The 115,343-nt window shown below is 26.2% G+C and carries 131 protein-coding genes, 3 tRNA genes and 2 pseudogenes (2 of these 136 cut by a window edge); 37 read left to right on the forward strand and 99 right to left on the reverse strand.

From position 1 onward, the window contains the following. The 17 genes from ABHC41_RS00265 to ABHC41_RS00345 form a co-directional block, all read right to left on the reverse strand. A protein-coding gene (locus ABHC41_RS00265) for a tetratricopeptide repeat protein (RefSeq protein WP_271891849.1) crosses the window boundary here: on the reverse strand, positions 1-2,762 show its 5' portion. 34 nt of this gene lie to the left of the window's left edge; only the first 2,762 of its 2,796 coding nucleotides appear in the window; it begins with the start codon at positions 2,760-2,762; its stop codon lies off the left edge, out of view. Between the two features lie 11 nt (positions 2,763-2,773). Further along, the gene (locus ABHC41_RS00270) at positions 2,774-5,137 is read right to left on the reverse strand and encodes a UvrD-helicase domain-containing protein (protein ID WP_271891850.1); all 2,364 of its coding nucleotides are present in this window, start codon (positions 5,135-5,137) and stop codon (positions 2,774-2,776) included. A 435-nt stretch (positions 5,138-5,572) separates the two neighbouring features. Beyond that, on the reverse strand, positions 5,573-6,295 hold the full coding sequence (locus ABHC41_RS00275) for a macro domain-containing protein (RefSeq protein ID WP_271891852.1): 723 nt from the start codon (positions 6,293-6,295) through the stop codon (positions 5,573-5,575). 16 nt (positions 6,296-6,311) lie between these two features. After that, positions 6,312-7,631 carry a DarT ssDNA thymidine ADP-ribosyltransferase family protein gene (locus ABHC41_RS00280; protein ID WP_271891853.1) on the reverse strand — a complete coding sequence of 440 codons (1,320 nt, stop codon included), beginning with the start codon at positions 7,629-7,631 and terminating at the stop codon, positions 6,312-6,314. 169 nt (positions 7,632-7,800) lie between these two features. After that, positions 7,801-11,076: a type I restriction endonuclease subunit R gene (locus tag ABHC41_RS00285; protein ID WP_271891854.1), complete on the reverse strand. Its 3,276-nt coding sequence runs from the start codon at positions 11,074-11,076 to the stop codon at positions 7,801-7,803. Positions 11,077-11,089: 13 nt separating this feature from the next. Further along, positions 11,090-11,578, reverse strand: coding sequence for a hypothetical protein (locus ABHC41_RS00290; protein ID WP_271891855.1), 489 nt, complete (start codon positions 11,576-11,578; stop codon positions 11,090-11,092). A gap of 39 nt (positions 11,579-11,617) precedes the next feature. Further along, the gene (locus ABHC41_RS00295; protein WP_271891856.1) at positions 11,618-12,043 is read right to left on the reverse strand and encodes a hypothetical protein; all 426 of its coding nucleotides are present in this window, start codon (positions 12,041-12,043) and stop codon (positions 11,618-11,620) included. Positions 12,044-12,074: 31 nt separating this feature from the next. Next, a complete protein-coding gene (locus ABHC41_RS00300; RefSeq protein WP_271891857.1) occupies positions 12,075-13,331 on the reverse strand; it encodes a restriction endonuclease subunit S in 1,257 nt (418 codons plus the stop codon). Then, positions 13,321-14,880, reverse strand: coding sequence for a class I SAM-dependent DNA methyltransferase (locus tag ABHC41_RS00305; protein ID WP_271891858.1), 1,560 nt, complete (start codon positions 14,878-14,880; stop codon positions 13,321-13,323). Before ABHC41_RS00305 ends, ABHC41_RS00300 begins: the two co-directional genes overlap by 11 nt. A gap of 34 nt (positions 14,881-14,914) precedes the next feature. After that, positions 14,915-15,508 (reverse strand): helix-turn-helix domain-containing protein, encoded by a 594-nt coding sequence (locus ABHC41_RS00310; protein WP_271891860.1) that lies wholly within the window; start codon positions 15,506-15,508, stop codon positions 14,915-14,917. A gap of 149 nt (positions 15,509-15,657) precedes the next feature. After that, positions 15,658-16,224: a helix-turn-helix transcriptional regulator gene (locus ABHC41_RS00315; protein WP_271891861.1), complete on the reverse strand. Its 567-nt coding sequence runs from the start codon at positions 16,222-16,224 to the stop codon at positions 15,658-15,660. A 336-nt stretch (positions 16,225-16,560) separates the two neighbouring features. After that, the gene (locus tag ABHC41_RS00320; RefSeq protein ID WP_271891862.1) at positions 16,561-16,857 is read right to left on the reverse strand and encodes a YciI family protein; all 297 of its coding nucleotides are present in this window, start codon (positions 16,855-16,857) and stop codon (positions 16,561-16,563) included. 267 nt (positions 16,858-17,124) lie between these two features. After that, on the reverse strand, positions 17,125-18,333 hold the full coding sequence (locus ABHC41_RS00325; protein ID WP_271891863.1) for a S41 family peptidase: 1,209 nt from the start codon (positions 18,331-18,333) through the stop codon (positions 17,125-17,127). A 528-nt stretch (positions 18,334-18,861) separates the two neighbouring features. Beyond that, on the reverse strand, positions 18,862-19,845 hold the full coding sequence (locus ABHC41_RS00330; RefSeq protein ID WP_271891865.1) for a linear amide C-N hydrolase: 984 nt from the start codon (positions 19,843-19,845) through the stop codon (positions 18,862-18,864). 841 nt (positions 19,846-20,686) lie between these two features. Then, a complete protein-coding gene (locus ABHC41_RS00335) occupies positions 20,687-20,851 on the reverse strand; it encodes a hypothetical protein (RefSeq protein WP_330615155.1) in 165 nt (54 codons plus the stop codon). A gap of 224 nt (positions 20,852-21,075) precedes the next feature. Further along, positions 21,076-21,288: a hypothetical protein gene (locus ABHC41_RS00340; protein WP_242871332.1), complete on the reverse strand. Its 213-nt coding sequence runs from the start codon at positions 21,286-21,288 to the stop codon at positions 21,076-21,078. Positions 21,289-21,912: 624 nt separating this feature from the next. Beyond that, positions 21,913-22,305 (reverse strand): hypothetical protein, encoded by a 393-nt coding sequence (locus ABHC41_RS00345; RefSeq protein ID WP_271891866.1) that lies wholly within the window; start codon positions 22,303-22,305, stop codon positions 21,913-21,915. A 219-nt stretch (positions 22,306-22,524) separates the two neighbouring features. Between ABHC41_RS00345 and ABHC41_RS00350 the strand changes: the two genes are divergently transcribed. Then, positions 22,525-23,235: a manganese catalase family protein gene (locus ABHC41_RS00350; RefSeq protein WP_166505194.1), complete on the forward strand. Its 711-nt coding sequence runs from the start codon at positions 22,525-22,527 to the stop codon at positions 23,233-23,235. Positions 23,236-23,446: 211 nt separating this feature from the next. On the opposite strand, the gene ABHC41_RS00355 is transcribed toward ABHC41_RS00350, so the two are convergent. The 4 genes from ABHC41_RS00355 to ABHC41_RS00370 form a co-directional block, all read right to left on the reverse strand. Continuing rightward, on the reverse strand, positions 23,447-24,445 hold the full coding sequence (locus ABHC41_RS00355; RefSeq protein ID WP_271891867.1) for an anti-sigma factor domain-containing protein: 999 nt from the start codon (positions 24,443-24,445) through the stop codon (positions 23,447-23,449). 14 nt (positions 24,446-24,459) lie between these two features. Next, positions 24,460-25,110, reverse strand: coding sequence for a sigma factor (locus ABHC41_RS00360; protein WP_271891869.1), 651 nt, complete (start codon positions 25,108-25,110; stop codon positions 24,460-24,462). Between the two features lie 218 nt (positions 25,111-25,328). After that, positions 25,329-26,000 (reverse strand): DUF4956 domain-containing protein, encoded by a 672-nt coding sequence (locus ABHC41_RS00365; protein ID WP_092926375.1) that lies wholly within the window; start codon positions 25,998-26,000, stop codon positions 25,329-25,331. Between the two features lie 15 nt (positions 26,001-26,015). Then, positions 26,016-26,729 carry a polyphosphate polymerase domain-containing protein gene (locus tag ABHC41_RS00370; RefSeq protein ID WP_242871333.1) on the reverse strand — a complete coding sequence of 238 codons (714 nt, stop codon included), beginning with the start codon at positions 26,727-26,729 and terminating at the stop codon, positions 26,016-26,018. A gap of 360 nt (positions 26,730-27,089) precedes the next feature. Between ABHC41_RS00370 and ABHC41_RS00375 the strand changes: the two genes are divergently transcribed. Beyond that, a complete protein-coding gene (locus ABHC41_RS00375; RefSeq protein WP_242977277.1) occupies positions 27,090-27,479 on the forward strand; it encodes a DUF2500 domain-containing protein in 390 nt (129 codons plus the stop codon). Between the two features lie 677 nt (positions 27,480-28,156). Here ABHC41_RS00375 and ABHC41_RS00380 read toward each other — a convergent pair. The 4 genes from ABHC41_RS00380 to ABHC41_RS00395 all read right to left on the reverse strand — a co-directional run bounded on the left by ABHC41_RS00380 (position 28,157) and on the right by ABHC41_RS00395 (position 30,404). Further along, positions 28,157-28,570: a universal stress protein gene (locus ABHC41_RS00380; RefSeq protein WP_195237047.1), complete on the reverse strand. Its 414-nt coding sequence runs from the start codon at positions 28,568-28,570 to the stop codon at positions 28,157-28,159. Between the two features lie 384 nt (positions 28,571-28,954). Continuing rightward, a complete protein-coding gene (locus ABHC41_RS00385) occupies positions 28,955-29,434 on the reverse strand; it encodes a hypothetical protein (RefSeq protein WP_271891870.1) in 480 nt (159 codons plus the stop codon). Then, a complete protein-coding gene (locus ABHC41_RS00390; RefSeq protein WP_195581004.1) occupies positions 29,397-29,642 on the reverse strand; it encodes a hypothetical protein in 246 nt (81 codons plus the stop codon). The genes ABHC41_RS00385 and ABHC41_RS00390 overlap by 38 nt, the downstream gene beginning before the upstream one ends. Before the next feature lie 114 nt (positions 29,643-29,756). Further along, entirely contained in the window at positions 29,757-30,404 is a 648-nt protein-coding gene (locus tag ABHC41_RS00395) for a VanZ family protein (RefSeq protein WP_207743599.1), read from the reverse strand. Positions 30,405-30,641: 237 nt separating this feature from the next. Between ABHC41_RS00395 and ABHC41_RS00400 the strand changes: the two are divergent. Beyond that, positions 30,642-30,845 (forward strand): annotated as a pseudogene (locus ABHC41_RS00400) (helix-turn-helix domain-containing protein). A gap of 262 nt (positions 30,846-31,107) precedes the next feature. Then, positions 31,108-31,581 carry a GNAT family N-acetyltransferase gene (locus ABHC41_RS00405; RefSeq protein ID WP_166505189.1) on the forward strand — a complete coding sequence of 158 codons (474 nt, stop codon included), beginning with the start codon at positions 31,108-31,110 and terminating at the stop codon, positions 31,579-31,581. Positions 31,582-31,688: 107 nt separating this feature from the next. On the opposite strand, the gene ABHC41_RS00410 is transcribed toward ABHC41_RS00405, so the two are convergent. The 7 genes from ABHC41_RS00410 to ABHC41_RS00440 all read right to left on the reverse strand — a co-directional run bounded on the left by ABHC41_RS00410 (position 31,689) and on the right by ABHC41_RS00440 (position 35,958). After that, on the reverse strand, positions 31,689-32,324 hold the full coding sequence (locus ABHC41_RS00410) for a hypothetical protein (RefSeq protein WP_271891871.1): 636 nt from the start codon (positions 32,322-32,324) through the stop codon (positions 31,689-31,691). 48 nt (positions 32,325-32,372) lie between these two features. Next, the gene (locus tag ABHC41_RS00415; RefSeq protein WP_092926393.1) at positions 32,373-32,732 is read right to left on the reverse strand and encodes a PH domain-containing protein; all 360 of its coding nucleotides are present in this window, start codon (positions 32,730-32,732) and stop codon (positions 32,373-32,375) included. A gap of 311 nt (positions 32,733-33,043) precedes the next feature. After that, on the reverse strand, positions 33,044-33,400 hold the full coding sequence (locus ABHC41_RS00420; protein WP_240275975.1) for a hypothetical protein: 357 nt from the start codon (positions 33,398-33,400) through the stop codon (positions 33,044-33,046). A 258-nt stretch (positions 33,401-33,658) separates the two neighbouring features. After that, entirely contained in the window at positions 33,659-33,985 is a 327-nt protein-coding gene (locus ABHC41_RS00425) for an arsenic metallochaperone ArsD family protein (protein WP_271891872.1), read from the reverse strand. Positions 33,986-34,136: 151 nt separating this feature from the next. Further along, positions 34,137-34,880, reverse strand: coding sequence for a metallophosphoesterase family protein (locus tag ABHC41_RS00430; protein WP_271891873.1), 744 nt, complete (start codon positions 34,878-34,880; stop codon positions 34,137-34,139). 11 nt (positions 34,881-34,891) lie between these two features. Beyond that, positions 34,892-35,284 (reverse strand): metalloregulator ArsR/SmtB family transcription factor, encoded by a 393-nt coding sequence (locus tag ABHC41_RS00435; protein WP_092926401.1) that lies wholly within the window; start codon positions 35,282-35,284, stop codon positions 34,892-34,894. 161 nt (positions 35,285-35,445) lie between these two features. Next, positions 35,446-35,958: an ECF transporter S component gene (locus ABHC41_RS00440; protein WP_092926403.1), complete on the reverse strand. Its 513-nt coding sequence runs from the start codon at positions 35,956-35,958 to the stop codon at positions 35,446-35,448. A gap of 178 nt (positions 35,959-36,136) precedes the next feature. On the opposite strand from ABHC41_RS00440, the gene ABHC41_RS00445 reads away from it, so the two are divergent. Then, positions 36,137-36,787: an N-acetylmuramoyl-L-alanine amidase gene (locus ABHC41_RS00445; RefSeq protein WP_195581000.1), complete on the forward strand. Its 651-nt coding sequence runs from the start codon at positions 36,137-36,139 to the stop codon at positions 36,785-36,787. Between the two features lie 209 nt (positions 36,788-36,996). On the opposite strand, the gene ABHC41_RS00450 is transcribed toward ABHC41_RS00445, so the two are convergent. From ABHC41_RS00450 to ABHC41_RS00465, 4 genes are all read right to left on the reverse strand, one after another. After that, positions 36,997-37,839, reverse strand: coding sequence for an SH3 domain-containing protein (locus ABHC41_RS00450; RefSeq protein WP_271891877.1), 843 nt, complete (start codon positions 37,837-37,839; stop codon positions 36,997-36,999). Between the two features lie 146 nt (positions 37,840-37,985). Beyond that, the gene (locus ABHC41_RS00455) at positions 37,986-39,287 is read right to left on the reverse strand and encodes a serine hydrolase (RefSeq protein ID WP_271891878.1); all 1,302 of its coding nucleotides are present in this window, start codon (positions 39,285-39,287) and stop codon (positions 37,986-37,988) included. A 387-nt stretch (positions 39,288-39,674) separates the two neighbouring features. Beyond that, complete coding sequence (locus ABHC41_RS00460; protein ID WP_271891879.1) at positions 39,675-40,178, reverse strand: CarD family transcriptional regulator; 504 nt, start codon at positions 40,176-40,178, stop codon at positions 39,675-39,677. Between the two features lie 247 nt (positions 40,179-40,425). Beyond that, positions 40,426-40,626, reverse strand: a complete 201-nt coding sequence (locus ABHC41_RS00465; protein ID WP_271891881.1) for a cold-shock protein — start codon at positions 40,624-40,626, stop codon at positions 40,426-40,428. A 424-nt stretch (positions 40,627-41,050) separates the two neighbouring features. Here ABHC41_RS00465 and ABHC41_RS00470 point away from each other — a divergent pair. Continuing rightward, positions 41,051-41,470 (forward strand): annotated as a pseudogene (locus tag ABHC41_RS00470) (EFR1 family ferrodoxin); the annotation flags it as partial. 43 nt (positions 41,471-41,513) lie between these two features. Here ABHC41_RS00470 and ABHC41_RS00475 read toward each other — a convergent pair. Beyond that, positions 41,514-41,894, reverse strand: coding sequence for a DUF1540 domain-containing protein (locus ABHC41_RS00475; RefSeq protein WP_166505179.1), 381 nt, complete (start codon positions 41,892-41,894; stop codon positions 41,514-41,516). 241 nt (positions 41,895-42,135) lie between these two features. Here ABHC41_RS00475 and ABHC41_RS00480 point away from each other — a divergent pair, with 241 nt between their 5' ends. Then, the gene (locus tag ABHC41_RS00480) at positions 42,136-43,320 is read left to right on the forward strand and encodes a M20 family metallopeptidase (protein ID WP_271891883.1); all 1,185 of its coding nucleotides are present in this window, start codon (positions 42,136-42,138) and stop codon (positions 43,318-43,320) included. A 20-nt stretch (positions 43,321-43,340) separates the two neighbouring features. Then, a complete protein-coding gene (locus ABHC41_RS00485) occupies positions 43,341-43,994 on the forward strand; it encodes an HTH domain-containing protein (protein ID WP_271891885.1) in 654 nt (217 codons plus the stop codon). Positions 43,995-44,248: 254 nt separating this feature from the next. On the opposite strand, the gene ABHC41_RS00490 is transcribed toward ABHC41_RS00485, so the two are convergent. Continuing rightward, the gene (locus ABHC41_RS00490; protein WP_271891887.1) at positions 44,249-45,061 is read right to left on the reverse strand and encodes an alpha/beta hydrolase; all 813 of its coding nucleotides are present in this window, start codon (positions 45,059-45,061) and stop codon (positions 44,249-44,251) included. A gap of 231 nt (positions 45,062-45,292) precedes the next feature. Between ABHC41_RS00490 and ABHC41_RS00495 the strand changes: the two genes are divergently transcribed. Further along, a complete protein-coding gene (locus ABHC41_RS00495; RefSeq protein WP_271891888.1) occupies positions 45,293-45,982 on the forward strand; it encodes a YoaK family protein in 690 nt (229 codons plus the stop codon). Between the two features lie 175 nt (positions 45,983-46,157). Here the strand turns inward: ABHC41_RS00495 and ABHC41_RS00500 are convergent, their stop codons facing one another. From ABHC41_RS00500 to ABHC41_RS00585, 18 genes are all read right to left on the reverse strand, one after another. Further along, complete coding sequence (locus tag ABHC41_RS00500) at positions 46,158-47,162, reverse strand: sugar kinase (RefSeq protein WP_271891890.1); 1,005 nt, start codon at positions 47,160-47,162, stop codon at positions 46,158-46,160. A 4-nt stretch (positions 47,163-47,166) separates the two neighbouring features. Next, a complete protein-coding gene (locus ABHC41_RS00505; protein WP_092926426.1) occupies positions 47,167-47,811 on the reverse strand; it encodes a bifunctional 2-keto-4-hydroxyglutarate aldolase/2-keto-3-deoxy-6-phosphogluconate aldolase in 645 nt (214 codons plus the stop codon). Positions 47,812-47,903: 92 nt separating this feature from the next. Continuing rightward, positions 47,904-49,277 carry a gluconate:H+ symporter gene (locus ABHC41_RS00510; RefSeq protein ID WP_092926428.1) on the reverse strand — a complete coding sequence of 458 codons (1,374 nt, stop codon included), beginning with the start codon at positions 49,275-49,277 and terminating at the stop codon, positions 47,904-47,906. Between the two features lie 31 nt (positions 49,278-49,308). Next, positions 49,309-51,024, reverse strand: a complete 1,716-nt coding sequence (gene ilvD, locus ABHC41_RS00515; RefSeq protein ID WP_195237023.1) for a dihydroxy-acid dehydratase — start codon at positions 51,022-51,024, stop codon at positions 49,309-49,311. Positions 51,025-51,230: 206 nt separating this feature from the next. Beyond that, positions 51,231-51,917: a FadR/GntR family transcriptional regulator gene (locus ABHC41_RS00520; protein ID WP_271891894.1), complete on the reverse strand. Its 687-nt coding sequence runs from the start codon at positions 51,915-51,917 to the stop codon at positions 51,231-51,233. A 437-nt stretch (positions 51,918-52,354) separates the two neighbouring features. After that, a complete protein-coding gene (locus tag ABHC41_RS00525; protein WP_271891896.1) occupies positions 52,355-53,746 on the reverse strand; it encodes a PH domain-containing protein in 1,392 nt (463 codons plus the stop codon). Between the two features lie 15 nt (positions 53,747-53,761). Beyond that, positions 53,762-54,154 (reverse strand): GntR family transcriptional regulator, encoded by a 393-nt coding sequence (locus ABHC41_RS00530; protein WP_166505164.1) that lies wholly within the window; start codon positions 54,152-54,154, stop codon positions 53,762-53,764. A gap of 319 nt (positions 54,155-54,473) precedes the next feature. Next, complete coding sequence (locus ABHC41_RS00535) at positions 54,474-54,647, reverse strand: hypothetical protein (RefSeq protein WP_271891898.1); 174 nt, start codon at positions 54,645-54,647, stop codon at positions 54,474-54,476. Between the two features lie 174 nt (positions 54,648-54,821). Further along, positions 54,822-56,519, reverse strand: a complete 1,698-nt coding sequence (locus ABHC41_RS00540) for an SAVED domain-containing protein (RefSeq protein ID WP_271891900.1) — start codon at positions 56,517-56,519, stop codon at positions 54,822-54,824. 133 nt (positions 56,520-56,652) lie between these two features. Next, the gene (locus ABHC41_RS00545) at positions 56,653-57,123 is read right to left on the reverse strand and encodes a Mov34/MPN/PAD-1 family protein (RefSeq protein ID WP_271891902.1); all 471 of its coding nucleotides are present in this window, start codon (positions 57,121-57,123) and stop codon (positions 56,653-56,655) included. Then, entirely contained in the window at positions 57,110-58,750 is a 1,641-nt protein-coding gene (locus ABHC41_RS00550; RefSeq protein ID WP_271891904.1) for a ThiF family adenylyltransferase, read from the reverse strand. The genes ABHC41_RS00545 and ABHC41_RS00550 overlap by 14 nt, the downstream gene beginning before the upstream one ends. A 10-nt stretch (positions 58,751-58,760) precedes the next feature. Continuing rightward, positions 58,761-59,828 (reverse strand): cyclic GMP-AMP synthase DncV-like nucleotidyltransferase, encoded by a 1,068-nt coding sequence (locus ABHC41_RS00555; protein WP_271891906.1) that lies wholly within the window; start codon positions 59,826-59,828, stop codon positions 58,761-58,763. Between the two features lie 422 nt (positions 59,829-60,250). Continuing rightward, positions 60,251-61,471, reverse strand: coding sequence for a diadenylate cyclase (locus ABHC41_RS00560; RefSeq protein ID WP_271891908.1), 1,221 nt, complete (start codon positions 61,469-61,471; stop codon positions 60,251-60,253). A 484-nt stretch (positions 61,472-61,955) separates the two neighbouring features. Then, on the reverse strand, positions 61,956-62,666 hold the full coding sequence (locus tag ABHC41_RS00565; protein ID WP_271891910.1) for an ATP-binding protein: 711 nt from the start codon (positions 62,664-62,666) through the stop codon (positions 61,956-61,958). Continuing rightward, complete coding sequence (locus tag ABHC41_RS00570; RefSeq protein WP_271891912.1) at positions 62,626-63,504, reverse strand: DnaD domain protein; 879 nt, start codon at positions 63,502-63,504, stop codon at positions 62,626-62,628. The genes ABHC41_RS00565 and ABHC41_RS00570 overlap by 41 nt, the downstream gene beginning before the upstream one ends. 8 nt (positions 63,505-63,512) lie before the next feature. Continuing rightward, the gene (locus ABHC41_RS00575; RefSeq protein ID WP_271891914.1) at positions 63,513-63,902 is read right to left on the reverse strand and encodes a hypothetical protein; all 390 of its coding nucleotides are present in this window, start codon (positions 63,900-63,902) and stop codon (positions 63,513-63,515) included. Then, positions 63,877-64,692, reverse strand: a complete 816-nt coding sequence (locus ABHC41_RS00580; RefSeq protein ID WP_271891916.1) for a phage antirepressor KilAC domain-containing protein — start codon at positions 64,690-64,692, stop codon at positions 63,877-63,879. Before ABHC41_RS00580 ends, ABHC41_RS00575 begins: the two co-directional genes overlap by 26 nt. Before the next feature lie 46 nt (positions 64,693-64,738). Next, entirely contained in the window at positions 64,739-64,939 is a 201-nt protein-coding gene (locus ABHC41_RS00585; RefSeq protein ID WP_092926452.1) for a helix-turn-helix domain-containing protein, read from the reverse strand. 203 nt (positions 64,940-65,142) lie between these two features. Between ABHC41_RS00585 and ABHC41_RS00590 the strand changes: the two genes are divergently transcribed. Then, positions 65,143-65,547 (forward strand): helix-turn-helix transcriptional regulator, encoded by a 405-nt coding sequence (locus ABHC41_RS00590; protein WP_092926454.1) that lies wholly within the window; start codon positions 65,143-65,145, stop codon positions 65,545-65,547. Between the two features lie 22 nt (positions 65,548-65,569). Further along, positions 65,570-66,007, forward strand: a complete 438-nt coding sequence (locus ABHC41_RS00595) for an ImmA/IrrE family metallo-endopeptidase (RefSeq protein ID WP_166505152.1) — start codon at positions 65,570-65,572, stop codon at positions 66,005-66,007. A 246-nt stretch (positions 66,008-66,253) separates the two neighbouring features. On the opposite strand, the gene ABHC41_RS00600 is transcribed toward ABHC41_RS00595, so the two are convergent. The 3 genes from ABHC41_RS00600 to ABHC41_RS00610 form a co-directional block, all read right to left on the reverse strand. Then, on the reverse strand, positions 66,254-66,733 hold the full coding sequence (locus ABHC41_RS00600; RefSeq protein WP_195580982.1) for a GNAT family N-acetyltransferase: 480 nt from the start codon (positions 66,731-66,733) through the stop codon (positions 66,254-66,256). A 128-nt stretch (positions 66,734-66,861) separates the two neighbouring features. Next, positions 66,862-67,362 (reverse strand): GNAT family N-acetyltransferase, encoded by a 501-nt coding sequence (locus tag ABHC41_RS00605; protein WP_271891922.1) that lies wholly within the window; start codon positions 67,360-67,362, stop codon positions 66,862-66,864. 101 nt (positions 67,363-67,463) lie between these two features. Then, the gene (locus tag ABHC41_RS00610; protein WP_271891923.1) at positions 67,464-67,979 is read right to left on the reverse strand and encodes a GNAT family N-acetyltransferase; all 516 of its coding nucleotides are present in this window, start codon (positions 67,977-67,979) and stop codon (positions 67,464-67,466) included. Between the two features lie 250 nt (positions 67,980-68,229). On the opposite strand from ABHC41_RS00610, the gene ABHC41_RS00615 reads away from it, so the two are divergent. Continuing rightward, complete coding sequence (locus ABHC41_RS00615) at positions 68,230-68,433, forward strand: hypothetical protein (protein ID WP_240276009.1); 204 nt, start codon at positions 68,230-68,232, stop codon at positions 68,431-68,433. Between the two features lie 522 nt (positions 68,434-68,955). On the opposite strand, the gene ABHC41_RS00620 is transcribed toward ABHC41_RS00615, so the two are convergent. Then, the gene (locus tag ABHC41_RS00620; RefSeq protein ID WP_271891925.1) at positions 68,956-69,336 is read right to left on the reverse strand and encodes a hypothetical protein; all 381 of its coding nucleotides are present in this window, start codon (positions 69,334-69,336) and stop codon (positions 68,956-68,958) included. Between the two features lie 601 nt (positions 69,337-69,937). Further along, positions 69,938-71,128: a dicarboxylate/amino acid:cation symporter gene (locus ABHC41_RS00625; RefSeq protein ID WP_271891927.1), complete on the reverse strand. Its 1,191-nt coding sequence runs from the start codon at positions 71,126-71,128 to the stop codon at positions 69,938-69,940. A 249-nt stretch (positions 71,129-71,377) separates the two neighbouring features. On the opposite strand from ABHC41_RS00625, the gene ABHC41_RS00630 reads away from it, so the two are divergent. After that, complete coding sequence (locus ABHC41_RS00630; RefSeq protein ID WP_271891929.1) at positions 71,378-71,677, forward strand: hypothetical protein; 300 nt, start codon at positions 71,378-71,380, stop codon at positions 71,675-71,677. Positions 71,678-71,880: 203 nt separating this feature from the next. Here ABHC41_RS00630 and ABHC41_RS00635 read toward each other — a convergent pair whose 3' ends face one another. The 7 genes from ABHC41_RS00635 to ABHC41_RS00665 form a co-directional block, all read right to left on the reverse strand. Then, a complete protein-coding gene (locus ABHC41_RS00635) occupies positions 71,881-72,546 on the reverse strand; it encodes a 4Fe-4S binding protein (protein WP_330383756.1) in 666 nt (221 codons plus the stop codon). A 223-nt stretch (positions 72,547-72,769) separates the two neighbouring features. Continuing rightward, a complete protein-coding gene (locus ABHC41_RS00640) occupies positions 72,770-73,081 on the reverse strand; it encodes a hypothetical protein (RefSeq protein WP_271891931.1) in 312 nt (103 codons plus the stop codon). A 213-nt stretch (positions 73,082-73,294) separates the two neighbouring features. Further along, complete coding sequence (locus ABHC41_RS00645; RefSeq protein WP_240276011.1) at positions 73,295-73,495, reverse strand: hypothetical protein; 201 nt, start codon at positions 73,493-73,495, stop codon at positions 73,295-73,297. Between the two features lie 756 nt (positions 73,496-74,251). Next, positions 74,252-74,890 (reverse strand): hypothetical protein, encoded by a 639-nt coding sequence (locus tag ABHC41_RS00650; RefSeq protein ID WP_271891932.1) that lies wholly within the window; start codon positions 74,888-74,890, stop codon positions 74,252-74,254. Between the two features lie 227 nt (positions 74,891-75,117). Then, complete coding sequence (locus ABHC41_RS00655; protein WP_271891933.1) at positions 75,118-75,336, reverse strand: hypothetical protein; 219 nt, start codon at positions 75,334-75,336, stop codon at positions 75,118-75,120. A gap of 126 nt (positions 75,337-75,462) precedes the next feature. After that, entirely contained in the window at positions 75,463-75,609 is a 147-nt protein-coding gene (locus tag ABHC41_RS00660) for a hypothetical protein (RefSeq protein ID WP_271891934.1), read from the reverse strand. Positions 75,610-75,672: 63 nt separating this feature from the next. Beyond that, the gene (locus ABHC41_RS00665) at positions 75,673-76,293 is read right to left on the reverse strand and encodes a hypothetical protein (RefSeq protein ID WP_240276013.1); all 621 of its coding nucleotides are present in this window, start codon (positions 76,291-76,293) and stop codon (positions 75,673-75,675) included. Positions 76,294-76,563: 270 nt separating this feature from the next. Between ABHC41_RS00665 and ABHC41_RS00670 the strand changes: the two genes are divergently transcribed. The 5 genes from ABHC41_RS00670 to ABHC41_RS00690 all read left to right on the forward strand — a co-directional run bounded on the left by ABHC41_RS00670 (position 76,564) and on the right by ABHC41_RS00690 (position 78,498). Next, positions 76,564-76,893 carry a helix-turn-helix transcriptional regulator gene (locus ABHC41_RS00670; RefSeq protein ID WP_166505147.1) on the forward strand — a complete coding sequence of 110 codons (330 nt, stop codon included), beginning with the start codon at positions 76,564-76,566 and terminating at the stop codon, positions 76,891-76,893. Next, positions 76,890-77,510 (forward strand): DUF2812 domain-containing protein, encoded by a 621-nt coding sequence (locus ABHC41_RS00675; RefSeq protein ID WP_240276014.1) that lies wholly within the window; start codon positions 76,890-76,892, stop codon positions 77,508-77,510. The genes ABHC41_RS00670 and ABHC41_RS00675 overlap by 4 nt, the downstream gene beginning before the upstream one ends. 273 nt (positions 77,511-77,783) lie before the next feature. Then, positions 77,784-77,859 (forward strand) — tRNA-Asn (locus tag ABHC41_RS00680). Between the two features lie 244 nt (positions 77,860-78,103). Further along, positions 78,104-78,179 (forward strand) — tRNA-Asn (locus ABHC41_RS00685). Positions 78,180-78,422: 243 nt separating this feature from the next. Further along, positions 78,423-78,498 (forward strand) — tRNA-Asn (locus ABHC41_RS00690). Positions 78,499-78,751: 253 nt separating this feature from the next. On the opposite strand, the gene ABHC41_RS00695 is transcribed toward ABHC41_RS00690, so the two are convergent. The 4 genes from ABHC41_RS00695 to ABHC41_RS00710 all read right to left on the reverse strand — a co-directional run bounded on the left by ABHC41_RS00695 (position 78,752) and on the right by ABHC41_RS00710 (position 82,336). Further along, positions 78,752-78,919, reverse strand: coding sequence for a hypothetical protein (locus ABHC41_RS00695; protein ID WP_166505145.1), 168 nt, complete (start codon positions 78,917-78,919; stop codon positions 78,752-78,754). Positions 78,920-79,138: 219 nt separating this feature from the next. After that, positions 79,139-79,618: a hypothetical protein gene (locus ABHC41_RS00700; RefSeq protein WP_166505144.1), complete on the reverse strand. Its 480-nt coding sequence runs from the start codon at positions 79,616-79,618 to the stop codon at positions 79,139-79,141. A 553-nt stretch (positions 79,619-80,171) separates the two neighbouring features. Beyond that, the gene (locus ABHC41_RS00705) at positions 80,172-81,422 is read right to left on the reverse strand and encodes an ABC transporter permease (RefSeq protein WP_271891938.1); all 1,251 of its coding nucleotides are present in this window, start codon (positions 81,420-81,422) and stop codon (positions 80,172-80,174) included. Continuing rightward, positions 81,422-82,336, reverse strand: a complete 915-nt coding sequence (locus ABHC41_RS00710) for an ATP-binding cassette domain-containing protein (RefSeq protein WP_195580975.1) — start codon at positions 82,334-82,336, stop codon at positions 81,422-81,424. Before ABHC41_RS00710 ends, ABHC41_RS00705 begins: the two co-directional genes overlap by 1 nt. Positions 82,337-82,634: 298 nt before the next feature. On the opposite strand from ABHC41_RS00710, the gene gltS reads away from it, so the two are divergent. The 4 genes from gltS to ABHC41_RS00730 all read left to right on the forward strand — a co-directional run bounded on the left by gltS (position 82,635) and on the right by ABHC41_RS00730 (position 85,380). Further along, the gene (gene gltS, locus ABHC41_RS00715) at positions 82,635-83,879 is read left to right on the forward strand and encodes a sodium/glutamate symporter (RefSeq protein ID WP_330637689.1); all 1,245 of its coding nucleotides are present in this window, start codon (positions 82,635-82,637) and stop codon (positions 83,877-83,879) included. A 186-nt stretch (positions 83,880-84,065) separates the two neighbouring features. Further along, positions 84,066-84,386 carry a hypothetical protein gene (locus ABHC41_RS00720; protein ID WP_240276017.1) on the forward strand — a complete coding sequence of 107 codons (321 nt, stop codon included), beginning with the start codon at positions 84,066-84,068 and terminating at the stop codon, positions 84,384-84,386. A gap of 119 nt (positions 84,387-84,505) precedes the next feature. Next, positions 84,506-84,790 carry a hypothetical protein gene (locus ABHC41_RS00725; protein WP_271891940.1) on the forward strand — a complete coding sequence of 95 codons (285 nt, stop codon included), beginning with the start codon at positions 84,506-84,508 and terminating at the stop codon, positions 84,788-84,790. Positions 84,791-84,900: 110 nt separating this feature from the next. Beyond that, positions 84,901-85,380: a hypothetical protein gene (locus ABHC41_RS00730; protein ID WP_271891941.1), complete on the forward strand. Its 480-nt coding sequence runs from the start codon at positions 84,901-84,903 to the stop codon at positions 85,378-85,380. 236 nt (positions 85,381-85,616) lie between these two features. On the opposite strand, the gene ABHC41_RS00735 is transcribed toward ABHC41_RS00730, so the two are convergent. From ABHC41_RS00735 to ABHC41_RS00745, 3 genes are all read right to left on the reverse strand, one after another. Continuing rightward, positions 85,617-86,120 carry a GNAT family N-acetyltransferase gene (locus tag ABHC41_RS00735; protein WP_092926494.1) on the reverse strand — a complete coding sequence of 168 codons (504 nt, stop codon included), beginning with the start codon at positions 86,118-86,120 and terminating at the stop codon, positions 85,617-85,619. Further along, positions 86,110-86,784, reverse strand: a complete 675-nt coding sequence (locus ABHC41_RS00740; protein ID WP_271891942.1) for a hypothetical protein — start codon at positions 86,782-86,784, stop codon at positions 86,110-86,112. Before ABHC41_RS00740 ends, ABHC41_RS00735 begins: the two co-directional genes overlap by 11 nt. 215 nt (positions 86,785-86,999) lie before the next feature. Then, on the reverse strand, positions 87,000-87,218 hold the full coding sequence (locus ABHC41_RS00745; protein WP_195580970.1) for a hypothetical protein: 219 nt from the start codon (positions 87,216-87,218) through the stop codon (positions 87,000-87,002). 652 nt (positions 87,219-87,870) lie between these two features. On the opposite strand from ABHC41_RS00745, the gene ABHC41_RS00750 reads away from it, so the two are divergent. Next, on the forward strand, positions 87,871-88,719 hold the full coding sequence (locus tag ABHC41_RS00750) for a type II CAAX endopeptidase family protein (protein WP_271891943.1): 849 nt from the start codon (positions 87,871-87,873) through the stop codon (positions 88,717-88,719). A gap of 30 nt (positions 88,720-88,749) precedes the next feature. Beyond that, positions 88,750-89,028 carry a hypothetical protein gene (locus tag ABHC41_RS00755; protein ID WP_271891944.1) on the forward strand — a complete coding sequence of 93 codons (279 nt, stop codon included), beginning with the start codon at positions 88,750-88,752 and terminating at the stop codon, positions 89,026-89,028. A 175-nt stretch (positions 89,029-89,203) separates the two neighbouring features. Here the strand turns inward: ABHC41_RS00755 and ABHC41_RS00760 are convergent, their stop codons facing one another. The 9 genes from ABHC41_RS00760 to ABHC41_RS00800 all read right to left on the reverse strand — a co-directional run bounded on the left by ABHC41_RS00760 (position 89,204) and on the right by ABHC41_RS00800 (position 94,227). Next, on the reverse strand, positions 89,204-89,416 hold the full coding sequence (locus ABHC41_RS00760; RefSeq protein WP_092926504.1) for a hypothetical protein: 213 nt from the start codon (positions 89,414-89,416) through the stop codon (positions 89,204-89,206). Between the two features lie 175 nt (positions 89,417-89,591). After that, positions 89,592-90,122, reverse strand: coding sequence for a GNAT family N-acetyltransferase (locus ABHC41_RS00765; RefSeq protein WP_195580967.1), 531 nt, complete (start codon positions 90,120-90,122; stop codon positions 89,592-89,594). Between the two features lie 342 nt (positions 90,123-90,464). Beyond that, positions 90,465-90,953 (reverse strand): CPBP family intramembrane glutamic endopeptidase, encoded by a 489-nt coding sequence (locus ABHC41_RS00770; RefSeq protein WP_166506229.1) that lies wholly within the window; start codon positions 90,951-90,953, stop codon positions 90,465-90,467. Between the two features lie 525 nt (positions 90,954-91,478). Next, complete coding sequence (locus tag ABHC41_RS00775) at positions 91,479-92,093, reverse strand: hypothetical protein (protein ID WP_271891946.1); 615 nt, start codon at positions 92,091-92,093, stop codon at positions 91,479-91,481. A gap of 95 nt (positions 92,094-92,188) precedes the next feature. Next, positions 92,189-92,500 carry a hypothetical protein gene (locus ABHC41_RS00780; RefSeq protein WP_271891948.1) on the reverse strand — a complete coding sequence of 104 codons (312 nt, stop codon included), beginning with the start codon at positions 92,498-92,500 and terminating at the stop codon, positions 92,189-92,191. A 97-nt stretch (positions 92,501-92,597) separates the two neighbouring features. Then, complete coding sequence (locus ABHC41_RS00785; protein ID WP_271891949.1) at positions 92,598-92,687, reverse strand: cold shock domain-containing protein; 90 nt, start codon at positions 92,685-92,687, stop codon at positions 92,598-92,600. A 44-nt stretch (positions 92,688-92,731) separates the two neighbouring features. Next, positions 92,732-92,935 (reverse strand): helix-turn-helix transcriptional regulator, encoded by a 204-nt coding sequence (locus ABHC41_RS00790; RefSeq protein WP_166505131.1) that lies wholly within the window; start codon positions 92,933-92,935, stop codon positions 92,732-92,734. A gap of 18 nt (positions 92,936-92,953) precedes the next feature. After that, positions 92,954-93,304, reverse strand: coding sequence for a DUF3796 domain-containing protein (locus ABHC41_RS00795; RefSeq protein WP_271891950.1), 351 nt, complete (start codon positions 93,302-93,304; stop codon positions 92,954-92,956). A gap of 641 nt (positions 93,305-93,945) precedes the next feature. After that, positions 93,946-94,227 (reverse strand): Mor transcription activator family protein, encoded by a 282-nt coding sequence (locus tag ABHC41_RS00800; RefSeq protein WP_271891951.1) that lies wholly within the window; start codon positions 94,225-94,227, stop codon positions 93,946-93,948. A gap of 120 nt (positions 94,228-94,347) precedes the next feature. Between ABHC41_RS00800 and ABHC41_RS00805 the strand changes: the two genes are divergently transcribed. Genes ABHC41_RS00805 through ABHC41_RS00815 form a run of 3 tightly spaced genes read left to right on the forward strand, consistent with a single transcriptional unit; the run spans position 94,348 to position 94,995 of the window. Continuing rightward, on the forward strand, positions 94,348-94,572 hold the full coding sequence (locus ABHC41_RS00805) for a DUF1659 domain-containing protein (RefSeq protein ID WP_166505127.1): 225 nt from the start codon (positions 94,348-94,350) through the stop codon (positions 94,570-94,572). Between the two features lie 29 nt (positions 94,573-94,601). Then, positions 94,602-94,829, forward strand: coding sequence for a DUF2922 domain-containing protein (locus tag ABHC41_RS00810; protein WP_195928376.1), 228 nt, complete (start codon positions 94,602-94,604; stop codon positions 94,827-94,829). Positions 94,830-94,842: 13 nt separating this feature from the next. Then, on the forward strand, positions 94,843-94,995 hold the full coding sequence (locus tag ABHC41_RS00815; RefSeq protein WP_195938084.1) for a YvrJ family protein: 153 nt from the start codon (positions 94,843-94,845) through the stop codon (positions 94,993-94,995). A gap of 18 nt (positions 94,996-95,013) precedes the next feature. Here the strand turns inward: ABHC41_RS00815 and ABHC41_RS00820 are convergent, their stop codons facing one another. Further along, a complete protein-coding gene (locus ABHC41_RS00820; protein ID WP_271891952.1) occupies positions 95,014-95,985 on the reverse strand; it encodes a hypothetical protein in 972 nt (323 codons plus the stop codon). A gap of 276 nt (positions 95,986-96,261) precedes the next feature. On the opposite strand from ABHC41_RS00820, the gene ABHC41_RS00825 reads away from it, so the two are divergent. Continuing rightward, positions 96,262-96,696: a type II toxin-antitoxin system HicB family antitoxin gene (locus ABHC41_RS00825; RefSeq protein ID WP_271891953.1), complete on the forward strand. Its 435-nt coding sequence runs from the start codon at positions 96,262-96,264 to the stop codon at positions 96,694-96,696. A 168-nt stretch (positions 96,697-96,864) separates the two neighbouring features. Here the strand turns inward: ABHC41_RS00825 and ABHC41_RS00830 are convergent, their stop codons facing one another. The 5 genes from ABHC41_RS00830 to ABHC41_RS00850 form a co-directional block, all read right to left on the reverse strand. Then, positions 96,865-97,458 (reverse strand): GNAT family protein, encoded by a 594-nt coding sequence (locus ABHC41_RS00830; RefSeq protein WP_271891954.1) that lies wholly within the window; start codon positions 97,456-97,458, stop codon positions 96,865-96,867. A 156-nt stretch (positions 97,459-97,614) separates the two neighbouring features. Further along, positions 97,615-97,803, reverse strand: coding sequence for a hypothetical protein (locus ABHC41_RS00835; protein WP_271891955.1), 189 nt, complete (start codon positions 97,801-97,803; stop codon positions 97,615-97,617). Positions 97,804-98,155: 352 nt separating this feature from the next. After that, on the reverse strand, positions 98,156-99,502 hold the full coding sequence (locus ABHC41_RS00840; protein ID WP_195236973.1) for a 6-phospho-alpha-glucosidase: 1,347 nt from the start codon (positions 99,500-99,502) through the stop codon (positions 98,156-98,158). Between the two features lie 33 nt (positions 99,503-99,535). Then, positions 99,536-101,086 (reverse strand): PTS transporter subunit EIIC, encoded by a 1,551-nt coding sequence (locus ABHC41_RS00845; protein WP_271891956.1) that lies wholly within the window; start codon positions 101,084-101,086, stop codon positions 99,536-99,538. 115 nt (positions 101,087-101,201) lie between these two features. After that, complete coding sequence (locus ABHC41_RS00850) at positions 101,202-102,035, reverse strand: PRD domain-containing protein (protein ID WP_195928370.1); 834 nt, start codon at positions 102,033-102,035, stop codon at positions 101,202-101,204. Positions 102,036-102,456: 421 nt separating this feature from the next. On the opposite strand from ABHC41_RS00850, the gene ABHC41_RS00855 reads away from it, so the two are divergent. The 4 genes from ABHC41_RS00855 (at position 102,457) to ABHC41_RS00870 (ending at position 105,528) form a co-directional block, all read left to right on the forward strand. Beyond that, the gene (locus ABHC41_RS00855) at positions 102,457-102,936 is read left to right on the forward strand and encodes a PTS glucose transporter subunit IIA (protein WP_195928369.1); all 480 of its coding nucleotides are present in this window, start codon (positions 102,457-102,459) and stop codon (positions 102,934-102,936) included. Positions 102,937-103,058: 122 nt separating this feature from the next. Continuing rightward, complete coding sequence (locus ABHC41_RS00860) at positions 103,059-104,033, forward strand: bile acid:sodium symporter (RefSeq protein WP_195928368.1); 975 nt, start codon at positions 103,059-103,061, stop codon at positions 104,031-104,033. A gap of 326 nt (positions 104,034-104,359) precedes the next feature. Next, the gene (locus ABHC41_RS00865) at positions 104,360-105,073 is read left to right on the forward strand and encodes an acyl-ACP thioesterase domain-containing protein (protein ID WP_195236964.1); all 714 of its coding nucleotides are present in this window, start codon (positions 104,360-104,362) and stop codon (positions 105,071-105,073) included. A gap of 23 nt (positions 105,074-105,096) precedes the next feature. Then, positions 105,097-105,528, forward strand: a complete 432-nt coding sequence (locus ABHC41_RS00870) for a hypothetical protein (RefSeq protein ID WP_195236963.1) — start codon at positions 105,097-105,099, stop codon at positions 105,526-105,528. Positions 105,529-105,587: 59 nt separating this feature from the next. Here the strand turns inward: ABHC41_RS00870 and ABHC41_RS00875 are convergent, their stop codons facing one another. The 4 genes from ABHC41_RS00875 to ABHC41_RS00890 form a co-directional block, all read right to left on the reverse strand. Further along, complete coding sequence (locus ABHC41_RS00875) at positions 105,588-106,121, reverse strand: permease (RefSeq protein WP_195236962.1); 534 nt, start codon at positions 106,119-106,121, stop codon at positions 105,588-105,590. Beyond that, positions 106,118-106,597, reverse strand: a complete 480-nt coding sequence (locus ABHC41_RS00880) for a permease (RefSeq protein ID WP_166505117.1) — start codon at positions 106,595-106,597, stop codon at positions 106,118-106,120. The genes ABHC41_RS00875 and ABHC41_RS00880 overlap by 4 nt, the downstream gene beginning before the upstream one ends. 94 nt (positions 106,598-106,691) lie before the next feature. Beyond that, positions 106,692-107,402 (reverse strand): tRNA threonylcarbamoyladenosine dehydratase, encoded by a 711-nt coding sequence (locus tag ABHC41_RS00885; RefSeq protein ID WP_166505116.1) that lies wholly within the window; start codon positions 107,400-107,402, stop codon positions 106,692-106,694. 88 nt (positions 107,403-107,490) lie between these two features. Next, on the reverse strand, positions 107,491-108,726 hold the full coding sequence (locus ABHC41_RS00890) for a nucleoside transporter C-terminal domain-containing protein (protein ID WP_195236961.1): 1,236 nt from the start codon (positions 108,724-108,726) through the stop codon (positions 107,491-107,493). Between the two features lie 412 nt (positions 108,727-109,138). On the opposite strand from ABHC41_RS00890, the gene ABHC41_RS00895 reads away from it, so the two are divergent. From ABHC41_RS00895 to ABHC41_RS00905, 3 genes are all read left to right on the forward strand, one after another. Beyond that, positions 109,139-109,351 (forward strand): hypothetical protein, encoded by a 213-nt coding sequence (locus ABHC41_RS00895; protein ID WP_092926550.1) that lies wholly within the window; start codon positions 109,139-109,141, stop codon positions 109,349-109,351. Positions 109,352-109,451: 100 nt separating this feature from the next. Next, on the forward strand, positions 109,452-110,201 hold the full coding sequence (locus ABHC41_RS00900; RefSeq protein ID WP_166505115.1) for a DUF6873 family GME fold protein: 750 nt from the start codon (positions 109,452-109,454) through the stop codon (positions 110,199-110,201). A gap of 21 nt (positions 110,202-110,222) precedes the next feature. Beyond that, positions 110,223-110,435: a hypothetical protein gene (locus tag ABHC41_RS00905; RefSeq protein WP_092926554.1), complete on the forward strand. Its 213-nt coding sequence runs from the start codon at positions 110,223-110,225 to the stop codon at positions 110,433-110,435. Between the two features lie 32 nt (positions 110,436-110,467). Here ABHC41_RS00905 and ABHC41_RS00910 read toward each other — a convergent pair whose 3' ends face one another. From ABHC41_RS00910 to ABHC41_RS00920, 3 genes are read right to left on the reverse strand one after another with little or no spacing between them, the layout of a single operon-like run. Continuing rightward, positions 110,468-110,674, reverse strand: a complete 207-nt coding sequence (locus ABHC41_RS00910; RefSeq protein ID WP_271891963.1) for a hypothetical protein — start codon at positions 110,672-110,674, stop codon at positions 110,468-110,470. A 20-nt stretch (positions 110,675-110,694) separates the two neighbouring features. Then, positions 110,695-110,901, reverse strand: a complete 207-nt coding sequence (locus tag ABHC41_RS00915; RefSeq protein WP_207733507.1) for a helix-turn-helix transcriptional regulator — start codon at positions 110,899-110,901, stop codon at positions 110,695-110,697. A gap of 11 nt (positions 110,902-110,912) precedes the next feature. Then, the gene (locus ABHC41_RS00920) at positions 110,913-111,314 is read right to left on the reverse strand and encodes a hypothetical protein (RefSeq protein WP_166505112.1); all 402 of its coding nucleotides are present in this window, start codon (positions 111,312-111,314) and stop codon (positions 110,913-110,915) included. A gap of 268 nt (positions 111,315-111,582) precedes the next feature. Between ABHC41_RS00920 and ABHC41_RS00925 the strand changes: the two genes are divergently transcribed. Together ABHC41_RS00925 and ABHC41_RS00930 are read left to right on the forward strand one after the other, a co-directional pair. Next, the gene (locus ABHC41_RS00925) at positions 111,583-112,302 is read left to right on the forward strand and encodes an ABC transporter ATP-binding protein (protein ID WP_166505111.1); all 720 of its coding nucleotides are present in this window, start codon (positions 111,583-111,585) and stop codon (positions 112,300-112,302) included. Next, positions 112,299-113,411 (forward strand): ABC transporter permease, encoded by a 1,113-nt coding sequence (locus ABHC41_RS00930; protein WP_271891966.1) that lies wholly within the window; start codon positions 112,299-112,301, stop codon positions 113,409-113,411. Before ABHC41_RS00925 ends, ABHC41_RS00930 begins: the two co-directional genes overlap by 4 nt. A gap of 58 nt (positions 113,412-113,469) precedes the next feature. Here ABHC41_RS00930 and ABHC41_RS00935 read toward each other — a convergent pair whose 3' ends face one another. Beyond that, a complete protein-coding gene (locus ABHC41_RS00935) occupies positions 113,470-114,423 on the reverse strand; it encodes a hypothetical protein (RefSeq protein ID WP_271891968.1) in 954 nt (317 codons plus the stop codon). A gap of 136 nt (positions 114,424-114,559) precedes the next feature. Further along, positions 114,560-115,343, reverse strand: the 3' portion of a protein-coding gene (locus tag ABHC41_RS00940) for a transporter associated domain-containing protein (RefSeq protein ID WP_166505108.1). Its footprint extends 26 nt past the window's final position; 784 of the gene's 810 nt are visible here — the last part of the coding sequence; the start codon falls outside the window, past its right edge — the gene reads right to left on this strand; its stop codon occupies positions 114,560-114,562.

Genomic DNA, 115,343 nt, shown 5'->3' on the forward strand with positions numbered 1-115,343 from the left:
TTAGCATCTTCATTGCCATTCTCAGCTGCTATTTCATACCAATACTTAGCTTTTTCATTATCAAATTCTACGCCTTCTCCATACATATAGCACTCACCTATCATAAACTGTGCATTTATATGCCCTTCACTAGCTGCTTCTTCATAAAGTATAACAGCTTCTTTAAATCTTACTATTTCATATATTTTATCAGTTTTAGCTAAATCATAGTAATAATTTCCTAAGTTGTACTTAGCATCGATATGTCCCTGTTCACTTGCTTTTTCATACCATTTCTTAGCTTCTTCTAGATCTACATTTACACCTTCTCCATATTGGTATGCCAGTCCTAGATTATTTTGTGCATCTGCATGATCATTATTTGCTGCTAGTGTAAATAATTCTACCGCTTTTTTATAATCCTTATCTACTCCATCACCATAGACATAACATAGCCCTAAATTATTTTGAGCATTAGAGTCTTTATCCACTATCTTTTCATAATATTTTACCGCTTTATCATAATCTTTTTCTATTTGTTCATAGTACTTCCCTAAAAGATAAGTAGCTTTATTTAATCCTAATTTTGATGATTTTTCTAGATATTCTTTTATTTTTTCTTTGTTAGAGTATCCATTTTCTATTTCATAGTAATATTCTTCACCTATATTGTAATAAGCATTTGCTAACTTTTCTTTGATTTCTTCATCATCCACGTTTTCTAGCAGGCTTTCATAATAGTATATAGATTTTTCATAGTTATTTTCTACAACTTCCCCACTATAATATATATCTCCTAGAATCTTAAAAGCTGATATATTTTCATCTTCTGCACTTTCTTTAAATAACTCTATGGCTTTGTCAGTATCCTTTAAAATACCATATCCATTATAGTAGAAATCTCCAAGTTCAAACTTAGCTTCTTTATATCCTTTTATAACGCAGTCTTCTAATAACTCAAATGCTTTTTTATCATTTTTCTTTATTCCATTTCCATTATGGTAACAACTTGCTAACTTATATTGTGCTTTTAAATTTCCTTGTTCACTAGCTTTTTTAAACCATTTGATAGCTTCTTTATAGTCTTTATTTATAAAAGTACCATTATAGTAATATTCCCCAAGTTTTACTTGCGCTATGTCATATCCTTTATCTGCTGATTTTTTACAGTATTCAAAAGCTTTTTTCTTATCCTCTTCTTTTCCTAGTGAATCTTCATAAATTTCACATAAAGCGTACTCACATCTTTCTTCGTCTAGCTCTGCTCCTTGAATGTATAATTCTAGTGCTTTTTCCATGTCTTTTTTAGTACCATTTCCATTTTTATAGCAATTAGCTAGCTCATAAAATGTACTTAAGCTATGATTATCTATAGCTTTTCTAAACCACTTTATAGCAGCTTTATAATCTACTCTTTGAACTCCTTTACCTTCTTCATAACACTTTCCTAGCATATGTTGTGCTTTACAATTATTATCCGATGCTTTTTTAAACCATTTAACAGCAGCTTTATAGTCTTTATCTACTCCTCTACCATCATAATACATCATGCCTAATCTATATTGCGCTTCATCTATATTTTGTTTAGCAGACTCTTCATATAGCATTTTAGCTTTTTCTAAATCTTTTTCTACTTCTGTTCCATTTTCATAAAATGCTGCTGTTGTGCACATTCCATATTTATTACCAGCTTTTGCTGATAATTCATACCATTTAATAGCTTCTTTAAGATTTTTCTTTACTCCATTCCCTTCACCATAGCACATTCCTACACTGTACATAGCTTCTGCATTTTCATTTTCTGCTGATAACTTAAAGTATTTAAACGCTTCTTTATAATTTTTCTTTATGCTATTTCCTTGGTAATAAATACATCCAATTTGAAATTGTGCAGTAGCATTTCCTTTATCGGAAAACTCTTTAAGTATTTCTAACGCTTCTTTGTCTTTCCCTCTCATCTGATATAAAGTAGCTCTATCCATTTTTTCTTTAGTTACTTCTTCATCTTCTTCAATTTCTATATCTATCTCTTCTACATTATCTTCAATTTCATCATTTTTATCAAAATGTTTTTCTAATTCTATACTAATACTTTCTTTTTCAATTTCTATATTAGTAGTTTCTTCTTTAGCTTTTATAATGCCTTTTGCATTTTCAAGTTTCATATCTTCATTTAAATCTTCAAACTGTATTTGTCTCGCTGATTCTACACTTTTAATTGATTCACTTTTTAATAAGATTTTAATCTCCTTTAATAGGTCATTTTTTAAATCTATAAACCCATCCTCTACAGTTTTTATTAAGTTATCTATATTGTCATTTATATTATCTACTTCTTCTTTTAGTTTTTGGTTTTGTGTATATAAACCACCTATACTTGTAGACATATCTATTATTTCTCTATTTATTTCTTCTATATCATTTTTTATACTTAATTTTTCTTTATTGCTTTCTATTAAATTACTATACTCTTTATTAACATCACTTTGAACTTTACATAGATCATCTTGTAATGTTTTAAAGCTATTAATACTTTTTAATATGTCTGTAGATTGCTTTTTAACTAATTGTAAACTACTAACTGCATCTATAGATTTTTCAGTTAATGAATCTATTTCGCTATCTTCATATATATTTGATATAGATTCATCTACCCTTGAAATACTTGTGTCTAATTTAGATAATACATCACTTAATTCAATTAAAGAATTAGACATTCTTTCTGTTTCACTTAAGCTTTTTTCAAACTTGTTAATTAAACTTTCTATATATTTTGTGTCCATATTACTCTCCCTTAGTTGCTCTTTAAAAACTTAATGCTATACTCTATTAAATCTACATTATCGCTTTGTTCGTTTATTTTTTTATCTATATAATCTTCATATATTTTAAAATAACACTTACTTAGTTTTTCATCATCTTCTTTTAGTACTATATCTAAAGGGCTACTATTTAGTATGTTTAATTCCATTAGTATTTCTTCATACTCTTTATTTAAATTTACTAGACATTTTAAAAATCCTAATTTATTATTAGATGCTTTATAGCACTGACTAGCTAATTCATACTCACTTATATCAAAAAATTCATTAGCTGCTTCTAAATGTTTTCCTTTGTCTCTTAACATAAGAGCTTCACATCTTCTTATATGAATATTACTATCACATACTTTAGACTTTTTATATTGACTTATAGCATGAGAATACTTGCCTTTAGCTTCTAGATATTTTCCTTCTTTAAAGTAATCATCACTAGTTGATTTTATATTAAGCTTAAGATTTCTTTCATCAAACTTATCTACATAATCAATATAATCAATTAATTCATTATATAGTTTTGATTTTTTCTCCTCATAAAAACATATATTATTTCTAGCTCTTGTTATAGCTACATAAAACATATTAAAATGATGCCTATATAGATTATGTTTATCAAAGTCAACACCTTCTAATATATAGTCCCAATCATCTTTGTAATTTGATATTAAGTTATAGCAAACTATATATGGCTTTTCTATACCTTTTATTTCTCCTACTGTAAATACATTTTCACATATATTTAATTCATTTTTTAACTTATCTTTTTCATATTCATCACTAACTACAATAGCTACATAGTGTCTATCATCTGCTATGCTTAAAAGACTTTTTTTGTTATACTCACTATTCCCAAGAATCACTGGCTTAGTGTTACTTGATTCATCTAAGTCTATATACTTTTCAATATAATCATTCTTACTTTTATATAGCTTATCTATTCTAAGCTCACTAACCTTATTAGAAAGCTTTACTATTTCTTTACAACTTCTATAATTAGTTTCTAGTGTTTTATTATTTACTTTAATATTTTCATTATGTATTTTAAATAATGACTCTATTCTATGAGTATTAAAATATGTAGCATTTATAGTTTGGTTAAAATCTCCGCTAAAAAGTATATTATGTTTATCTTTAGCTAGGTTATATAAAAAATATATTTGCTTTTCACTTAAATCTTGTACTTCATCTACTACTATAAAGTCATACTTTTTTACATTACCTTCATCTAGTTCTTTTAGGGCCATTCTAGCTATATCATTTTCATCAAATTTATCGTTGTTTATAAGCCACTTATCATACTTAATTGCTATATCATAAGCTAATTCTCTATTGTTAAATGTTGTGTAATCACTTGATAATCCTAAATATATTTCTTTATCTATTAACCTTTGACTGTATAAATCTCCACTTTGATATTTCCAGTCAATACCAATCATACCTTTTATAATTCCTCTTATTTCTCTATAAATATGAAATATATCTATATCTAATTTATTATCAAATTTTAAAATATTTTCTTCTATCCATAATTTAAATTCATCAAACCTTACAAAATCTAAAGCTTTGCTACTTTGCGTTAAATATGAATTAACATCATAAAACTCAACTTTACTATGCATCTTTTCTTTGTCATCATCTTTGCATAAATAATCAAATATTTCTTTTGTTTCTTCTTTTAGTAAAGTTGAGTATGTAAAATAGCCTATATCTATGCTATGAGTTTTGTAAAGCGAATATATTTTATGAATACCTATTGTTGTTTTTCCACTTCCTGCACTTCCAAATAAAAATAATGGTGTTTGAGATTTTATAACATCATCTTGTTCATCACTTAAGTAGTATATAGTTTCTTTTGAGTTATCTTTTAATAATGATATTAATTTATCATTGTCTACTACTCTAGTTATAGTTGATGCTGAGTTGTAACAATAGTTTTTATACATTTTTTCGTTGATTATATCATCTATATTATCGTTTATATCATTATTATTTAAGTCTATGTAACTTATATCTATTTCTAATTCTTTAGCTCTTCTTATTTGTTCATCATGATTGCAATAGTCAAGTATTAATAGTCTATTGTCCTCCTTGTATTCTCCCCTTATTCCCTCTACTTTTGATGTGTATGTAAATAATACTCTATTTGAGCTATCTATTCTAAATTTATAAATATTGTCATTTCCTTTTATTTTCCATACTGAAAAACTATTTGATATACTTCTTATATCATAGTTGTTTTTTTCTAGTTCTTCTATAAATTTATCTAACTTTGATAATACAAATTCCTTTTTATCCTTTGGTATATTTTTTAAAAAATTCTCACTTACAAGAGTTTTCATTTTTCCTTCCTTTTTAGTCGTTTTTTGTCACAATCAATATTATATACCATTTATTTCCATATTCAAACTCATAATAGACTTTTAGCTTAGTTTGAGTATGAAATTTGTTAAGTTATTTTAAATTTATTAATGTTTTCAAAGAATTTTATAATTTAATTAATTTTTATATTGGAAATTTTTAGTATAAACAAGTCTATATTGTTGATGATTCTGAGTATGAATATAAAAAACTTGATAAGGATGAATTTATTAAGTATATCGGTGGGTTATATTATATGTAATATATATGTGAAGAGATTTATGAGGAGTTAAAATCTATAGAACAAAAGGCCAGTATATTAAATTAAAATTCATTTAAGAAAGTGTAGATAGATTTATTTAAAATAAATCTATCTACACTTTAAATATAATAAATATGCCTATTTCACATATTGATTAAAATAATTTAAGTTGCTCTGTTTGTACTATTATCTCTTCATTAACTCTATTATAATTTAAGTATTCATCAGTTTTTTTGTAAAAATAGTTAAAAATACTTTCATATGCCTTTGAAGTTATACCTTGTATATTTGAAATATGCCAAAATCTACTTATCGGTAATCTATTAGTTATTTTTTCTGCTGCTTTTTTAGATATACCTATATCCTTATATTTTTCCATTATATCAGTGGCATTTATAATATCAACCATATATTTTTCAGTTCCCTCAGCTTCTACTTTTTCATCTAAGCATATATATACTGGTATATTTAAATCACCTAAATACTTTTCCATCAATACCTTAACTTCTTCCCAATCAAGTCCTCCATTATGAGTGCCTAATTTTGGGAAAGCTATAGACTCTATATTTCTCTTTTCATAATTTTGAGCAAAATATTTTAATCCAGACTCAATCCATTGTATTTTTGATGGAAACCTCCAATGTCCTTTTGTTGCAAAGTTCATAATCCATCTATCATTACAATGCTCATATATCTTAGGAATACCAACTTTTATTTCTTTATTCTCACACTGCTTTGTATATTCCTCATACATTCTTGGATATCTAAGTTTAAATTCCAATGCAATACCAGCTCCCATTACACCTGCACAATTAACTGTGTTAACTATAGTTTTAGCTGGCGAGTTGAAAACTGTTCCATCTAAGTATTCTATCATATAATTAATCTCCTTTTTATTCTTCTGTACAGATAACCTTTTTATTACATATAGTATCATGTATATAAACAATATCATCTATATAGTACTTTATTTTATACCAATTTTCATTATAATCATCAAGTGTAAGTTTCCATGACACACTCTCTTTATAATCGCCAAAGTCTATTATTCTACTTTTTATTATATTATTGTTTATATCTAAAATTTCATATCTATGAATATAATTGAGACTCTTATTATTTTTTAATAACCATGTAAAAATAAACTTTTCATTATTTTGTTCTTTCAAAAACATTTCATATTTTCTTATTTCTTCTTTAAGGAAATCTTCATCTATGTATAGAATTCCATTTATATATAAATAGAATTTACCAATTTCCTCTATATTCCCACTTATTTCAATCAATCCCTTTTTACAATTTTCCTTAGTTTTACACTTGTTACCAAACTCATCTATATATATCTTCTCTATTTTATATATATAATTTTTATTTTTCGTTATATTGACTCCATTAACATCTTCAATCACAAATTGAATATCATAATCTGTAAATAACTTTTGAAATTCAATTTCTATAATTAATTTTTTCTTTCTTAAATTCTCATAAAATTCATAACATATATTATAATCTTTTACAAAATTATTTTCTTGCCAATCATTTCTTGCATGTCCTGTATTTTTATCTGAAAATATACTTAAATCCACTTCATACTTACTATTATGTCCATATACATTTATAGCTCTTTTTCTATCAGCTTCACATCTAAATATAATGCTTTTTAGATATTTATCAATAGATATTGGTTTACTACTTAGTAATTCTGCATGTCTTTTGTTTACTATATAGTCTCTTTCTTCTGGATAAAACCAAGTGCTATGAAATATGGCTGACCAATCCATACTCTGAAAAAATTCGTATGTACACCCTATATCTGATCTTGTTGCATTTCCATTGCTAAATTTTGTTGTATCTAAATATAATAACTCTTCATCAAATAGCAAATATACTGGCATCGGGATATGTATTTTATCACAATACTCTTTTAATTTTACCCCTTCATTGTCATAAAGTGTTGGTGTTTTAGGTCTATAATATAATCTAACACTATCATGTACTGTATCTTGAGCCTTGTCTAATACATCATGATTAGCTCCATCTTTAAATATAATTTTGTTTTTATTACAACCATTTCTACTATATAAATATCCAGATTTAAATATACTTTCTAAATTTTCAAAGTCTGTAAAATGATATAACCCTTTAAAATTATATTGTTGTTTTAAAAATCCAACATATTTTTTTATATAATTACTATCTTTTTTATAATTCATAGTAATGTCCCCCCATGTTGATATAATTTGGCAATTTTTAATTAGTAACTATTTTAAATTACTGACTTTCATTTTATATACAATGAAAATACTAATCATTATTATATATGATTAGTATTTTCAATTATTAAAACGCTTCAAATATAAAAATTGGATATAATTCTACATACTAATATAAATATGCATCTTCATTTTCCGCTATCTTTTCGCTATTAATATATCTTTCCTCCATAGCTTCTTCAAAGCTTATCTGCTCACTCATAAGCTCCGTTTGTCTCATAACAATCTCAAGTGCATGTCTTGCTTGCTTTGGTGGATAGTCGTACTTTTTAAGAAGTCTTTTAATAGTATTTCTCATACCAGCCTGTAAATTAGCTCTAACATTATAATCTACATTAACTTGCTTTCTTATAGTATCACTAAGTTCTTGGGCAATCTTTTTAAGAATTTCATCACTCATAACTTCTCTAACTATCTCATCATCAGTTAATGCATCATAAAAAGCTATTTCATCTTCACTAAGCCCTAAATCTTCTTCAAAGGCTCTAGCTTCCTTTAGCTCATTAGCCATTTTTATAAGTTCCTCTATAACCTCTGCATTAGTTATAGCTTGGTTTCTATATTTATTTAAAGACTTTTGAAGTTTTTCTGAAAATCTCTCAGACTTAACAACATTTCTTTTTTCCATTAACTTTATATTACCTTCAAGTAATTTTTTAAGCATTTCAACAGCTAAATTTTTATGCTTTATAGATTTTACCTCTTCTAAAAACTCTTCTGATAATATTGATACATCCGGCTGCTTTAGATTAAGAGCATCAAATACATCAATAACATCTTCAGATATTATTGATCTTTCAAGTAATTGATTAACTCTATCTTCTATTTCTTTTTTTGTTTTCTTTTGAACTCCTCTTTGAGATAGCTTCATTAAACTAGCTTTAACAGCTTTAAAATAACTTACTTCAAGAGCAACTTCTTTTCCTTCATCAGTAGCAGCACATAAACTATGAGCCTTAGCAAGCTCTATACATAAAAGCTTAAACTCTTTTTGAGCATCTTCACTAAGTCCTAGTATAAAGTTCATACCTCCAGTTATAGCATTCATTCTAGCTCTTGGAGAACCTTCCATAAACTCTGAATAATCATATCTATGCATAACTTCTCTAAGTAGCTCTAACTTTTCTTTCATAACAGCTATAGCTTGTGAAGAATCTATACCAGTATTTCCTCTATCACTATCTGTATATTGCTTTAGGGCATTTTTTAAACTTTCAAGTATACCTATATAATCAACAACCACTCCACCTGATTTATCTTTAAATACTCTGTTAACACGAGCTATTGCCTGCATTAAGTTGTGACCCTTCATTGGCTTATCAACATACATAGTATGCATTGAAGGAACGTCAAAACCAGTTAACCACATATCACGAACTATAACTATCTCAAGCTCATCTTTATTGTCCTTCATACGTTTAGCAAGTAAATCACGTCTGCTTTTTCCACCAACGTGCTTTTGAATCTCTTCAGTATCAGATGAACTTCCAGTAATAACAACTTTTATTTTTCCTTTATTTTCATCATCACTACACCACTCTGGTCTTATTCTTTCTATTTCATCATAAAGGTCTACACATATTTTTCTACTCATACAAACTATCATAGCTTTACCTTTGATAGTTTTAGACTTGGTTTCATAGTGATTAACAATGTCTTGTGCAAGTTTTTTTATTCTATTAGGAGAACCAACAATAGCCTCCATCTTAGAAAACTTACCTTTCATCTTTTCTTTTTGATGCTCTTCGTATCCTTCTGCTAGTTCCTCAAACTCTTCATCTATTTTTTCTAGTTCTTCATTATCAGACTCTAGCTTTATAATTCTATTTTCATAATATATCTTAACAGTAGCCCCATCATCAACAGCTTGTGTCATATCATATACATCTATATAATCACCAAAGACCATAGGAGTTGACTTGTCTTCAAACTCTATTGGAGTACCAGTAAATCCTATATATGATGCATTAGGAAGTGCATCTCTTAAATATTTAGCATACCCATATTTAACATCTACTTCTTTTTCATTTTCTATAGTCTTAGCATCAAGTCCATATTGACTTCTATGTGCCTCATCAGCCATAACTATAACATTTTTTCTATCTGTTAGAACTGGCATTTCACCATCTTCTGGCTTAAACTTTTGTATAGTTGTAAATATAATTCCTCCAGATTCACGACCATTTAATAAATCAAATAACCCATGCTTTACTTTTGAATTATCCTTACAACCTACATTAGCCAACTTATCTTCTTCGCTTAACTTTCTTTTGTCGGCTCTTTTAGGCTCTTCTCCTAGTAAATCCATACTTTTAGCAAACGTAGAATATAACTGCTCATCTAAGTCATTTCTATCTGTTAAAACAACTATAGTTGGATTTTTAAACTCTCTTATTAAGTTTCCTGTGTAAAATACCATTGAAAAACTCTTACCAGAACCTTGAGTATGCCATACAACACCTATTTTTCTATCTCCAGCTGCACTTGTAGCAAGTTTAGTCTTTTCTATTGCTTTTTTAACTGCAAAATATTGATGATATCCTGCTAATATTTTTATAGTAACTTGGCTTTCACCAATTTTATTTCCGTCATCATCTAATACGTTTTTAGAGTCATTTTGAAATAATATAAAGTTTTTAATAATATCTAGTATTCTTTCCTTTGGGAACATTCCACTAAATAAAACATCATATTGAGGAACTGATAAAGGAGTTATATTTTCTCCATCAATAGTTCTCCAGTTCATATATCTTTCAATATTTGATGTTATAGTACCAACCTTTGCACTAGAACCATCACTTAAAACACAAAATGCATTGTAGTTAAATAATGCTGGTATATCTTTTTTATATGTTTGTATTTGATTGTATGCTTCTTCAATACTTGTATCTTCATTACTCGGATTTTTAAGTTCCACAATAACTAAAGGAATACCATTTATAAATATAACTATATCTGGTCTTTTTTGCTCATTCCCAACAACAGTAAATTGATTTACTGCTAAAAATTCGTTGTTGTTTGGATTTTCAAAGTCTATTATATATGCTTTTTTAGTTCTTATTTCACTTCCTTCTTTGAAAGATACATCTATACCTTTTACCATTAAGTTATGGAAGTATTTGTTGTTTTCTTCAAGTGAAGGTGAATTGAAAGATATTATTTGTCTATATGCTTGCTCCAATCCCTCTTGTGGAATTTCTTTGTTTATTTTAAATAAAGCATTTTTTACTCTTTCTTTTAAAATAACTTCTCTAAAGCTTTCTCTTTCTGGAAATTCACTATTTGGTGAAACTTCCTTGCCCGGGATATATTCATATCCCAAGCTTTGTAAAATCTCTAAAGATGCTAATTCTAATTCATCTTCATTAAAACCAAATTCACTCATATTTCTCTCCCTATTAAATATTTATAATAAATTTTTCAACAAAGTCTTTCATGATAGACTCAAAATCTCCTGCATTGTCTACCAACCTAGCAACATCTTGGAATGGATTTGCTTTTCCATAAGTGGCTTTGTTTATACTCATCATTCCGTCTTTTACAAACACTATAAATCCATTTTCATAATTAACTAACTCCCCATAATCAATACCTTCTTCAGGAAATGCTGAACCATCTCCACATATATATCCATCTTCGCACCACATACCTTGGTCTATGATGAATTTTATATAGAATATTTTATTTTCTATATCTTCTGGTGAAAATGACTCTATTGGTTCCCAATCTAAGTCTACATATACTCCTTCTTCTATGTTACTTGGTCTCATTTGTGTGATTATATATGCTGGTTCTATTACTTCTTCTAAGTTTTTTCCTATTTCCCCTACAAAAGATTCAAAATCAAATTCCTTTGATGATATTTCTAATATTGTCGATTTTCTCATTTTGTTATCTCCTCGGTTTACTTTTTACAATGTTTTTAATTAGAAATTATCACGATAATAGTCTCCATGTCCAATAGCAATAAAATACTCATGTGATAGTCCAAAGTCTTTAACTATTCTTTTAATTATTTCATCTTTTTTACTATTATCTTCTTTTTCATTAACTACTTTTAACTTATTTATCATGCTTTTAATTTCGTCTAGCTCTATTTGTGCTTCATATACTTCTAAATCATATAAAGCTTTTATCTTTGTATCATTACAATAATGTTGCAAATTGGTATTGTATTTTCTTATAGAGTTCTTCATATGCTCTATTCTTTTTAAACTTTTTCTTTTAGCCTCATCTTCAATTTCTCTAAGTTCATGAAGCCTACATTTTAATCTAAGCATATCCTCTCTTATAGTAAATATCCTTGCATATGGCATACCATTACTCATTAATTCACCCTGTATCTTTGTCACATTAATTCTCCTGATGTTATGTTTTAATCTGTTATTTGTTTATAGTTACTCTTATTTCTCCACTAATTAATTTTGGTAGTATAGTATCTCTTAGATTTGATAACTTTTCATTTTGTATAGATATATTTTTATTAGTAAATAATAAGTCCCTATAAGTTTGTACAAACTTTAATAAGATATTTTTACTTGGTAATATAAACTTATAACCTAATACATAATTAACTTTCATATTCGGTCTAGTAGATGTTTCTCCTGTAATTCTATTAATATAATTCATAAAATCATTTGAGCTTAATAATGCATAAATATATGGTGCTATATTGTTATCATTGACCTTTAGTCTTATCAAACCATTATTATATACAGCATTTATATTTCCTATTATAAATTTTGTTAGACCTATACATGCAGTTCTAGTTATTAATATATCATTCTCACTTAATCTAAACTTTTCATAGTCAACATTAGATATTTCACAGAATCCCCAAGAGTCTAGCTCTCTATTATTTGTAAAATCACCAACTCTTACACATCTTATACCAGTATTATGTTCAACTATAGGAGCTCTTCTTATCGCATCTGCCCCTGTATTTGCTGAAAGTGCTATATCTTTAATATTTTTCACTTCCCATCCCTTAGGAATCATCCCAAGTTCACTTTCAACCATTTCTCCACCACTACTTTTATAAGGCTTTCCTTCTTCATTTGGAAATTCAAAATCTACAAACCAATGTTTAAAAATACTACTAGCCATTTCTTCTAGTCTTTTGTTTATTTTATTGTTTGTTTCTATCTTATCGTCTATATCAGATAAAATCTTTGCAATAGCTTTTTGTTCTTCTATTGGTGGTAAATCAATTTCTAAGTTTCCTATATCACTAGGCTTTATTGATGGATATGCTGTAGTACTAGTTTCAGCTATCCCTTGTAAATATTCAGTTATTTCATTTTGAGTTAAATAATTGTATAAATAACTTGGATTAACTATATTTTCATTAGGAGTTAATACTGCAAATCCTGTTGATACTATCATATTATCTTCTACTTTTTTTAATATACCATAATGTTTTTGATTGGGTCTTACAGTAGATATCAATATATCACTAACCTTTACCTTTCGTTTAGCTCTACTTGGTATTTTATCTTCTCCAACTATAAGCTTCTGTAATTCATTTATATTACCTAGAGTTAAGTTACTTGTGTCTAAATAATTTATATATTTTAAGTCATCCTCTTTACTTAAGTTGTCTCTATTTATATCACAAATATCTTTTATTTTAAAACTCATAACCAATTCCTCCAAGATTCGCTCTTATCTCATCTTCAAGTCTTCTTGACTCTTCAAAAAGCTCATTAAGCTCATCAGTTATAAGCTTCATTTTTTCATCAAAAGGTACTCCATCATCTTCTACATCTTCAATGCCAACATATCTACCTGGAGTTAATATATAATCATTTTCTTTTATTTCATCAAGTGTAGCTACCTTACAGAATCCTTTAACATCTTCATAGTCATTAACTTTTCCATTTTCAATACTTTCTTCATTTCCTTTGTTTCTATAGCTATGATAAGTATCTGCTATCTTTTTAATATCTTCTTTGCTTAGCTCTCTATGCTTTCTATCTACCATTTCACCCATGTTTCTAGCATCTATAAATAAAGTTTCACCTTTTCTACTTCTATACTTAGGGTTGTTTTCCTTATTTCTATTTATAATCCATACACAAACAGGAATAGCAACAGAATAGAATAGCTTATCAGGCATAGCAACTATTGCATCTACTAAATCATTAGCTATTAAGTTTCTTCTTATCTCTCCTTCATTAGAAGTATTAGAACTTAAAGAACCATTGGCAAGAACTATTGCTCCCACTCCATTTGGTGCTAAGTGGTGTACTATATGAGATATCCAAGCATAGTTTGCATTTCCTTCTGGTGGTACTCCATATTTCCATCTTATATCATCAACTAAAGCACTTCCTCCCCAGTCCTTTATATTAAATGGTGGGTTTGCCATAACAAAGTCAGCCTTTAACATTTTGTGCATGTCATTATGAAATGTATCCCCTTGGTGTGGTCCTATATTTCCATCAAGTCCTCTTATTGCTAAGTTCATCTTACATAATTTCCAAGTTGTAGCATTTAATTCTTGTCCATATATAGATAAGTCTTCTATTTTACCTTGGTGTTCTTCTACGAACTTCTCACTTTGAACAAACATACCACCACTACCACAAGCAGGGTCATATATTCTTCCTTTGTATGGCTCTATCATTTCTACTAAAGTTTTAACAACACTTGTAGGTGTGTAGAATTCCCCTCCGTTTTTTCCTTCTGCACTGGCAAATTGTCCTAGGAAGTATTCATATATTCTACCTAATAAGTCTTTTTCTTCTTTAGTGTGTAGCTTTATAGTTGATATTAAGTCAACAAGTTCTCCAAGTCTTCTTTTATCTAGTTCTGGTCTTGCATATCTTTTTTCAAGAACTCCCACTAGGCTAGGGTTTTCTTTTTCTATTTCTATCATAGCGTCATCTATTATTTGCCCTATTTCATTAGATTTTGCATTGTCTCTTATATAGCCCCATCTTGATTTTTGAGGTACCCAAAATATATTATACTCTGTGTATTCGTCTATATCTTCTTCAAAACCAGCGCCCTCTTCTACTAATTCATTGTATCTAGTTTCAAATTTATCTGATATGTATTTTAAGAACATTAATCCTAAAACTACATCTTTATAGTCATAGCTTGACATACTTCCTCTTAATTTATCTGCTGCTTTCCATAGAGTTTCTTCAAAACCTATGTTTGCGCTAGTTTTACTAACTGCCATAATTTTACCTCCATTTTATAATCAATTTTAATTATCAATACTCATTACTAGAAAATACTTCAAATATTTCTTCTTCAAAGTCTTCTTGCTCTGTTGATGAGTTAACCCACTCTGGTATTACTTTATAATAGTGTGCCAACGCTTCTATTGTTTTATGAAATACTATTTCATGTGGCACTTTTTCCATTAGCTCTACTATTAGTTTGTATGTATCCATATTAGGCATATCATCTACTAAATCTATTGAATTTTTAAATCTATCTATTAGTTTTGCTTTTTCTATAGACCTTTCTATTGAGTTTATTTCTTCTTTATCATAAATTGGTTTTTCTATAATATCATTTATTTCTCCTATAGAGAATTTCTGCTCATGCTTTTTTATTACTGGCTTTAAATCTTGTTTTAGTTTTTCTTTTTGAATCTCTAGCTTTTCTATTTCGTTTAGCTCTTTAACAAAATATTTTGAATCTATATTAAATATTTCTTCTAATACTGGTAGATATTTTTTAGGAATGTTTTGCTTTCCTTTTATCCACATATTTATATTTTGTTTTTTTATACCTAGAATTTCTGCAAGTTCTATATGTTGCATATTATATAAGCTCAATATGTACTCTAAACCATTCATATACCACATCCCACTTTTATTGTCTTAGTCAATATATTTATATACTACTTTATTTTATTGTCTTAGTCAATATATTTATATGGATTTATTTTCCATAAAAATAAGGCTAGGTTATACTCTAGCCTTATTTTTATTATTTATTATATTTCTTACTTCTTTATCTTATCCTCAGCTTCCTTCATCTTAAGCTCAACAGTAAACAATAAAGCCCTTACAAGGTCATCATAAAACTCCCTCTTAAAATCATCAAAATATGTATAACTATCAAAGCTTATAACACCATTGTTCTTAACACCAAACCTCTTACAATACTCCTTGTGGCACATTGATATAAGCCTTCTGTTAACTCCTAAATCCCTATTTTCACAAAGCACCTTCTTTAACATTTCCTCTTTACCAAGATACTTAATATCTTTTTCCTTAAACATTCCATCTAACTTTTTCATAGCCTTTTCATACACCTCATCACCAAATTTAATACCTTCTTCATAAGGAGGTGCTGCTTCTATTTCTAAATTAGCATCCTGTACTACTTCCCAAAAGTCCATTTCAAGTTCATCTATAATACTTGTAAGTATTTTTAAATTAGGTTCTCTTTGCCCTTGTTCATATTTTGCTATTGCATGTTTGCTTATTCCAATCCTTTTAGCTAGTTCTTCTTGAGTTATATTTTTTCTTTTTCTAGCTTCTTTAAGTTTTTTTCCTAAATTATCCATTCTTATCACCCATTAAATAATAACCCATTTTGGGTTATTATTCAATATTATTGGGTTATTTATTAAATAAAAAAGAGGAACGTTTCGTTCCTCCTTATTAATAAATATTAACTATCTTATTCTAAACTCTTTAATTATAGTGTGATTATAAAATATAAGAATAAAAAACTTACCGAATAAAGGATATGTTGGTGAATATAGCAACTTAATAAATAACTGTACTTTGGTATTTATATATTTAAATCACTAAAGTACAGTTATTTTATAGTCTATTTTTAATTTTATCTACCCTTTACATACTAGTTTTATAAATACGTTCAATTAATTTTTTATAAATTAGTTATTAAACCATTCACTAGGCGATTGATTAAAATAATGAGGTAAAAATTCTATAACGTTGTAATCTTGTATACCAGAAAGTTTAAGTGGCTCATTAGATAGGTACTCATCTATTTTTTCAATAGATTCTGCCTTCATAACAAATAGTCCTCCACTCATATTTTCTTTAAGTCCAGCCATTAATATTAATCCTTCATCCATTGCCTTTTGAGAATAAGCCATGTGCTTTTTCATTATATTTTCATCAATTGGATTTTGACTTTTTAGTTTTCCTTCAACAATAAAATACTTCATTTTTATTATGCTCCTTTGACTATGTATGATAAATATATTTAACTAGCATTTCTATAATTAGACTTAACTTATTTAAAATAATAAATACCCTTAAAAATACATTTAAAAACTATTAACTAAGCAAAATAAAACAACTCTATCATAGTTTTTGTAATATACATACTAAGATAGAGTTTGTAATTAAATTTAGTAAACTTCTACCACCCTTCTTTGCTATACTTATCTATTAATTCTCTGTGCCTAGATTTGCTGAACGTATTACAACTATTAATTATCATTTTTTATATACTCGATTAAATCATCTAAGGAATTCATATATAAATCTAATGATGTTCCATTTTCTAAATTACTGCTTCCATCTGCATTTAAACCTTTCTCTGCTGTACTTCTAACGGCTAAACCACTATTTGGTAATTTAAATACTATAGGGTCAATACCTACGCCGTCCCCACCGCTATTTTCATTTCCTACAACTTTTGCCCAACCACTGTCTTTACAAAATATAGCCAATCCTTCAGCTGCTGAAAATACTCTTTTATCTACCAATAAATATATATTTCCACTATAACCTTCTTTATTTTCTGTACTATCAAATATACTTTCATTAGAAAATTTTAATTTATATTCAGTGTAATATTTAAAATCTTCTATATTTCTCACATTTTTTAACATATCCTTTTTAGGAAATTTATTTATGTCCTTTAAATCATTTCCTCTTGCTTCATAATATTCTTTTGTTATTTTTCCATCTTTATGAAGTGCATATGTCGTGCTTTCATATGTATTGTTTACAATAGGACTTACTATATGGTCAATCCATAATTGTGTATTACCACCTCCATTACCTCTTATATCTATAATATAGTCCTTATAATTATTAATCTCTTTATATAACTCATTTATTTTATTAATATCTTCATTAGTAAATTCACCAAAACTATTAATTTTAATATACGCTATCTCATCATCAATTATCTTTGTTTCTATATTACCCTTATAATTTTTAGAAATCTTTTCATTAATTTTTTTATTTAAACTTTGTAAATTATTATTTTCACCTATGTAGTTTTTCCATTTTTTATTTTTATCTATTAAATCTTTATCATTTAAAACATTACCTTGATAGCTTCCTTTATATAAATTTATATACCAGTCTATGCTATCTGGTGGTATTAGATTGGTGTGACCATCTCCAAGTAAATTTATTAAAGTGTTCATTACGTTATAAAATTCTTCATTGCTATTACTGTTTTCTACTTCTTCTTTAAAAACATCATATAAATCTAAGTATTCTGTATTGTATTTATTATAAAATACATCGAAGTTGCCGTAATTTTCTTTCATTGTATTTATATAATAATTAAAATCCTGTACTTTTTCTTCTTTAGTTAATTCTTTTAATTTATCATTACTGCTACATCCAATTGATAGACCTAATAAAAAAATTATTACAATTAATTTTATTATTTTCCTCATACAATCCCCCTAATTAACCTTAATACAAGTAAAAGAATGTTTTTATATATTTACTTTGAATTTATAAACTTTAGTACCTTCTTTTTATATTTATCATTATAATCCAACCAAATATTAGCATGCTCACTATCATTAACCGTTATTATCTTCTTTTTATCATGAGTAATATACTTATAAATATCCTCCCCCATAAAATAAGGTGTAAGTGTGTCATAATAAAATATATATATTCTTAGATGAAATTTCATGTGTAATTTGTAATAGCTATAAACTTCGATTTAAATATAAATAAAAGTATCACATACTTTGAATTTAAAATTTAAACTTAAATAATAGTTATAACTAAAAAAGAGTATGTCTGTTGAAATTTATATATTTCAGCAAACATACTCTTTTTTAGTTGATTTTAACGTATATAACACTATCTTATGTATTTTTTGCTTGTTATTACTATATACACTAAAACCATCTGATATCTATATGTTAATGTTTTTTAATACTTTTTATAAAAATTAATTTCCTTAATTTCTAGTTAATTGAATAAGTTACTAGCTCATTTTCTCTGACATTTTCTAAAGAAAATTCCATTGTGTCTATATAATTAAAAACACGTAAATATAATTTACCTAAATTTTGATCATATGCACACATATAACTTGAAAAATCTGAATCATCTTTATCTTCAAAGAAACGCATAACTCCCTTTGGAACCCAAACAGAATTTAAAATACTAAATAATTGAGCAGGTGCTTCTTCATCACTAACTTCTCCTATAAGATTTCTTAAATATACTGCACGTACAAATCTTGATGGTGAAGTATAATCTCCTGGTAATCCAAGTAGACCTGTACCATTTGAAATTGGCGTAATTGCTGTTTTATTGTTTAAATGATTTTGTTGTCTATTAAATCCTTGTACTTGAATATAATTTGCTAAATTAGTCATATGCCAATCGAATGTTGGATCATTAGCCATTACGCCTACATTATTATCAAAAACTCTAAAACGTCCATTATTTGTTGGTTCTAATACGACTGAATTACCCATTTTGTCTGTAAAAGTATAATGAGCAGTAATAGGGTTACCCTTACCTAACTCTCCTAATGAAGGAATATCATCACCAGTAACTGCAACTTTTGATATATTTTTCTTTATATCACTAACATTTTCAAAGTTGCTTAAAATCCAAGGAATTATTTCACCACTATTAATAGCTGTAAGACCTTCATTTTCTATGTTGTCTTTTTTATCCCATGTACATGCCTTTAAAAATAAAAGTCCTCCAGCAAGTCCTTTTTCATTTACTCCATCAAAAAATAAAGTAGATCCTGATAAATTTATACCTAAAAAAGCGTATTTTGTTTTCCATGGTTTACTTTGTGTATCTAAAGTAAAATTTTTAGGAACAATAGTTACTTTTGAGCCAATATCAAATGGATTAAAAGAAGTATCTAAAGTTCTTCCCCAATAAAAGTTATTTTTGTTGCTTGAAATGTGAACATGCGTACACATTTAACTCATCTCCTGTCATTTTATTATAATCTTTTATTTAATATTTTTTATACCTAAGATTATCCATTTAAAACAGAAAAATTTCTATTATTTATTTTACCTTTAAGTTGTCATATACTCTGTCGAGACATTCAATTTACTCTAGATTAAGCACTCTTCCTTATAAAAAACTATCTATTTTAATTTTGCTTATATACGTAAGTATTTCTTTTATCACCTATTCCTTAATCAATTTTTATTATTAAAGGACCGTGTATACTTGTTGTAAAGTTTTATTATATATACCCTGTTTAATTCCACTTAAATGTGTCCTAATGTCATTAACTTTATACAAAATACGTAACTAATCTCTAAAGTGAAATTTAGTAAATAGTTATATTATAATTAAATTACAAAGCATTTATTTTTCCTATAAAGTTTAGGAATAAGACAATAAACATAGATAAATTTCCTAATAATGAAATTAATAATATTGAATATCTTATAGTGAATACTTTATAAGGACAATTTCTATAATTGAATGTAAGCTTTTTTCCAGAATAAGATATCATAGCAAAAAGTGTAAATATTACTAACAATCCTTGTGCACTTGCACTAAATAATTTAAATAAAGAATCAAGATTATTGTTTGTCCAAAATGAGTAATTCAATAAGCTTAAAATAGCGGTAATTATTGCAATTAATTGTGATATTTTAATCAGATCCTTTCTAGAAATCTAGTTTTTTTAATTATTATAATATATCATAATAATTAAACTAAACTTAAACTAAGCTTAAATTATTATTAAATTTAATTTTAACTAATCTTAAAAAACATTTAAAGATATCTAGAAAAATACTCTTAGAATCTTAATTTATCATAATTGTATGGGATACTTGTTCCAACCAATACATCTTCAATTTTATCTATTATTAACCAGTCATCCATCTTACTTTGTTTTTCAAATTCTACAAGACACATACATTTTTTATGCCAACGTTGCGTCTGTTTATTAGTAAGATTCAACTTCTATTGATTATCGGCAAGAACAGTATTTATTTCATCTTCCGATAGCTTTACATAATTAGTATTTTGTATATGTACACTAAAACAGATGTTTTCGTAATAAATAGTAAGTTAAAAAGGCTAGAAACATTGAAAATACATCAATTTCTAGCCTTTTTATATTTAAAAATAATAATTCGCAATATATTAAAATTGTTCATAAATCCAAGTGATAGATTGGTATATTATTTATCTTTTTGTTCATTTAAAATCAACCCATATTTCTTCATTAACACTAAGTATATAAATGATAATAAAGATCCTGCTAACCCGTATATAGCATCAACAATATCTTTCGTGTTTATAATGCTTAAAAATAATTCATATACAAAATTTCCTAAAATCAAACTTATACCTAATACAATTACATATTGAAATTTAATATCAAATAAGACCATAATATAACCATAAGCCAAGTAAAAAAGCATACTTAAAGAAAAATTTGATATATGTGAAGTAATGGTGTTATTAATAAATACAATATCACTATTAAAACTATTAATCCACCTAATGATAGTTAAAATGAAACAAAAACAAACTAATGCAAAATAACATATATTAAATCCCTTTTTTATATTGTATTTAGATTTTGGTTTCATATTATTCTCCAATTCAAATTTATATTTACTTAATAATATAATAAAGTTCTAATTCCCGTAATATAACGTTTGCAAACTTTATTATATTATACTAAATATTCAATTATTTTCCAATTACCAAATAATTGAATATTTTCATTAAATCATATGTTTTTTGAATGAAAAATAGAGTAATAATATTATTACTCTATTTATATTTATTTAGTTATAATATAATTTTAATTTCATATGCAGTATAGGGAATGGATTACCCTGTTCATCGAACTTAGATTTTAAGAACTCTAGTAAAATATAACAAAAACAAGTTATTTATGAGTATGTAAATGTTTGTCCCTTAATTAATATAAAATTCCCCTAGAATTGATTATAAGTATTATTTTCTATAAGTTTTTACTATATATAAAAAAACTTCTTAGTGACTAGTTAAATTTTGTGATTAAAGAATATTAAATCTCCAAAATTTATTCCTACCGCACTTCCAAAACTTATACTAAAAATACTACCTAAATTTATACTTGAACTTTTCAGAATAAACTCTAAAATAAATAATACTATAAATGAACATAAAAAATCTTTTAAAGCATTAATTAATCTTCTTTTTCTATCCATCGAATTTAAATATATGATTTTTATTATTAATGAAATTCCTCCTATGACTAAGCATGAAATAAAACTTATGACAAAAAAACCTACACTATACTGTACTATTTCTCCTTCTCCTATAATAAATCCAGTAAAAATCAATATAAGTACGGAAAGTATAAATAGGTATGTTAATGCCCTTGTCAACTTAAATAATTTATTGTATTTATCCATCGAATCCCCCATTAATTTGTATTACTTTAATAATATATCTTTGAAAAATAATTTACAATCCATATAATAATTATAAGTATATCTTAAATTTTACTTTAGGTATTAATTATGTACTTTACATAAAGAAAAATTAACACATTATTTATTCAAACAAGAATAATTTCCATTAATTTGGAAAATATATTTTTAACCAAAGATCAAATGGAGGTACATATTTAAATGTTTAAGCATGATAAAAAGTTATTAAGAGAAGTAAAAGTAGAAAAACCAAACCCTCAATATGCAGTTTTAATGCAAGAACAATTAGGTGGAGGTAATGGAGAGCTTAAAGCAGCTATGCAATATATGGCACAAAGTTTTAGAATAAAAGATCCTGTTATAAAAGATTTATTTTTAGATATAGCTGCAGAAGAACTTAGTCATATGGAAATGGTAGCTCAAACTATAAACTTACTTAACGGACATGATGTAGATTATAAGGCTGTTGATTCAGGAGAGATAGAGACACATGTATTAACTGGATTATCACCTGTATTAATAAATTCATCAGGAGCACCATGGAGTGCAAATTATGTAACTGTAACAGGTGATTTAGTTGCAGATTTATTATCTAATATAGCATCAGAGCAAAGAGCAAAAGTTGTATATGAATACTTATATAGACAAATTGAAGATAAATACGTTAGAGAAACTATTGATTTCTTACTTAATAGAGAGGAAGCACATAATGCTTTATTTAGAGATGCACTAAATAAAGTTAAAGGTACAGGCTCAAATAAAGACTTTGGGGTTACAGAAGATTCTAAGTTATATTTTGACTTATCTACTCCTGGACCTAACCATGATACTAAAATAAATATTACTCCACCATCATTTGATAACCCTATAAATAATGATAGTATTCCAGTTGGAAAAAATTCTAAAAAGTAACATTAAGTATATCAATTTGAAATATACACTGTAATTAGGTATTTATAAAATAAAGTTAAAGCCCTTAGAACCCAAATAAATGGATTTCAAGGGCATTTTCCCTAGATATATTTACTTTAAATGTGTTTTAAATACTAATTGAAATTAAATTTATTTGTAAATTGTACCATATTTTTACATTTATTGTTTTTTAATTATAAGTCTATATTTTTTATTCATCATTATCATTATAATTATGATCTTTATCATCGTCTTTGTTATTATCTTTATATTTAAGATCTTTATCGTCATCATCTTCGTTATTATCATTATAATCACGATCTTTTTCATCATCTTTGTTATTGTCATTATAATCACGATCTTTATCATCGTCATATTTGTTACTGTCATTATAATCACGATCACTATCGTCATTATCTTTATTGTCTTCATATCTATCTTCAAGTTCATCTTTTATTTCTTTATTTAAATAAACTGGAGTAGATTTATTTTTTAGTAGATTTATAAGCTCATCAACAGACATATTTTCTATAGTATCTTCTAATAAATCTTCATTTATTATCTCATCTGCTTTATATCTTCCAAGGCTTATCCCTTTTTCAATTGCCATTTCTCTATCTTGTGATGAACCATACATATAAACTATTTCAACTCCACTAAAGTTCTTTCTTATTATATTTTGGATACTTTTTTCAAATACTTTATTGTTTGTATTTTCTAAAAATGCAAATCCTACTATCATTGAATCTTTATTCTTTATATCTTTATTACTTTGTACATAGGATCTAATAATCTTAGTTGCTTCATCAAGACTTTTCCCATTTAAATCTTTCATATTCATTTTCTTTCCATCTTTATTTAAACCTTTTGCATTAACTACTATTTTATTCTCATCAACTTCAAGCCCTATACTTGGATTTATATCTAATGTTACTAATGCATATGGATTTGATATAGATTCTTTGTCTTTACCTGAAAAGTTAAATATAATTATAAAGAAAATTGATGCAACTAATGCCAATGGCTTTATCCATTTTTTATTTTTAAATTCTATAACTTTGCTTTCTTTAATTATATCTTCTTCAGTAAATATAATTGCATCCCCAATCAATAACCCCTTTTTAATTTTTATTTTTAATATATCCCCACTATTTATCATAACTATTGCATGGTCTTTATTTAATTCCATAACGATACCTTTGTAATACATAAGCTTAGTCACCTCTATTTCCCTATCCATAACATTAGGTTTCTATATTTTTTAAAGAAAATTATTATAAGTGAAATTATAAACTTTTTACTTCTCTTTATCACTTTTTCTGTAACCATATATTTTAAAGAGATTTTTTTTATTGGAAGTCTCTTTTTTTCATACATAAAATCAGTAACCTCAAGGTCTTTACTTGCTTTCTTTGATACATTAATAGCATTTTCCCTTGTATCACTATGCTTTGGTGCCTCTTTTATTAAATCTTCAATTGTTAATTTGAATAAATTAAGTTCTTCTTTAAATTGTTGTATTTCATTTATAAGTTCTGTTTTATCTTCAATTGGATTATATAAGATATTATTTATGTCTATTCCTATCTCCTTATATAAATCTATTGATACAACATCAACCTTTTTTTTCTCTTTTGCTAAATAATTTTTTATTCTGCTTTCAATTACTATCTTTGCAAATGATAAAAATGGACCTTTTTCTTGATTATATTTATCTAATGCTTCAACAAAAGCCATAAGGCCTATGCTAAATTCATCGTCATTTTCAATTGAAACATATTTACCTGTAACTTTTGAAATTGTATTTATTATAAATCCGATATTTTCTTCAACGATCTCATTTATATCACCATTTTGAAATACCTCTTTTGACATAAGTTTTATTCCCATCCTGATTCTTAAAATATATTTGCTAGTTTTATATAATAAATAACTTTCTATTTAATTAACTATATACTTTTTGTTATTGATAAAATGAATTTTGATAATGTCCCATTACATTACTAATAGAAGTTTCTTGATTTAATTTATTAATTTGTATATCATCCAATAAGTAAAAGCAGATATTTTAATAAACTATCTGCTTTTGTTCTTTATATAACTTCTGTACTTGGTGCTAATACATTTACACTATCTATTTTTTCAAACTTTAGTAAGTCATCTATCAATAAATTATCTTGATTATTTGATACCTTTATCTCGTAAACTAGTTCAAAGGAATCACTTAATATATTTTTGGCTTTTATATTATTTTTAATTTTATATTTATCAAGTATCTCTTGAATTGTATTTAAATTAACTTCTTTACCTCTTATTACTAGCAATAATTTATTTCCACACTTGCTTTCTTTTCCCGTAATAATCATAAATAAAGCTATTAAACAAGAGCTTATTAGACATAAAAAAAGATTTTGTGTGGCTGATGCAAGACCTACTGACATACTCCAAAAAATAAATCCTATATCTCTATAATCTTTTATATTTGTTCTAAATCTTACTATTGATAATGACCCTAGCATCCCTAGAGATATCGCTAAATTACTTTGAATTAAATCCATAAGAACAGTACTTATAAAAGCTATCATAACAAGTGTTATATTAAATTTCTTATTATAATTTAGCGTATCATATGAAAGCTTATATGTATAATAAATTATTGCAGAAAAAACAATAGTCATGATAATACTTTGTATAATAAATTTTGGTGTTTGTGCATTTTGAATTATTGAGTTTAAATCTATATTTCCTTTTAAAATTTGATTCATAATATCATCTCCTGTCTAATAATAATATTTATTTAATAATTGTCTCGATGTTCCATACTTACTTGGAGGCTTCCCAATAAAATTACATTTTGATAAAATTTCTTGTATCTGATAAAACAAAAATCTATCATATTTAACTTCAAGAATAGTTTGATCCTTAGGCATAGCTTGTTTGAAGTTTATATCTTTATCAAATAAATTATAATTAAAGTTTGTATACCTTAAATTGTTATCAAGGGTTATTCTTGTATTAAAACTTTCATGTATGAATGCTCTCCTATCATATTCAACCATAGAAACTGGTCTATAATTATGAGTTTTCATTAGATTAAATGCATAATGTGAAAGATGATTATTATTATATTTTAATAGTACATAATAATCTCCATTTATTAATTTTATTGCATCTTCTTTAGAAATTGTTATGCTTTCTTTTAATTCTCTGTCTAAATGTTTTCGCTTAATTTCAAATTTAGCAAAAGTATCCGTAGTGTTGTATATTCTTAGTCTTACACGCTTTCTTTTTTCAGTTTTTACTAACTTTTGTGTAAAATCTTCATTATCAATACTATCAAAATATACACTTCTTGTTTTATAGCCATTATAATCACCATATTTATCTGGAGTTAATACTTTACTTAAAGAATTTAACAAGTAAATTCTATCTATAAGAGAAACTAAAAACTTTACTTCTTTTCTTGATACAGATAACATGTCAATATTACTCATATTTTCACCTCCTAAATTATCTTTCGATATATAATACAAATTTTTTTAAATATTTAGGGACTTTTTTTCTAATATTAAAGAAATATTTAAATAAAAATATAATTAATTTAGAATATACTGATACCATGAATGCTTATTTAAGATTTATCAAATAAATATATTTATAGATTTTACATAAAGTTAAAGCCCTTAGAATCTATTTATTTAGATTTTAAGGGCTTTTTTACTATATTTCTTTAGTATGTATTTTTTAAGAATAATCAAAAATGTATCTATTTTGTTACCACATAAATGAATCTATAGCTTAAAATTAGCATAAATTACATTTTTAAAATATATACGAAATGAGGGGTATCTATTATGGATATGTATTTTTTTGATCCAACTTTTGACTTATTTACGGTCATGTTTTTTATAATCTTTTTTCTTATTTTAGGTACAGTTATAATTAATATAATTAGAGGTGTTAATCAATGGTCTTACAATAATAAACAACCTATATTAGATATAAAAAGTAAAGTTGTTTCTAAAAGAAGTGAAGTTATAAGACACGCTGGACATGTTGATTCAAATGGAGTACATCATAACGGAGGTTCATCTACAAACTATTATATTACATTTGAGTTTGAAAGTACTGATAGAATGGAGTTTAGTGTTTCAGGAAAAGAATTTGGTATGATTGTTGAGGGAGATGTAGGGACTTTGAAATTTCAAGGGAGTAGATATCTAGAGTTTAAAAGAGAGATTTAATCTCCAGAATATGTTTATTTATAAATCTTTATACAGGTTTTATTGGATAATTATCCTGTAATTAAAACATCTACGACTAATAAAACAGATATAGGGGAATTATTATTTGAGAAATATCTAAAAGATAGTTATGAGAATTATATAAATGGCGAATATGAAACTATAAACATACTTAATGGCTATAATATAATTAGTTCTGAATTAACAAATATTTGATGTAAATAAAGAATTAGGTTATGAAGGAAAAGAAATACATGAAAGTGTTGATAAAAACTTAAATAAAATGCTTAATAGACTTAATTATTTAAAAGAAGTGTATTCTAAGCCTCTAAAATAAAATATCTAATTATAAGTTAGATAATATATATAGCTTTAACTCTTGAAATTTTAGTAGTAAGCTTTTGTTCACTTACTTTATTTATAAAAACTCTAAAGATATATATAATAATTCTTCATACATAAAGTTTATAACAAGTTTCTAAATTAAAATTCTCAAAATAGTAAAAAAAGAGTGTATCTATTGAAATTGCTACATTTTAGTAAATACGCTCTTTTTTCTTTTCTATGAAATTTTATTTATTAATTATTATACTAATTTTGATTTATTTTTATCTATATTATTTGCATTTATTATATATTTTCTTTAATTATCTAATCTTTAAAATTTAATCCTCTTACTATTCAGGTACTATAGTAACTGTACATTTAGATTTTTTTACCACATATAAAGTTACAGAACCTATAGAATCAATAAAGTTCTTTTTAGTAGATTTGGTCATTATTATTTCATCAAATTTACCATCTATTGATTTTGATATAATTTCTTTGCCTGGATCTCCCAATATCCAATATTTTTCTACTTTATATCCTTGCAATTTATTCTTAAACTTTTCTAACATAATACCTGCTTCTTTTTGAGATTTTTCTATCTTCATGTCTATAATCATTGGATTTGTAATATTAGTTAAGCTAATATCACTAACAGTTATCAATACTATTTCAACTTCATCTTTAGAAAAATTATTTGATACAAAATCTAAAGATTTTTGGCTTCTTTCTGTTCCATCAATAGGAATTAATATTTTTTTCATTTCTCAACACATCCTTTTTAAGAAATATTAACTGTATAATTAATATATTATCAGAAAATATTGTAGAAAAATAGTCTTTTTTGGAAAACATTTCCCAAATTATTATAAAAATTTAAAAATTAAAAGGAATGGTTATTATGCCAATGATTGAACTTATTGATTCTATTATAACTTCTAGAATAGGAGGATTTAGTTCATTGTTTTATAAGTATTTTATAAATAATAAAATTTAAGAATGCAAATTTAAACTATTACTTAAATTTGTATTTAGGTAATAGTTAAAAAAAATCTAATATCTTCAATCCTTGTAAAGCCTATCAAAATAAAGAAAAGTCAAACTTAATTTTATTAATTCATCTCTAAATGTATTTAAACCATTTTTAACTATATAATAGTATGTATACTAAATGGCTTTATACCTGTACAGTGGTAAGTATAAAAATCCATATTTTTATTTGATAGTTTCTCGCTCATTAACTCAATAAATTCAAATCTCTCACTTTTCATTGATACAGTATTGAACAAGTGAAATCCAGCAATAGTCATATCTAAATTGTTACCAATTATCTTCTCTGCTGTTTCTATAATATTAGTTATACCACGATGAGAACGACCTGCAATAAGTGTATATTTATTGTTTTCTTTTAAAATAAGATTTTGCTCATGATTAAAATTATCTTGAACATATCTATCTTCTTCTTTTTTTAGTAGTGATTTATTTGAATTTGGAATTAAATTATTTCCTTTAACATTTGAAAATAAATATATACTATCATCTAATTTATAATTACCATCAATTAAAACAATTCTATGATTATTCTTAATTTTAGCATCTAGCCCTACATAATATTTTGCAAACTTCATTATTGAAGTATAGTCCGTGAGAAATAATAACTATATCAACATCAGAAATATCAATGTTTAGCTTTCTAGCGTTTTTTATAAATGTATCATCTGGACCTACATCAAACAAAATACTATGTTCTCTAGTTTTAATATGTAAGCACAATCCATGTTTTTTCTTATATTCTTTTGATATTGTAGTATTCTCAACTAAAGTTGTTATTATCAAATATAATCCCCCAATCTTTTCCCCAATAAATTAGTATCTAAATTATTTAACATATAACCATCTGATTTATTGATATTATACAATACAAAAGTTATCTTTTTAATATATAATAGCTTAGTTAGGGAAAATATACCAATTGTACAAGAAAAATTCTCCTAAAACAGATAATATAATATATATGATAGCCTCATTTTTAAATATGGACATAGTGGTTTTATATGTATCCACAGTATCTTCACTTTTAGATATAAAAGCAATTTCTTTATTTATGCTATTAAATAAATTGCTTACAAGTACCCATATAAAATACCCCAAAACAGCACCTAAAGAATTCATTACTAAATCATCAATATCTGTAGCTCTATGGTTGAATAGTTGACAAATCTCAATTGCTAATGAAAAGCCTACTCCAGTTAGAAATACTCTAATAGGATTTCTAAATCTCTCCCAAATCAAAGGAAGTAAAAATCCTAAAGGCATAAACATAATAATATTTAAAATATAAGTCAAAATACCATTTGAGTTAAATAAAATTAAATTTATTTCTTCTAATCTAATAATTCCACTATATTGACCTATATCCCATACACTACCAATCCCTGCTACACTAATTGCTAAATAAATATAAATTAAGAAAATATATACCCATATTAAATGTGGTACTAGATATGTTTTTTCTTTTAAATCTCCCTGTTTTATAGCAAATATTTGGTATATTACACAAGGTAATATTACACAAATAAATGGATAAAGACTCGACATAATTATAAGTTATCTCCTTTCAAAATTTGATTTGTTTATTAATATAAATACTAGCATAATAGTAATTTTTAAATATTAAGAAAATATTAAGAAGCTCTTAATATTTATTAAGGTGTATTTTTTTAATTTAAGTCATATATAAAGTCAGTGTGATATATGTGTAATATAGAGATATAAATATATCACATTAACAGGGGGTATTTTTAACTTATAAATTTGATACAGGAAACTAAAATTATGGCAAAATTTATTAATAATTAAAAAAAGTATGGTCAATTTAATGAATTAACCCAAGAAGAATTAGCTAATAAAGTTAATGTTAGAAGAGAAACTATAGCTCGCTTAGAAAATGCAAAGTACAATCCTTCACTTGAATTAGCTGTTAGAATTTCAAAGGAGTTAAATACTCCCCTTGAAAAACTATTTATCTTTGAATTTTAAATAGTATTGAAAAATATTGTAATTAACCAATTAATAACTTAAAATATAAACTTGTTATACTAAATAATATATAAAATTATAAACAATAAAAAGACTAGAAAAAACTGGTCTTTTTTTATTTTGCTCTATTTTAAATAATTGTTGATAATTAATTACTTTTTTTAAATTAAGTTGTAATATAGATATATAAAGTTTTAAAAAGATATTTAATAAAGACCAAGTATGTATTTAAATTAAATAGAAATTTCGGAGGAAAAGAAATATGAAGATAAGGGAATATAAATCAAGTGATTGTGATAAAATAGCAGATTTGTTTTATAATACTGTTCATTTCATTAATGCAAAAGACTATACACAAGAACAATTAAATGTATGGGCTACAGGAAATATTGATATTTATAAATGGGATAAATCTTTTTTAAATAACTATACATTGGTTGCAGAAGAAAATAATATGATAATTGGCTTTGGTGATATTAATAATGAAGGATATCTAGATAGATTATATGTACATAAGGATTATCAAAACATTGGTATTGCTACTGCTCTTTGCGATAAATTAGAAAAGCGATACCATGTAGAATACATTATAACTCATTCATCCATAACTGCAAAACCATTTTTTGAAAAGCGTAGATATAAAGTAATAAAAAAACAATTTGTTGAGAGAAATGGTATAAGGCTAACGAATTATATAATGAAAAAATATATAAATTCCAGTTTATCTGCATATTAAATGAATAATCTTAAATTTATAAGCATTTTACTCCTACTATAAATTTTATCTCTAGTATATAACACATCCAAATAAAAAAAGAGGAACGATTCGTTCCTCTTTTTTTATTAGTTATTTATAACGTACCCATCATCTGGAACAAATTTTATTGTAACTCCCTTTAGCTCTATATTAGTGCCATCCTTTAATACTACATTTTGTTCTTCTCTTTGATAAAAATCATCATTTCCACTTACGCCCATTATTAGATTTACTCTAAAGTCAGATGACATTACATTTCCTCCACCTTTTACAGCATATAAATCATATACACCTTCTGGTATATCCTTACCTACTAAATAAGTTCCATTTCCTAAAGTTATACTTCTTGCATCTAATTCAGCTTGTTTTTTTGCTTCTTCTTCTTTTTTCTTCTCTTTGGCTATTCTTTCTTGCTCTTTTTTATTTTCTTCTTCTTTTTTATGCGTTTCTATTTTCATAGCCTCTTTTTCTGCATCTTTCATTTCGAAAAATGGCTTTGCTTCATCTACTTTTGCTTGTAATTCATTTACTGTATTCTTTGAGCTTTCTAGTTCATTACTTACTTTATCATACTTTGATTTTAATTCATCATAGTCAGCTTTTGATACCATACCAGATGCTCCCATACCTATTCCTAAGAAGGCTGCTACTACAAATGTAACTATGTAGCTTATTACTTTCTTTGCACCCATTTCCCTAATTTTAGTTAAAAACTTATTCATATAATTGCTCTCCTTGATATAAAATTTATTATTCCTATTTAAAAATTTTTATACTGCATCACTTATTAATCTACCTATAGCCATTACATCTATGCCTTTGCCTAGTTCAAACTCATATTGAACACTACCTATTACTAACTTAACTTCACTATCTAAATCAAAACTTCCAGAACTCTCTATTGCATAGCTGTTTATTTTGTTGTAATGGAAAAACCTAAATTCTTTTTTCTTTCCTGTTAATCCTTGGATATTAAGCATTATTACTCTTTTGTCTGTAAATACAAGTTCATCTCTTATTCCTTTAAATGAGTATATTATTTCTTCATTAGTTCCTAAGAAGTGATTGAATCCTTCATGTTCTTTTCCCATATTTTCATATCCGAAAAATCCTAATTTTACTATGTTCATACTTTATCTCCTTTTCTTTATTAAATACCAGATATTGTTGTTTTGATTTTCACCATATTAATTATACATATCTACCTTGTCGAAATTTGCCATTTTTAGTCTTCTTATTAATTTTTTTATATTTTTTTGGTAGAATTTACAGTTAAATGTATTAATATATTAATTTTTTCATTTAATATATTGTAAAATAAGACCTTTTAAAAATGTTTAGTTAAATAAAAAAAGTGACTAGAAATTATTCTAAATCACTTTTTATTTATGTTATTAAGTTATAAAAATATATAAATAATTTAATTACGATTCACAATTATTTATATACACCCTTTTAAAGACTCAATATTCTCGTTAAGAGTATTTAAATATTTTATTCTTGCTTCATATTGTTTAATTGTTAATGACCCTAACTGTGTTTGACTGTACATAATAGATGAGTTTTGAACCTCATAAAAATTATCAAATTTTATATCTAAATTATTTTCTTTACAATAATCATTAAGGATATTTACATATTCTTCAACTTTATTAAAGTGTTTCTCATGAAGTTTAACAAAAGGTGTCATTAACATAAACATAATTGCGTTAGTTGTATACATAAATACACTTAAATTAGACTTTGATTTTTTTATATGATTTTGCATAGTGTTACAATCATTTTTAATATTTGACATATAAATCTCCCCTTTTATTTATAATTATATAATATATTAGGTTAGATATAATAGTTACGATTTATATCAAATATATACACATATATTAATTTTTAAAATTAATTAAACAAGAATATTATTTCTTTTTCCATAATACTTTATATACCTTTCATATATTGCTTTTTTAATCTTTCAATTATATTTTTACATATTATGCAAATAAAAATAAGGAACGAATCGCTCCTCCTTATTCTTATTTTTCTGATTTTATATTTAAAACTAATTACTAGCTTGTATATACGCTTTAATTTCTTCTATATTTGGATATTCTCCACATTTGATAATCTCATCATTTATAAATATTATGGGCAACTTTTTATTGCTCATTTCCTTGACTAATTTATTTCCACCTGTATTTATTAAAAAATCTATTTTTTTAGGTCTAACTCCATACACATCCACCTTATAAGTTAAAACTTCTATATCATTATATTGAGACTTTAACATATTTAAATCTTGATGAAATTTTGAAGCTTTCATATCCTTAGATGTATCCGTTAAACCTTGTATTCCATAATTCATTGATTCAAAAATCTCTATTCTCACAATTATTCACCTTCTATATAATTTTATTTTACAAACTAGTATCTGGTTTTATTTGCTACTTCAACAAATACTTCTTACTTATATAAACATATTCAAATTTATGAATATGTTTACTTATATTTAATATAAATATGTTATCTTAAATATAGATTTATTTTGAGTTACCCTCTCTTATAAGTCTTGCAAATTTATTTGGAAGTATTTCATTTTCCTCAATTTCTTTTGCTAGTTTCTCAAAATTATATTCTACTTCAATTATTTCAACTTCAACACTTGAATACGTTTTTGCTAACTCATCATCATTTTTTATATCTATAATTACATAATTTGCATCAGGTCTATTAGTTTTTGGCTTTCCTACACTTCCTGCATTTACAAGTAATTTTTCTCCATGATACTTTGCATATGGTATGTGTGTATGACCACAAACTAATATATCCTCTACCAACTCGTTCATAACTTCATCTGCTTCTTTAGAGTTTTCCTTTAAGTATTCATTTATTACTCTAGTACTTCCATGAACAAATCTTATAGTTTTATTGTTAAAAATTAATACTACTTCTTTCGGAAGATTTCTTAAATATTTTTTATTTTCTTCAGTTATTTCTTTCCCTGTAAAATGCATTGAAAGTCCAGCATTATGAGCATCTTTAGGATCTGGATAATCACATCCACATACTATTTTAGAGTTTCCTATAGCATAATCATAATTTCCCATTATAGTAAGTATATTTTCTTCCTTTATCCTATGTATAACTTCATTTGGTCGAGTTCCATATCCTACTAGATCACCTGTGCATACTATCATATCTACATTTTTTTTGTCAATATCTAATAAAACTTTATCAAGTGCATATATATTACTGTGTATATCTGATATTACTGCTATTCTCATGTTCTTCCCTCCTAAAGTGATTTTCTTTTGTTAATTTTACAAATTATATCTTTAACTTTAGATACATTTTCACAATTTAATCCAGCATCTTTATAGGCTGTTAAAATATCATAGTCATATTTTAATTTTTCCTCTTTATCTAATTCATTTTCTAAAAAAACTTTTATAAAGTTATATTTTTTTAAAGTTTTTTCATCTAATTTATAATACACATATTTTGCCTCTTTGTAATAAGTAACTATATTAGCATTCATTAACTTATTCAAATGCCTAGATGCATTAGATTGTGTAATTCTAAGTATTGATTCAATTTCACAAACGCATAATGGACCTTCTCTTAAAATATTGACTATTCTTATTCTAGTTTCATCTCCTAGAGCCTTTAACATTCGTATTATCTTCATAAAATCTCCTTCATCAAATTATCATATTCACTTTTAATCATATGGTATGCTAAAAAATTAATTTTGTAAACTATTATATCAATTCTTTTTTATATCCTTCTTCTTTATAATTAGCTTAATATAATAAAAATAGCCAAGGATAAAAATCCTTGACTTTATTTTTAGTGTTGAGCATTAAGACGCTTTACATAACTTGTTTTTCTTAAAGAGCAAGTAATAGGAACTGCTATAACTATACTTGTTATTCCTTGAACTATGTTTGCTGGTATAGAACCTGCTGAAACTAAAACACCTCCATTTAATAATATACCTGCTAAAAAGTAACCAATTACCATAACTATACTTCCTAGTAAAGTTGAAGAAACCATATTTATCATTGTATGTCTTTTTAATATAGTAACACCTACTATATATCCTTCTAAACCTTTTATAATAAGAGTAAATAATGCCCAATGAGAATATCCACTTAAAATATCTGCTAGTGCTGAACCTACTCCCCCTGCAATCATTCCTGTAAATGGTCCAAATAAAATTGATGAAATAAATATTACACTATCACCTACATTTACATATCCTTGTGTTCCAGGTATTGGAATTTGAATAGTCATTGTAGCAAGGCATACTAAGGCTATCATAAGTCCATTTATTACAATTTTTTTAGTTTTATTATCCATTTTACTCCCTCCAAATTTTTAGTATCTTATAAGTTAATTATATTTGTGTTTATAAAAATTCTCAATATTAATTGTAACCATACAATTTGTTTTTTAAGGACAAACTAAACTCATACACATATATTAATTTAACTTAAAGCATCTCTCTAATAGAATCTAATAAAAAGGAGTTGATAATATGAAATGGTACTTAGACTTTGGTCATGGTGGCAAAGACCCAGGAGCATTGGGAGAGTTTTCAAAAGAAAGCGACGTAGTCTTAAAGGTAGGAAACTTAATAAAAAATACATTAGAAAAATCAAATGAAACTATAATAACAAGTAGAACAAATGATACATACCACACACTAGAAGAAAGAGTAAATAAGGCAAACAAAGAAAAATGTAATTACTTTATAAGCATCCACCTAAACTCATCAAGTAATAAATCAGTAAGAGGATGCGAAGTATGGGTATACGACAAAAATTCAAAACTATATAATCTATCTAAAAACATTTGTAATTCCCTATCAAAATCAATAAATACTAAAAATCGAGGAGTGAAAATATCTAAGGAATTTTATGTGCTTAGAAAAACAACAATGCCTGCACTATTAATAGAAATAGATTTTATATCAAATATAGAATTTGAGAAAAATCTATCTAATAGTTATTTCCTGGAAAATATAGCAAATACAATATCAAAAGAGCTTTTATCTTTTGTAAATAAGGAAGTGAATAATAAAAAACTATATCGTGTGTGTATAGGAGCTTTTGAGGATAGTGAAAATGCTATAAATCTTAAAAACAAAGCTATATCTAAAGGATTTAGTGATGCTTATATAATATAAAAGATAGATGTGTAAAAAAGTATAAAATATATTATCTAATTATATTTATTCTCAATTTTAATAATATATAAATCAAGGAGGAACGATTCGTTCCTCCTTCTTATAAATATTAAACCTTATACTTAATCTATATTCAAATACATCTTATATTGATAATATTATCTGAAAATTATAGACTTAAAGAAATTAAAATGAATTTAAATTATCAGTTAGTTTATAATTATAGTAGTTTTATCTAATACATTATTATAAATCCACCTAGCATTTTCTGTAGCTAATCTAACACATCCATGGCTCAAAGCCATACCAAGTCTATCATCAATTATTTCAGTTCCTGCTGCATTAAATAAAATTGAATGATAATAGTAGCTACCTCGGATTCTAGTAGCGTATTTTACCCTATAAATATCAGATCCAAAGTAAGGCTTTCTACCGCTAACATAAAAAGTTCCCTTAATAGTTGGTGTACTAGGTTTTCCTACTGTACATGACCACTTATAAAGTAAATTCCATGAACCATCATGATTTTTTTCAAATATATAAGTAAGCTTATTTTTTAAATCTGTTGTAATTAAATTTGTAGTGGGGCTTTTAATTTTATTATCATTTACAAACTTTGTCATATCTGTGTAAAAGTACTTAAAATCATATTCTTTAGGTGGGTTTCCATCATCAGAGAGGAAATAGCTAAATATATATCCTTCTTGATTATTATACATAACATGACTCCAATCTCCATTTACAGACAGAACTTGTACTATAGATTTTGGAGGAATTGTAGTTACTGGATTTGATTCAGCAGATGGATAAGATCTTAAAGTAACATCTGTCCATGTATATTTCGTTTTGGATAAATAATCACTATATATATATCCTCTTTTTCCATTATATAATACTTCATACCAATATTCTTCAGCTTCGATAACTTGAACCTTAGACCTTGCAGGTATTACAGTGATTACATTTGAAGAAGTAGACTTTTCTTCTCTTAGATTAGTGTTAGCTAAGGTATACTTATATAAATTTTGTTGTTGTCTTTTATATTCTTTCATACTTCACCTCTAAATTTACTTTCTTATAATATCCTATGAGGCTTTTTCTTTATTTGGCACCATTATACTCAATACTAGCTAATACAAAATTTTTATTCTTAAATATAAAAAACACATTGACTAATTAATCAATGTGCTTTATATATTTATTTTTTATAAAATATATATCCTTTTCTTTTACGCATTCTATTTGTAGATATTTTCCTATACAATATTATAGACACTGCTAAAACAACTCCTACAACAGCAACAAAAATACCATATGGTACTATATTAGCTTTAATTAAATCAAATAATGATATATCCACTTTTCCTGGTACCTTTGCTTTATAATTTGGTAATGAAAATGTTAGCTCTACTTCTTTATCTGCTAATTTCCATGCATTTTTATCTTTAGTGTTATATTCTATTTTTGCATTTTTATCATTGATAGGATTTTTATAATACATTATATCTTTTGATACTACAATTGGAGCATCTACAGTCTTTTTAGGCCCAAATAGCCCAAATAACTTGTACTCTAATTTTACTGTATCAATCTTTTCTCCAGCCTTTTTAAATACTTGCTTTTTAGCATTATATCCATCATCTGCAATTATCTTTGTATCATTAAATACATCTACATCATTTGCCCCATACACAGAATTAAGAGCAACTGTAACTAATTTTCTACCATCTCTTTCAAAGAAACCAACAAAGCAGCGACCTGCTTTAGCTTCATTTCCTGTCTTTCCACCTATATTGCCATGTTGGCCAAGCATTTTATTTCTTGTTTCAATAATAACAGGTGATCCTGCTAGGTTAACAGTTACCTTTTTATTTTTTTCTGATATTGTATCTCTAATCCATTCATTCTTAAAAGCTTCTCTTGCAATTATTGCTATATCATATGCACTTGATAAGTTTATTTCTTTATTTTCTGGGTTTAGAGCATTACTTTCTAATCCACATGGATTTACTACATGTGTATCTTTTAATCCCATAGACTTTGCTCTGTCGTTCATCATCTTTACGAAATCTTTAGTATTTCCAGCTACAGAATCTGCCATTAAATATGCAGCATCATTAGCAGAAAAAATCATAACGGCTTTCATAAGATCATCACTTGAAATTTTATCTCCTGGATTAACTTTTTTAAAGTTATTTAATGCAGTTTGAGTAGTTTTAAGTGCATCTTCAGTAAACGAAATCTGCTCTGACTTTGAAGTATTTTCTGCATAAATTAATGATGTTAGTAATTTTATAGTACTTGCTATAGGCATCTGCTTATCGGCATTTTTTGATGCTATAATTTCACCAGTATCCATATCCATAACTATTGCTGACTCGGCAACTATTCCTTGGATTTGACCTGTGTTATCTTGGGCATTAGCTAAACTGCTAACAGATGTTAGTGCTAATATTAAAATTGTTAGAATTATTGTCTTAAAAGACTTAATTTTTTTCACTTTAAACCTCATTTCTATCGTATATTATTAGTTGCTACTTTTAAAGTTTTATAGCTTTTTTCTTAATCTTAGTCTAAATATAGCCTTCTTAGACGTAAGAAAGCACTCTTACTAATAGAATAAGAGTGATTTAATCGATTTCTTTTTAATTATACTATATTAATAATAAATAAACAAAACCTTATTTATAATGTGAAAAATAACAACTATCTTCTATTATCTAGAGATATATTTTTTATATAAAATTAAAAAGCTATTGATAATTTATCAATAGCTTTTTCGTAAATTTCAATGTTAAAGATAATTCTCAACAATCAAATCCACAATTGTATTATTAAATATAATATTCTAGTATATATATCTATATAAATATTAATAGTTATATTTTTAGTTATTGTATTGTCTATCTCTAACTTTTTCTTTAATATATTTTTCTACTTCTTCTCTAGGTATTCCTAAGGCAATTGAAAATTCATCATTAATTAATCCTTGAGCTAGTTTCATAAACTTTTCATCTACTTGACCTAGTTTTTTTCCATTATATTTCTTCTTATAAACACCTAATATTACAGATAATAAATCTACACACTCATAATTTTTAATAAAACGTTTATATTTAGATTGCAATAAATTTACATTTTTCTCATTGCAGTCCATTTCCTCCATAGAAGAAATACCCTCTATTAATTGTTGAACTTCTTCATACGTAGAAATTGCTCTCATAAATACATCTGTATCTATTGGTGTGAATATTTTACCATTTTCATATATTGGTTTTAGTGTGTAATAATCCTTTTTATTGTTAATGCCTGAAATATTAAGTGGACCTATATCCTCTACTTCACATAATCCACAATTACTATAAATAATAAATTCTCCAATTTTGTACATGCTTTTATCTCTCCTCTTTTATTTTATATATGAAAATAAAACTTAGCCTATTTAACTAGATTTATCTTTCTAAAGCTGTACTGTATACTAATATAGTATTTTATTTAAAGTTTGCTAGTAATGTAGATTTTAAGTTTAAATTATTTTCTATATTAAATATTATTATTAATATTATATTCAACTCTTTATACTGTTATAAATATAAAAAAGACCCCACTAAGGAATCTTTCTAAGAACAATGTATATATTATAATATAGTTATGTTTTCTGCTTGAGGACCCCTAGCACCTTTAACTATATTAAAGCTTACTTTTTGACCTTCTTCTAATGATTTGAATCCATCTTTTTGTATAGCCGAAAAATGAGCAAAAACATCATCTCCACCTTCAACTGATATAAATCCAAAACCTTTTTCATTATCAAGCCATTTTACTATTCCGTTATTCATATAACTTCTCCTATTGAACCTGCATCAAGATATTCTTGACTTGCTTTTGTATCTCTACAATATTTATTATAGCATAAATATAAAATAATAGATACTATTATATATTTTTTATTTTAAATCTGTCTTATTTATTTTATATTAGTGTATATTTTTAATTTATTAAATCTGACTCATCTGTTAAAGGTATCGCTTAGGATTAACAGTGTGTTCTCACATTTTAATATAAAATCTATACAACCTAAATAGACCTTAAAATTTAATGGTAATCAAATTCTTTACCAATAAATATAAAAAATATTAATGTGCTATAATTTTTTTAAACTAGTAAATTTTATATTTATTAAAATACAATCTATGGATAAATTACTTTATTAGATCAAAAGGATTAATGTTTAAAATAAAAAATAGTTAGGGAGATATAATTATGATTTTATATTTTAGCGGTACTGGTAATAGTCGATATGTAGCTCGCAAAATTGCACAAGAATTAAATGATGAACTGATATCAATAAATCAACTTATAAAAAAAGGAAAAACAGATGAATTAATGTCAATAGATAAACCATTCGTATTCGTATGCCCTACTTATGCATGGAGGTTGCCAATAGTTGTTACGTATTTTATAAAAAATACAAAATTCTTAGGAAGTAACAAAGTTTACTTTGTAATGACTTGTGGTAGAGATACAGCAAAAGCCATAAACTATATTCAAAGGCTATGTAAATATAAAGAGTGGCAACTAAAAGGTATGGCAGAAATTAAAGTGCCAGAGAATTATATAGCTTTATTTTCTGTACCAGATAAAGAAACATCAAAACAAATTATTATAGATATCTACTTAAAATACGCTTCTATAAATATTTTTAAGAAGCGTATTTTCTATAGTATTAAATATGTCCTCCATAATCAAAGGAATTACAATATACATCGACTTTATCTATTTCAACATATTCTGCATAGCACTTTTTATTTTCATTATATCTACAATTATGAGCCTCACATTTTATATCAGATGGTTTTGTAGTTGAATCACCTGTACTATTTACAAAACTGTTATTAGAACTATTAAAAAATGACTCTTTCTCATTAGGACTTCCAGCTAAACTATTTACTAAACTACTACTCTCTTTATCTACAAAGCTTGTACAACTAGTCCCTTTAACCTCTACTGCACCAAGCCCACTTACATGTATGGCACCTGCCTTACAGTCATAATTTATGTTATGTATACAATCAGTTGCATTACATTTTAAATTCCCACTTTGCATTTTGTTTTCCTCCTTAATAAATATCTATTTTATTATTTCCAAAATACAAAATATAATTCGATTTGATGTGTTTAACTTTATCTAAAAAAATAAATAATATCTATAAAACAGACTATATATGTCCTATTTAAGGTTTATATTAAAAAAAACACTTTATACATTAAAGAATTTTTTACTGTATATAGTGAAAAATATGATATAAGCAAATTTTTTATCAAAATTAATAAAGAGGTGCAAATATATGAATAACTTTATAAAACAAGCAGATTTAATAAAAGATGAAATAGTAAATTATAGAAGAATAATTCATAGTAATCCAGAAGTTGGAGCTAAATTACCTAAAACAAAAGCTTTTGTAATAAATACATTAAAATCATTTGGATATAATCCAAAAGAAATTTGTGAAAGTGGTATAATAGCTACTATACAAGGAAATAAACCAGGAAAAACATTTTTATTAAGAGCAGATATGGATGCACTTCCAATGAATGAAGCTACTGAGTGTGATTTTAAATCAACAAATGGATGTATGCATTCTTGCGGTCATGACATGCATACTGCAATGCTTTTAGGAGCAGCTAAACTACTTAAACAAAACCAAAATCAAATTGAAGGTACAGTTAAATTAGTATTCCAACCAGATGAGGAAGGATTTACTGGGGCTAAAAATATGTTAAAAGCAGGTGTACTTGAAAACCCTAAAGTTGATGCTGCTATGGCTATGCATGTTCACTCTGGAACACCTTCAAATGTTGTATTATATGGATTAGGAACTAGTATAGCAGGATGTATTAGATTTAGAATAGTTGTAAAAGGTACTGGATGCCATGGTGCTCTTCCTGAAACTGGTGTAGATCCTATAAATATTGCTTCTCATATATATTTATCTCTACAAGAGATAATTAGTAGAGAAATATCTCCAACTAAACCAGCAGTATTAACAATTGGTAAATTTGCTGGTGGAGATGCTCCAAATATAATACCTGAAGAAGTTGTTATGGAAGGTACAATAAGAAGTTTAGATAAGGAATTAGGAGAATTTATATTTAATAGAATGAGTGAAATAGTAACTTCAACAGCACAAATGTTTAGAGGACAAGCACAACTTATAGAATTATCTTCTGTTCCACCTCTTACAAATGATACAAATTTAGCTAATGAACTTGGAAACTATGTAAAAGATTTAGTTGGAGAAAAATCTGTTGTTTCATTTGAAGGTGGAGGTATGGGCTCTGAAGATTTTGCATCTTACTCATATGAAGTTCCAAGTGTTTACTTTATGCTAGGTGCAGGTACTGAACAAGAAAATCCACTATATGGACTTCCTATGCATAATAATAAAGTTGTATTTAATGAGGATATAATGGTTACAGGAGCAGCAATGCATGCTTATTGTGCTATTGAGTGGCTAAAAAATAATAAGTAATTAATTAAAAGGAGAAAGATATGAGATTATTAGAAATACTTTTTTATCTATTAAAAATCAACTCTAAAACTACAATAAAGAATTTAGCAGAGATGTTTAATGTATGTGAAAAAACTATACAGAGAGATTTAGATAAATTATCGCTATTGGGTATTCCTATAATTTCATATCGAGGTGTAAATGGTGGAGTAGAAATAGATAAAAATTATATAATAGCTAAATATATACTAACTGACAATGATTATAAAGATTTAATATTATCACTATATATTTCTCAGCATATAAAACCAGACTTAAAAAAGACAGATCTTATTGAAAAATTTAGGCTAGTTGACTCTGATAGATGTAATAAAATATTAGAAAAATTAAAAGAAATATTTATAATAGACTTAGATGAAGACCAAAGTGTTAATAAAAAAGATGTATATAAAGTAATTGAGGATGCTATAGATGATAAGTCTTTTGTAAAGTTACAGCTTGAAAATACTGTCATGGAAGTATTTCCTATTTCTTATGTTTTAAAAAAGGAAGGATTGTATTTATATTGTTATGATGAGGAGTATAAATTAGTTTTAATGAATATGGTATTTGATGCTTTAAAATGTGATAGATACTACACCGGACCTATAATTAAATACAATGATAACATGAATAAATTAAAAAATTATCTATAATTTTTAATTGATGTAACTAGTATACCAAAATTGATTTTTACCAAAATACTGCCATCATACATAAAACTTGGTAAATTCTATTTTACGTATAAATAAGGAGGAACGAATCGTTCCTCTTTATTTATCCTATAATTTAATTTCTTCCCTTACTCATCTTAAATAGTCCTACTACCAATAGACTCATCAATATTAATAATCTCATTAAAGCTATATATATTTTTACAATACCATACTAGACTTAATTCTACAAAACTTTATTCTTCAATAAATTGTACCAACTCTTCGTTAAATCTCTCTTGCTGATCATAAAAGGATGCATGACCGCTAAATTCAAATGGTACAAGCTTTGAGTTTTTAATACTTTGATTTTGTACTTTGCCTAGTGAAAATGGAACAACTTTGTCATGAATTCCATGAATAATTAAAGTTGGAACATTAATTTCTCTTAGATCAGTAAATAACACTTCATTTATCCAAGTATTTGCAATGGCTGCTGTTGACCAACCTGCTGCCTGTAAGCCTAATTGCAAGAACCAATCAGAGAATGGTTTAGTTATATACTGAAAGAAAAAAATGTCACCAAAATTACTCAACATTTTAGGACGATCAGTATATGTTCCCTCAATAATTTTGGTAACCTCCTCTTTTTCTAAACCATATGGGAAATTTGGACGTTTTATAAGGCTAGGTGCTGCTGCAGCAAAAAGAGCAAGTTTAGATACTCCATATCCTTTATGGCGAGACATGTATCTGATAGCTATAGCTCCTCCAGTTGAATGTCCTGCCAGTGTAAAATTATGTAGCCCTAATGCATTAACCACACATCTAACATCGTCTGACAATTTATCGTAGTCATAACCTTCATAAGGCTTATCTGACTTACCAAATCCTCTCTGATCTATACCAATACATCTATATCCCATTTTAGGAAGCTGATTAAACTGATATTCAAACAATTTATGACTCCCTGGCCACCCGTGCAAAAACAAGATTGTCTTCTTCCCCTCTGGGTTAAGATCTTCTACGTAAAGTTTTACATTTGATTCTACTTTAACATAATATCCCATACAAATACCTCCATTAATAGAAAGTCTTTATTAGTAGCTTATTCTTATTGATATAAATATGTAAGTTGTCTTTTGCCTTTTTATCCTGTATTTTAATTTTCAAATATCGTAAGTTAAAATACTAAATGATTTTAATCATACTAATATTTTATTTTTAAAGAACTATCATAATTTAGGGTATAATATATATATCATTAATAGTGATATTCACATGTTAAGAGGTAAAATTATATGAAAAACAATGAAATAAAACAGAAAGTCCCTCCTTGGAAAAAGCCTATATTTATAATGATAGTAACCATTGTTGGAGGGTATATGAATGGATATACCTACATTACAAGGCATCATATATTAGCTAATATGCACACTGCTAATATGTCTAAATTAGGAATTAACATAGCACTTGGTCAGTGGCAAGGTGCACTAAGCTACTTTATTCCAATTGTTGCCTGTATATTAGGTGCTGCGTTTAGTGAACTAGTTAAAGCTATACTTGTAATACATAAATTTAAAGGAGATTGGAGAAAGCTAGCTCTTATTTTAGAAGCAATTGCACTATTCTTTATAGGACTTATACCTACTTCTTTCCCGGATATTATTGTTACTAATCTAGTTTCTTTTTTTATGGGATATCAGCTGTGTTTATTTAGAGAATGCCTTGGTATTGCATTTAACACAACTATATGTACAGGAAATATTAGAAATGTTGGTCAATTATTATATAGTGCATTAGACGAAAAAAGTAAAGATTCTATAAGAAAGTTAATTATTTTTACATGTCTTACTTTCTCTTTTGCATTAGGAGCTATTCCAGGTACTTTAATATCTATTGCTATAAGTACTAAGGCTGTATGGGTTTGTAGTTTTATATTATTAACACAAGCAGTTTGGATAAATATCTATGAATGTAGCGTTGTTTAATTTTATAAGAAACTCCCATACCCAAGAAATTCATCTTAGGCATGGGAGTAAAATTTACTTTTATTTAGTCATATAATCATTCTTCCATTGTCATCATACCATATATACAATAGTTATTTTTCAACTTTGCTTTGCTATACAATAATACCCACGATTCTCTATATAAAAATATAGATTATCTAGCTATTTTTCCAGCTCCATATTGCATTAAGTTTTCTACATCATCTACATTAACTAAGTTTGCATCTCCATATATACTATGCTTTAAAACTGATGATGCGGTTGCAAATTCTACCAGGTACTCAGCTTCTTTATTATTTAATATAGAATATAGTATTCCAGCAGTTAAGGCATCCCCTCCACCTACTCTATCTACTATATCATCTATAATATATTCTTTAGATGTATAAAACTTCCCTTCAGTATAATAATTGCACTGTAAAGTATTTACTGATACTGACTGTATAGTTCTTATGGATGAAAACATATGATTTATATTTGGATAAATCTTATTTATTTCATTATAATAATGACTTAACTTTTCATACTTATCTTCATATTCACAATCCATTTTTAATATATTTTCAGCATCTAATATCCCTGCTGATAGTATATTTACGAAAGGCAATATCTCTAATGTAGCTTGTCTTGCTTCTTCTATAGTCCAAAGCTTTGCTCTATAATTTGAGTCATAACTTACTAATATATTGTTCTTTTTACAATGCTTTAGTATATTCATAGTTAATTCTCTTAGTTCTTTAGATAAAGCTAAAGTTATTCCTGAAAAATGAAATAAATCTACATCTTCTAAAGCTTTTTCTATATCTAAATCAGTAACTTTCATATTACTAAATGCTGAGTTTGCTCTATCATAAATTACTTTTGATGCTCTATTTCCACTTCCTACTTCTAAAAAGTATATTCCCGTTCTTTCTTCACCTTTTTGAACTTGGCTAGTATTTACTCTATGGCTATTTAAATAATTTATGATTCCTTCTCCAATGTCATTATTAGAAACTTTTGTTATCATTTTTGTATCTATTCCAAACTTTGATAAAGATATTAAAACATTTGCTTCTCCTCCACCATAATTTGCATTATAGTTGTTTGTATTAGATATCATAAAACCTTTATTAGTTGCTAGTCTAAGCATTATTTCCCCAAATCCAGCTACTCTCATTCTATTATCCTCTTGCTTTGTTTAATTTTTCTATATATTTTTTGCATATTGATGTTATTTCATCAAATTTCCCTTCTTCTCCGATAGTATTTAACTCTCCACCTATTCCTACTAAATCAGCTCCAGCATTTATCCATGCATCTAAGTTATCTATGTTAACTCCTCCAGTTACCATTACATTTGCATATGGAAGTGGTCCTTTTATAGCTTTTATATAGCTTGGTCCAAATGCACTTCCTGGGAATAATTTTATAACATCGACTCCACTTTCATGTGCTAAAACTATTTCATTTATAGTCATAACTCCTGGTATGTAAGCTACTTTATATCTATTACATAAAGTAGCAGTTTCTAAATTAAATGATGGCGATACTATATATTCAGCTCCTTGTAATATAGCAAGTCTCGCAGTTTCAGGGTCTAGTACTGTTCCTGCTCCTATTACTACATCGTCTTGAGTTTTAAATTCTTCACTTAATTCACGTATTATTTCATTTGCAAATTTATTAGTATAAGTTACTTCTATTGCTTTTACATTTCCTTTTATACAAGCTTTTGCAATATTTATTCCTGTTTCTTTTGTATTTCCACGAACAACAGCAACTACGCCACACTCTTGTAGTGCTTTTAAAACTTTCATCTTTTTCATAATAAATTCCTCCGATTAAATTTATATATTTAAAAAGAGAATCTCAAATAATTATATATTAATTTTGAGATTCCCATTTATTTAAAAACTAATTACAAAAGACCTGGTAAAACGTTTTGGAATAAAGATAGTATAGATATAAATGCAAGTGCTGATAAACCTGCTATAAATCCACCTACTGTCCAACCTCTTATAGTGTCTTGAACTGATATTTTAAAGAATCTACTTATAGCCCAGAATCCTGAATCATTTGGAAGTGATAAACCTATTCCACCTGCACATATTGCTATTGCACATAATATAGGAGATACAGAACTTGCTGCTATTGTTCCACTTAATATAGATGCTGTTGTCATAAGCGCAACTGTTGTTGAACCTTGTGCACAACGTATAATTTGAGATATTAAGAAACAAAGTAGTAATATTGGTATACTAAATTGTGATAATGAACCAGCTATATAATCTGCTATTCCTGTTGCTTGTAAAACTTTTCCGAAAGCTCCACCTGCTCCAGTTATTAGTAATATAAGACCAATTTGGTCAGCTGCGTCATTCATAATATCAGATATACTTCTAGTTATATATGGTTTTGATATAAGCGCTGCATATATAACACCTATCAACATTGCAACATTTTTATCTCCTAAGAACTTAACTAAAGGTACTACCGAATTGTTATCTCCTAATGCTAAAGGTACAAAACTTCCTAAAAGTATAAGCATTATTGGAACTAATAATATTGATAAAGACTTCATAAAAGATGGCATAGGTCTAGTTTCTTTAGTTGCTTCTAATTCATCTTCTATCTCTTCTATATCTTCAAAAGTATAGAAATGTCCATTTTTCTTATCTTGCTTATCTAAAAACTTACCATATAATATACCACCTGTAATTGTTGCTACAAAAGCTGTTAAAATTGCATATACAAAGAATATTCCTACATCAATTCCTAAACTTTCTGAAACAACAAGTGGTGCTGGTGTAGGTATTACTAATGAATATGTACAAGTTGTTGCTACTGATATTGCACATGCAAATGTTACCATTGATATATTAGTTTTTTTAGATAAAACTCTTAACATAGGTGCAAACATTATATACACTACATCCCCAAATACTGGTATACCAGTTAAAAATCCTGATATAGCTATTGCTGCTGGACTATTTTTCTCACCAAACTTATTAAGTATTGCATTAGATATAGTTTCTATTGCTCCACATTCAAACATAAACTTTCCTAACATTACACCTAATCCAGTTACTATCCCAATTCCACTTAATGTAGATCCAAATCCACCTGAGATAGTAGAGGCTATATCTCCTATTGGCATTCCAACTAAAATAGATGTTACTAATGATGTTATTAATAATGCTATAAATGCATTAAGTCTAAACTTTATTATTGAAACTAGTAATATAGCGATTGCTAATAAAAATACACCTATTAATAATGGTCCAGTTAACATATTTTTCCCCCATTTTATAATTAATTTTTAATTATTTCATATATCCACCTAACATTGGATCAACTGCATTTTTAGAATATATGCTTAGTATTCCTGATTTGTATTTTTCCTCTTTAGGAACCCAATTTTTTCTACGTTCTTCAAATACTTTTTCAACTTCTTCTAAGCTACATTCCTTGCCATTAATTCCTATAACTTGTAACGTTCTACTTTGTATATCAATTTCTATTAAATCATTTTCACAAACTAAAGCTATTGGTCCCCCTACTGCAGCTTCTGGTGATATATGCCCTATTGCAGGACCTTTAGATGCTCCAGAAAATCTTCCATCTGTTAATAATGCTATACTCGCTGATAATTCTTCATCTGATGATATAGCTTCTGTTGTATAAAACATTTCAGGCATTCCACTTCCTTTTGGACCTTCATATCTTATGATAACTGCATCACCTGGCTTTATAGCTTTTGTTAATATTGCATTTATAGCTTCTTCTTCACTATCAAATGGTCTAGCTTTTAATATAGCTTTGTGCATTTCTTTTGGAACTGCAGAGTGCTTAACAACGGCTCCTTTTGGTGCTAGATTACCTCCAAGTATAGCTATTGCACCATTGTCACCTATTGGATTTGTATTTTTACGTATTACGTCTTCTCTTTTTAATCCAACTTTACTTAAATACTCATCACACTTTTCATAATACCCATTTGTTTTTAAATCTTCTAAGTTTTCACCTAATGTTTTTCCTGTAACTGTCATAACATCTAAATGTAAATAATCTTTTATTTCTTCCATTATTGCAGGAACTCCGCCAGCATAGTAGAAGTACTCTGCTGGCCATTTTCCAGCAGGTCTGATGTCTAGTAAGTACGGTATATTTCTATGTATTTTATCAAATTCATTTGCATCAAGGTCTATTCCAAATTCACGTGCAATTGCTGGTATGTGTAATAATGAATTAGTTGAACCTGAGATTGCTGCATGAATCATAATAGCGTTTTCAAAAGATTTATAAGTTACTATATCTCTTGGCTTTAAATTTAACTTAGCTAACTTAACAGCATAACGTCCTGCTTCTTTAGCTACATCTTCTAAATCTTTGCATGTTGCTGGCATTAAAGAACTTCCTGGTAACATTAATCCTAATGCTTCTGCCATAACTTGCATTGTTGAGGCTGTTCCCATAAATGAGCATGCACCACATGAAGGACATGCATTATGCTTGTAATATGTTAACTCTTCTTCTGTTATTTCTCCCCTTTGATACATAGCACTATACATTCCTATTTGCTCTAATGTAAGTAAATTAGGCCCAGCTTCCATAACACCACCAGTAACAACTATTGATGGGATATTTACTCTACCTATTGCCATTAAATGAGATGGAACACCCTTATCACAACTTGAGATAAATACTCCACCATCAAAAGGTGTTGCATTTGCATGTATTTCTATTAACGCTGCTAGTGTATCCCTTGATGCTAAAGAATAATTTATTCCATCATGGCCTTGTGCTTGACCATCACATATATCAGTTGCATAAAATCGAGAACCTTTTCCTCCAAGTTCATTAACACCTTTAATAGCTTGATTTACAAATATATCAAGGTGTGCACTTCCTGGATGACTATCTCCAAAAGTACTTTCAATTATTATTTGTGGCTTAGATAAATCATCTACACTCCATCCCATACCTCTCCTTAAAGGATCCATTTCAGGAGCTATTTTTCTAACTTCTTGACTAATCATATCCTACTCTCCTTATTGGTTTTTATAATACGTCTGACGTCTTTCTTTACTTAATATTAACACGTCTGACGTATTTTTACAATATTTTATCTATTTTTTTCGTAAAAACTTTTTCCTAAGGTATTTAAGTAGTTTTAATCAGCATATAATTAAATATAAAAACAAAAATACATCTGATTAATCAGACGTATTTTTGTTTTATTTATTTAATTTTTTTCAGCTACTATCCTATTTATATTTCTACGGTTGTATGCTAAGTGAAGTAACATAGCATCATGTGCTTCATTTGCATTCTTATTTCTTATTGCATTTAAAATCTCTTTATGAGTTTCTATTGTTTCATTTTTTAATTGTGTATTTGTAACGTCTATAAATACTGCTATAGATTTATTTATTATTGGAACTAAACTTGTTGTTACTAAGTTTTTACTGCTTCTAGCTATTGCTGTATGAAATTCTATATCTTTTTCCATATGTGGTATTCCATTTAATATAAGTTCTTCAACTTCATCACATAATTTTGATAGCTCTTCTATATCTTCTTTAGTTGCATTTATAGCTGCTAAACTTGCTATTTTAGGCTCTATCATAAATCTTATTTCTAATAAGTCAACTGCTAGTTTTAGTTTGTCTTTTACAAACATTAATCCTAATGGATCATCTGCTACCCCACATTTTATAAATGTTCCTGAACCTCTTTTTATTTCTAGTATATTTCTTGATACTAATGCTTTTATCGCTTCTCTTATTGTACTTCTACCTACACCTAATTTATCTGCTAGTTCATATTCATTTGGTAATTTGTCTCCTATTTTTAGGTTTTCATCTACTATTAACTTTATTATTTTTTCTGAAGTTGTTTCTCCTAATGGTTTTGTTATTTCTTCCTTCATATTTTACTCCTCTTGTTTTTTGATATGTTTTTTGTAGAGTCTTTACGCTTAATTATGTCATTACTTATTCTAAGTTTTTATGTCTCCTTATAAAATAAAAAACCACTTATCTATTAACCGTAGAAAAAGTGGTTTAAAGTTTTACTTTAAATTAAATAAAAATAATTTATACTAGAAATCACTGCTCTACATGACTAGATTGTGATTTCTTTTTTTCTTACAACTATATTATACTATATTAAATTTAAAAATAAATAGCAAATTTATTCATTCTATAAATTCTTTTTTAGTATAATTCACTACTATACAATTCATTTAATAATTTACTTTTAAAGTAGCTATCATGATTTAGACTATAATATATATGCCATTAATAGTGATATTCAATTAGCATAAGCAGTTTGGATAGATATCTATGAATTTAATGTGGTTTAATTTTATAATTTTTCTATTAACTGATTATATACATCCATAGTCTCATCTTTAGTTTTTTCATTATATATAAAATAGTTATTTTTCAATTTTACAATGATATATGGTTTACTATTATTATAAATATATACTCTACACTTTCCATATTCTCTAGATCTAAAATTGCCTCTACAATATTCATCAGTGCCTATACCGTTAGTTCTCAGCTTAAAACTAACTTCATCGACTAATTTAATATCTTCTATATCATTAACACTAAATTCATAATCATAAGAAGGATAATCAATACTTATACTTTCATTTGATATATTAATCTTATGATCAGTAAGTTCCATACTTAATGAATAAAAAAATGATGGTATAAAAATCACTGCACATATTATAAATCCTGAATAATATGATATTTTACCTTTTTTAGTAGCTAAGTTGTAAGTATATGTATTAAATCCAAATCTAGGATTTACTTTTGAGTTATAATCATTTTCATTATAATATTTATATCCATCTATCCAATACTCATCATCATCTGTATAAATAACTTCCTTATCTATTTTTAGTAGCTCTTCTTCTAAACTTTTTATTCTATTATTAGTATAAATATATACTACAAAAGTAACTATAGCCCCTAAAATAGCTATAATAGTTATAACGTTATAGCTTACATTAATAACTTCATAAATTACTAAATATGTAAACAAGAAAATTATACTTGAAGTTAGAGATGTAATAAACCAAGCAATTGAATTTAAGTATTTTTCTTCTTTATTCAAAATATAATTAATATCGCTATTTTTGCTATACACTTTTATTCTAAGCTTATTACTACCTCTAAATCCTATAAAATATAATAACGCTAATACAGCCATTAATATAACTGCTATAAAAGTTGCATACTTTAAATCTTCATCATATTTAACTATAGATATAATAAGTGGAATCAAAGATATACCAAAAGGTATAAGAATATACTTATTAGGTATAGGCATCTTATCTTTTAACCTACTAATTTTAGTATCCATACTAACAACTCTTTTTTCCCCAATAAACCATTCATTATCTTTCTTCAACTTTTTAAGCTTTCTATTCATATATATATATGGTTGCCTAACTAACCATTCTGCCGTAACTAAACTCCAAGTAAGCAAATATAAAACTGATAAAAGCTCCTTATTTATAAAAGCTATTGGCAATCCAGTTAATATAATTACTAAAGTAAATATATTTATTATTCTCTTGTAATCATCAATCATCTTTAAAACAGCATCATTACTTAAAGCTTCAGTTGGAAGAGTAACTCCAAACAATATATTTCTTCTTGGTTTAGCTGCACTCTTCATTGTAAAATAAACCACAATTGTAATCATAATAAATGCAGGCATTAAGATAAAATTCTTCATATATTTTCTTTCCCCCTATTTGCTATCTAAAGACACACATTTCATCAGACTAAATATATTCTCACACATATCCATAAACTCTTCTTTTTTTACACCTTTGATACTCGCCTCTGATATAACCAAATTCAAGTCTTCTTCTAACTTTTCCTTAAACTCCAACTTTCCACCAGAAAGTAAGTTAACCTTAGCCCCATGCCTTCTATCAATTGTGATAAAACCTTCTCTTTTTAAAAGTCCGTAAGCCTTATTGACTGTCATAGGATTAATCCCTAGATCCTCAGCCATTTGTCTAACAGTAGGAATACCTTCTCCCTGAACAAATTCTCCCTTACCAATTCCTATTACAATCTCATTTCTAAGTTGTAAATAAATAGGAACTTCACTTTCAAAATTTAAATTAATAATCATCAAAACACCTCGATTTCAAAATATTTTGAAACTAAAATAAAGTATTATTTGTATTATATATAGTAATACAAATAATACTTTATTTCAATAATTTTCAAAATAAAAAAAGATATTAACTAAATATGGTCAATACCTTTTTCGTAGATTTCATTGAGTCAATGCTATTCTTAGATATATAATTCAATAGTTGTTTTATTTCACTTTCAGGTTATATTGGTGTAACTACAATTAAAAATTCTTTAATAATATTTTCTAAATCTTAATTTCTTTCTTCTAAATTACTATATCGTTTATTAAAATAATCAATGAGTTCATAAATTTAGAAATCATCACTCGTGTATTTTAAACATTTACCCACATTTACTTTTATCCTATAAATTATTTTATTAAACTGCTTTACAAGTTTTGTACTTTCTTTTATTATCTCATTAACAGTTTTATACTCTTCTTTTTCTAGAATACCATTTATTTTATCCCATATATTAAAGTGCATCTATCTAATTCTTTTATTAATGTATCTATCAATATATTTTCCTCATCAAACCTATCCAGATTTCCAATTTCTAAATTTATTACTAGTGATTCTGTTATATTTTTATCTTTAACATTTTCTTTTATAGTTTGTCCTTGACTTATACGAAATGATCAACTTGCTAATCTCACTATATTACCTAATTTCTGACATTGATTTTAATTTTTTTAAATTGCAAATTTGTGTATAATGTACCTCATCATTTTTATTATAATTATATATATATGTATCAGGATACATACTTTCTCTTATTACTCTTCCTATTTCTATACATAATCCCGCCGGTGCTGCAATAAATAAGTGGATCTCTTTATATTTTCCATATATTCCATCTAACTTATTCTTAACCATGTTTTTCATCTTAACTACATCATTTCTATAATTTAAATACCCTAATCTTGGATTATCAACTTTAAATGACAATAAATCATAATTTGTTTTCATAACTTGGCTAATATCCTCTTTCTTAATCTCTGAACTTACCTCTATCGCTACCGCCAAAATATTATTATCTTCATTAATGAAACTCTCTTCCATTGGTATATTATCATCTCTTTCATCAAATACCCACTTCATATCATTCTCACTATATTGATAGATTTTTATGTTTGGTGAATCATTTTGCATCAAATAACCTAATGCAACAAGTAGTGGTATTTGTGCAATAGGAAATATATGAATATTATCATCTTTAATATCCGAAATTATTGAATTGTAAAACGTTTTCAGTTCTTTTAAATATTTATCCCATTCATCATTTGATTTTGGAGAAATATTTTTATGTCCAAATTTATAGTCAGATGTATTTTTAAGATTATATCTATTTTTTATATCTTCATAGTCTAATGGTACCCCCATTAACTTAAAATCAATAATAGTATCTACTTTTTTAGATTTTTCTTTATTGTATTTTTCCCCTCTTAAATAATATTTCCCATGCTTAGCAGATTCTACTGAATAATCATACATCCATTTTGCAAATTTTGTACTCCAATTAAAAAACATATAATAACTTTGATTATTATTAACATCTATATTTCCAACAACAAATCCAGCAGGATACTCATCAGCCTCAGCTCTTGCTTGTTTACAAAAGCATAATTCCATATCTACACTTCTATCGTGTTCTACAATTGCTTTATGACAATGACCTCCTAAATACATATCAATGCCACTTGTTCTAAATATAGATTTCAAATTATTTCTTTCTTGTAAATTTAAATCGTCTAGCCTGTGATGTCCTATAGCAATATTAAAGGCTTCTCTATTTATATCCTTCAAAGAATTATATACACTATTTAAACCAATACAAATTTTACCGTCTTCTATTTTTGAATCATAACACATCCATGATGTATTTAAATGTATTATATTTATATCTTCATCTACTTTCTCAATAAAATGTACTTTATCCTTTGGATACTCCCTACCTAAAATATTTTTATATGTTGTGAAAAAATTATCTTGAGCATCTATTAATGTACTTATGTTTATATTTTCCTCTACTTGATCTACTATATTTCCATCCCATAGTGTTTTAACTATATCTTCTCTGTTACTTGGTATATCTCTATTTACATCATGATTTCCAGGTACTATAAATACTCTATTTTTATGTATACCAATTCTATAAATTAGCTCTGAAATAAATTCTTCTGCTAAATCATAACCTTTATTTTTATCACTTATATCTCCAGTTATAATAATAAAATCAAATTTATCTTCCTTATCTAATTCCTCTATTTCTTTAATGAGATCATCTCTCATTATCTTAGTTTTTATTCCAGTACAATATGAATGTAAATCTGATAAGTGTAACCATCTATATTTCATTCATTTACCTCCTATATTATATTTTGTTTAATACGTATTTAATATATCATAAAAATCTTTTTTAATTAGTTATATATATCATCATCCCCACTAAATTTATATGAAAATATATATAAATCAAAACTTTTTCATTCTATAATGAAATACTACCACACCGTTCTATAATCTTACTTTCTCTATCTCCACCCCAAATTTCGATAGTATTAAATCCTATTATGATAAAAATTAATATTTTACTATCTGAAATACTGTATTTCAATAAGTTTTTCCATGATCGTTTATCTAAAAAAGATGGACTAGGAGTATCTTGAGGGTGTGTATGCCACTCCCCTAAGTACATTTTCTTGTATTCACTCTCAATCCATTTCTTTCTTAAAATTTTATTATGTTCATCTGATCTATGAAATCCGAATCTACTTGATTTATCTAATTCTTGTGGTTCTGTGATATCATTTATTTCAATTATATTTGCATCAGCCCTTGCAGATCCGATTAGCATTCCTCCATTTTCAGGCAAATTTCTAACTTGAATATAATTCTTCATTATTTCTATAATTTCATTATTAATTTTAATTTCATATTCCTTATAGCTAATTTGTATCATTACAATAAGCACATCCTTCTAATTTTACATCATGACGCTCCCCTATTCCTAAATAAAAGTCATAATAACTTTCACTTAGTGTATATCCGTCATTTAAAAATCTGTCTGCATTACCTCTCCATGATACTATTGCATTTTCTAATCTATTATTAATCAGATAATCTTGAGCTAATCTAGCTGTCATTATTGAAGTTTGCATAGAATCCATGCCTCCATATGGAGTAAATGTACCTAAACATCCACCAAAATTTTTAGTAAAAGGCACTTCACTTTTACCTGCAAAATTTACTTTACACCTTAAATCCTCTGTAAATAGACAGTTATAGCATCCATGTTTATTTATAAATACTGCATGTCCACCTATCCCATAAGCCTCTACCCAAGTATAAATTACAGGAACTTTTGTTTTTAGAATATATTTATTCAATAGTCTTTCTTTATTAACATTTCCTATTGCTGAAATTACCAAGTCATAATCTGATAAGTCTATTTCTTTTTCTTCCAATAAGGTAAATATATCTGAATTTAATGATATACATTCAATATCTCTATATCTACTTTCTAACTCTTTTTTCATTAAAACTACTTTAGATCTATCTTTTTCTTCTATAGATTTTCCGAGAAAATGCCTATATACATTATCTTGACTAAAAGAATCATTATCTACTAAAGTAAACTTTTTAAACCCTGACCTTGCAAGTTGAAATATTGTATCACTCCCTACTGACCCACATCCAATTACAAGTATATTATATTGATCACCAGTTGTAATTGCACCTCCCCTTGTTAATATCTTTTTATCATCAATCCGTTCTATATAAATAGGTGTTATTTTATATTCATTTGCATATTTTAATATAGGTGACTCTCCTTTATTTATTTTACCCTCATACTTTATGCCAACTAAAACATTTTCTCCTCCAGCTAATAAAATATCTAAAATATATATCATTTTTTTACAATTTTTTGTTAAATCATTTATCTTTTTAAGGTTATCTTTAGATACACATCTTTTCACTAGACATTCAATTTCACTTCCTGTCCAAAACTTTTGCTTATTTGGAATATATAAATCTAATTCTTTATTAAAAGGAATATAAAGTGCATTCACAATTTGACCATCACCTATATTATCCTCTTCTAATTTACTTGTGTCACAAATAAACTTTAAGTTCTTTTCTTTAAATACAAATGCTTTTATCTTACGTGTAACTTTTCCTTGCGATATAAATGAAAATATCCTTTCTTTATCTGGAACTTGTGAAAAATAATATTGAAACTCTCTGTGAATTCCCTCTTTAGACTCTTGTTGTAAAAATACAGATTCAATTCTTTTAAATATAAAATCAAATATTTTTTCAATGTTGTCACTCCAAGCCACACCTTCTTCGTCTAGATAACATATATATCCAGAAGATGTTATATGCGGGATAGCGGGTATATAACTTTGTTTATCTAAATCTATAAACACTAGTGGAAGCTCAAATGGAAATCTTTTTTTATTAATATACATTTTTAATGGAATTTCATATCCATTTCTAAAAATAAAGGAAAAAGTATATACATAACTTTTTTCTTTTATTATATTTCTCAAATATTTCTTTTTATTTAATATTTCTTCTATCATCTATTCACTCCTATGCAAAATTAGAAGATGGTGCACTACTTGCTCCTACTGTTTTATATCTATTTTCTGTAGATTCTGGAATAGGAAGGTCACATCCAAAATATTTTACTAACTCTGTACATGCTTTATTAGGATCTTTCTCATCTAGAGCAAACTGTATTGCATTTTGAAGATCTTCTACTTTTTTGTAAAAAGAATTCATTTTTTTATTAGTCATTTTAAAGAATACATTACTTTCATCTCCAACTGGAAGATTATACTTTATAGTATATAACCATTCTTTCTCTTCACAACAATATTCATAATTAAACAAGGATTTAATATCATCAACAAGATATTTCATAGCCTTTAAATCATTTGGAACTTCTTTCCCTGTAATTGTGTTTATCTCATGCACAGGATTTAATTTGTCTGCTGCAATAATTGTTAAACCTATACTCGGTGGAGTTCCATCGCTTGACTCGGATGCAAACTTATTATCTTTCCACTTTTTTAAATATCTAACAATTCTTTTAAATTGTCTTTTATCGTTATCTGAAAAAGCCTCTCGAATATGCTTATTTAGTCCTTCTGGGTCTGCTAACTTCCATTCTTTATTTTCTTTCGACGTCTTATTCCCCCATGCTAAATATAAATTATCATCTTTGCTAGACCTTAAATACACAGGAAGATCAACATGATAAGTTGGTTCTTCATTTTCAGAATATGTTATTGTAACACATGGTTTTTTTACTTTTGGAGGTATTTTAGTATGATTTTTCATAATATCCTCAATAACTTCTTTAAATATAGTTGGATTATCTTCATACTCTTCCTTACATAAACCAATTATCACACCTTCATCAATATCATAATTTCCATCTTTTGGTTTTATTCCTGTATCAACTGCGTAACTTCCTTGATCTATAAAATCTATTGACGGTGTATCTATATCATTATTATCAAAATATTTTTTTAGTCCTTTTTCTACTTTATTAGTTATTATGTCTCTCTTATCCCTTAATTCTTTATTTTCTTTAAATCTACCTAATTTAATATTTTCATGAAATTCTTCTAATTGATTTTGAATATCTGCCATATAAAATTCTCCTTTTTTACATAGTACTTTTTAACTAAATTATATCATTCACACCCATATATTTACAATTGCATGCTTTTTATTAGCATGTATTATTCAATTTTAAATTAATACTTTATTCCTATTTTCTAGATCAATTTAAACATCTAGAAAGTAAAAACATTTCAATTTGAGACTTTTAAATCATCGAGTTTTAAGCTATGCATACTAAAACTCTCCCCAAAATCCAAAATATACTCTCATAAAAAAATACTCACCAAAAGCCTACGCTTTAAAGTCAGTATTTTTATCAATATTATATGTTCAATTTTTACTGAAAAGTCATTAACTATTTAGTCGTACTATTAGTTAATTAATATACTCTACAAACTACCATATTCTATAATTCATATGAAGTTTTTTAAGTTAATCTAAGTTAAAATTTATAAAAATGATAATTTTATATCTTCACTCTCACCATGCCTTACTGCTGACTTTTTATTGAACAGAATTGATATTTCTCCATCAGAACTTATTTTAAATACAGGTGACTTCATATAGTTAAATACAGACTTTGCTGCTGTACTTCTAGCACCTTCTTCGTTATCTGCATTATCGTGATTCTTTATAATGGATCCAAATGATTTTAACTTACCTTCCTTATCAAAGACTATTGCACCATCTACAGATGCTAACTCTAATATTAGTGGTTTGTGTAAATCTTTTGTACATGTCGCATTTAAATTTATTTTTCCTAAACTTTCCTCTAATATTTTATATAAAGGATTTGTTGATTTATTTAATATACTATTTTGATTTAATATAATATCATCAATAGTATTATTAATATCAAATAAGATTAATGCACCATGCCTTTTATAGCTTAAATCAAATAAGATTGATGTTAGATTACAGCCCATATAATAATTTAAATCTAGTATATCGCCAACCGAATTTTTAAAAGTATAAGGATCATAAATCTTCCACTGACCTTTTCTGCATGATGCTAATATTCCATATTTACTATATAAAATCAGATCTCCTCTTTTAGTTCTTGTTATTCCACATTCTTCATTACCTAGAATTGATTGATATGGTTCTAAAAAACTAGGTATAATTCGATACTTTTCATCTGGACTATAATTTTCTCCTGTATTTATATAACCATACTCTAATATATTCCATGACTTTCCAACTTTAATATATGTATGCTGTGATTCTGCTAATACATCTAATATTTTCTGATTTGTACTTTCAGTTAGTATACTTATAGAACTTGTTGTAATATTTGGCTTATATATAAATGTAAATCCTATATTAGAATTTTCATATGTCTTATATTCTATTGAATTACAAAAATCGAAAAATTCAAACCAATTTTCATCATAATTATTAATCTTCATCCACTTATTAACTATATTTCTCTCAATTAATTGTCTTTCTAGATGAATAGAACCTAAGTCTAAACTTAAAAATTGTTTTGCTTCATCTTTTATAAATCTAATCAAAGAGCTTAATTTAGGAGTATTAGCTCTAAATGAGTATAAACTATACTCATCACCATCTAAGTCAATAATTATACGATTACCTATACCTTTTTTAGATTTATAATATTGTGGCACTATATCACATATTATCTCAAACAATGTGTCTTTATTTATCAACGATACTCCTCCTTATATTACCAAATAATGTAATCTATGCTTGTTATATTTTATCATATAACTATCTTATATCACTAAATAAATGGTGAATTTTTTATTTTTCATGTATACAAATTGTAAATATAATCTTTTCAAAATCAAACAGATATGAAGAATTATTTTTTGAATAATATATAGAAAAACTAAGTGTTCTTGATACAATAATATAATACCCTTGAATAATCTCTTACACTTTATATTTGTATTATTATTCCAATTCAATTAAAATTAAGCAAACACTCATATCTAATGGATATGAGTGTTCATGGATTTCAATAGTGAGGACGATGTGCATTGAACCCCTGTCCACAATTTAAATACATCTTATATTAATTCTACGTAAATACTCGTAGATTTCAATAATAATAACAACCTTAACATAAATAAATAACTATATTATCATATAAATTTACCACATAAACAAAGAGGAACGAATCGTTCCTCCTTATCCATATATCCTATAATTTAACTTCTTCCCCTTAACACTCACCAAATAATCCTTACTCATCTCAATAATCCTACTACCAATAGCCTCATCAATTTCAACAAGCTCATCAAAACTCTTTTCCGTACTAACAATCATTGGCAAATTATTAAAATATCTAAAATTAATAATCTCAAATACAATATTTATATCACTTTTGCTAATACCACCCTTAAACAAATCATCAATAAGTAGCACCCTAGCCTTTTTATACCTGCCAACAGCTTTTCTATAATACTCCTCATCCATAATATTTTGCTTAAGAGATATAATAACATCCCTATAAGGCATATACAAAACCCCTACCCCACTATCCATCAAATCATTGCTAATAGCTAGCGATAAATGAGTCTTGCCACTTCCTACTTGCCCCATAAATATTATAGAGTTTTGTCTAGTCTTTTCTATATCTTTAAAATTCTTTTTATAGCTTAAAGCCTTGTGATAAGCATCTATTGTCTGAACATCATAAGCATAATTAAAGTTTTTAAAAGTCTTTTTCCTAAATTCGTCACTTATGCCACTATTGTTTAATATATCCTCACACTCTCTTAAAGCCCTACACTCACAAGGTATAGCAGTATTATCTTCTATTATAAATTTTAAATCTCTACACTTAACACATCTATACTCATTGTAGGAGTCTTTGTATTTCTCTGATTTGTTCTTCACTTGGCTTTTGATATATTGGCTCGTCTTCAATTTCTCTAATATATCTACTCTTTTCATTTATCCTATCCCCTTTGTTTTTAGAACTTACTTCATAAGCATTTAAATCCTTTAAGCTTCTTATATTGTTAGTTATCCACTTATTTATAATGCCATTTATATATCCTCTATTAACATGTCCTCTATTAGTAGCTACTTCTATAGCTCTTTTAAACAATCCTATATCAATATTTTCACTTATATAAATTAGCCACTCACTAACTAATTGATTTATAATACCTACATTTTCTTCATATAATTTAGCATACCTACCTACATCATTTGCTTCTTCTTCTTTATATTCTTCTTTATCTTTTTCTTCTTCTTTTTCTTGTCTTATATTTTCATACGACTCGTTATACGTATGGTAGTACGAGTCGTCATTACTATACATATCAAACAAATCTTTTATTTCTTTTTTAGGTATACTCTCACTTACATATTTTATAAGTGATTTATCTTTTACTTCTTTTAGCTCTTTATTTATACAATCCATCATTGGCTTTCCAGTTCTATCTAGGTTGTACTTTCCCCAATGTTTAATGGCCAATTCCCTAGTTTCTTCATTATATTTTATAGTTTTGTATTTATTTATAAATATGTCCATTAAAGTATTTATAGTTTCAACAGAATAGCCTAGTTCAAAGGCTATCTGTTTTTTAGTTATTTTATATATTCCTATTTGAGTAGTATTTTGATTGCTAAGAATATAGACCATAAATATTTTACATTCTGGAGTATATTCTTCTAATACTTTATCATCTCTCCAAAACTGTGTATGTATCTTTCTAAATATTGCCACAACCTCACCTACTTCATTCTAAAAGTTCTAGATGTACTTGTTTTTGTATAATTTTTAATTATTTCTGGATAATCAATTTTTAATCTTTTAGTGTCTATACTATTTTTAATAACTTTCTTCCAAGTTATTTTTTTATCTTTACAAAATGCTGTTTCGTACTCTCTCATTTCGCTTTGAATAATATGTTCTATTATCTTTTTTTCTTTTTCAAGCTTGTTTATATTATCTACTATGCTATTGTATTTTTCTATTTTTTCATATAGCCCATCATCTAGCACTACTACTTCATTTAAAGTATCTTTATAGGTTTCTTTTAAAAACTTCCCACATTCATCACTTCCAAATGGTAGGTTTACCTCTTTTTCTTTTTTCTTAATGAAGTCTGTAATTTTTCTCATATCCAAATTCCTCCCCTATAATTTTTATAAAATATTTTTGACCTTTCCCTGTTATATAAGTAGTTACTTTTATCTTTTGACCATTATTTGTATTTACTACATACTGACGAGTTTTAAATAGTCCTTGTTCTACATACTTTTGCTTTGGTTGGTTTTCATTTCCTTGATTCATAATATATCCATTTACTCTAAACCAATAAAAAAGTCTATTTCTTCCAATATCTATTCCTAGTGAATTTAGCATTTTAGCAAATGCCCCTATACTTATAGCATCTTCACATTCCCCTACTACTTGTCCTATTTTTATATATGGTTCAAAGTCTTTTATAGCTTTGTTTAGTGCTTTTACTTTTTCTTTTTCACCTTTTAATTTTTGAGCTAGTTTTAATAGAAATTCTGGATTTTTAAGTATTTCATCTACTGTTTCATCACTCATATATCCCCCATTTCTTCTTATGCTTGGTAAAATCTCTTCTACTACCCACTTTTCAAATTTCTTTGCACTAGGTAGTTTAGATTTTAATACTAGCCTATATAGATTTGCTTCATCTATAAATTTTTTATTTATATTTTTAGTTTTTAAACTTCCATCTTTATTTTTTCCAGTTATTACTTTTGCCCTATAAATTGTTCCCATATATTTATCACAATGATCTCTTATTGCTTTTCTAGGATTAGTATATCCTAGTATTTGTGCTACTTTAGTGGCTTCAAAGTATTCTTTATTATTTTCAAATACTACACTTATTTCTCCATATTCACTACTTTTAAATACCTTTAAATCAAACATTTTATCCCCCATTTTTTTATTAAAATTTATTTCATATTTAGATAATTTATTTGTTACCTAAAAATATGCTTTCCACACTAACTCCAAGTATTTTAGCTAAATCTAATGCTTCATAAACTGTAAATGAGCTTTTCTCATTTTCTTTTTTTACATAAGTTACTTTTGACATATGTATAAGCTTTGCTATCTCCTTTTGTGTAAATCCTTTACTTACCCTTAACCCCTTTAAGTTTCTTTTATATCCCATATTTACTCCTTTATATATTTTATGATTATTTTTATTTAAACTTTGGTAACTTCCCTTGATAATTTAATAGTATTACCCTTTAGGTAAAATATCAACATGTTTTTATCCAAAGGGTAAAAATATGGTAACAAGTTGTATTTTTAGATAATTTTGTTATACATTTGGACTACTTCTGCTATAATTAAATTAAGGTGGGTGAAAAAATGGAAACTTTATCTATGAGATTAAAAGCTTTAAGAAAAGAAAGAGGGTTGACTCTTGAAGAGTTAGCTAAAGAATTAGATACCACTAAGGTAACTCTATCTAGATATGAAAATGGAATAAGAGAACCAAAAGGTGAAACTTTAAATAAATTGGCAAATTATTTTAATGTTTCTACTGATTATTTATTTGCTAGAACTGATGATAAAAACTACTTATCAGATGAGGGAATAGCTGATGTTAAATTAGAAATGGATAAAATGCTTAAAAAGATTGGAGCTCATGGTAGTTTAATGTTTGATGGTGAGCCTATGACTGATGAAGAACTAGATAGTTTCTTGCAATCAATGGAAGTTGTTCTTACTTTAGCTAAGAAAAAGCAAGAGTCAAAACTAAGGGGAAAATAATTAATGTTATTGGGGAGATTTTATGAATGCTAAATATGAAGCTAAAAAGCTTATAAATAAATATAAAACTAATAATCCTTTTGAACTTATGGATTATTTAGATATACTGTATATTCGCTATCCTCTTAAGGGAAATCTTAGAGGATATTATACTAAAGAATTCGGTGAGAAAGTTATATGTATTGATAGTAATCTTTGTGATGAGGAAGTTAACTTAGTAGCAGCCCATGAACTTGGTCATGCTATACTTCATGAAGATAAAAATATATTATTTATATCTAGAAATACACTTCAATCTAAGGATAAACTAGAAAAACAAGCTAATAAATTTGCTGCTGAAATACTTTTAGATGATAGTGTATTTAGTGAGTATTATGGTTATTCTTTAGAGGAAATTTCAAAGTGTGAATGTGTTTCTTATGAATTAGTTGAGCATAAGTACAATAATCTTAATAAGTAAGTTTTATAAATAATAAAGAGGGCTAATTTTAGCCCTCTTTATTTGTAATATACTTAAATATATTGTGTAATTTAATTATTTAATATAAAAATAGGAGCATATTTATTTGCTCCCTTTATATTTTCAATATATTAATATTATTAATCCAATTAGCAAATTAGAATTTAAATTTTAAATATTACTTTAAATTCTTCACATACTACTTTTTATCTTTCTAATGAACCTTAAAATAATGTAATAGAGATATCATTCTACCCCTTTTGTATAAACATAAACTTCACTTTGTAATTTATCTATCCATTCATCATATATAAAACCTAAGTTAAGTAATAAATTTTTTGATGGAATATTTTCTTTTTTTGTCATTGCTATTATTTCACATTCCGGATATTTTTTTCTGATTACTGGAAGTATAGCTTTTAAAGACTCCTTTATATATCCTTGTCTAGAGTATATAGGATTAATAGTATATCCTATTGAAATAGTTTTTGCTTTCTTTATAATATAAATATCACCTAGAAGAGTATCTGTAATTCTGTCACTAATAGCAAGTCTAATTCCTTTATTAATGTCTTTATTACCTAACAAATCTTTTCTATAATCATCTTTTGTTAAAGATTTCGTGCTTTGATATTTCATCCATTTTTTATTATTTCTATAAGACATAAATAACTCTAAGTCATGTTCCTTAAAATCTCGTAATATACATCTATCAGTTTCAATCATCATATACCTCACTTAAATTAAATTTCAAAGTGTAAATGTGTTTCTTATAAATTAGTTGAGCATAAGTAAAATAATCTTAATAAGTAAACTTTTTATAATTTTATATATTAGCTCTCTTATCTTATAGTTTAATTATTATATAGTTTAGCTATAAAAAATTCATCTACATATTTACCATCTACAATCATTGCATTTTTCTTAACTCCTTCTATTTCAAATCCATTCTTTTCATAAAGATGTTTTGCTACGGTATTAGAACAAATTACACTTAATTCAAGCCTTGTAATATTATTTTTTCTAGCCCATATATCTAATTCTGAAAATAATTTACTTCCAATACCCTTACCTCTGAATTTTTCACGTATTCCAACAACAATATATCCAGTATGTTTAATTCTTTTTGGTACGCCTCTTTGAACAGAAAGAAAACCAACTATATTTTCATCATCAGTAGCTACTAAAACTAAATTATCACCATTTATACTTTTTTCAATTATATTTTTTGCTATATTAATATCAGTAGGTCGTTCCCCAGGCTCAAACATCATAAATTTAGTTTCTTTATCTAAATTTAAAAGCATATCTAAATAATTATTAGCATCTTGCATTTGTATCTTTCTAATCTCCATTTTTTATCCTCCATATCCCTTATTTTATATTATAATAATTATAGCAAAACTTATAGTTAAACAAATGGCCACTAAACCAATGCTTTGTTGAACATATTTAATTATTTAAGAATTAAATTCAATATATTTAAATTACTCTCTTTACCTCCCATATTTATAGTTGTTGATTTTATTTGCTGATATCCTAGGGATTTCCAAAATTTTAGACCTTTAGTATTTTGTTCTACTACTCCTATTCGAAGTGTGTCAGCTCCTTGTATTAAAGCATATTTATTAATTTCTTCATGAATAATTGTTCCTAGTTTTTTATTCCTTTCATTTGGTGAAAGTAGAAGTAAACCTATCATCCAAGTTCCATTATCAGGATAGTTTTTAAATATATCTACCATTCCAACTAATAAATCACATTTATCATATACTCCCAATGTTAATGAATCCTCTGATGTTTTTTTATCACTATATTCAAAAATACTGTCTACATCCTCATAAGTTGCATTTTTTCCACTGCACATAATATGATAATCAGAACATAAATCATATAAATTTTTGATTTCATCTCTGTTAGAAGAAGTTATAGGCTTAATTAAATATTCATCATCTAATATACCTTTTATCATAAAAAAATCCCCCTTTAGATAATTAAAATCACTAAAAAATTATCAATTTAATTATAGCAGAAAGTGCATTTCCCAAAGTGTCCACTAAAACAGATATTTTTTTGGACACAAATAATGCTATAATAAAAACAAGTACGCAATTGTTATATAATGTGAAAATAATGGTACTTTTGATATTATATAGTTAAATAGAAATTCATGAGTTCTATTGTTTTAGCTCAAAAAATAAAGTTTAAAACGGGGGATATCAATGAAAGATAATATAATATGTTCAAAATGTGGTTCAACTAAAGTTGTAGAAATTAAAGATGGAGCTGGGATATACCATATACCGATTACTAAATTTAAAGTTGTATCGACATGCAGACGCGTTTGCTGTGATTGTGGGTATATTGATGAACGATGGGTTAGCAATAAAGAAGATTTAGAGCTTATTTATAATACTTATAAATAGGAATTTAGGGGGATTAGTATGATAACAATATTAAGTGTATCAGTGATAGTTTTGGGATTTTTACTTGTGGTTGCAACTATAAAATAAAGACATGATAAAAAGGATGAAGGGGAATATAATAAAACTAATTTTTCCATAAATTTAATTAAAGGATTTTATTCTATAATAATAGGGTCATTGGAAATATTAAATATAATATCAGAAAGAAATTTTATTAATTTAATGATTTTACTTGCTGGTATAAATATTTTTATTGATTATAAAATTAAAAACCAACCAAATCGTTAAAATCAAAAGTCATAAAAATAAATTCCAATTTGTAGAATTGTTTTAGTTAACAATATTAATATAATACGAACAAAAAGTAGGAGTTATATCATTATTAAATATAATGTATACCCCTACTTTTTTGTTATTGAAATTGTTCGTAATATCAACATTGTATTAAAACATAGCCTAATATTTAATAACTATAATTTAAGTTATATAAAAAGTATTATATAAAATTGAATATTTTATTTACTATTTTTTATTACTTTTATTGTTTTTATATGAACTAGTAAATTTTCTAACATCAAGTAATGTAAAAAATAAACCAGGTATTGAAAATATAAGACCTAATTTATCTCCAGCAGCAAAGAAAACTAACAGTCCACCTGTAAGGCAAAAAACTCCAGTAAATCTAAAAAATAGGTTAAATCTCTTTAGCGTTTTTTCACTCATTGTATCCCATGCACTTCTATGAAAATAATTTACTGTTCCTGTTTGTGCATTTTTTTCTATATTAATTATTCTTTCTTCTTTTTTTATTCTTTGTTCTTCATTTATTTTTTGAATACCTTCTTTTAAATAAATCTTGGCATCATTAAGTTCTTGCTTCATTTCTTTTTTAGTTTTACCCATTAAAAATCTCCTTTAAATAAATTTATATAAGTATAGCAATCTTAGATTATAAATACAATTATTTTTATTTTAAAAAATAATATTTAAATTGTAAAACATATTTTGAACAAATTGGTAAGTGACGAAAAAAATACTCAAGATTACAAGGTATTTAGAGCACCTTTAGAAGTTAGATATACTTTCTAGTACTACCCATACAAGTTTTTTTGTTGATTAGATAACCCATTATATACAAAATTTATTTTAATTTTTGTTTCCTTATCTATGTATTCATGGAATTTTGTTCCTTTATCTTTATCATACCAATATTCTTTATAATTAGATCCTAATATATCTGTAATTTGGTCTACATTTTCAAATTTAAATAAATAATTAATACTGATAATTTTCCTATAAATCTTAAATTAATATAAAAAATTCGCTTTGCTCATATCGCCAACGACTTCGTCCGTTGCTGAAAATGTCCTTTTTTACTTTCACGGAGTTATTGATATAACTTTACTTTATAACTTATCCATAGTTTTCTTAGGCGTAAAAAACAAGCCTTATACATAAATACATGTAGTAAGGCTTTATTATATTTATAAAATAATTAGACTAACTATAAATTAAAAGATTTATCATCACTCTTTATATTCTTTTTATCAGCGACCCCAGTAAGCATAAGAGTCAACGCACCATCTCCAACAACATTACAAGCTGTTCCAAAACTATCTTGAAGAGCAAATATAGTTAATATAAGAGCTGTTCCAGTTTCATTAAATCCAAGAACACTAGTTATCAAACCAAGAGATGCCATAACTGTTCCCCCAGGAACACCAGGTGCACCTATTGCAAATACTCCAAGTAATAATATAAATAAAACCATATTCCCAACACTTGGAAGATGACCATAAAGAATTTGAGATACAACCATTACAAAGAATACTTCAGTTAAAACAGAACCACAAAGATGTATATTTGAACAAAGCGGAACAGAAAAATCTAATATATCTTTTCTTAAAACCTTAGACTTCTTAGCACATTCTAGTGCTACAGGTAATGTTGCAGCAGAAGACATACTTCCAACAGCTGTTAAATAAGCTGGACCATAATATTTTATAACTTCCATTGGATTTTTTCCTGACATGATGCCTGCAATAAGGTATAATACTGACATCCATATAAAGTGACCAATAAGTACAATAACTATAACCTTTAAGAATACTGGAAGATGATTAGTTATAGAACCTTCATATGCTAAACTAGCAAATGTTGTAGCTATAAAGAAAGGTAATATAGGTATTACAACTTTATTAACCAAGCTTAAAACTATATTTTGAAACTCATTTAGAAATTTTTCAACTAAGTCAGCTTTAGTCCAAGTTACAGCTAAACCAACTATTATAGATAAAAATAAAGCACTCATAACAGGCATTACTTGAGGTATGTCTAATTGAAAGATAAGTTCTGGTAATTCACGTAAAGACCCTGTAGTTGAAGCGATTGATAATTTTGGAATTAATATGTAACCAAATATTGCAGAAAATGCTGCTGCACCCACTGATGATATGTAAGCAAAACCAATTGCAAATCCTAATAATTGAGAAGCATTATGTCTTAATTTAGCTATGGATGGAGCTATAAATCCAATGATTATTAATGGAACTGAGAAGAATATAACCTGACCTAAAACGTATTTAAGAGTAACTATTACGTTCATTACGGACTCTGAAGATATAAATCCAACTATAAGACCAATAGTAACTGCTAGTACTAGCTTAAATATTAAGCTATTGAAAATCTTTTTCATAATAAATCCCCCTTTTAATATGAATAAAATTTTAAAATAAAATATTTAGTTATGACAAAATATTATCATCATCAACACAAATGATAGCAAACTAGTACTCAATATACAACAATAATATTAAGTCTTTTATTCTATATTTATAAAAATTGAGAATTTTAATTATTATACATAGACTCTGTTAGCTAACTTTATGATAAATATAGTGCGTATATTAAGTGAGTGATATAATAAAGAAAAGAGGTGAAATGAATGGGAATAAGTATAGTAGCTACGATTTTATCAGCGGCAATTTCTAATTTTTTATTAAATATCTTAAATGACAAGGTATGGGGAGTATTTAAGCCAATGCAAAGAGATTTATGTAATTTAAGTAATGGAACTAGACGTATTTTAAATTTTGCAGGTATTCTATTAGCAATCTTAATTACTGTATTTCTGAGCATTAGTTTAGGTATTAGTAAGCTTGGTAGTGGTTTGATTTTAGGTTTTTTAGGTTCTACAGTAGATATATGTTTCAGAAATAATATTGTAGAAAATACTACGAAATAAAATAAAAACAATATTAATATTTTGATAAATTTAAGTAATATAAACAGCTAGATATTAATATATCTAGCTGTTTATATATATAAATAAGACCATGTCCATTTGACTAAAAGTAAAATAAATCGGGTTAATTTAGGCTATTCTATAAATTGGAATTTATCGTATTAAATTTTATATTTTACTCTTGCAATAAATTAGTCTAATATTTATAAAAACAGTTCATTCATTTTTCTTTCGGAACATACCTTTTCTAATTTTTTTGAAACTGCCAATATCAACTCTTCATTTACACTTCGAGCTTTATTTGGACAAATAGCTACACAACGCATGCAGGAAATACATTTTTCTTTTTCTACCAACGTTGGATTATCTTTTGAAATAGCATTAACTGGACATTTTATAGCACAAAGACCGCATTTCATACATTCTTGTCTTGCTTCTGGAACTAAAGGAATAACCTTATATTCTTTATATGGATTATTCCCCGGTACATATAAATCTTTAGTAACCTTTTCCTGTTTCAAGATTTCTTTGATCTTATCAGAAAATTTTATTAATTCTTCTTTGTCTTTTAAGTCTGGTCTTCCAGTCGCAAATTGACGCATAATTGAATGTTCTGTAACCGAAGCTATTGCTGCAATGCAGAAAAATCCTAATGTTGTTAATGTATCTTTCAATTCTAACAATACATCTTCATATGCTCTATTCCCGTATGTTGCTACTAAAATGACTTTTGATCCATTGCCCTTTAACTTATTAATATTAGACATTGCTGCCATTGGTACACGTCCACCAAAAGACGGAACTGCTATAATGCAAAGGTCTTTTTCACTAAAGGTAAATTTTGAGAAATCTTCCATGCTATTTGACAAATCTAATTTTATTGTTTCGTAACCAAATTGTCTACTTATTAAATCTGCTATTTTTTTAGTTCCACCTGTTGGGCTAAAATAAATTTCAAATAGTTTCATATATACTATATCTCCCCCTCTTTATATTAGTTAAATAAAACTAATTATTAATTTAATTATATCAGAATTTATTGTTTATCAAGTGTCCTCTAAAATAGATGAAAAATATGTTTTTTTGAACAACTTACTCTTCTAATTTTGCATATTTATAAATTTTATAGTACGCACCTAATTCAGTTGCCACAACAAGTAATATAATTGTAATTACAATAATATTTTGATAAGTATTTTCTAATACATAGTTTATACCAGCGATTGCTATTAAGCATATCCCAAGTACCATTATATGAGAACCCATGATATCCGCAACTTTATCATTATCATATTTTTTTAAATTTACCCAACTTACAAGACTACACATTTTATATTTTCTAACTATCCATCCTAGCACAAAACCTAAAATACCTACAATTAGAATTATTATACTAAATGCCATATTTATAACTCCCCTTTATAAAAAGATAATATAAGTAAATTATACTCTTTTCACCTAAAATATATAATAATAGTGCTTGAATTACAGAGATATTTACATAAGATACAGAATAAAAGTAAGTGCCCACTAAAACAGATGATTTTATGAACAAAAAAATAGAGTAATAATTTTAGATCACTACTCTGTAAGCTCACAATATATTAAATAAATAAACTACTTAATTTTATCTAACTTATCAAAAAATATTGAAATCTCACCACAATTTGGACAAACAGCAGCCTTTATTTTTCCTTTAGTATCTGAAAAAACTCCACTTCCTTTTCCTAATAACACTGAAGCTTGAGCTGTAAAATTTTCAGTTTTCAACATATAATCTTCAACCATAGTTTCATTACATCTTAAACACTTTCTCATACTATCTCCTCCATTTGAATATTAACAGAAAACATATTTTTTGAAACATCATTTACTTTATTTTTATCCTTCATCTGTGTGACTAAAGAAGTCATAAATGATACTATAAATACATATTTAAATTTTTAATTAATCTTTTCGTATCTATGCCACCTATGAGGTAATAAATCAAACAAAGGAAAAGTTATAATTATCATTAATATTTGCAATTTAATTTTTAGCATGAAGTCATTTAAAATAATGATATTATTAAATACAAACATATTTGAAATAAGAATAATAAAAGTATATATTCCCCTATATACATTTGCTTTAGATTTATAAATTGAGTTACATTCTGTACACTTCAAATGTTCTTTCAAGCTTAAAATACATTTTAATCTATCATAAAATGTAAACTTATGATTACATTCAGTACAATTTCTCACAATAGTTTCCCCTTTCAACCTTTTATTGTAATATATAACAATTGCTAATTTAATTATAGCAGAACTTATAGTTAAACAACTGTACACTAAAAGAAATAATTTCATAAACACAAATAATGCTATAAATTTTTACATTTAAATTATTAATATATACCTTAAGAATTTTATTGTAGTTTCAACTTTCTCCACAATTTGTTGATGATGTAGTATTTATGTACCCATATGCTTTTTAATATTTTATTTTTTAACTATCTTAAATAATTACATGATAAATAAGCAATAAAAATAGCTAGACATATGGGAATTACCCAATATCTAGCTATTTTAACTATATAAATAATCTGATTAAATATGCCAATACTATAGAAGTCATTAAACTATATATAGATCCCTTTGGGGTATCGTACAAAACAACTAATATAGTTATAAAAAACACTGTATTTATTATACTTGTAAAATCAAAATACCACATTCCTATACTAAAAGAACATAATATCATAACTGTAATTATACATACCTTAATCATAAATGGGATAATTCCATTTCCTTTAGCATACCAACAAACAAATGCCAATAATGGAGAAATAATTGTTACTGCATACCATATCATCATGTAATTCATAGGATTAAATCCTACAAAAATAATACTATATAGATGATAGCTAGCACACATACCTAAAAAGAATAAAAATACATTAACACCTGACCGTAAAGGTGTATTACTAAAAATAGATATACATACTGCAATTAAAATCCACACTCCAAGTAAAGAAAATACATTTCCTAAATCGAGTACACCTAAAATATGTTGCCACCAAATACCATCATCTATAGCTAAAGTATCTAGCCATTTTGAAAAAATTCCAAGTCCAATTCCAAGAAGAAAAATTATTATTGAGTTCATTATCTTTTTTGAAGTCGTCAAATCATACTTAGGAATTCTTATTTGCTCTAAAAATTTTATCATTGTCTAACTCACTTTCTTATATAAATCCCTATTTATCTATATTATTTGAAATGTTTCCTAAATGAGAATCCATAAGGATGAAAATGTTTTAAATCCTCTATTAGTTTACTTTTTATGCTTATTTTTATTATATAAAAATAAGCCAACTCCAGCTATCAATATCCCAAATACTGCAATTGCCTCGTATGGAATTGTAAAAAAATATGTAGTCATTTTTATCCTCCCCTTTACTTAACAACTTGTCCACTAAAATTCCATTCATCATAAAACTCATTTAAAAATGCTTCCATAAATTTATGTCTTTTTTCTGCTATTTCTTTTTCTGCTAAATATTTAGCTAAGTTATATACCCTTTCTATGTGAAACCAATCGTGTCCACTTCCCTCACCATATAGTTTGTTCTTTACAAACTTCTTAGTTTTCTCTATCATTAAAATCTTATTCATATCTCTTAGCCCTTCATTTAATAATAAAGTTTATAATAACATACATTTAATTTTTTATGGATAGTTTTTAACCTATATATTATTATTTCTTCTTAAATTTATTAGGTTTTAAAACTCTCATAGCTATTATATATCCATATTCAGTACTACACTAGCTACTACTTCTTGTGTTTTTGGAATTAAACTATTTGAATTAATTAATCCACCATAACCTACAAAACTACCTTCTCCAATTTCATTACATCCGCATAAAGGACATTTTTCTAAATCCATTGATAATCCCCCTAAAATGTATCTTATTTAAATTCTCATTATATTAAAATTGTTCAGTATTTATTATGCTAATTTAGCTAATTTTCTCATCCACCAATCCTTAGTTAAATACATATATCCATTTGGAGTTATTACAATATATTCATCATTTACATCTAGTACATCTGGTACTCCCGTATATACTATATCTATATAAAGATTAAATCCCTTAACTTTTCTATTTAATTCACATCTTAATTCATCTATATAATCACAAAATCTATTTTCTACCATAATTTCATAGTAAGAAATCGCACTTTTACCTCCAGCTTGCATATCCCACCACTCAATGAAGTATGGATATGCTTTTTTACAGCATTCCCTAAGCTCAATATACTCCAACTCTAAAAAATTATTTACATTATATATTTCACTAACAAGTATATTCCTTATATTATGGTTAATATTATTACACCTTTCTTCTATAACTCCATTAAACCATAGTTTCCACTGTGATTTTAGCTTTTCAATATGTAAATCATCGAAAACTAGATTTGATAGATTAGTTGGCCAAGGTGTATTTGATTCATTAAAGTTTTCATTATCAATTAAATTATACATACACCCAGTAAATATAATAAAGTTTAATAACTCATCCTTAGATGTTCTAATAGACCAAGATTCATTAGTATCTTCACTTATCATTTTAAATACCCCCTTACTATTATTTTTTATTTTGTGTTATATAATAATTGTAAACAAATAATATACATAATTATACTATATGTTATAACTATTTGTATATTTCAACATAATTGACTTTAACTTGTTATCTTATATCTTTAAAATGATAATATACATAAGATTAATGTAAACCTTAATAAAGATATAATTTTATTGTTAATTATTACGTTTACTGATATAATTTTATTACAGTAAACGTAATAAAGGTTACTGTAATAAAGGAGACATAAAATGAGAGATAATGTAAAAGGTGGTGCTTTAACAGAAACGACACTTTTTATCCTATTAGCACTTTACAAGCCTAACCATGGCTATGGGATTATGCAATTTATAGAATTAAAAACAAGTGGTCGTTTATCATTAGGGGCTGGGACTCTCTATGGAGCTATTAATACTTTGTTAAAAAAAGGATGGATAGAGCCATACGAAAGTAAAGATGATAGTAGGAAAAAGGAGTATTTAATAACATCTAAAGGTAAAATCGTAGTTGAAAATGAAATTGCACGATTAAATGATGTTCTTAATATCTCTTTAAAAATAGTAGGGGATGATAAAATATGAAAAAAATAGTGTTTAAGTATTTCTTTGATTTTTTAGAGGGGCAAGAAAGATGGTTAAATAAAATGGCTAAACATGGATATAGACTTGTTAAGGTAGGAAAATTAACCTATGAGTTTGAAAAATGCAATCCATCAGAATATATATACTGTGTTGAATTTGTTGCTGATAAATCAAACTCTGAAATAAAAAAATATAAGAATTTTTTAGAAGATGATATTGGGTATAAGAGTTTTATAAAGAATATAAATATAAATTGGTCATTTGGAAAAATGAAATTTAGACCATGGAGTAATGGTGGTAAAATTTCAACTTCCCCAGGAAGTTTTAACAAAGAATTACTAATATTAGAAAAGCAAAATGATGGAATGGATTTTAACCTACACACAAGTAATGATGATTTAATAAAATATCTTACCCCAATACGAAATATGTATTTATTTACAACTATACTTCTTGCAATAACTACTTTTATAAGTAAATACAAAGCTTCTAATCATTTATTATTAAATACTCTATTATGGGGATTAATTTTAATTACTCTATTTTTAGGAATACAAACTATAAAATACTTTAACTTAGTAAAGAAATATAAAAAAGATAAAAAGCTTTATGAATAATTCAGCATTAAAAGAGTTATATTATATAAGGTTTAAACTATATAGAATTAAATTTATCAGATAGCTATACCACCATGGCTAAATTAATTTTAGTTACTGTGATATAGCTACTTTTATTGTTTTTTCAACTTTTTCCACTTTCGTATTTTTATTCTAAGTTATTTAAATTCTTATATAAATAATTTAAAAAAATTATTAATAAAATTTAATAAACTGGTTAAAATAATAACTGTAACAGACAGGTAAAAATTTTCTACACTATCCAAAATATATGGGAGTATGGCTCAGTTGGTAGAGCAATTGACTGTTAATCAATGGGTCACAGGTTCGAGCCCTGTTATTCCCGCCACTTTAAAAACTCTTAGTTTTGGCTAAGAGTTTTTTATTTGGATATTTAAATATTTTATCAATTATATTATATAAAGAGTCAACAAAGTTTAATTAACATAATTCTCTTTTGTATATCACAGACTATTTATAAATATTTTATAATAGTTAAATAATTTTAAAAAAATATTAATAAAATTTAATAAACTGGTTAAAATAATAACTGTAACGGACAGGTGAAAATTTTTACCCCATCCAAAATATACGGGAGTATGGCTCAGTTGGTAGAGCAATTGACTGTTAATCAATGGGTCACAGGTTCGAGCCCTGTTATTCCCGCCACTTTAAAAACTCTTAGTTTTGGCTAAGAGTTTTTTATTTGGATATTTAAATATTTTATCAATTATATTATATAAAGGGTCACCAAAGTTTAATTAACATAATTCTCTTTTGTATATTACAGCTATTTATAAATATTTTATAATAGTTAAATAATTTTTAAAAAATATTAATAAAATTTAATAAACTGGTTAAAATAATAACTGTAACGGACAGGTGAAAATTTTCTACCTATCCAAAATATATGGGAGTATGGCTCAGTTGGTAGAGCAATTGACTGTTAATCAATGGGTCACAGGTTCGAGCCCTGTTATTCCCGCCACTTTAAAAACTCTTAGTTTTGGCTAAGAGTTTTTTTATTTGGCTATGTTTTAATAACAAAAAAGTAATTGTATACCTACTTATATACTCCTACTTTTTATTCACATTTTTACAATGAATACCCATACAATCTCTCAGCCGCAAATTAGCTACCTCTTACCATTGTTTCACCAGTTTTAATTCTATCTTTATCATAAACATCCCATATCTCCATATTTTTACACCTTCAAAATATATATTTAATTATAATTTAACTATATAAACTTAACATGATTTTTTCTTTTCCTTTTAGTGCCATTTTTACAAGAAGTCCATGTTTTATAACCTGATGAATTAGGTCTTTCCCCAGCACCATATCTCATAATCAAGCCTGCAATTATCATTAATATACCTAGATAATATGAATGTTCAAAGTAATTCACATTATACCCCTCCTATTTTTCTACTTATATATAAATATATTATTTATTAAAACTTATCTTACTCTTAAAAATAAGAAATGTTTTACCTAAAAGATATCCAATTCCTATCGCTCCCATGCTAGGAAATAAGTATTTAAATAAAAATGCTATATTATGAATTGCTAATTATTTAAACTTCTAGATTTCTTAATTCGTAATATAACAAAATTATAATCTAAATCAGAACTCATTTGATATCATACTTTTTACTTCTTCAATACTATGAAATTTCAAGTATTGATCTATAAAGAATTTATTTTCATCACTACTCAATATATAAACTTTATTATCTTTAATATTTTGAATATATCCTATTTTATTACCTATCCATAAATTATAACGATGGACTCTACTTGATACTCCCTCAATTTTATTATATAAAAATAAGGACATAGTATTTGTTGGTTTTCCTAATTTTCTAGCATTTTCTGAGTTTATATCTATACCATTTTTTCGTTTTGTGAAACAAACCCTAATGATATATTCTTCATCTTCTTTTGAGATGTTTTCATTTTTATCAAGGTTAAGTGCACCAATACTTCCACTTATTACTGCTCCACCAAACTCTTCATTACTTTTTACAAATACTTTTATAACAATAAACATAATAATTATTATCAAACCTAATATTAGGATTATCTTGTTTTTCTTCGAATTCATTTTTCCCCCTTGTATAATACTGTATAGCCTATTATATAATTCATAATATATAACAATTTCTAATTAATCTTTTCGTATCTATGCAACCTATGAGGTAATAAATCAAACAAAGGAATAGTTATAAATAATATTAATATTTGCAATTTAAATTTTAGCATAAAGTCATTTAAAATAATGATATTATTAAATACAAATATATTTGACATAGTAATAATAAAAATGTATATTCCCCTATATACATTTGCTTTAGATTTATAAATTGAGTTACATTTTGAACATTTCAAATGTCCTTCTAAACTAAAAAAACATTTTAATCTATCATAAAATGTAAACTTATGATTACATTCAATACAATCTCTCACAATAATTTCCCCTTTCAATCTTTTTTTGCAATATATAACAATTGTTAATTTAATTATGTCAAAACTAAAACTTAATAATATGTCCACTAAAGCAGATGATTTTATAAACAATACTATTACATAAAATTATATTTATCAAAATGTTATAAAGAAAAACTAGGCTTAAAGCCTAGTTTCTCATATTTTAATATTTACCTTTCACTTTTAAGCCACTTTAGGGCATTTTTAAGTTTTATTGGATTTCCATACATTAAAGTAGCCATTCTGTATATCTTAGCACCACCTATTCCTGCTAATACTGTTGATACTATTAATATTAATGCAGATATTATAAATTCTACTGATGTAAAAGCTCCTGTTGCAACTCTTACTATCATTGTCATTGGAGATGCAAATGGTATGTATGAACAAACCTTTATTAGTGTACTATCTCCATTAGTTAATCCAAATATACTAATCATAAATACTACAATAAATATCATCATTATAGGTCCAACACTTGACCCTATATCTTCTGTTTTTGATACTAAAGCTCCCAATGCACCAAATATGAATGAATAGAATAGGTAACCTAATATACCAAATATAGCAAATGTAGCTATTAATTCTGGAGGAATTTTAAATAAATTATCTAATATACCATTCCACGCTTTACTATTTACCTTATATGCAATAAGTACTGATGACATTATTACCCCAACTTGTATTATACTTGCTATTGCACCTGCAATAACTTTACCAAATATTAAATTATTTGTATTTGTACTTGTAACTAATACTTCTATTGCTCTATTGCTTTTTTCTGCAGTTATTCCCATGGCAATTAATTGACCATACATTAAAATCATCATATATATAACGAAGATTAGTATATAAGCATAAAAATAATTATTTGCACTATCTTTGCCTAGTATTTCAACATTAGATGCTATTTTGGTATTATAAATTGTATCTACCTTATTAAAATCTATTCCTTCACTAGTAATTTTATTTTTTCTATACTCTTTTTGTAAAAGTTCATCAAATATATACTTATTCTCATCATTAAACTTAGTATTTTGAACAACATAATCATACTCAGTTGGATTTTTAACATTAAAACCTGCTTCTACATCTTTATTTTCAACTAACTTATCTAATTCATCTTTACTTTTTACCACTTTCCAATATGAGTTTGGAAAATAAGTCTTTAGCTCTTCTTTATTAGGAATAATATTCTTTTCATCATATATTGCAAAATTAGTTTTATCTTCTTCTGCAAGATCCTCTAATTTAGCTTCACCTTTATTTCCTATTGGCAATATAGATGACATATCTATAAAATTAGGTAGGGATAATCCAATTATCATTACTAATGAAATTATTATAGTACTTATTATAAAAGATTTTTTATGAAAGTAGTTTCCAAGTTCAAATTTTAATACTGTGAAAAATTGTTTCATTACTCTTCACCTACTTTCTTTACAAATATATCTGTTAAGTCTGGTTCATATACAGAAAACTTCTCTATATCTATATTTTCTTTTAATATACTTTCTAAAAGTTGGTTTTTCGTTGTATTTTCATTTAGCACTAATATTAAATAATCCTTTTTAACTTCATCTACCGTTACTAATTCCTTAAACTTATCTTTACATATAGATTCTAAATCATTTAATGTAAAATTCTCTGCACTTAGTATTAATCTATTGTTACCAAATTCTTTTTTTATTTCTTTAAGATTTCCACTCAGCACAATCTCACCTTTATTTAAAATAGCTATTTCTTCACAAAACTCTTCAACATAGCTCATTTGGTGGCTAGAAAATATTACTAGTTTATCTTGATTTATTAATTCTCTGACAGTATCTTTAAGTATCTGTGAATTAACTGGATCTAATCCACTAAATGGTTCATCAAGTATAACTATTTCTGGATCACATACTAATGTTTGTGCTAATTGAACCTTTTGCTGATTTCCTTTTGATAAACTCTCTAATGTTCTATTTGCATATTCTTCTATACCTAATTTTTCAAGCCATATCTTTGTACTTTCTTTTGCTCTCTTAGCATCTGCACCTCTTAACTGAGCTAAGTAAACTATCTGTTCTGTAACTTTCTTTTTAGGATATAATCCTCTTTCTTCTGGTAGGTATCCTATCTGGTAATCTCTTGGGTTAAACTTCTTTCCATCTATTAATACCTCTCCTGAATTAGCCTTGAAAACGTCCATTAATATACGAATTGTTGTAGTTTTTCCTGCACCATTTCTCCCTAATAGTCCAAGTGCCTTTCCACTTTCAACTGAAAAGGATATTCCATGTAATACTTCATTTTCTGAAAAACTTTTTCTTAGATCCTTCACTTCTAGCTTCATATTTTCTCCCCTCTTTAAAGATGTTATCTACTATATAGTATATTAACGATTATTTATATTCAACTATTTCCCTTAACAAATCTAATTCACTAAACACTTTATAATTTATCTATAAAATCTCTTAAGGTATCAGTTAAGTTGACTTTATCAATTTTTTATTGTAATATATAAAATAAGTCACATGAATTTCAACATCTTCTACTCTCAATTATCAGAAAATAAAATCATAAGAATTTAAGTTTTTAAATTATTCATTATAATGTTTAAAATTTAAATTTATATTAAGGAGGGTAAACTTATGTTTCAATTTTCAAATGAATTAAAAATGATGACCCTAAATTTAGATATAATTCAAAGTATTGCATTTACTACTGCTGTACTTTTAATAGGGTCTTTTATAAAAAGTAAAATCTCTATATTAAATAAATACTGTATACCATCACCAGTTGTAGGAGGATTTTCTTTTGCAGTAATAGCCTTTATATTAAGGCAAACAGGAATAATTACGATAGTATTTGATACAACGCTACAAAATATATTAATGACAGCCTTCTTTACAACGGTTGGATTCACTGCAAGTATGAAAGTCTTAAGAAAAGGTGGAACACAAGTAATTAAGTTTTTAATTATATCAGTATTATTGATATTAGCTCAAAATATAGTTGGTGTTTTCTCTGCTAAGTTAATAGGTGTAGACCCACTATTAGGATTGGTTTCAAGTTCTGTTTCTATGACAGGTGGTCATGGAGCTTCTGGTGCATTTGGCCCTCTTCTTGAAGCAAATGGACTTAAAGGTGCTCTTAGTATAGCTATGGCCTGTGCTACATTTGGATTAGTATCTGGAAGTATTATAGGTGGTCCTCTTGCAAATAGATTAGTTCAAAAACATAAACTTCAACCAGAGGAAATAGAAATAAAAGAAGAATTAATATCAACAAACGTAAATGAAGAAGTATCATACAATGAAATATCTATAGGAAAACTTTCAGAAAGTAAATTGACAAGCTCAATTATACAAATAATAATAGCTATGGGACTTGGTACTATAGTATCAGGCTTATTTTCATATATAGGTATAACAATGCCATCTTATATAGGTTCTATGATTGTAGCAGCTATTATGAGAAATATTTCAGATGCAAAAGGGATACATAATGTATCAAGCAATGAATTAGAATGTATAGGTTCAATATGTTTATCATTATTTTTATCAATGGCTATGTGTAGCTTAAAATTATGGGAGCTTGTAGACCTAGCTATACCTATACTAATACTACTAACTTTACAGACATTATTAATGATACTATTTGCCTACTTTGTTACATTTAACGTTATGGGAAAAGATTACACAGCAGCAGTACTTGCAGCAGGACATTGTGGATTTGGTCTTGGAGCTACACCAAATGGAATAGCAAATATGGAATCTGTAACTTCTAAATATGGTCCAGCACCTAATGCATTTTTCATATTACCACTAGTTGGAGCATTATTTATAGAATTTATAAACTCAGCAGTTATAACGACTTTTATGAATCTACTATAAACATATTTATAAAAAATAATGTATTTAAAATAATTGTATATTTATTTCAAATATATATAATAAAAACCGTATCACTTCTTGTGATACGGTTTTTCCTTTGTAATTCTAAATCACTAATTTATAATGTATAATTATATAGGATATATTGGAATTTCATATGAAAGTATATATTAGGGGGAAAACATAATGTCATTTATAATTTTTGTAATATGGGCATATTTATCAACACTATTATTTAGTTTTTTATTTTATAAGTTAAATCATATCAAACCACAATTATTTCAAAGAGTACAAATAAAAATAAATAATTTAAGTGAAAAAAAGAAACGTAGATTAGGAATAATTGCAAATATATTATTTTTAATAATAATTTTTATTTTACCTATATTTAATGATAGTGATATTATAGCTGGTTTAATTATAGGTTTTTTATTTTCATTTAAGGATATATGTTTTAATAATAATGTTATTGAATATGCGCTAAAAGATTATAATGAGATAAAGTAATATATAAAACAATACACAGTATAAAAGAATATCAAAATTGCCATTCTTTTTAGTTATTATAATAGGTGTAAGTTATCATTTAATATATAACAATTATTTGGTTAATTAGGGGGAATATTATGGATAATGTTATTGATTTTAAATTGGTTTTTATATTTATGATTTTTATAATTATGTTTTTAGGGGATTATATATCAGAAAAGAAGTTTAAACCAAATAAAGCACTTTTAGAAGAAATTGAAGATTTAGAATTTTCAAGAAGATTTATTATATTATCTAAATTATATATAAAAATACAATTAAAATACAGAATTTTTTCCAATATATTCTTTATAAGGCCTTTTAAGTTCTTTATGAGTCATTCTTCTATAGCCTTGGTAAACATAGGGATAAAGCAATACTAGATATGTTACTACAAAAGAAACTTATATTGCACAATATAATATCAAAAATATACATATCAAATTAACATAATGTAGTATAATTTATAATAAAATATAAGGGGGTAATATTGATGAATATAGGGAACAAATGTAAAATAAAAGACATTTCAAAATGTTTAGTAGATGAATTTAAAGCTCAACAAATTACTAAAGAAGATCTTTTAAATTTAAGTGGAAATCTTTCTACTATTGAGTTAAATGACAATTCAATAATATATAAAATAAGTGATTTAGATTTCATTCAATCACTATTAAGTGAAAATGAAAAATCAGAAATACAAATAACTATAAATCATTTTAACGAAAATGTTGAAGATATAGATTGCTCATCTTATGAATATCAAATAAGTACTGGAAAATTAATAATTATTGTTTTAGAAAGCGAAGATGGAGATAATTTATCTAGTTTTATAATGGATGGAAATGGAGAACTATTATTTAATTATTTATCAAAATTTATTGGAGATGATATTGAAAAAATCGAGAATCCTTTAGATGAAGTAATTGAAGAATTAAAACATTTTACGCCTTACGGAAAATATTTTAAATAATATAAAAAGTAGTTCTATTACTATGATAAGTACTATAAATTTTTACGCTATGTTTAATTATAATGTTGAAAAATACAATGATTAAAAGGACCGTTATATGGTCCTTTTAAATTAGAATTCTTTATTATATTTATTTTCATGTACGACTTTTTAAATTACTTTATTTTATAAAATTATTATCTAAACCTAAATTTAGAAACTACTAAAGAAATTGCCTAATTATCGAATAAATTAAACTATAACAATTTTTCAAAAGCTATTCTTTTACTTGAATCATCTACATATATTATTCCGCAATACTTAAATCCATTTTTCTTAAGTACCCTTTGCATAGGAATATTCTCTTCATGTGTATCAATTTTAATACTATGTACACCACTATCTACACAAAGTTGTTCTACACATTTAATGATCTCAGTTGATAGACCTAACCCTTTGTGGTTATTACTTACAGCTACTCTATGGATAGCTGCATATTTATTGTTACTTAGCCACTTTCCATCATAGATAGATTCATACGTTGGCTCTCCTTTAAATGTTACCATTGAAGTAGCAACAACCTCACCATCTTTTTCTAGTACATAGCTTTCAACATTTTTTATATCCCCAATAATTGTATCTTCGTTTGGATAACCATTTTGCCATTGGTCTATTCCTTTATTTTTAAAGAATTCTTGAGCTTGATTGATGATTTTCATTATACTTTTTACATCATTTGTTTTTGATTTTCTAAACTTCACTAATATCCTCCTTGTCAGTTACGCATTCTTTAACAAATGCAAAACACTGTTTTATATCTTTATGATTTAAATTTTTAACATCAAAATTAAATACTTTATACATCATTTGAACACAGTAACCTATCCCAAATACAGTTAATAAAGTACCTAGTCCAACAGTCCCACCTAATATCCATCCAGTTATTAGAGCCAGACCTTCTATAAAAAATCTTATTATACTTACAGGCTTTGATGTAAGCTTTACTAAGACTACCATTAATCCATCTCTCGGACCACATCCCATTTCACACCCTATATATAAATAACTTCCTATTGCATTAACAAACATACTTCCTATCATAAGTAGTACGCCGTAAAATAAATTAGCACTGGTAGGAATTATATCTATATAGATTATTAAATCTATGAAACATCCAATCATAATCATATTTGCCAATGTTCCAAATCCTATTTTTATACCTAATATACTAACTATAATTACAATTAATAGACCGACAATTATACTTGCCTGACCGATTGTAAGGCCAACTAAATTAGACAAACCTTGATGAAAAACATCCCATGGACTCAAACCCAAATTTGATTTTATTGACATTACAGTAGATAGTGCACATAATAAAAAGCCTGATAACATTCTTAGAAAAAGCATTAATATTCTTTTCATAATTAATCTCCTAAAAAATAATAGTTGAACTTTCAACTATTATTTTTAACTATTCTCCAATACCTTTTTTAAATATATCTCTATGATATAATTATATTATAACTGTTTATATATATCATCATAATTAATTTTAATCTACTCTTTAAGTTCTTTATTTTCTTCTTCAAGTCTGTTTATTTTTCTTTTTGGCTATGTTAGCTAACTTTTTAATAATATTATGATAAAAGTAAACATACCTTAGTATTTTCAATATTTTTCACCACTTCATCTGAAGTAATTTTTTCTCCTTTTATATCATCCTCTATCATTTCAAAATACACTTGTTTTAAGCTTTTTATTTTCTTACCATCATTACCCTTCATATATACCATAACAATTCCTACTATTCCCAATAAAAAACATATACTTAAGACAATATTTCTTTTTTTGTTCATGAATCTCCCCCTAGATTTAATAATTTTACTAGCTTTTATCTTTAATTATATTGTACTATCAATAGATTAATTTTCTATAATTTTATTTAAATCAAAACGCCAATAATGTTAATCTATGATACATAATTATTTTACTTATTTTTAAAATTTAACTAGTTTATCTGCACAAAAAAAGTATCTTAAAAATTAAGATACTTTTTTGAATACATAATTTGAATACATAATTAAGGGTTTAAGGATTTATTATAGTTTGGCTGCTTCCTCACCAAAGTATATATATCCATTAAAGGAAATTGATTATCTTTATCAAACCTTCTAATTAAATGATAATATTTTTCAATTAATTTGTCAATATTTTTTTGAAATTTTTATCATTAAATTCTCTAATAAATCTACTAAATAAAATTTTGTTAATAATATTATAAGTATTATTAAAGAAGGCTAATTTTTGTCCTCTTTATATACAATATGCTATGCAAAAAAATACCCATTTAATTTCTTTAGCTAACTTAAATCAAGATACTTTACTTAAAGTTTAATGAAACCATTTTGTAATAGGAAAACGATTAAATATTATGTATAATATAACTAAAGTTTGCAATTGTTATAAATTATAAATAATATATGTGGGTAAATAATTTAAGGGGTGGAGATGTATAATTTAAATCAAATATATAAAAATGAAATAAAAATTAAACCAATATCTTTATTAAAATCACTTTTTGCTATAGCTATATATATTTTAGTTCAAAATATAATAAGTTTGTTATCAGTTTTTATTAGTGTTTTAATAAATCCAAATATGTCTTTTGGAAATAATATGATACTTGTAATGATAGTAACAGTATCTATAAGTATAGCTATGGTAATATTGGCAGGGCATATATTTACAGAAAAAGGTAATACTAAGATAAATAACAATAATTTTAAACCTAACAAGAAAGATTATTTACATATTTGTTTGATAATAATAGGGTATATTTTAATTAGAGAGGCTGCATTGTTTGAAGTATTGACACAGTTTGAAGGACCTATCCCTGATGAAACTATTGATTTTATTATTGAAAATTCTAGTGGTATAGAATTTTTTGTACTAAGTTTAATGTTATTTTTACAAACACTTATAGAAGCACCTATATTTGAAGAACTGTTTTTTAGGGGAATATTATTAAATGGATTTCTAAGTAAATATAAAATAAATCATAAAAAAGCTATAATATATTCTGCGATAATATTTGCTATTGCACATTTAAATATACCTCAAGGGATAAATGCTTTTATATTAGGAGTAATACTAGGATATATTTATTATTATACAAAATCTATGAAACTATCTATTTTAGCTCATTTTATAAATAATTTAATTATATTCATACCAGTACCAAGTAATATAATATTTAAAATTGCATACATTTGTTTAGGATTATATTGTATTTTAAAGGGGCTAAACTACATAAAACAATTACAAGAAAAAAATAATAAGCTAGCTATAGATAATTAGTTATAAATTTACGGTGGGAGGTACTTTATCATGTTATTATGGATTATGGTGTTTCTTGGTACTTTACTCTTTGTTGTGGGACTTTATTTTATTGTAAAAAATTATAAAGATGGAAAATACATAAAAAAATATGGAGTAATTTCTTATATAGGGTTAGGCATAGCAGTTCTTGGAACAATATTATTAATGGAGCCTGTATTTACCAAGTTACCCCCAAATTTATCTGGAGTTGTACCAAGTTTTATATCTTTAGCTATTTTTATGGTAGCAGCTCAATTATTGCTAAAACCTACATTTTTAAAAAAATAATTACCAATTTATTGAGTAGATTAAATAAAGAATTTTAACATATTTAAACTAAATTATATAAAAATGGCTAGACTTTTGATAATTCCAATAGTTCTAGCCATTTTTTTGCTTATTTATAATACAAATCCTAATAAAGTCTAAATTTAATAAAAAAGACATTTATTATACTAATAATTTATACATTATTTTTATTATCTTTTATTGCCCGTGTTAATTTACGTAAATTATCATTTATAGAAATTAATAATATTAGAATTAAAATACCTATAATTCCTGTTCCACCTGAATTATTTATACTATTATTTACATTGTCTACACTATTTTGCAAATTAGATATTTCACTAGATATATCTTTAAGTTGCTCTATTATTTGATTTTGTTCTTCCACTGTCTCTCCCCATACCCTTTTATTGAAAATTTTAAGAATTACTTATATAGTTTTTTATATATAGTAATTGTTGCTTTTTTATATGCTTTTTTATATTATATACTTTTTAGAATTTTTTTCCAATAATTAAATAAATTAAATCTAGCCATTATAAATTTAAACTAATTCAATGAATCTATTCTTGAATTAACGAAAATATTTCCACATCCAAAAAGTCGCCTTCTTTAAATATACTTTGTCTAAGCATTCCCTCTTTTTTAAATCCAAGCTTTGTTAATAAGTTAGAAGATGAATTATTCCCTATAACAACTTCAGCTTCTATCCTATGTAAATTTAAATCATAAAATGCGTATCTAATTATTTCACTAACAGCTTCCATTCCATAGCCATTGTGCCAATAAGCACTATCTATATCATATCCTAAATTACATTTTTTGTTTTTAAAATCTATGCTATTATACCCTGCTAATCCAATTAATTTATTATTTTCCTTAAGAACAATTCCCCATCTCATACCATTACCTTCTGAACTAGCTTTTAAAATTTTATCAATTAATATTTTAGCTTCATTTTCACATTTAAGTGATGTTTTTCCTAGGTATTTAGTCACTTCATCTTTTGATAGGTAGTTAAATATATCTAATGAATCATTCTTTGATATGCTTCTTAATAATAATCGATTGGTTTCTAAATTCTTAAAATTCATATTCTAATCCCCTTATTAAAATATTAAGTCTACAATATTTCTTTTTTTATTCATAAATCCCCTCCTAGATTTAATAATTTTACCAGTTTTGCTCTTTAATCAAATGGCTATATTTTAAATTAATATTGAAAATGATATTATTAAAATAAATATACAATTATTATATAATGCAAAATTAAAAGCAGGGGTTATACTCCTGCTTTTGTTGTTAAAATAATTTATAAAATCAACATTGGTTTAAAACAGAGCCAATACAATAAATACAGTTAATCAAAGTAATTAAAATAATCAGTTTTCTATATAATTTTAAGGCAACCTCTGTTTATAGTATTAGATAAAATTTTATGCACATTGTTTAAAAAACTTTTTCTTATCTAAATAAATAATGACTATTATAGCTACAATTATTACAATAGTTTCACAAATACCTCCTTCAGGTCCAAACTGTCCACCTGACAATGAGGGATTTCCAACCAGGTTTAAATCAAATAGTGTACCAACAGAAGTATTAGTTCCACTAACTTCAAACCCAAATATATTTCCCATAAAGAAATTCCAAGAACAGTGAATGCCACAAGCCCCCCAAAGGTTATTAGTTTTTAGAACATAAAGTCCAAATAAAAATCCTGTTAAAACTAAATTTATAACCGCTATATAGCTAACATTTGGATTAAGTAAATGCATAAATCCAAAGTAAGTAGATGATACAATTAAACCAACCCATACATTGTACTTAGCACTTAAAACATTCATAAGCCATCCGCGAGTTACAATTTCTTCGGCAGAACTTTGAACTATCCATCCAATTAGTATTATACTTATATACTTTATAGCAGATCATATAGTAACATATAAAATTAGATTCCTAAGAACTAAAAATATTTTTAAAATTCAAAAATAGGAACATCTCTATGCTGAGATATTCGCTTAAATTTACACTATTGTATTAAGTTTATCTATGGGTAGAGTCAGCATTTTGAGTATTTACAATGTTAATCAAAGTACTGACTTTATATCTTTAAGTAAGTAACTATTCTAAAAGTGGGAAAGTATAGGTTTTATGCAACTACAAGATTATATTATATAATTAGAATGAATTGACATTAGAAACTAAAATATTATGGTATATTTTTCTATATTTAGCATTGCAAAGTAAAGTCTTTGAAAAATAAAGTTAATATAGTTTTTAAAAAAATACAAAAGAGTATATCTAATGAAATATAGTTATTTCAAAGGATATACTCTTTTGTATATACAGCTATTCCGAAAATCTAAATTTCGGGATTAGTGATTAATTTTATGTATTAAGAATTATAATTAAATAAATATAGATTATCTGATTTATACTTAAACATTCTATTTTAGAGGTTTAGAATATATGTCTTTTAAATAGTTAAGCCTATCAAGCATTTTATTTAGATTTGCTTCAACATTTTTTTGATTTTTCTTTCCTTCATAACCTAATTCTTTGTTTACATCAAATTCATCATCTACTGCATCAGCATTAACTTTAATTGTTGCAGACATAACTTTCCATTTCCCATTTATTTTTGAAAGATATACTACATAATCATTTCCTGCCCCGGCTTCATTTGTTTTCCCAGTATTTTCATCTTTAAAAGAGTAATATTCCTCTATATAAACATTAACTTTTACACAGTTTCCAGAGCTCACAAAGTTTCCATAATCAAATTTAAAATTTTGAGAAAGTACTTTTTTATAATTTGTTTTATTATTAGTAGCTTTTACAGTATTTCTTGCTAATAGATATTTCTTTAATTGTTCATTTCCAACTGTTGAGAAATCATTCTTTCCTCCATTATAATTGTAATCATCTTTGATAAAAGTTTCCAATACTTCTGTTATAGAACTTCTTTCAAAAATAGCATGTTTATATACATATACACTAGAAATAAGAAGAATTGATAACCCTAGCAAAAGAATAAACCGTTTGTTTTTCGCCTTTATCATGTGATAACCTCCATATATATATAACTAGTCTTAAAGTAAAATTTTAAGACTACTTACTTTAGTTTCGGGGAATAATTATTTTATTTACTAAGTTTTTAAACACCCGAGTTATATGCAATAACATATAGCATAGGAATTGTTATATATGTGATTGCTATTAAGCAATAATGAATTACCATATTTATATTTTTATTTATTATCCAATATATTACTAATAAAAAGCAATATATTAAAAATACACCTGCTACCATTATAGGAATATTATATGGGTAATCATAAACTGTTGCCATTATAGGAACCACATATAGATTGTGGTCTATAATCCAATTAGGTACTGATACAGAGGAGAGAGCTAAAATTCCTGCTATAATCCAATCTACCATCTTCCAGTCTTTATACTTACTCATTTCTGAATTCACTCCATTCAAGTTAGCTTATTTACTAATTTTACCATAAATAAATTAAATCCACAAAAAATGACTAGCAATTTCTAATCATGAAATTCTAGTCATTTTTGTGTTTTTTATGTATATCTACTGATATAAAACCAAATCCTTTTTCATTGTCAAACCATTTTGCTATTCCTTTATTCATTAAAAATACACCTGTGAACCTATTTCTACGTTTCTCTAAATTTATTAAAATTCAAAAATAAATAATTCTTCAATGGGAGTATTTAACTCCCTTGAAATTCTAACAGCTAATTCAAGTGAAGGATTGTATTTTGCATTTTCTAAACGAGCTATAGTTTCTCTTCTAACACTAACTTTATTAGCTAATTCTTCTTGAGTTAACTCATTAAATTGACGATATTTCTTTAAATTACTAATAAACTTTGCCATAATATTTACTTCCCTAAATCAAATTTGTAAGTTAAAAACGCCCATAAATTCATTGATATTGCAAAAGTAAGTGCTACTATTAATATTTTGTAGTCTATAAAGTGTTAGTAAATCTACTGTATATAACTGAATTAATACACTTGATACAATTGCTATAGCAAAACATGCAGGAAATACTATAGAAGCTGCTCTATGTTTATTGTAAATTAATCTCTCATCTTCACAATCACCTAGCTTGTACCACCAATAATTAACTAATTGACCAAAGAAGGCAAAATATAGAAGTCCTAGTGGGTCACCGTTTAATTCTTTAAAACCTAAAAATCCAAAAAGTGCAAAAAAAATTGAATACTTGTTTAACTCTTTCATAAATAAATCCCCCTTTATATATGTGATATATTTATATCTATATATTACATATATATCACATTGATTTTTATATTATGATTGAAATTAAAAAATATATTTTACATTTAAAATTATAATAATTAACTAAATTAATTTTATCTTCTAAAGTTATACTTTTTAATATAATTTAGCATACCTACACTATTTCCTTCTTTTTCTTCTTTATCTTATTCTTTTTCTTCTTCTTTTTCTTGTCCTATATTTTAATACGAGTCGTTAAAATTTTTTTCACTACTTGTTAACGATTGGTTATACGTATAGTGGTACGACTCGTTACAATTTTAAAACAAATAAAACTTAGTATATAAATATAAAAAGGAAGGAATCAATCTTATTTTGAATTTCCTTCCTTCATTAAACCTTAAACCTATTTTATCTAGTCCCCAATAAATTTAATAAATAATTTATTATAAATTTATCTTATTAGTTAAAACATCATATCCTGTGTATGCTAACGCTAGTGATGCCGTTAGTAGTCTTTCATGACCAAGTGGGGTTATTGTAGCATCTGCTAATTCTTTTTCCTTAATTTCAGTAATCCCAAGAGCTCTTAAATTTTCATTAAATAATAATTCTTTAATATAAATCCCCCCTTTATTTAATTAGCTTTTTCTAATTAATTTAGCTGTTGTTATATCTTCTTTTAGTATTCTTTTTATATGAGTAACACTCATATTATACTCTCTAGCTAAATTATTTACATTAAACCCATTGTACTTTTTAATAATCTCTCTATTTCTAGCATTTTTTATAGCGCTAGTATATGTTGGTATATAAACATTACTTCCTCCATACATTCTAGCTATTTCTAAAAACTTCTCCTTACCTACTATTTCAAGTAGCATCTCTAATCTTTCACTAACATCTTCACTTTTTATCTTCATATTCTCCTCCTAAACAAAATTTGTACACTTATGTTTTAACTACATGTGTTTAATTTTAAGTACTATCTAATTATAAGTAAGGGAAGTTACTTATAGTTTAAATTTAAAGGGGGAATGAAAATGGCAGTAACTATAACTAAAAATCCATCATATTTAAAGCTTAGATTTGATTGTGGAAAAGATGATGAAACTGGTAAAACAGTAGTAAGAACAAAGTCTTACTCAAATGTAAATCCAGATGCAACTGATCAAGATGTATATGACGTAGGGACTATATTATCATCACTTCAAAATCAAACATTACTTGAAGTGGCTAAAGTTGATAACAATACTTTATCAGCTTAGTATTAATTATAATTTTAAGGAGGTATGCTATGGAAATCAAGAAAAAATTAATTATGTCTTTTAAAACTTTATCTGGTAAAAAAATATCTATATCAGTTGATGACCCTAGAGAAAATTTAACTGAATCTGAAATAAAAACAGCTATGACTACTATATTATCTAAAAATATATTTAAGGTAAATGGTGAGGATTTAGATTCTTTAGTTGAGGCTAAAGTTGTTGAGACTGGCACTACTGAATACGATTTAGTATTATAATATAGGTTATATTATGGAATTTGATATACAAACTTTAATATCTAATATTGGATTTCCTATCACTTTGTCTATGTATTTACTTATACGAATTGAAGGAAAGCTATTAAATCTTACTGATAGTATTAATAATTTATCTAAAAATATATTAAGTATAAAAAAGGGATGAATTTCATCCCTTTTTATTTTAACTCTTTTTCTTCTCTAGGCATTTTTCAGGGTAAATATAGATTAATTCCCATTTACCATCTTTACCTTTTTTATAATCAGCTATTTTTATATCAACACCATTAGTTAACTGGTAAAATAAAACATAGTATTCACTTCCATCTTTATCCTTAAAATAAACTCTCTTTTCATATCCTCCTTCCTTAACATCTATATCACCACTAACTAAGGAACACCAATCTCCATACTCAATGGCAACAAAACTCTTTGCATCATATGACCACCCATGATAAGGTGCACACAAATAGTTTTCAGCTGTATATTTTATATCTTTAATTTTATATTGTCCATTTTCATTGTCTAAATAAATATATCCATAATAATATGCAAATAATCCCTTTTGCTCCTTAGAGCCTTCTATTACCTCTAGCTCAACAAAGTACTTAATTTCATTAGGATTATTCTCACTTGGCGGCACTTCATTTAGCTTTATTAAATTAATATGTAGCTTGTTTTCAAATGATTTTAAATAATCTTTATATGAATATTTTTCTTTATAAGAGTCTGATAAAAAGTTATATGAAACAGGATAAGGACCCTTTGCTTCACCTAATGTACCACATCCAGTGTTTGTACCTTTAGTAGGATTTGCTGCTTCTCTTAAAACACTAAAATAGTTTATTATAGTGTCCCTTGGATTTTCTAGAAGCTTTTTAGGTAATTTTACATCAGAAGGTTTGCCATTGTAGATATTGTAAAGTGAAGTTTCTATTCTATCGTTTAATATAGGCATATTAGATGGTCTAAAAAATCTTTCTAGGCTATAATACTCTTCACTATTATCAACATCATGCTCATATTCTACTTTTCTTTCTTTTATATATTTTCCACCTAGTATTAATTTATCATGGTTTCTTTCTTCGCATTTACCTATTATAGGTGTGCTTATTAGTGCTATTGTAATTAAAAATATAGCTTTAATTTTAAACATAGTTGTCCTCTTTTCATTTCTTAGTAAGTTCATTACTATGTTTAACAAATAGAATTGAATTTATTATTAAATTTATAAAATAAATAAAATTCCCACCTCAAATATAATTATTTATAAATCTTAATTTATATATTGGATTATTTTGGATTCACATATTTACACGTATTTAAATACGTGTTATTGTATATGTAAAATAATAAATTAAAATAATTAACTTTAAACCCCTTTTGCTTTATATATTAACAAACCAACTATTATCAAAGGAGAAAATAAAAAATGAAAAAAGATTTTTATACTTATATAGCCGTAGTATCTTTAGAAAAAGATGATTCACGTCCTGATGAATATTATGCAGCATATGTCCCAAATTTCGGTGAAGTATATACAGATGGTGAAAACTTAGAAGAACTCTTAAAAAATATAACTGAATGCTTAGAATTTGGAATATATGGAAGAGAAAAAGACAATGAAGATTTACCAGATCCAATAAATCCTATTGAATATAAAGATAAGTTAAATGATAATGAGTTTTTAATGTCTGTAAATGCAATAATGCCTAGAGTTAGAAAGGCTTTTGATAATATATCTATAAAGAAAACTTTAACTATTCCACAATGGTTAAATATAGAAGCTATGAAACAAAATTTAAATTTTTCTCAAATACTACAAGATGCTTTAAAAAAAGAACTTGGAATAGTAGAAAAGTATTAATATTTAAATAATTTTTAAAAATATATTCACTATTCTTATTATACTTTTTATAAAATTTATGATATAATGTTAAATGTTCAATTTTAATACAGATACCTTTCTGTGTTAAATTTGTTTTCTGTGTTAAAGCTGGTAGGATTTTTTCCTGCCAGCTTTTTATTTTTCCTGTTATATGAATTCTTCAATGCTCTCAAATTTAAGTATGTCACTTTTTAAATTATCCCAATCTTTTTTTAATAAATCCATATACATTACATCTGCAAACTTACCATATCGACTATCAAAATAAGCCTCTCTAATTATACCAATTTCTTTAAAGCCTAATTTTCTATATAATTGTTGTGCTCTTTTATTATCACTCATAGTAGTCAGCTCTATTTTATTTATATTTAAGAACTTGAACATAAAATCTATAAAGTGATATAAAGCATCTACTCCATTACCTTTACCTTGCTCTTCAATATTGCATATTTTTATGCCTAACTCAGCTTTCTGATTCCTACTATCCCAATTAGAATAATTTATTTCCCCTATCGGAACCAAAGTATCTTTTTTACAAATAATAAATCTTTTAGAATTTGGAAACATTTTTGTATCTTCAATATCTTTTAAAATGCTCTTCTTTATTGATTCCTTACTCTGTAAAGTTCCAAATACATGAGTAGCATGTTCCATCATATCTCCATCATTCCACCATTTATATAAGTATTCTTCATCTCCTAGTTCCAATTGTCTTATTATTAAATTTTTGCTATTAATCACTTTGCTTATCCCCTTTTAATAAAAATTTTATAATAAACACTGCTACATAAAATTTTACATATTAATTTAATATCCTTTAATAACTTATAAGAAAATTAGTGTACATAAAAATAGATGTTTTCGTGAACATTCATATTTATAACCTTTTTACACTCTTTATTTATTATCTAATTTACTAAGTATTAGTTTAGTACAATAAATTATGGTAAATATTATAGTTGCAAACATTGATACATATATCCCAAGCTCTCCTAATACAGAATTTAAAATCATATTTACAACAAACAAACATACCAAAACTATACCTATAGTAATTAATAATGAATATAGTATTTTTTTATCCAAACTATCACCCCTTATCTCATATTTACTATCCATCGCCATAGTAATCAGCAAAGTATAAAATTCCTTTTTTTACTACTTTATAATTGCTAAGTATCCCTTGGGTTGCTTTTTCTACTGGTGGATTAGTTAACGTATAACATTTTGCCTTTTACCTTTCTAAAAACTCTTTGTCTATTTTGTTGTGAAATTCATCATCAACTATATGTGTCGTAATGGCTTCTATAAAATATCCCCTGCAATTTTTGAATACTTATATTATAGCTTAATATTAGTATAATACATTTAAAAAACAACATCTCTTTTAAACATATAAAATAAAAAAGGGAATGAAATACATTCCCTTTTTTATCTATTATTTTAATGTTGGCCAGAAATCTTTATTAGCTTCTATCATATCATCTAATATAGCTTTTGCAGTATGAGCAGAACCTATAGTCTTATTAACTATAAATGCCTCTAATACTTTTTGATAAGAACCAGTTATAGCTCCTTCTACTAATAATTTTTCTGAAGCTAATTGTTCTTCTATTAATCCTTTATAGAAATCTCCTATTGGCTCTCTAGATATAACTTGTGGACCATCCTTTGTTATATATGCTGGCACTTCAACCATAGCATCATATGGTAAGTTTGGTATAGTACCTTTATTTTCTACTATTACTAAAAACTTTTTACCTGTATCATTTTTAAGTGCAACAGCTAAGTCCATTATAAAGTTACCATGTTCACCATGATAGAATGTCTTTTTGTCCATTTCTCCTGTTTCTAAATACTTTTCAACACCTTTAAATAAATTAGACTCTCTTCCATCCATTACCTCATTTGCTCTAGTTCTATCTTTATTAGATTGAGATACTACAAGATCTGATAATAAGTAGTATTGAAGGTAACTATTTGGGAAATACTCAGGCATTAATTCAACCATTGTTTTCATATTAGCCCAAGTTTTTAACCAAGAAGCATCATTGTGTCTTATTCCAGCTTCTTTTGCTTGTTCTATCTTTTGTATTATATCTTTTGATAATAATGTTCCATTTTCAATTACATAGTCTTTTGCCTCTTTAAGTATATCTCTTCCTTGATACTCTAATTTTGTAAACCATCCAAAGTGGTTAAGCCCAAAGTAGTCATACTCCATTTCATGAGCATTTATATCTAGACATTGTCCTATTTGGTCAAGTATAGCTATTGGCATATCACATATATTTATTATTCTTGCATCCGGTCTTAATCTTCTACAAGCTTCTGATACTATTGCAGCTGGATTTGAGTAGTTTAATATCCAATGATCTTTTTTAGCATATTTATTTGCATAGTCTATAACTTCTATCATTGGGAATATTGTTCTAAGTCCATATGCAAGACCACCAGCTCCACAAGTTTCTTGACCTACACATCCATGCTTTAAAGGTATTTTTTCATCTTGTTCTCTAAGTGCATATTTACCAACCCTCATTTGAGCAAATATAAAGTCTGCATCTTTAAATGCTTCTTCTGGTTCATTTGATAATGTTAATTTAGTATCTACATTACACTCTTTTATTATATAATCAACTATTACCCCTACTTTATCTTGTCTTTCTTTATCTATATCATATAAAACTACTTCATCAACTTTTAAATCCTTATTTCTAAGTACTATTGATTTTACTATTCCTGGAGTGAATGTACTTCCCCCACCTACTATTGTTATTTTCATATTTAATTCCTCCCTTTATATTAATTTAATACATTAGCTTGCTTTTATTGTTTGTAAGTATTTATCCACTAATTGTCTTACAGATGATACTTGAAGACCAAATATTATTTGGATATTTTTACCCTTTTTAACTATTCCACTATTTTCAACTTTATTTATTAAATCATCTTTTATTAAAGATTCATCCTTTATTTCAACTCTTAATCTAGTAAAACAGTTATCAACATTAACAATATTATCTATTCCACCTAATCCATCAACTATATAAGATACATCTATATCATTATTTACTTGATTTAGCTTTTCTTCTTTACTTTCTTTTTTATCTTCTCTTCCTGGAGTTTTTAAATTTAATTTATTTATTAATACTCTAAATAAAGCGTAGTAAAGACCAAGTTGAGCTATACCAACTGCAAAGAAAATTGGCCAGTTAGTTTTATCTACTCCTGCTGCTAAGTTCATTATTATTACATTTATTATTCCGCCCCCAGCAATTGAAGTAACATCTAAAACGTAAAGTGTAGCAAGTGCTAAACCTGTAAGTAAAGCATGTACTACTAAAAGTATTGGTGCTGCAAATAAAAATGCAAATTCAAGTGGTTCTGTTATTCCAACAAGTACTGAAGTTATTGTAGCTGGAAGTAATATTGATTTTACTTTTTGCTTATTTTCAGGCTTTGCACAATGATACATTGCAAGAGAAGCACCAACTAATCCAAACATCTTAGATATTGATGTTGCTTGGTATATTATAGATGTTGAGAATTTCGTAATTTCTGGATTATTCATTTCCATCATTGCTATTGGCATTGCACCTGCATATATTTTACCACCAACTTCTACAACTCCACCTAAGTCACTAAATAAAAGTGGTGTGTATACTAAGTGATGAAGACCTGTTGGTACTAATATTCTATCTAAGAATCCATAAGTAAACATTCCAAGTGCTCCTGAATCTGATATAAATCCAGTTGTTTTAGATATTACCCCTTGAATTGATGGCCATACAAATGTCAAACCTACTCCTAAAAATATTGCTATTGGTATAAGTGTTACTAATGTAAATTTTGTACCTGAATACATCTGCATTGCACCTTTAAACTCTTTATCACAAGTTCTGTTATATATAAATCCTACTAAACATCCTATTAATATTCCTATAAATACTCCCGTATCTAATACTTGAACTCCTAAAACTAATGCTTGTCCTGAACCCATAAGATTTTGAGGATCTACTAATTTCCCCATCATACTTAACATTGTGTTCATTGATTTTAGATATGTAAAATATATCATTAATGATATAAGTGCTGCTCTATGCTTGTCTTTTTTAGCATATGCTGAAGCTATTCCTATTGCAAATATAATACCTAAGTTTTCTATTATAAACATCATAGATGAATATAATATATTCCCTAACATTTGAAATGGTGCAGCTTTTAGAAATGGTATAAAATTACTTATAGTAGGATTTACTATTAAAACCCCAAATGTAGTTATTAGACCTACTATAGCTAAATACATAAGTGGCTGTACCATAGCCTTTGAAAAACCTTCTGTTATCTTAAGAATTTTTTCTTTCATATTTTAGTCCCCCTAATTTTATTTTCATAAATAAATAAGGCAAGAACCAAACTACAACTATCTAAAGTCATAATCTAGGTCTTGCCTTATTTAAAAGTAACAATCCATCGTATTATTAATTTTTACTACTTACTTTTTTTATATGTAATATTAAATATATTATTTCCTGCTTTGAAAGGGTATAATTAAATGATCGTTCTGTGTATTTAGATATTTTATCTACACAATTTTTTTCTTCTTTATACTTACTTACAATCATATTATATATATCGTCATCTTCTAATTTTAGCTGTTCTTTTTTAAATACTCTTTGAGAAAAGAACTTTAAATGAGTTACTAGCCTTATATAATCAAGTGAATCTTCATTAAAATCTAAATTAAAATGAGTTTTTATAATTTTTAATATATCCTTTGTTAATATAGTTATATTCATAGTGTTATACATTTCTTCTCCAAGAGATGCATTAACTATATGAAGTGCTATAAATGCTGCTTCATCCTCAGGAAGTTCTATGTCTAACTTGTCTTTAATTAAATTAATAGACCACTGTCCTAATCTATATTCATCTTTGTATAATGTTTTAATTTCCCAAATCATAGGATTTTGAAGTACAATATTTTCTTTAAATCTATCTACTGCAAATACTATATGATCTGTTAAAAGTACATATATAGATGAATTTAATTTTTTCCCTAATACATCTTGAGCATGCTTTACTATTTCCTCTGTTATTAAAAGATACTCACTTGGTGTATTTTCTAATAGTTCTATTAATTTTTGATTTTTTGAAGGATTATCCATAGTAAATATTTTTTCTATATTATCTTTATCTATAAGGTCCCCTGGCTTTTTTTTAAAACCTATACCCCTTCCCATAACAACTGCTTCTTTACTTTTGGAATCAAGTACGGTTACAACATTGTTATTAACAATCTTGTCTATAATCATATTTTACCCCCTAATTCATAAGTCTATAAACTCGGATGTCTTTTAACTATATAACATTTATCATTAAAATAAAAAAATCTATACCAAGTCTAACGTAATATCGCGACTCAATATAGGTTTTGCCTTCTAAAAGTAACAATCCTTTTTCGTATTTTAACTTTTTATTATGTCTATATTATATATGCCACAGGAAAACATTGTCAATATATTTTTATAGAATTTTCTTAAATTTATTTTTATTTATTCAATTGACAATTTTTACATATATTTGCTAGAATCTAAATAAACGTGTTACTGTTAAATCAGGCATAAGTTTATTTGATAAACTTATGCCTTTTTTTATTATTAAATAAAATAATATATATTTTTTATAAATTATAATATGAAAGGATGGTGAGGTTCCTACTTTAGGAACTAACTTATGTTTAGTATATTTAAAAAGAAAAATTTGGCTTTAAAAGCACCTATATCAGGGAAAGTTATAGATTTATGTAATGTTCCAGATGAAGTTTTTTCAAATAAAATGTTAGGGGATGGAGTTGCTATTGATACTACTGGAGATGTTGTAGTTGCTCCTTGTGATGGTACAATTGAACTTATAATGGATACTAATCATGCTTTTGCTATGAAAAGTAATGATGGTTTAGAATTGTTAGTTCATGTTGGTATTGATACAGTTACTCTAAAAGGACAAGGATTTAAACTTTTACGTAAAGTTGGTGATAAAGTTACTGCTGGTACTCCTATTTTAGAGCTTAATAGGCAAATTTTTATTGATAATAATATATCTTTAATTACTCCAGTAATAATTACTAATAATGATGCATTAAAAGAACTTAATCCTATGATTGGATCAGATGTTAAACATGGTGATGATAATATAATTGAATATAAACTTTAGATAAAGAGGAACGAATCGTTCCTCTTTTATTTTTCCATTTTTTATATTTTAATTCTTCTTAATAAACAGTTGCAATTGATAATAAATATCTATAAAATTGTAAATATATAAGGAGGTTTAAAATGGACAATATTAATAAATTTCAAAGTTTGATTATATTATTGATGGTTTTAATAGGAATAATACTCGGGCAAATAAATATTATACAAACCTATTCTGAATATTTAATTATGCCTTCTTTGATAATAATGTTATTTTTAGTATTTATACAAATACCATTAAAAGATATTACAAAATCATTTAAAAATATAAAGTTTACATTAACAGCAATACTTATAAATTTTGTATGGACACCTATTTTAATATTCTTTTTAGGGAAATTTTTCTTACAAAATAGTCCAGAGCTTTTAATTGGATTTATAATGCTTATGGTAACACCTTGTACTGATTGGTATTTAATATTTACAGCTATAGCAAAAGGTAATGTTGCATTAGGAGCATCAATTTTACCACTAAACTTTATGCTTCAATTACTACTGCTTCCTGTGTATGTATTTTTAATTGGAGGCTCAAGTGTAAACATAGATGCATTAAGCCTTACTCAAGGAATGGTTGTAAGCTTATTTATACCTCTTTTATTAGCTACTATTTTTAGAAAAATTACAATTAATAAAAAAGGTTTAAGTTATTTTGAAGAAAATATATCTCCAAAGGCTTGTGATTACCAAGGTTATTTTTTAAATTTAGCAATAATTTCAATGTTTGCATCTCAAGGTAAAGTATTACTTAAAAATCCTCAAGTGCTTTTACAGCTTTTACTACCAGTACTACTATTTTTTATAATTAACTTAGTTATTGGACAAGTTGTTGGTAGAAAAATAAAATTAAGTAAAGAGGATAATGTTGCTTTAAGCTTAACTACTTTAGCTAGAAACTCACCTATAGCACTTGCAATAGCAGTTTCAGCCTTTCCTAATGAACCTTTAATATCATTAGCACTTGTAATAGGCCCTTTAATAGAATTGCCTGTGTTGTTTTTAGTATCTAAAATATTATTAAATATTAACAATAAAATAAATGCAAAAAATATATATTAAAAGCTAGGAGGAACGAATCGTTCCTCCTTAGCTTTTATATCTATATAAAATACATATTAAGTTTAATAGTTTCAATGCTACCATAAACTTCATTAATAGCTTTATCAACATCTTATTTATTGAAACCTATGAAAAAAACTTATTTTTATTTCTCAAACAACATCTTATTGAATTAACTATACTTAATAATAAAATTTACAAATTTAATGAAATCATTTTGTGATTGGAAGGTAATTGAATATTATGTATAATACTACTTAGGTCACAATTATTATAATGTGAAATTAAGCTAGAAATAGATATATTAAATAGAAAGGTGAATATTTATGATATACTGCAGTAACTATAAAATTGGTTTAGAAGATATAGGAATAAATAATGAAGCGACTAATAAAGCACTTCTTACAATAATGGAAGACGTAGCAGGGCTTCACAGTGCATCTGTAGGCTATGGAGTTTTAGAAATAGAAACTAAAAAGAGAGTATGGATGCTTTTGGATTGGAAGGTGAAGGTCATAAAAAGACCTAAATATAATGATGATATAAAGGCAGAAACATGGTCAAGAAAAGTAGAAAGACTCTATGCATATCGTGATTTTCAGCTTAAGGATAAAGAAGGAAATATAATTGCAATTGGAACATCAAGATGGATATTTGTTGATACAGATAGAAGGAGACCAGTAAGACTTACAGCAGATATTGCAGATTTATATGAATCAGAAACAGATAAAAATGTATTTCCAGAAAAAATAGAAGATATTGAATGTGAAGATTACCTTTTCAAAAAGGACTACTATATTCAAAGAAGAGACATTGATATAAATGAACATATGCATAATTTAAGCTATCTAGATATGGCCTATGAAATTTTACCAGAGGATATTTATAAGAATAAAGTTTTTGACAATATAAGAATAGTATACAAAAAAGAAATATTATATGGCGAAAAGATTGAATGTTATTATGAAGAGCAAAACAATAAGCATATTATTACAGCAAAGACCGAAGATAAGATAAATGCTATAATAGAATTGTCATAGAAACATAATAGAAAGGACTTAAAATGGAAATCTATTTACCAAAAATAATAGCTAATTCACCAACTAAGCTACCTATACTTGAGAAAACAATACTTTACTATATAATAGACAAAGCCTTTAAATCTAAAAATGAAAATACTAAAAATTTAAGCTTAGAAATTAATATAAATGAAATAATAGAAATTATAAAAAATACATCAATAGAATGTATTGATGTAGTATTTCAAACTAAACAAGCTATAAATAATCTTAAAAACATAAAGTTAAGTTTAGTAGATAATGGTTTTCATATAAAGCTTAAACCAATTGAAAATATCTCTTTATACGCTTCAACAGTTTATGTTGACTTAAATCCAATAGTTATAGAATATTTAGACCAAATCCTATTTGGAAACTACATTAAATTTGACCTACTTAAAAATTCTATAGTTAATAAAACTAAAACCTTTATATAAAATTTTATATTAAAATAAAAATACCAAATATAATCATAAATATATTTGGTATTTTTATTTTAACATTCTACTCTCTTTTTAAAAAAAGTTTTTTTATTGTATAAGTAATCAACCAAATAACCCATAACAATAACTCCAACTATATCAATTACAAGTCTAACAAGAGTAAACTCATATCCAATAGCACTTATTTCAAATGTCAACGTAGAAATCTTAACAACACACCAAGCATTTAAAAATATAATTATATTTGAAAACCTAACTCCTTTATCCATAAGAACTTTGGCAAAAGGAAATGCTGCATACATAGGACCTGCTGCAAAACAAGCTAAAGCAAAAGATAAAAATATACCAAGTAGCCCTGATTTATTTCCCATATACTTAATAAAATACTCTCTAGGAACCCACTCTTCCAAAAGAGAAAGTAAAATCATAACCCCTGGAAGTATCCCTAACATTTGTAAAATACTAGATTTTACGTTACTAAAAATACTAGCCCCCAAATTATTATTAAAAAAATATATAAATATGCAAATAATAAATCCAATAAGTACATATTTATATCTATTTAAAATAAATTTTATATTTATCATCCTAAAATTCCCCCTACAAAAGAAGCTACTACAAAAGCAAATAAAAATGCTACAACATTTCTATAAAAAGCAGCCTTCTTTCCTATAAATTTTGATTCTAGTGGAAGTGTTAGTATTCCAACCATAGTAGAAGTTGATATAAATGCTGCTACTTGTGCATATCCAGCCCCACTTTTAAGTAGAGAATCCCCCACTGAAAAAGCTACAAATGTAGGCATCATAGTAACTGCACCTATAACTGATGATATAGTTGTTCCAATAAATTTTGATTCTTCGCCAATAAGCTTTGATATAGACTCTGTGTCTAATACAGATAAGATTATAGCAATTATAATTACAATAAGAAAAAATTGAGGCATTATCGCTTCTAATGATTTCACACCTTTTACAAAAGCACTTTTTGTTTTTTTTGAATCTCTTATAAATGAAAAAATAAATAAAATAATACACATTAAATAAATAATAAAATTAATCAAACATACTCCCCCCGTAGCCATGCTATAATTAGAATTTAATTATAATATGCAATATTTATTATCATTGCCACTTAAAGAAATTATAGAAAAAATTCTATTTATTATTTAACAAATCTCTAACAACTTCAGATGCTATAATAAGACCTCCAGAAGATGACATAAAAGATATACTTCCAGGAATTATTCTATGACCATCTGATATTTTTTCTTTTAACTCTAAAGGGTTTTCACTTGAAAAAACTACTTTTAAATGATCAATATTTCTGTCCCTTAATTCTTTTCTTACTACTTTAGCTAGAGGACAAGTATGAGTTTTTGAAATATCACTTACTTCTATTTTTGTTGGATCTAATTTATTGCCCATACCCATAGAACTAATTATTGGTATATTTCTTTTTTTACACTCTTCTATTAAATGAATTTTAGATGATACCATATCTATTGCATCTACTACATAATCATAATCATCATTAATTATTTCTTTGCTAGTATCTTTATTAAATATAGTATTTATAGCTTTTATATTTAAGTTTTTATTTATATCTAAAAGCCTTTCTTTTACTACTTCTACTTTGTCTTTGCCTAATTTTGAGTTAAGCCCTGGTAGTTGCCTATTAAAATCACTTTCACAAACTTTAGCATAATCTACTATAGTTATATTTCCTATTCCAGCTCTTACTAAAGCTTCTACACAAAAGCTTCCTACTCCCCCTACTCCTATAACTAGAATATTTGAATTTTTAAGTTTCTCTAATCCATCTTCACCTATTAAAATGGCTGTTCTTTTTATAAATTTATTTTCCATTTTAACTCTCCTTTTTATTTATATCTTAATTAGTATAACAAAAAAAGAAGGAACGATTCGTTCCTCCTTAATAATCTTATTTATTTAATTATATAGCTATTATTAATCCAACTACTAATGCACTTAGTACACTAACGAAGAATCCACCTAACATTCCTTTGAATGCTAATTTAGCTAATAAACTTCTCTTTTCTGGACAGAAAACTGATATTCCTGATATACATATACCCATACTTGATATATTAGCAAATCCACAAAGAGATATTGCCATCATAAGACCAGTTCTGTAGTCTAAGTTTGGTAACATTGTACCTAATTGTCCAAAAGCAACGAATTCATTTAATACTAACTTACTTCCTAAAAGCTGAGAAGCTGTTAATATCTTGTCTGTAGGAAGACCCATTAATGCTCCTATTGGTGCAAATATATATGATAATATTTGTTCTAATGATAATCCTACAACTCCTAATATACCATTAACAAGTGCAACTAAAGCTATTATAGCTATAAGTGAAGCACCTATACCTAATGCCATTTGAAGCCCGTCATTAGCACCTTGAGATATTGCAGATATAAGGTTTGGATTATCCCCTTTATTATCTATGCTTATTTCTTCTTTAGAACCTTCATGTTCATGACCCTTAGCTACAAATTCATGTTCAACTTCTGTTTCTGGAAGTATTATCTTAGATACTATTATACTTCCAAGTGGCACTAATGCTCCACCTATAAGTAAGTATTCCATAGGTATTCCAAGACCTGCATATCCCATTAAAACAGTTGCAGACATACTACCCATACCAGATACTAAAACTAACATTATTTCACTTTTAGTCATTCCTGATAAGTACTTTGAAACTAATATTGGAGATTCAGTTTGTCCTAAGAACATATTAGCAACAGCAACGAAACTTTCTACTTTAGAAGTTCCAAGTACTTTACCTATAACCCCACCTATTGCTTTAACAACAGCTCCTATTATACCTAAGTAGTATAATGCAGCTACTAACGCTGATATAAATATTATGTTACCTAAAACTTGTATACCAAATATCATTCCTGTTGGAGCACCTGAATCTGCTAGTGGCCCAAATACAAATGATAAACCTTCAAATCCATAACTTAAAGTAGCAGTTACTACATCAGATACCTTTTGTAGTGCAGCTCTTCCAAGTGGGAATTTTACCAGTAAAAATGCTAGGATAAATTGTATTATAAATGCTTTAGCTATCATCTTTTTATTTATTGCTTTTTTATCAGATGATAATAGATACAATATTCCTAACAAAATAATTATGCCTAGTGCATTTATTAGTATTGTCATATTTTCTCGCCCTCTACTTTTGTTTAATTTCTGATAAATTTAGTTTATTTATCTAGTCTAAGTATTTATAATATGCACTTCTTAAAAATTAAATATTAGAAGCCTTGCCCCACACATATCATTTTTCAATACTTTTCGACAATTAACAAAACTTTATTTACCAATATAATTAAAATGTAAATGTTATTTTTCTTTAATATTATAACCTTTTCTTATTTATTATGACAAGACTTTTATTTTATTTATTAATTATTTATTTACATTTTTATATATATTACCCATTTGTATATATATTACCCATTTTTAATCTTTATATTATCTAAATTTATAACAATTTAATCTAAGTATTAGTATAAAATATATTAGCTTGCATATACTTTTAATATATAATTTATTATCAAAGGAGTATAAAATGAAAAAAAACTCTAACAAAAAACATGATAATTTATCATTTTTAAATCATTTTGATGACCAATACAATCAAATAATAGATAATAACGACGTTTTTGAAAGTTCTGATAGTGAAACTACTGATTTAATAAATTTTAGAGTAATAAATACAAATAACTCTTATCCATCTCAAGATCCTAATATTTATGAAAGTAATAGTGAAGATAACAAATAATAAAGTTACTTAAAAGGCATGTAAAAACATGCCTTTTAATATTGTAAAATATTAAATTTTTATGATAAGCTAAAATTATTATATATTTAGGAGAAAATTTATGAAATTTATAAAAGATTCTTTTATAGTTAATGACTATGTTAAATTAGCAATAGTAGACAAAAGAATTACTCCTACTATGGAGAAAAATTTAAGAGCTAGAGGTATAGATTTAATAAAAACAATTGGATGTAAAAATTCTTATGATGCTATAAAGTTTCATCCAGATATAAGTATATTTAAATTAAATGATGAAAATATAGTTGTATCTCCTGATGTCTATGATTATTATAATGATAAATTAAAAAAGTATAACTTTAATGTCATAAAAGGAAATCTACCTATAGAAAGTAAATATCCAAACAATATACAATACAATGTTTGCTTGTTTGGAAAGTATGCTATTCATAATTTTGATTATACAGACAAAAACATTTTAAAGTACATAAAAGAAAATAATCTTACTATGATTAATGTAAATCAAGGATATACAAAATGTTCAGTATGTATTGTTGATGAAAATTCTATTATAACTTCAGATGAAGGTATATATAAAGAAGTAATAAAACACAATATTGATTGTTTACTTATATCTAAAGGAAATATTGATTTATTTAATATGAATTATGGATTTATAGGTGGATGTAGCGGACTTATATCTCATAAAGAATTAGCTTTTTACGGTAATATCAAGCTTCACCCTGATTATGATAAAATTTATGATTTTGTTAAATCTAAAAATAAAGAAATTATTTCTTTAAGTGATGAAAAATTATTAGACTTAGGCTCTTTAATACCTATTATGTACTAAATTTTGAAAGGTGTGACATATTTGAGCGTTGATAAATTAAAAATAACCTTTAATAATGGCTTTACTAAAATAGTAGAAAGAAATAACATTAAAAACTTTAATGCCCTACTTGATTGGATGGACAAATTTAATTCTAATCAATATGTAAGTTTACTTACTGTCTCTGGATTTGAACTTGGTAGTTCTATATCTTTAGATAAAAATAATATAAAATCTATAGAAATAATAGATTAATAAAAAGAGGACTTAAAAGTCCTCTCTTTTATTTATTTAATTATAAAAGATATTATACCTATAACTATACATAAAACTCCACCTAAAAATTGTCCTAGCCCAGATGCTTCTCCCATTAATATTAAATTAAATATGTTTTTATCTGCTTGGCTTTTTCCAAAAAATGCATCATCAGTTTTCATTCTATGTATTCCCCAAAGTGTTAAAATTATTCCAAAAATTATAAATGCTATTCTCATTATTTTCATTTCTCCATTTCTTATTTGTCCCCATCATCAAATATAAATGCTTCTTCAATCGATAAATCAAAAACTGAAGCAATTCTATATGCAAGTAAAACAGATGGGTTATATTTTTGTTTTTCTAAAGATATTATTGTTCTCGAAGATACATATACCTTATCAGCTAATTCTTGTTGTGTTAATCCATGTTCTAACCGTAATTCTTTTACTCTATTCCTCACCAAATCACTCCTAATTAAATCCTACTATTATAATATTTTCTAGCTAAAAATTCAGTGACCATGAAAGATATTATTATAATTAATAAAGCATTATCAGTTTGAATTTTGACCCAGTTTGAAATGAACATAGTAAGTAGGATTATAGCTATTAAAACCCTTAAAGTAAATTTAGCAACTTTACCATCTATTAAGTCATCTCTTTCATCGTACTTTCTTGAAAATTCTTTATCTATTTCTTCTTTATTTACTTGATATTTAATGTTAGAAGCAATAGATAATATAAAAAGAATTCCACCTATAATTGCGGTTAAATATCCAAAATTTACTTCTATAGATGAATTAATTACCATTTCGATAATTCCCATTAGAATAATTATTACTGATATAATAACACGTTGTATAAATTTATCCTCCAAATAGTTCACCTCTAAATATTATAATATTTAATTTTCATGTGAAGTTTATTTCACATGAAGTTAACTTCATATTACATATTTTGTAGAAAAATGTCAATACTTATTTCTCATTTGGAATAACTTACATAAATATATATTATTTTAAATTAAACTTATAAATTTATTTTTATATGAAAATTTTAATTATCCTTAAGTTTTCTAACTTTATTGTAATTGTAGTATAATCATTAATAAGCACAGTACATACTAAAATAGAAAGGAGTATTTTATGAATATTGTTGAAGTTTCAAATATATCTAAGAAACTATCTAAATCTATAATTTTAGATGATTTAAGCTTAGATATAAAAAAAGGTGAAATAGTTGGTCTTATAGGACCTTCTGGTGCTGGTAAAACGACTTTTGTTAAAGCTATAATAGGTATGGAAAAAATAGATAGCGGATTTATAAAAGTATTTAATAAACCCATTCCTAATTTAGATGTATTACAAAACATAGGATATATGGCACAGTCAGATGCTTTATATGAAGATTTAAGTGCAAAAGAAAATTTAGATTTCTTTGGAAAAATATTTGGATTAAATAAATCTAAAATAAAAGAAAGAATAGATTATACTTCAAAATTAGTTAATCTTGAAAATCACCTTTCTAAAAAAGTTAAAAGTTTTTCAGGAGGTATGAAAAGAAGACTATCACTTGCTATATCTCTAATTCAAGACCCTGCTCTTTTAATATTAGATGAACCTACTGTAGGTATAGACCCTCGCCTTAGATTTGATATATGGAATGAGCTTTATAACTTAAAAAATGAAGGAAAATCTATAATAGTAACAACTCACGTTATGGATGAAGCAGTAAAATGTGATAGATTAGCTTTAATAAGGGACGGTAAAATAATTGCTACTGGTACTCCTAATAATTTAATAAAAGAATTTGAAGTTAATACTATAGAAGAAATATTTTTAAAATTAGGAGGTGAAACTAAATGAGAGTTAAAGCATTAGCAATTAGAATTATAAAACAAACTATAAACGATAAAAGAACCCTAGCTCTTATGATGTTTGCACCTCTTATAGTTATGTCTTTAGTATATTTTTTATTTAATTCAAGTAAAGATGTAAAACTAAATATAGGTGTTTATAATACTAATAGTGAATTTAATGATAACTTAAAGGAAACAGATTTAAATATACTAAATTATTCAAATAAGGATAATATAAAAGATAAAATATTAAAAGATGATTTAAGCGCATTTATATATTTAGATGATAATACTTTAAATGTTACTTATGAAAATAGTTCTCCTCAAAATAGTAAACAGATAGAAGCTAAGATAAATGCTACATTAGCAAAAGACGAAATGATTAATATTAAAAATTCACTTAGCTCATATCAAAAGCAATTTGCCTTTTCTAAAAATACACCTAACTTAAGCACTAACTTATATATTAGCAAAGTATCTGTTAAAAATAACTATATATATGGAGATAAAAATTTATCTTACTTTGATACTTTAAACCCTATACTAATTGGATTTTTTGTATTCTTCTTTGTATTTTTAGTATCAGGTATATCTCTTTTAAAGGAAAGAACTTCAGGTACATTAGACAAACTGCTTTCTACTCCAATTAAAAGAAGTGAGATTATAAGAGGTTACTTACTAGGTTATGGATTATTCTCAGTTATACAAACTATAATTTTAGTACTATTTTCTGTATATATACTAAATATAAAAATAGTTGGAAGTGTATTTTTAGTAATAATTATAAATATATTAATAGCCTTTGTAGCATTAACTTTAGGTGTTTTAATGTCTACTTTTGCAAATTCAGAATTTCAGATGATGCAATTTATACCAATTATAATAGTTCCTCAAATATTTTTTACAGGAATAATTCCAGTAGAATCTATGGCTAATTGGTTACAAGTTTTATCTAGATTTACACCATTATACTATGGTTCTAATGCACTTAGTGGTGTAGTCCTAAAAGGATATACCTTTAATGATATATATATGGATATAATTATATTGCTACTATTTGCTATAATACTTTCATTATTAAATATAGTAGGTCTAAAAAGATATAGAAAAATATAAAATTAATTTTTTAATCAAATAAAGCGTACCTTATAAAATTATAAGGTACGCTTTATTTTTAGTCTACTCTTCTAAATTTAAATCTAGTTCTTTCATCAGCATTTACTGCCCTTGCTACTAGTCTAGCATCATTTTCTCTAACTCTAACAAAGTATCCATTAGGTGCCCTTAATACATATTCTCTATCACCTGTTCTATATATTGTAAACTCTGTAGCTCCTCTTCTATCAGTATCTGCAATTAAAAAATCTCTATTATCTACTCTTACGAAACTTCCTCCTGCTTCTCTTATTCTTGCTTTATTACCATCTATTATAAGTCTAAATGTATCACCGCTATTAGCATTTTGAGCTGTTGCATATAAAAAAACATCTCTACCAATTACTACAAATTTATCGTCAAATACTGACTTTATCTTTACTCTTGACCTTTCATTACCACTATCAGGCTGTGGCTTTGACTTTAGTTGTTGTTGTTGTTGCTGTGGTTGTGGTTGCGGTGGCATGCTTGGTAAACCAACTTGTCCTGGGGATCCTCCTTGAAATTGTTGATTTGTTCCTTGATTTTGGGATCCCCCTGGAAATTGTTGATTTACGCCTTGATTTTGAGATCCTCCTGGAAATTGTTGATTTGTTCCTTGATTTTGAGATCCCCCTTGAAATTGCTGATTTGTTCCTTGATTTTGAGCCCCTCCTGGAAACTGTTGATTTGTTCCTTGATTTTGAGATCCTCCTGGAAATTGTTGATTTGTTCCTTGATTTTGGGACCCACCTGGAAATTGTTGATTTGTTCCTTGATTTTGAGATCCTCCTGGAAATTGTTGATTTGTTCCTTGATTTTGAGACCCACCTGGAAATTGTTGATTTGTTCCTTGATTTTGAGATCCTCCTGGAAACTGTTGATTTGTTCCTTGATTTTGAGACCCACCTGGAAATTGTTGATTTGTTCCTTGCCCTTGTAAAGATTTATTATTCATATTATTTTTATTCATATTGTCATTATTTAATTGCATGTAAAATCCCCCTAGTTGATTTTTTTATTTTGTATATGTATATGACAATATATAATTAAAAGTTACTCTATTATGTATATCAAATAGATACTATTATTTTTTATAATATTATAAAAAGGTGTAGAATAATCTACACCTATAATATACTTATTTGAATATCTTCTATTCTTCTTTTATTAATTCTTATTAATTTAAGAATTAACTTCCCTAAATTAATCTGTATGTCTTCGTTCTCATTTGGAATCTTTCCTAGCTGATTTATAATATAACCATTTAAGGTGTCATAATCTCCTTCTTCAATGTTAACATTAAATATTTCGTTAAAGTCACTTACACTTAATACTCCTTTAACCATAAAGTTGTTGTCATCTATCTTCTTGATTTTATCATGGTGTAAATCACTTTTGTCATAAGTTATACCCTTGATCTCACAGATTAAATCTTCCATACTTACTATGCCTGAAAATGCTCCATATTCATCTATTAATATAAATAAATTATCATTTTGTGAATCTATTGAATTGAATAATTCACTTACATTTTTAGTTTCTGGTATGAAACATGGTTTATGAAGAATCTTTCTTATGTCTATATTTTTAAATCCTTCTTTTCTAGCCTCAATCATTAAATCTTTTACATGTAAGACTCCTATTATATTGTCTACATATTCTTCGTATACAGGTATTTTCGAATAATTTATTATAGATATATCATCTAATATAGTATCTATATTTTCATTTACATCTATTAAAAATGCATCTTTACTTGATACCATAATTTCTCTAGCTACTTTATCGTTTAATTCAAACTTACTATCTACAGCTAGATTATCTAATTCATTATTTTCTTTTTTACCTGTTATAATGTGAATAATATTATTTATAAAGTCCTTCACATTTTTAAAAATTGATTGTAAGATG

The sequence above is a fragment of the Romboutsia sp. 1001216sp1 genome, from assembly GCF_039841805.1.
GTDB classification, from domain to species: Bacteria; Bacillota; Clostridia; order Peptostreptococcales; family Peptostreptococcaceae; genus Romboutsia_C; species Romboutsia_C hominis.

Excerpts from the sequence above, each read along its gene's own strand:
- ABHC41_RS00270 (WP_271891850.1), bottom strand. The coding sequence starts at position 5,137 with ATGAAAACTCTTGTAAGTGAGAATTTTTTAAAAAATATACCAAAGGAT.
- ABHC41_RS00275 (WP_271891852.1), bottom strand. The coding sequence starts at position 6,295 with ATGATAGAATACTTAGATGGAACAGTTTTCAACTCGCCAGCTAAAACT.
- ABHC41_RS00280 (WP_271891853.1), bottom strand. The coding sequence starts at position 7,631 with ATGAATTATAAAAAAGATAGTAATTATATAAAAAAATATGTTGGATTT.
- ABHC41_RS00285 (WP_271891854.1), bottom strand. The coding sequence starts at position 11,076 with ATGAGTGAATTTGGTTTTAATGAAGATGAATTAGAATTAGCATCTTTA.
- ABHC41_RS00290 (WP_271891855.1), bottom strand. The coding sequence starts at position 11,578 with ATGAGAAAATCGACAATATTAGAAATATCATCAAAGGAATTTGATTTT.
- ABHC41_RS00300 (WP_271891857.1), bottom strand. The coding sequence starts at position 13,331 with ATGAGTTTTAAAATAAAAGATATTTGTGATATAAATAGAGACAACTTA.
- ABHC41_RS00305 (WP_271891858.1), bottom strand. The coding sequence starts at position 14,880 with ATGGCAGTTAGTAAAACTAGCGCAAACATAGGTTTTGAAGAAACTCTA.
- ABHC41_RS00310 (WP_271891860.1), bottom strand. The coding sequence starts at position 15,508 with ATGAATGGTTTAGAGTACATATTGAGCTTATATAATATGCAACATATA.
- ABHC41_RS00315 (WP_271891861.1), bottom strand. The coding sequence starts at position 16,224 with ATGGATAATTTAGGAAAAAAACTTAAAGAAGCTAGAAAAAGAAAAAAT.
- ABHC41_RS00320 (WP_271891862.1), bottom strand. The coding sequence starts at position 16,857 with ATGAAGTATTTTATTGTTGAAGGAAAACTAAAAAGTCAAAATCCAATT.
- ABHC41_RS00325 (WP_271891863.1), bottom strand. The coding sequence starts at position 18,333 with ATGAGGAAAATAATAAAATTAATTGTAATAATTTTTTTATTAGGTCTA.
- ABHC41_RS00330 (WP_271891865.1), bottom strand. The coding sequence starts at position 19,845 with ATGTGTACGCATGTTCACATTTCAAGCAACAAAAATAACTTTTATTGG.
- ABHC41_RS00340 (WP_242871332.1), bottom strand. The coding sequence starts at position 21,288 with ATGGTCTTATTTGATATTAAATTTCAATATGTAATTGTATTAGGTATA.
- ABHC41_RS00345 (WP_271891866.1), bottom strand. The coding sequence starts at position 22,305 with ATGGATAAATACAATAAATTATTTAAGTTGACAAGGGCATTAACATAC.
- ABHC41_RS00350 (WP_166505194.1), top strand. The coding sequence starts at position 22,525 with ATGTTTAAGCATGATAAAAAGTTATTAAGAGAAGTAAAAGTAGAAAAA.
- ABHC41_RS00355 (WP_271891867.1), bottom strand. The coding sequence starts at position 24,445 with ATGTATTACAAAGGTATCGTTATGGAATTAAATAAAGACCATGCAATA.
- ABHC41_RS00360 (WP_271891869.1), bottom strand. The coding sequence starts at position 25,110 with ATGTCAAAAGAGGTATTTCAAAATGGTGATATAAATGAGATCGTTGAA.
- ABHC41_RS00365 (WP_092926375.1), bottom strand. The coding sequence starts at position 26,000 with ATGAATCAAATTTTAAAAGGAAATATAGATTTAAACTCAATAATTCAA.
- ABHC41_RS00370 (WP_242871333.1), bottom strand. The coding sequence starts at position 26,729 with ATGAGTAATATTGACATGTTATCTGTATCAAGAAAAGAAGTAAAGTTT.
- ABHC41_RS00375 (WP_242977277.1), top strand. The coding sequence starts at position 27,090 with ATGGATATGTATTTTTTTGATCCAACTTTTGACTTATTTACGGTCATG.
- ABHC41_RS00380 (WP_195237047.1), bottom strand. The coding sequence starts at position 28,570 with ATGAAAAAAATATTAATTCCTATTGATGGAACAGAAAGAAGCCAAAAA.
- ABHC41_RS00385 (WP_271891870.1), bottom strand. The coding sequence starts at position 29,434 with ATGAAGTTTGCAAAATATTATGTAGGGCTAGATGCTAAAATTAAGAAT.
- ABHC41_RS00395 (WP_207743599.1), bottom strand. The coding sequence starts at position 30,404 with ATGTCGAGTCTTTATCCATTTATTTGTGTAATATTACCTTGTGTAATA.
- ABHC41_RS00405 (WP_166505189.1), top strand. The coding sequence starts at position 31,108 with ATGAAGATAAGGGAATATAAATCAAGTGATTGTGATAAAATAGCAGAT.
- ABHC41_RS00410 (WP_271891871.1), bottom strand. The coding sequence starts at position 32,324 with ATGAATAAGTTTTTAACTAAAATTAGGGAAATGGGTGCAAAGAAAGTA.
- ABHC41_RS00415 (WP_092926393.1), bottom strand. The coding sequence starts at position 32,732 with ATGAACATAGTAAAATTAGGATTTTTCGGATATGAAAATATGGGAAAA.
- ABHC41_RS00420 (WP_240275975.1), bottom strand. The coding sequence starts at position 33,400 with ATGTCAAATATTAAAAATGATTGTAACACTATGCAAAATCATATAAAA.
- ABHC41_RS00430 (WP_271891873.1), bottom strand. The coding sequence starts at position 34,880 with ATGAGAATAGCAGTAATATCAGATATACACAGTAATATATATGCACTT.
- ABHC41_RS00435 (WP_092926401.1), bottom strand. The coding sequence starts at position 35,284 with ATGAAGATAATACGAATGTTAAAGGCTCTAGGAGATGAAACTAGAATA.
- ABHC41_RS00440 (WP_092926403.1), bottom strand. The coding sequence starts at position 35,958 with ATGGATAATAAAACTAAAAAAATTGTAATAAATGGACTTATGATAGCC.
- ABHC41_RS00445 (WP_195581000.1), top strand. The coding sequence starts at position 36,137 with ATGAAATGGTACTTAGACTTTGGTCATGGTGGCAAAGACCCAGGAGCA.
- ABHC41_RS00450 (WP_271891877.1), bottom strand. The coding sequence starts at position 37,839 with ATGAAAGAATATAAAAGACAACAACAAAATTTATATAAGTATACCTTA.
- ABHC41_RS00460 (WP_271891879.1), bottom strand. The coding sequence starts at position 40,178 with ATGTACAAAATTGGAGAATTTATTATTTATAGTAATTGTGGATTATGT.
- ABHC41_RS00465 (WP_271891881.1), bottom strand. The coding sequence starts at position 40,626 with ATGAATAACGGAATAGTAAAATGGCTTGATAATGAAAAAGGTTTTGGA.
- ABHC41_RS00475 (WP_166505179.1), bottom strand. The coding sequence starts at position 41,894 with ATGCAAAGTGGGAATTTAAAATGTAATGCAACTGATTGTATACATAAC.
- ABHC41_RS00480 (WP_271891883.1), top strand. The coding sequence starts at position 42,136 with ATGAATAACTTTATAAAACAAGCAGATTTAATAAAAGATGAAATAGTA.
- ABHC41_RS00485 (WP_271891885.1), top strand. The coding sequence starts at position 43,341 with ATGAGATTATTAGAAATACTTTTTTATCTATTAAAAATCAACTCTAAA.
- ABHC41_RS00490 (WP_271891887.1), bottom strand. The coding sequence starts at position 45,061 with ATGGGATATTATGTTAAAGTAGAATCAAATGTAAAACTTTACGTAGAA.
- ABHC41_RS00495 (WP_271891888.1), top strand. The coding sequence starts at position 45,293 with ATGAAAAACAATGAAATAAAACAGAAAGTCCCTCCTTGGAAAAAGCCT.
- ABHC41_RS00500 (WP_271891890.1), bottom strand. The coding sequence starts at position 47,162 with ATGAGAGTAGCTGGATTTGGGGAAATAATGCTTAGACTAGCAACTAAT.
- ABHC41_RS00505 (WP_092926426.1), bottom strand. The coding sequence starts at position 47,811 with ATGAAAAAGATGAAAGTTTTAAAAGCACTACAAGAGTGTGGCGTAGTT.
- ABHC41_RS00510 (WP_092926428.1), bottom strand. The coding sequence starts at position 49,277 with ATGTTAACTGGACCATTATTAATAGGTGTATTTTTATTAGCAATCGCT.
- ilvD (WP_195237023.1), bottom strand. The coding sequence starts at position 51,024 with ATGATTAGTCAAGAAGTTAGAAAAATAGCTCCTGAAATGGATCCTTTA.
- ABHC41_RS00520 (WP_271891894.1), bottom strand. The coding sequence starts at position 51,917 with ATGAAGGAAGAAATAACAAAACCATTAGGAGAAACAACTTCAGAAAAA.
- ABHC41_RS00525 (WP_271891896.1), bottom strand. The coding sequence starts at position 53,746 with ATGAAGAATTTTATCTTAATGCCTGCATTTATTATGATTACAATTGTG.
- ABHC41_RS00530 (WP_166505164.1), bottom strand. The coding sequence starts at position 54,154 with ATGATTATTAATTTAAATTTTGAAAGTGAAGTTCCTATTTATTTACAA.
- ABHC41_RS00535 (WP_271891898.1), bottom strand. The coding sequence starts at position 54,647 with ATGCACTTTAATATATGGGATAAAATAAATGGTATTCTAGAAAAAGAA.
- ABHC41_RS00540 (WP_271891900.1), bottom strand. The coding sequence starts at position 56,519 with ATGAAATATAGATGGTTACACTTATCAGATTTACATTCATATTGTACT.
- ABHC41_RS00545 (WP_271891902.1), bottom strand. The coding sequence starts at position 57,123 with ATGATACAAATTAGCTATAAGGAATATGAAATTAAAATTAATAATGAA.
- ABHC41_RS00550 (WP_271891904.1), bottom strand. The coding sequence starts at position 58,750 with ATGATAGAAGAAATATTAAATAAAAAGAAATATTTGAGAAATATAATA.
- ABHC41_RS00555 (WP_271891906.1), bottom strand. The coding sequence starts at position 59,828 with ATGGCAGATATTCAAAATCAATTAGAAGAATTTCATGAAAATATTAAA.
- ABHC41_RS00575 (WP_271891914.1), bottom strand. The coding sequence starts at position 63,902 with ATGAGAAAAATTACAGACTTCATTAAGAAAAAAGAAAAAGAGGTAAAC.
- ABHC41_RS00580 (WP_271891916.1), bottom strand. The coding sequence starts at position 64,692 with ATGTTTGATTTAAAGGTATTTAAAAGTAGTGAATATGGAGAAATAAGT.
- ABHC41_RS00585 (WP_092926452.1), bottom strand. The coding sequence starts at position 64,939 with ATGGGATATAAAAGAAACTTAAAGGGGTTAAGGGTAAGTAAAGGATTT.
- ABHC41_RS00590 (WP_092926454.1), top strand. The coding sequence starts at position 65,143 with ATGGAAACTTTATCTATGAGATTAAAAGCTTTAAGAAAAGAAAGAGGG.
- ABHC41_RS00595 (WP_166505152.1), top strand. The coding sequence starts at position 65,570 with ATGAATGCTAAATATGAAGCTAAAAAGCTTATAAATAAATATAAAACT.
- ABHC41_RS00600 (WP_195580982.1), bottom strand. The coding sequence starts at position 66,733 with ATGATTGAAACTGATAGATGTATATTACGAGATTTTAAGGAACATGAC.
- ABHC41_RS00605 (WP_271891922.1), bottom strand. The coding sequence starts at position 67,362 with ATGGAGATTAGAAAGATACAAATGCAAGATGCTAATAATTATTTAGAT.
- ABHC41_RS00610 (WP_271891923.1), bottom strand. The coding sequence starts at position 67,979 with ATGATAAAAGGTATATTAGATGATGAATATTTAATTAAGCCTATAACT.
- ABHC41_RS00615 (WP_240276009.1), top strand. The coding sequence starts at position 68,230 with ATGAAAGATAATATAATATGTTCAAAATGTGGTTCAACTAAAGTTGTA.
- ABHC41_RS00620 (WP_271891925.1), bottom strand. The coding sequence starts at position 69,336 with ATGGGTAAAACTAAAAAAGAAATGAAGCAAGAACTTAATGATGCCAAG.
- ABHC41_RS00625 (WP_271891927.1), bottom strand. The coding sequence starts at position 71,128 with ATGAAAAAGATTTTCAATAGCTTAATATTTAAGCTAGTACTAGCAGTT.
- ABHC41_RS00630 (WP_271891929.1), top strand. The coding sequence starts at position 71,378 with ATGGGAATAAGTATAGTAGCTACGATTTTATCAGCGGCAATTTCTAAT.
- ABHC41_RS00640 (WP_271891931.1), bottom strand. The coding sequence starts at position 73,081 with ATGGCATTTAGTATAATAATTCTAATTGTAGGTATTTTAGGTTTTGTG.
- ABHC41_RS00645 (WP_240276011.1), bottom strand. The coding sequence starts at position 73,495 with ATGAGAAAGTGTTTAAGATGTAATGAAACTATGGTTGAAGATTATATG.
- ABHC41_RS00650 (WP_271891932.1), bottom strand. The coding sequence starts at position 74,890 with ATGATAAAATTTTTAGAGCAAATAAGAATTCCTAAGTATGATTTGACG.
- ABHC41_RS00655 (WP_271891933.1), bottom strand. The coding sequence starts at position 75,336 with ATGAATAAGATTTTAATGATAGAGAAAACTAAGAAGTTTGTAAAGAAC.
- ABHC41_RS00660 (WP_271891934.1), bottom strand. The coding sequence starts at position 75,609 with ATGGATTTAGAAAAATGTCCTTTATGCGGATGTAATGAAATTGGAGAA.
- ABHC41_RS00665 (WP_240276013.1), bottom strand. The coding sequence starts at position 76,293 with ATGATAAGTGAAGATACTAATGAATCTTGGTCTATTAGAACATCTAAG.
- ABHC41_RS00670 (WP_166505147.1), top strand. The coding sequence starts at position 76,564 with ATGAGAGATAATGTAAAAGGTGGTGCTTTAACAGAAACGACACTTTTT.
- ABHC41_RS00675 (WP_240276014.1), top strand. The coding sequence starts at position 76,890 with ATGAAAAAAATAGTGTTTAAGTATTTCTTTGATTTTTTAGAGGGGCAA.
- ABHC41_RS00700 (WP_166505144.1), bottom strand. The coding sequence starts at position 79,618 with ATGAATTCGAAGAAAAACAAGATAATCCTAATATTAGGTTTGATAATA.
- ABHC41_RS00705 (WP_271891938.1), bottom strand. The coding sequence starts at position 81,422 with ATGAAACAATTTTTCACAGTATTAAAATTTGAACTTGGAAACTACTTT.
- ABHC41_RS00710 (WP_195580975.1), bottom strand. The coding sequence starts at position 82,336 with ATGAAGCTAGAAGTGAAGGATCTAAGAAAAAGTTTTTCAGAAAATGAA.
- gltS (WP_330637689.1), top strand. The coding sequence starts at position 82,635 with ATGTTTCAATTTTCAAATGAATTAAAAATGATGACCCTAAATTTAGAT.
- ABHC41_RS00720 (WP_240276017.1), top strand. The coding sequence starts at position 84,066 with ATGTCATTTATAATTTTTGTAATATGGGCATATTTATCAACACTATTA.
- ABHC41_RS00725 (WP_271891940.1), top strand. The coding sequence starts at position 84,506 with ATGGATAATGTTATTGATTTTAAATTGGTTTTTATATTTATGATTTTT.
- ABHC41_RS00730 (WP_271891941.1), top strand. The coding sequence starts at position 84,901 with ATGAATATAGGGAACAAATGTAAAATAAAAGACATTTCAAAATGTTTA.
- ABHC41_RS00740 (WP_271891942.1), bottom strand. The coding sequence starts at position 86,784 with ATGAAAAGAATATTAATGCTTTTTCTAAGAATGTTATCAGGCTTTTTA.
- ABHC41_RS00745 (WP_195580970.1), bottom strand. The coding sequence starts at position 87,218 with ATGAACAAAAAAAGAAATATTGTCTTAAGTATATGTTTTTTATTGGGA.
- ABHC41_RS00750 (WP_271891943.1), top strand. The coding sequence starts at position 87,871 with ATGTATAATTTAAATCAAATATATAAAAATGAAATAAAAATTAAACCA.
- ABHC41_RS00755 (WP_271891944.1), top strand. The coding sequence starts at position 88,750 with ATGTTATTATGGATTATGGTGTTTCTTGGTACTTTACTCTTTGTTGTG.
- ABHC41_RS00765 (WP_195580967.1), bottom strand. The coding sequence starts at position 90,122 with ATGAATTTTAAGAATTTAGAAACCAATCGATTATTATTAAGAAGCATA.
- ABHC41_RS00775 (WP_271891946.1), bottom strand. The coding sequence starts at position 92,093 with ATGATAAAGGCGAAAAACAAACGGTTTATTCTTTTGCTAGGGTTATCA.
- ABHC41_RS00780 (WP_271891948.1), bottom strand. The coding sequence starts at position 92,500 with ATGAGTAAGTATAAAGACTGGAAGATGGTAGATTGGATTATAGCAGGA.
- ABHC41_RS00785 (WP_271891949.1), bottom strand. The coding sequence starts at position 92,687 with ATGAATAAAGGAATAGCAAAATGGTTTGACAATGAAAAAGGATTTGGT.
- ABHC41_RS00790 (WP_166505131.1), bottom strand. The coding sequence starts at position 92,935 with ATGGCAAAGTTTATTAGTAATTTAAAGAAATATCGTCAATTTAATGAG.
- ABHC41_RS00795 (WP_271891950.1), bottom strand. The coding sequence starts at position 93,304 with ATGAAAGAGTTAAACAAGTATTCAATTTTTTTTGCACTTTTTGGATTT.
- ABHC41_RS00800 (WP_271891951.1), bottom strand. The coding sequence starts at position 94,227 with ATGAAGATAAAAAGTGAAGATGTTAGTGAAAGATTAGAGATGCTACTT.
- ABHC41_RS00805 (WP_166505127.1), top strand. The coding sequence starts at position 94,348 with ATGGCAGTAACTATAACTAAAAATCCATCATATTTAAAGCTTAGATTT.
- ABHC41_RS00810 (WP_195928376.1), top strand. The coding sequence starts at position 94,602 with ATGGAAATCAAGAAAAAATTAATTATGTCTTTTAAAACTTTATCTGGT.
- ABHC41_RS00815 (WP_195938084.1), top strand. The coding sequence starts at position 94,843 with ATGGAATTTGATATACAAACTTTAATATCTAATATTGGATTTCCTATC.
- ABHC41_RS00820 (WP_271891952.1), bottom strand. The coding sequence starts at position 95,985 with ATGTTTAAAATTAAAGCTATATTTTTAATTACAATAGCACTAATAAGC.
- ABHC41_RS00825 (WP_271891953.1), top strand. The coding sequence starts at position 96,262 with ATGAAAAAAGATTTTTATACTTATATAGCCGTAGTATCTTTAGAAAAA.
- ABHC41_RS00840 (WP_195236973.1), bottom strand. The coding sequence starts at position 99,502 with ATGAAAATAACAATAGTAGGTGGGGGAAGTACATTCACTCCAGGAATA.
- ABHC41_RS00845 (WP_271891956.1), bottom strand. The coding sequence starts at position 101,086 with ATGAAAGAAAAAATTCTTAAGATAACAGAAGGTTTTTCAAAGGCTATG.
- ABHC41_RS00850 (WP_195928370.1), bottom strand. The coding sequence starts at position 102,035 with ATGATTATAGACAAGATTGTTAATAACAATGTTGTAACCGTACTTGAT.
- ABHC41_RS00855 (WP_195928369.1), top strand. The coding sequence starts at position 102,457 with ATGTTTAGTATATTTAAAAAGAAAAATTTGGCTTTAAAAGCACCTATA.
- ABHC41_RS00860 (WP_195928368.1), top strand. The coding sequence starts at position 103,059 with ATGGACAATATTAATAAATTTCAAAGTTTGATTATATTATTGATGGTT.
- ABHC41_RS00865 (WP_195236964.1), top strand. The coding sequence starts at position 104,360 with ATGATATACTGCAGTAACTATAAAATTGGTTTAGAAGATATAGGAATA.
- ABHC41_RS00870 (WP_195236963.1), top strand. The coding sequence starts at position 105,097 with ATGGAAATCTATTTACCAAAAATAATAGCTAATTCACCAACTAAGCTA.
- ABHC41_RS00875 (WP_195236962.1), bottom strand. The coding sequence starts at position 106,121 with ATGATAAATATAAAATTTATTTTAAATAGATATAAATATGTACTTATT.
- ABHC41_RS00885 (WP_166505116.1), bottom strand. The coding sequence starts at position 107,402 with ATGGAAAATAAATTTATAAAAAGAACAGCCATTTTAATAGGTGAAGAT.
- ABHC41_RS00890 (WP_195236961.1), bottom strand. The coding sequence starts at position 108,726 with ATGACAATACTAATAAATGCACTAGGCATAATTATTTTGTTAGGAATA.
- ABHC41_RS00895 (WP_092926550.1), top strand. The coding sequence starts at position 109,139 with ATGAAAAAAAACTCTAACAAAAAACATGATAATTTATCATTTTTAAAT.
- ABHC41_RS00900 (WP_166505115.1), top strand. The coding sequence starts at position 109,452 with ATGAAATTTATAAAAGATTCTTTTATAGTTAATGACTATGTTAAATTA.
- ABHC41_RS00910 (WP_271891963.1), bottom strand. The coding sequence starts at position 110,674 with ATGAGAATAGCATTTATAATTTTTGGAATAATTTTAACACTTTGGGGA.
- ABHC41_RS00925 (WP_166505111.1), top strand. The coding sequence starts at position 111,583 with ATGAATATTGTTGAAGTTTCAAATATATCTAAGAAACTATCTAAATCT.
- ABHC41_RS00930 (WP_271891966.1), top strand. The coding sequence starts at position 112,299 with ATGAGAGTTAAAGCATTAGCAATTAGAATTATAAAACAAACTATAAAC.
- ABHC41_RS00935 (WP_271891968.1), bottom strand. The coding sequence starts at position 114,423 with ATGCAATTAAATAATGACAATATGAATAAAAATAATATGAATAATAAA.